Origin of the sequence: Pseudomonas sp. FP1762 (assembly GCF_030687105.1) — a bacterium.
Lineage (GTDB): Bacteria > Pseudomonadota > Gammaproteobacteria > Pseudomonadales > Pseudomonadaceae > Aquipseudomonas > Aquipseudomonas siliginis.
Genome location: NZ_CP117458.1, coordinates 1034656 through 1149998, shown reverse-complemented (window position 1 = coordinate 1149998; position 115343 = coordinate 1034656). Strand labels below are relative to the sequence as shown.

Genomic DNA, 115343 nt, shown 5'->3' with positions numbered 1-115343 from the left:
GCTGGCGCAGTTCGCGCCGACCGGCACAGTGCAGATCATCGACGAAGAGCCGGGCATTCTCGCGCACATTCTATTGTCGATCCTCGCCTACGGCATGTTCACCATCGCCGTGTTCCAGGCGTTGCTGCTGCTGGTTCAGGACCATCAGCTCAAGCACAAGCACCCGTCCGGGCTGATCAAGAACTTCCCGCCCCTGCAAACCATGGAAAGCCTGCTGTTCGGCTTTCTCTGGGCCGGCTGGACGCTGCTGTCGCTGTCGCTGATTTCCGGTTGGCTGTTCGTTGAGAATCTGTTCGCCCAGCATCTGGTGCACAAGACCCTGCTGGCCTGTCTGGCATGGATCGTCTTCAGCGTGCTGCTGTGGGGTCGCAACCGACTGGGCTGGCGCGGCCACAAGGCGATTCGCTGGACCCTCGCCGGTTTCTGCCTGCTGATGCTGGCGTACTTCGGCAGCAAACTGGTTCGTGAATACATACTGCACATCTGACGGGCGGCATAAATGGACGGTTTGCCCATAGGGCCGATGCTCGCGGTATTTGTCCTGCTGATCTTATGGTCAGGGCTGTTTACCGCCGTCGAAATCGCGCAGCAGCACTTGCTCGCGCAACGGATCGCCTCGCGCGCCAGCGACAAGCCGCTGGCGAAGCTGAGCTTCCCGCTCGACAGCCTGATCCTCTGCAACACCCTGTGCCGCGCCCTCGCGGTGATCCTCGCGACGCTGCTGGCGATTTTTCTCTGCGAAGAAAATGGCCCGTGGGCGGCCTGCCTGGGCGCCGGTGCCATCCTGCTGGTGTTCGCCGATTATTTCCCACGCACCGTGGCCCGGCGCTATCCCGACGCCGTGCTGGCGTTCGGCAATGCCCTGCTGGCCGTACCGATGAAAATCGTCTACCCGTTCGCGTGGCTGTTCAGCCGGGTCAGCGCTTTGCTGCTGAGCCCGTTCACGCGCAAGGCTCAGGTGGTGCAACAGAGCGAGGACGAGTTGCCGGCCGATCACGATGATGATCCCGAACATCCGGTCCGCGCCCACCCGGTGTCGGGCATTCATGCGCTGGACAACATCACGGTCAACGACATTCTGGTGCCGCGCAGTGACGTCGACGGCATCAACCTCGACGATCCGATCGAAGAGATCATCGAGCAACTGCGCGAGAACAAGCGCACGCGTCTGCCGGTGTTTCACAGTGACATCAATCAGGTCGAAGCGGTGCTCAACACTCGCCAGATCGGCCATTTGCTGAGCAACGGCGGATTGACCCGCGAGGCGCTGCTGGCCGCCAGCTACGAGCCCTACTTCGTCCCGGAAAGCACGCCGCTGCAATTGCAATTGCTGAACTTCCACAAACAGCAACGCCGCCTCGGCATGGTCGTGGACGAGTACGGTGAAGTGCTGGGTATCGTCACCCTTGAAGACATTCTCGAAGAAATCGTCGGCGAATTCGAAAGCGAGCACAGCCTCGACAATCCGCACATTCATCCCCAGGCCGACGGTCGCATGGTGATCGATGGCGCCGCGTCAATCCGCGACCTGAACAAGTGCCTGGGCTGGCACCTGCCGAGCGACGGGCCGAAGACCCTGAACGGCCTGGTCACCGAAGCGCTGGAAACCATTCCGGAAAGCGCGGTGTGCCTGAAGATCGGGCGTTATCGACTGGAAATCCTCGAGACCGAGGAGAACCGGGTGAGCAAGGTGTTGATCTGGCTGACCTCATCGGTGCCTGCTCGATAGAAGATCAAAAGATCGCAGCCTTCGGCAGCTCCTACCCTGCGATCTTTTGCGCTTGTTTGATCGTTAGCCCCCTTCCTATAATCGAGGCGCTTACCCAAGCGCCGTCGATCCCTGTGCCTACCCGGCACTGCCCGGATCCTGACTGTTTCCGCTGCAAACCGACGACTGTTCCTACTCGAAACAGCGCTCGCGCCCTACCCCACATCCCTGGGTGTTCCACCATAATAATTCGCTCCACTGGAGCTCATGAATGTCAGGGATCACCGCATGACGACCCATACCGCTTACAGCGAAACCGCGCCTGCCCAGCCGACCAATTCCGCCACCCGCGTGGCCACGGCAAGCTTCATCGGCACCGCCATCGAGTTCTACGACTTCTACGTTTATGCCACTGCTGCGGCGCTGGTGATCGGGCCGGTGTTCTTTCCGCAGACCTCCGGCACGGCGCAGATGCTTTCGGCGTTTCTCACTTTCGGCATTGCCTTCCTCGCCCGACCACTGGGTTCGGCACTGTTTGGCCACTTCGGCGACCGCATCGGGCGCAAGTCGACACTGGTCGCCTCGCTGCTGTTGATGGGCGTGTGCACCACCTTGATTGGCGTGTTGCCGGGCTACGACAGCATTGGTGCCTGGGCGCCGATTCTGCTGTGCGTGCTGCGTTTCGGTCAGGGCCTGGGCCTTGGCGGCGAATGGGGCGGCGCGGCGCTGCTGGCCACGGAAAACGCGCCGAAGGGCAAACGCGCCTGGTTCGGCATGTTCCCGCAGCTCGGCCCATCGATTGGTTTTCTTGCGGCCAACGGCCTGTTCCTGACCCTGGCGATGACGCTGGATGATGAACAGTTCCGCAGCTGGGGCTGGCGCATTCCGTTTCTGCTCAGCGCGGCGCTGGTGATGGTCGGCCTGTATGTGCGCCTCAAATTGCATGAAACGCCAGTGTTCGCCAATGCGATCGCCCGTCAGGAGCGAGTGAAAGTGCCGCTGGTCGAGTTGTTCAGCCAATACTGGGCGCCGACCCTGCTCGGTGCGGCGGCGATGGTGGTGTGCTATGCGCTGTTCTATATCTCGACGGTGTTTTCCCTGAGCTACGGCGTGGCCACGCTGGGTTATAGCCGCGAAACGTTCCTCGGCCTGCTGTGCTTTGCCGTGTTGTTCATGGCTGCAGCGACACCATTATCCGCTTGGGCCAGCGACCGTTACGGGCGCAAACCGGTGCTGATTATCGGTGGCGTGCTGGCGATTCTGTCCGGGTTCCTGATGGAGCCATTGCTGACGCAGGGCTCGACCTGGGGCGTGGCGCTGTTTCTGTGCATCGAGTTGTTTTTGATGGGCGTGACATTCGCACCGATGGGCGCGCTGTTGCCTGAGCTGTTTCCGACCCACGTGCGTTATACCGGCGCTTCAGCGGCGTACAACCTGGGCGGCATCGTCGGGGCCTCGGCGGCGCCGTTCTTTGCGCAGAAACTGGTGGCGATGGGCGGGTTGAGCTATGTCGGCGGGTATGTGTCGGCGGCGGCGGTGTTGAGCCTGATTGCGGTGTTGTGTTTGAAGGAGACGCGCAATAACGATCTGAATCAGGTTGCCTGACAGAAGATCAAGAGCTTCGCGAGCAGGCTCGCTCCCACAGGGTTTTGGGATTGGTCACAGATTCTCTGTTCACCCAATCCCATGTGGGAGCGAGCCTGCTCGCGAATGGATGCCGCGACCCGGTTTACAGCTCGACAACAACCGCCTGCGACGCACGGGTCGCCTTGGCGCGAGCAGCCTCGATCGACTCATCCCGCGCCAGCGCCACGCCCATGCGGCGCTGACCGTTCACTTCCGGCTTGCCGAACAGACGCAGCGCGGTATCCGGCTCGCTCAACGCAGCGCCCAGATTGGCGAATGCGGTCTGGGTCGACTGGCCTTCCACCAGAATCACTGCCGACGCCGACGGGCCAAACTGACGGATCAGCGGTACCGGCAGGCCGAGAATGGCGCGGGCATGCAGGGCAAACTGCGACAGGTCCTGAGAGATCAGCGTCACCAGCCCGGTGTCATGCGGACGTGGCGAAACTTCGCTGAACCACACCTGATCACCTTTGATGAACAGCTCGACACCGAACAGACCACGGCCACCCAGCGCTTCCGTCACAGCTTTGGCAACGCGCTCGGATTCAGCCAGAGCAATCGGGCTCATGGCCTGCGGCTGCCAGGATTCCTGATAGTCGCCCTTCTCCTGACGGTGACCGACCGGTGCACAGAACGTGGTGCCGCCAATGTGGCGCACGGTCAGCAGGGTGATTTCGTAATCGAAATCGATGAAGCCTTCGATGATCACCCGACCTTTGCCGGCGCGACCGCCCTCTTGCGCGTAATCCCAGGCTTTTTGCACATCATCGGCGCTGCGCAGCAGGCTCTGACCCTTGCCCGAGGAACTCATTACCGGCTTGACCACGCAGGGGAAACCCAGGTCCTGAACGGCTTTGCTGTAGTCCTCGAAGGTGTCGGCAAAGTGGTACGGCGAGGTCGGCAGGTCCAGCTCTTCGGCAGCCAGACGACGAATACCTTCGCGGTTCATGGTCAGTTGCGCCGCACGCGCGGTCGGAATCACGGTGAAGCCTTCGGCTTCCAGCTCGACCAGCGTGGCGGTGGCGATGGCTTCGATTTCCGGCACGATGAAGTGCGGCTTCTCGGCTTCGATGACTGCACGCAGGGCGGCGCCGTCGAGCATGTTGATCACGTGGCTGCGATGGGCGACTTGCATGGCCGGCGCGTTGGCGTAGCGGTCGACGGCAATCACTTCAACGCCCAGGCGCTGCAGTTCGATTACCACTTCCTTGCCCAACTCACCACAGCCACACAGCAATACGCGGGTCGCGGTTGGCGACAATGGAGTTCCGATACGGGTCATCTCAGGTCCTCAAAGGAAGCGGATCATCGAGGAAAGCCACGCAGGTGTGCTTTCCATGGGGAGAAAGCGCGGCATTTTACATGAACCCGAGGGTTTGGCTTCAGCTGGCGACAGCCTGTTTGCGATCACGCCAGGCCATGATCAGCCAGACGGCGGTGACGCCGGCGAACTTCGAGGCCAGCGCGGTGATGATCACCGGCGGCGTCAAGGCGTCGATCATGCCGAAGAAGATGAAGGTATCCAGTGGAATACTCAGCGCCGAACTGATCCACAGACGATCACGCAACGGCCGCTTGGTGACGCTGAACACCAGCCAGTCGATGCACTCGGAGACCGCAAACGCCGTGGCGCTGGCCAGCGCGATGGAAGGGTCGGACGTGATGTAGGAAAGCACCAGCGCCGCCAGCATCGCCACGATCGCGCCGTGACCGAAGCGCGTTTGCACCATGTCGCGCAGCACGAACACCAGCCCGCCCCAGGCCGACCAGATGATGTCCAGGTGCGGAGCGGTGGAAAAGGCGAAGTTGATCAGCACGACGCTGCTGATGTAGGCGATGAGAAAGATCATGGGGGTGGCCTGTAAATGTGGCGCACAGGTTACTTGAGCGCTGGTATTGCGCCAATAGGTGCGGTGACAGGACCGACGTCTTCGCGAGCAGGCTCGCTCCCACAGTGGAATGCATTTTCAAGGTGGGAGCGAGCCTGCTCGCGAAAGCGCTGGCTCAGACGCCTGACTTCGCGGGAATCATCCAGACCAATCCACTCGCCTTCGCCCGTTCATGACACAACCCCAGCACCACCCGGCGCTCGTCATTGCTCATGCGGCCCCAGCAGGTGATCTCTGCGACTGTGCGCTGGCACCCGGTACAAACGTCATCTTCGTCCAGCGCGCAGATATTCACACACGGCGAGGCAACGGGTCGTTCAACAGTCGTCATTGTTCCTGCTCGACCAGATCGCGGGCGTAACGCTGCGAGTTATGCACATAGTGCGCGGCGCTGGCTTCGAGCATCTTCTTTTGCGCCTCGGTCAGTTCCCGCACGACCTTGCCCGGCGAGCCCATCACCAGCGAGCCGTCGGGAATTTCCTTGCCTTCGCCGATCAGCGAATTGGCGCCGATGATGCAGTTCTTGCCGATCTTCGCGCCGTTGAGAATCACCGCGTTGATACCGATCAGGCTGTAATCGCCGACCGTGCAGCCGTGGAGCATCGCGTTGTGGCCGATGGTCACGCCGGTACCGATGGTCAGTGGATAGCCCATGTCGGTGTGCATCACCGTGCCATCCTGCACGTTGCTGTTCTTGCCGATGAGGATCAGTTCGTTGTCGCCGCGCAATACGGCGTTGAACCAGACGTTGGCGCCCTCTTCCAGGCGAACCTTGCCCACCAGTACGGCATTGGGCGCGACCCAGCTCTGCGGATGGGTTTCGACACGGGCGTCGCCCAGGCGGTATTTCATTTTGTTTTCCTCGGGCTCACGGCCGTTCGAACGACGGCTCAGGTATCGATAAAACTTTTCGGCGGTCGGTGCAGGCTGATTTTGGCGTCATAGAGCAGGTTGATCAACTCGACGATCATGATCGCCGTCAGGCCCCAGATCTTGTACTCGCCGTAGCGATAGCTCGGCACGTACCAGCTGCGGCCCTGATAGTCGATGCGATGGGTATGCTCGCGCGGGTCCTTGCGGAAGAATTCCAGCGGTACGCTGAAGACGGCGGCGATCTCGGCATCGTTGGGCTGGTATTCGACAAAGTCGGGAATCACCCCGACATACGGCGTTACCTTGATGCCGTGCAGGGAAATCAGCGGACTCAGCGGGCCGATGACTTCCACCAGACCCGGCGGCAGGCCGATTTCTTCTTCGGCTTCGCGCAGCGCGGTGAAGATCAGGTCCGGGTCTTCCGGGTCGCGGCGCCCTCCGGGGAAGGCGACCTCGCCGCCGTGGGTCGAAAGCCCGCTGGCGCGCAGGGTCAGGACCAGTTCCGGTTCGTCACTGCGGGTGATCGGCACCAGCACGGCGGCTTCGGGGAAACGTGCGTCGGTCTCCAGCGTGCGCGGTGTGTGGTTGCTTACCCTATGCAGTAGCTCGTCCAGCATGAGTGTTCTCGATCGGTGCCTTGCTCCGCATCATGCACCAATCAAAGCGAGCGCCCAAGCCCCCGAAACCCGTCGTGTCGCGAAACGACAACTTGCCGACCGGCCCCGCTGCACGCCAAGATAGGCGCAGCATTCAGGAACCCGAGCATGAAATTTTGCAGCCACTGCGGTAACCCGGTCACCCAGCGCATTCCCGAAGGCGACTCGCGGCTGCGATTTGTCTGCGACAGCTGTCAGACCATTCACTACCAGAATCCCAATATCGTCGCCGGGTGCGTACCGACCTGGGGGACGAAAGTGCTGCTCTGCCGCCGCGCCATCGAGCCGCGTCTCGGTTACTGGACGCTGCCCGCCGGTTTCATGGAAAACGGCGAGACCATCGAGCAGGCCGCCATCCGCGAAACCGCCGAGGAAGCCTGCGCCCGGGTACGCAACCTGAGCATCTACACGCTGATCGACGTGCCGCACATCAGCCAGGTGCATGTGTTCTTTCGCGCCGAACTGGCTGATCTGCAGTATGCGGCCGGGCCGGAAAGCCTTGAAGTGCAGCTGTTCGAAGAAGCCGACATTCCCTGGGACGAGCTGGCTTTCCGCACGGTCGGGCGTACCTTAGAATGCTTCTTCGCTGATCGGCGCGTCGAGAAGTATCCGGTTCGTTCGGAATCGATTCCGCCATTGGTTCAGCCGGTGATTGTTGGCTAGAAGATCAAAAGATCGCAGCCTTCGGCAACTCCTACCTAAAACCTGATTGCGTCACTCCCTGGGGAATCGTTTCAATGCGCTGGTTGCTTGCCCTGCTGTGCCTGTCGTTCGTCAGCGTTTCACAAGCGTCATTCGTGACCACCGTGACGCCCTCGAACACTCCACTGATCGAAAAAGTCCTGGTACTCAAATCAGCCCATCAACTGCAGCTGATTGCCGACGGCAAGCCGCTGAAGACCTATCGCATTTCCTTGGGCAAGGGCGCGAAGAAAGGGCCGAAACTGATCGAGGGCGACAAACGCACTCCCGAAGGTTTCTATTGGATCGACTGGCGCAAGACCAGCGAGAAATTCAACCTGTCGATGCACATTTCCTACCCGAACATCAGCGATGCCGCCCGCGCACGTCGTGAAGGCGTTGAGCCTGGCGGCATGATCATGATCCACGGCACCCCGGACTCGGCAGACAATCCGGAACAGCTGTTCCATACCCTCGACTGGACCGACGGCTGTATCGCCATGCGCAACGTCGACATGCGTGAAGTGTGGAATCTGGTACCGGACGGCACGATGATCGAGATTCGTCCGTAACCTCGACCGCTGGTCACCGCAAAAAAAATAAATCAAAAGATCGCAGCCTGCGACGGCGACTACAGGGGTGATACCACTCTCAACTGTAGAAGCTGTCGCAGGCTGCGATCTTTTGCTTTTTATAGGCCATCACTAATACCACTTTAAACATTGCCCCCTGAAAACCGCCAATCCATTGGGTTAGATGCCATTTCATCGCGTTGACATGGTATTCAAGTGGTATTAGCTTCCGTCGCACAAGCGAGCCACAACAATCCTATACTCGCGACGGAAACGACCTAAATGAACGACCTCCAGCCCCTACGTCCCGACGATTCCCAGCCGACGCCGCTGTACTTGCAACTGGCGCGCAATCTGGAAGCGGCGATTCATGCCGGGCAGTGGAAGGCCGAACAGGCGATGCCGTCCGAGCGCAATCTCAGCGACCAGCTCGGCATCTCCCGGGTCACCGCACGCAAGGCGCTGGAAGTCTTGCTCGAGCAAGGCCTGATCCGCCGCCTGCAAGGCTCGGGCACGTTCATCACCCCACGCCTGGAACAACCACTGTCGCGTCTTTCCGGCTTCAGCGAGATGCTGCGCCTGAAAGGTTTCGTGCCGAGTTCGAAATGGCTGGAGCGGGAGATCACCCTCCCAACCCACGAAGAACTGATCCGCCTCAGCCTGTCGCCGAATGACAAGGTGGCGCGCATGAAGCGCCTGCGCAAAGCCGATGACACGGTCATGGCGATCGAGATGAGCACCCTGCCCGCGTCGATCATGCCCAGGCCGCAAGCGGTGGGCGATTCGCTGTACGAATACCTCGACGGCATCGGCAAACCGATCGTCCGCGCCCTTCAGCACATCCAGGCAATCAACGCCTCGGACGAATTCGCCGCACTGGTCGGCATCGCCCCCGGCACCGCCATGCTGCTGATGACCCGGGTCGGCTATCTGGAAGACAACACACCGATCGAAGTCACCGACACCTATTGCCGCAATGACTACTACGACTTTGTTGCAGAGCTTCGTAGATAAAGAGCTTCGTAGATAAAGAGCCGCGTCGCTGAGCGCGGCCCCAAGCGAGAACGAAAATGTCCGAAGACAACATCCTCACCGCCAGCGGCTGGGTTCGCGGCCGGCTGATTCACGAACACGGCAAGATCGTGTCGATCGAAGGCGTGCCCTGCGATCCGGCCGCTAACGATCTGCCCTATCTGCTGCCGGGCTTCATCGACCTGCATGTGCATGGCGGCGGCGGCAAAGACATCATGGAAGGTGCCGACGCCTTCGAAACCATCAGCAAAACCCACGTGCGCTTTGGCACCACCTCGCTGTTGGCCACGACCATGACTGCGCCGAGCGCGGAGATCTCCAGCGTCCTCAAAGAGGTAGGAGAATTCTGTGAACAGCGTCCGAAAGGCGCCGCGCGAGTCCTCGGCGTACACCTTGAAGGCCCTTACATCAACCCGGGAAAACTCGGCGCTCAACCGAACTTCGCCCACACCGCGTTGATGGCCGAAGTCGAAGAGTATCTGGCGCTGGCGCCGATCCGCGTCATCACCATCGCCCCGGAAATCGCTGGCCACGATGCGTTGATCCGTGAGCTGAGCAGCCGTGGCATCCGCATGCAGATCGGCCACACCCTCGGCAGCTACGAGGAAGGCGTCGCCGCGCTGGCTGCCGGTGCCAGCAGTTTCACCCACCTCTACAACGCCATGAGCCCGCTGCATCACCGCGAGCCGGGCATCGTCGGCGCAGCACTGGCGCACGCCAAATACGCCGAGCTGATTCCCGATCTGCTGCACGTGCACCCCGGCGCCATCCGCGTGGCCCTGCGTTCGATCCCGTGCCTGTATTGCGTCACCGATTCGACCGCCGCCGCCGGCATGCCCGACGGTGAATACAAGCTCGGCAGCCACACCGTGACCAAATGCCTGGGCGGCGTGCGTCTGCCCGACGGCACGCTGGCCGGCAGCACCCTGACCATGGATCAGGCCCTGCGCAATCTGGTGAAGATCGGTTTGCCGATCGCCGAAGCCTCGCAGCGTCTGTCGCAATTTCCCGCCGACTACCTCGGCATCACCGAACGCGGGCGCCTTGCCCCCGGCGCCTGGGCCGACTGCGTGCGGCTTGATCGTTCACTCACACTGACCGCCGTCATGGTCGAAGGAGAAGACATTGACTTCAAAAATGCTTGAAGAGGCGCTGTCCTCGTTCGAGGCCGTGCAAGCCCAACTGCAACAGCTCGACGCGCCGATGATCGAGATCGCCGGGCGCCTGCGCCGGCAGCCGCCGCAAGTGGCGATGACCGTCGCCCGTGGCAGCTCCGACCACGCAGCGAGCTACTTCGCCTACCTGACCATGCAGCAACTGGGCGTGCCGGTGGCCTCGTTGCCGATGTCGGTGGTGACCATGCAGCAGGCGCCGCTGAAAGTCAGCGGTCAGGTCGCCTTTGCGTTTTCGCAGTCGGGGCAGAGCCCGGATCTGGTCAACAGCCTGCGTCTGTTGCGCAAGCGTGGCGCGCTAAGTGTGTCGATGGTCAATGCCGCCGATTCGCCCCTGGAGGCAGCTTGTGAATTCAGCCTGCCGCTGCTTGCCGGGACTGAAAGCAGCGTCGCCGCGACCAAGAGTTTTATCGCCACCCTCAGCGCCAGCGCGCGTTTGATCGCGCACTGGAAAGAGGACAGCGAATTACTGCAAGCCCACGATGCGCTGCCAGAAGGCCTGCGCGAAGCGGCGAAACAGGACTGGAGCGTGGCCATCGAAGCCCTGCGCGATTGCGAGCGCCTGATGGTGATCGGCCGTGGCGCCGGTTTCGCGATTGCTCAGGAAGCGGCGCTGAAATTCAAGGAAACCTCGGCGATTCAGGCCGAAGCGTTCAGCAGCGCCGAAGTCCGTCATGGGCCGATGGCACTGATCGACGAACACTATCCGCTGCTGGTGTTCGCCCCACGCGGCGCCGAGCAGGCCGGCCTGCTGAGCCTCGCGGCAGAGATGCGTCAACGCGGCGCCCGGGTCTTGCTCGCCGCGCCAGATGACGTGAACGAGCGCGACCTGACCTTGACACGCGCCGAACACCCGGCCCTCGACCCGATTCTGGCGATCCAGAGCTTTTACGTGATGGCCGCAGGCCTGGCCGTAGCGCGGGGCATGGACCCGGATCAGCCGCGCCATTTGAGCAAAGTGACCCGCACGCACTGATAGCCGTTGACGGATGTACTCCCTGTAGGAGCTGCCGAAGGCTGCGATCTTTTGTTTTTTTCACGTAGCGAAAAAACAAGATCAAAAGATCGCAGCCTTCGGCAGCTCCTACAGGGGACATCGAACCGAGATTCAACTGATGAGACCCAGCCATGCCCGACAACAATAAAGAGCTGACCCTCAGCGCCCCGCTCAGCGGCCCGGTGCTGACGCTCGCCAACGTCCCGGACGCGGTGTTCGCCAGTGGCGCGATGGGCGACGGCATCGCCATCGACCCGCTCAACGACACGCTGTATTCGCCCTGCGCCGGCGTGGTCATCCACGTCGCGCGCAGCAGCCATGCGGTGACCGTGCGCGCCGACAACGGCGCGGAAATCCTCCTGCATCTGGGCCTCGATACCGTTGAGCTGAACGGCGAAGGTTTCGCCATGCTGGTCAAGGAAAGCGATCGCGTCAGCCTCGGTCAGCCGCTGCTGCGCTATGACCTGGACAAGGTCGGCCAGCACTGCAAAAGCCTGGTCAGCCTGTTGATCCTGACCAACAGCGCGGATTTTCAGGTGCGGCCGATCACCCTCAAAGCGGTGAAAGTCGGCGAGCCGTTATTGCACATCATCGCGCGCAATGTTGTCGCGGCGAATACCGATATAAGCGGTGGGCCTGAGGTTCGTGGCCAGGCACGGGTCGCTCATCGCGGCGGCTTGCATGCGCGCCCGGCTGCGCTGATCCGCCAGACCGCCCAGGGTTTCAGCAGCCATTCACAGCTGCACTTCAACGGTAAATCGGCGCCGTGCAACAGCCTGATCGGTTTGATGGGGCTGGCGATTGGTGAGCACGATGAGGTGCAGGTCAGTTGTCAGGGGCCGGACGCCGATGCCGCATTGCAAGCTCTGCTCAGCGCATTGGCCACGGCGCTGCCGGACGATCATCACGCGCAAGCGCCGGTCAGCACTGCGGCGCCGAACCGCCCTGCCGAGGCAGGTGTGTTGCACGGTGTTAGCGCGGCGCCGGGGCTGGTCGCCGGGCCTTTGTTTCGCTTGAACGCGATCACCTTGCCGGCGGATGCGGGCAACCACGATCCGGTGCAACAGCAGCCGATTCTTGAAGCGGCATTGAACGCGGTGCGCAGCGAAATCGCTGCCACCCTCGCCCAGGCGAAAAAGCACAGGAACGCCGACGAAGAAGCGATCTTCGCCGCACACATGGCGCTGCTCGAAGATCCGGCCCTGCTCGACGCCGCGCAGCAATTCATTGAGCAGGGCACCGCAGCGACGCACGCCTGGAGTCAGTCGATCGACACGCAGTGCGGCATGCTCCAAGGCACCGGCAGTCCGCTGCTGGCCGAACGTGCCAACGATTTGCGCGACCTCAAGCAACGCGTCCTGCGCGCCCTGCTTGGCGAGGCCTGGCAATACCAGGTTCCGGCCGGCGCCATCATTGCCGCCCATGAACTGACGCCGTCGGATCTGCTGCAACTCAGCGCGCAAGGCGTCGCCGGGTTGTGCATGGCCGAGGGCGGCGCGACTTCCCACGTAGCGATTCTGGCGCGCGGCAAAGGTCTGCCGTGCCTCGTCGCTTTGGGCGCGCAATTGCTTGAGCAGCCGCAAGATCAGGCCGTGGTGCTCGACGCTGACGACGGGCGCCTCGAATTGACGCCCAACGCCGAGCGCCTGAGCGAAGTGCAACAGGCACAAATCCAGCGCCAGCAGCGCCGCGACAGCCAACAGGCCAAAGCCCATTTGCCCGCTGAAACGCGCAATGGCGTGCACATCGAAGTGGTCGCCAATGTCGCCTCAAGCAACGAAGCGGCAGACGCTTTTGCCAACGGTGCCGATGGCGTCGGCCTGTTGCGCACCGAGTTTCTCTTCGTCGATCGCCAGACGGCACCGGACGTCGAAGAACAGCGCAGCGCCTATCAAGCGGTGATTGATGCCATGGGCGACAAGTCGGTGATCATCCGCACCATCGACGTCGGTGGCGACAAGCAACTCGACTACCTGCCGCTGCCCGCCGAGGCCAACCCGGTGCTCGGTCTGCGCGGCATTCGTCTGGCGCAGGCGCGCCCGGAAATTCTCGATCAGCAACTGCGCGCGCTGTTGCAGGTCACGCCGTTGCCGCGTTGCCGGATTCTGTTGCCGATGGTCACCGAGGTCGACGAGCTGCTGCACATCCGCCAGCGCGTCGATGCCTTGTGTCTGGAGCTGGGGATTACCGAGCGCCCGGAAATCGGCGTGATGATCGAAGTCCCCGCCGCCGCGCTGCAAGCCGAGCAACTGGCCGAACACGCCGACTTCCTCTCGATCGGCACCAACGATCTGTCGCAATACACCCTGGCCATGGACCGCGATCACGCCGGGCTGGCGGCGCGGGTCGATGCCCTGCACCCGGCGTTGCTGCGCCTGATCGCCATGACCTGCGAGGGTGCGGCGGTACACAAGCGCTGGGTTGGTGTCTGCGGCGCCCTCGCCTCCGACCCGTTGGCCACGCCGGTGCTGATCGGCCTGGGCGTCACTGAACTGTCGGTGAGCCCGGTGCAGATCGGTGAAATCAAGGACCGCGTGCGCCAGCTGCACGAAGCCGAATGTCAGCGCCTGAGCCGCGACTTGCTCAAGCTGTCCAGCGCCGCCGCCGTTCGCCACGCCTGTCATCAACATTGGCCTCTGCGCTAACAAAAACAAAAAGGACAAACGCCATGTACCAACTCTTCATCGAAGGCCTGCAACGCCTGGGCCGCGCGCTGATGCTGCCGATCGCGATCCTGCCGATTGCCGGCCTGCTGCTGCGCCTGGGCGATACGGACCTGTTGAACATCGCGATCATTCACGATGCCGGGCAAGTGATCTTCGCCAACCTGGCGATGATCTTTGCCATCGGCATCGCCGTCGGTTTCGCCAAAGACAACAACGGCACCGCCGGTCTGGCCGGGGTGATCGGTTATCTGGTGATGATCTCCACGCTCAAGGTGCTCGATTCGACCATCAACATGGGCATGCTCGCCGGGATCGTCAGCGGCCTGATGGCCGGTGCGCTGTACAACCGCTTCAAGGACATCAAGCTGCCGGAGTACCTGGCGTTCTTCGGTGGCCGCCGTTTTGTGCCGATCGTCACCGGTTTTGCAGCGGTGGGGCTGGGCGTGCTGTTCGGCTATATCTGGCCGCCGATCCAGCAGGGCATCAACGCGTTCGGCGCGCTGATGATGGAAAGCGGCAGCATCGGCGCCTTCGTCTTCGGCGTGTTCAACCGCCTGCTGATCGTCACTGGCCTGCACCACATCCTTAACAACATGGCGTGGTTCGTCTTCGGCAACTTCACCGACCCGACCACTGGGGCATTGGTGACCGGCGATCTGTCGCGTTATTTCGCCGGCGATCCGAAGGGTGGGCAGTTCATGACCGGCATGTTCCCGATGATGATCTTCGGCCTGCCCGCCGCGTGCCTGGCGATGTATCGCAACGCGTTGCCGGAGCGGCGCAAGGTGATGGGCGGGATCTTCCTGTCGATGGCGCTGACCTCGTTTCTCACCGGCGTGACCGAGCCGATCGAATTCGCCTTCATGTTTCTCGCGCCGTTGCTGTTCCTCCTGCATGCGCTGCTGACCGGGCTGTCGATGGCGATCACCAACGCCCTGAACATTCATCTGGGCTTCACCTTTTCCGGTGGTTTCATCGACATGATTCTCGGCTGGGGCAAGTCGACCAATGGCTGGCTGGTGGTGCCGGTCGGGCTGGCTTATGCGGTCATCTATTACCTGGTTTTCGACTTCTGTATTCGCCGCTTCAACCTGAAGACGCCGGGGCGCGAAGACGTCGCCAGCGCCGAAAAAGCCGTGCTCTCGGAAACCGAACGCGCCAGTGCGTATATCAAAGCCTTGGGCGGCGCCGAGAATCTGCTCACCGTCGGCGCCTGCACGACCCGACTGCGCCTTGAGATGGTCGATCGCAACAAGGCCTCGGATGCCGAGCTGAAAGCGCTGGGCGCGATGGCGGTGGTGCGCCCGGGCAAGGGCGGCAGTTTGCAGGTCGTGGTCGGGCCGTTGGCTGACAGCATTGCCGATGAGATTCGCTTGGCCATGCCTGCCCTGGGCCGTACAACTTTGGCAGAAACCGTAGTAGTTGCCGATGAGCCGACGACTGTCGCGCTTACCCGCAACGAGGCGCAGCAATGGCTGAATGCGCTGGGCGGTCGCGACAATGTGCTGCAACTCGATTGCATCGCCATGACCCGTATTCGCCTGCAACTGGCCGATGCCAAGGCGCCGTCCGAGGCGCAGCTCAAAGCGCTCGGCTGCCTGGGTGTCAGCCGGTTGGACGGTGGCGTCTGGCATTTGCTGGTGGGGGACAAGGCCGCGAGTTTGAGTGGCGCGATCGAGGCGTTGCTGAGTCGCGGGGAGATCCGCGCGCAGGTTTGATCTGCGCGGGTGGCGGGAGGGCTGGAGCGGGCGCCGAAAATACGGCACGCGCACGATACATGAATACCACCCTCCTCCACGCCCTGCTCGCCATGCTGGCCCTTCATCCCCAGCATGGAAATCGTGCCCATGAGCACCCCCAACGCACCCACACCCGATGAGCTCAAAAACGATCTCAACCAGATCGGTCGTCTTCTCTTCAACACCGAAACCCCGCTGTTGCCCGAGCACAAACCGAGCACCGAGCAGGCTCATCTCAAACGCCTCGAAGAGCAGCTGAAAACCTATCGCGACGGCTACCTGCAACGCAGCCGCGCGCTCTATCAGGCGCTGGCAACCACCGACCTGCAGAGCGAGGCAGGCAAGCAACTGATCGCCACGCTGAAGGTGCGCCTCAACACGCAACTGATCAACATGGATCTGCGTGACGAGATCAACGGCAAAGCGGCAAAAACCTTCCTCAAATACGACGCCGGCTTCACTGCGCTTGAGTACGAAGCGCAACAGGCCGTCACCGATCGCCTGCTGCACCCACAGGCCGGCGAGCTGATACAGAAACTGGCACTCGGCCCGCTGTTGCGTCCGGCCATGTATGCGTTGCAGTTCACTTATCAGCAAACCACTGTCGAGCTGGCCGGGGCTTTTGTTGTGACGCAAAAAGACACCCCGAAAGTCAGCGATCTGTTGACCGACCAGAGCGCGGGCTTCGTCGTGTTGTTCACACCGGCCAGGGGCCTGGAGCTGTTCAGTTCCCTGGCTGATCTCGATGCCCATCTGCTCAAGACCATGCAGCACAGCATTAGCCGTGGCGAATTGATGCAGCTGCTGCCCAGCCGCTACCACGATGTCGGTACAGCGGGAATCTGGCCATTGCAGCTGGCGCCCATCGACAGCAAACCGCTGTTCGAACACATCTACGATGCCTTGATCGAAAAGCGCACTCAGGATATCGAACATGCATTGAGTTTCGCCGCCAATCCGCAGCAGGATGCCGCTGTACTGATCGCCGAGCTGGAGCGCGCCATCGGCGCTGCGCTGCCGGAACTCACCCCGCGCCTGGCACTTCAGGCACAAACCCTGTTCGAGCGGCTTTTGCGCAACAGCGCCCCGGACTGGTACCGCAGCGCCGACGCCGCCAAGCGGGCCGAGCTGGCGTTGCACCTGGGCAACTACAATCAGGCCCGGCAAAACCTGCTTGACCTGATGGGTCCGGCGGTCAGCCTGATGGCCGTGGCCCGCCACCAATGGCTGGAACGGCTGAGTGATGATCTGCAAATCGACGACCTGGAACCGGACAAGCTGCAGATCATTACGGATCGGCAGGTCCCCGGATTCGGCGCTTATGTGCACAAGAGCAATTTGCTCGAGCTGACCTTGCGCGGCCCGCACACCGGCGATGAGTTACCAGGCTCGGCGTTTCTCAGCCACACCCGGCTGACTTACAACGACCTGCCGTTATCCGACGAGTACGCGGACGTAACGCCCGCCTGGGTGATCAAGCAGGCACTGGAGCTGGAACCGCGCGTCGACTTCGCACGCTTGCAAACGCAGATGCAGGCGAGATCCGCGATCAAACCTGCGATCGAGCAGATGCTCGATCAGCGCATCGTCGCGCTCGCCCATGCCGCAGCGCTGCAAGGGCATCTGCTCGACAGCGATCTGCAAATGCTCCAGCGCCTGCGTAACGGCAGCGATCCACAGCTGCGCGCCGCCACCCTGTCTTTGCACGGTGCCCAGCTGCAGGATCTTTGGGTGCTGCGTCAGACCGACGAATCCGGCGCGGTCCGCCGCCTGCTGCTCTGCACACCGCAGGCGCCCCGTGAACGCCAGTTCGAGGCGTTCGACAGCGAGCGCCAATTGCAGACCCATCTCTTGGGTTGGGCCAAGCAGAATGACGCCGCCGAAAGCATGGCCGGCTATCTGATCAGCCGCGCGCCGATGCGCTTTCGTTCGACCCTGCGCAAGGTGTTGTCGGGGCTGAGCCTCAAGCCGGAAGCAGCAGAGCACCAGAAAGTCACGTTCGACCACCTGGGCAACCATCTCGATTGCCTCAAAGCGATGGCTGAACACATGCTCGCCACACGCATCGACGACTACGATTTCAGCACCCCGGTGTGGTATCGCTCGACCACTGCGGCCAATCGCCGAACACTCTCGACCCTGAGCGACGACGCCGAGGGGGCTTTGCGCGCGTTCAATCAGCATCCGCTGTCGGGCGGACGTTTTCAGGCGTTTGACGATTACGTGCATGCGCAAGCGAAGATCAGCCTGAACCGCTTGCTCAGGCGCCCAGCCAATGACGTCGATCCCGACACCGTGTGGGCCTATTCGCCAAAGTCGATCGTGCCCTCATGGACGCCGAAACCGCTGACCTATACCCGGCTGTATCGCGACGGCTATGCCGACGGCGTCGGTTTTCTCGACCAGAAATTCTCACGCTCGGCGCGCTTCAAAGGTCCGCCAGGCGTCGATATCAGTAGCCTGACCGCGCAGAATGTAGCCCGCTCGGTCACGGGTGTCTGGATCGGCAAACGCTATACCGACAAAGTCAAAAACGAGCTGCAGGACTCTAAAAGCGAAGGCTACGCGTTCCGACGCAACGCGACGCTGGCCATCACTCAGCGCCAAATGCAAAGCGCCGCGCTGGAATGCCAGCTGCAAGGACATATCGCCAGCAGCGACCTGCAATGGCTGCAGCAAAGCATCAGCAGCATGGATCAAACGTCGGGGCAGACCCGGACGAAATACCCGATCCACCGGTTGATGATCGACGGCGAATGGGTGATCGATGCCTGGTTGTTCAGCCATGGCGGCGATCCGGTCCTGCTGTATACGCCGGACGCACCGGACGGCGTGCGTTTTCGCGAAGCACGCCTGTTCAATTACCTGCTGCTGCAGTCCGGCATGATCGAGTACCTGACCCAGCGGGTGGGAGTCAGTGCCCAGACCCGGGTGCGTACGTACCTGGAAAACATCCGCAATAAACTGCCCAAAGACCTCAACAGAACCAGCCCCAGCCCCGCCCGTTATGACTCGATGCGCCCGGCCGACGCCGTCAGCGACCTGCGTACCGCGCTCTACGACATGAAGTTGCAACGGCGGATCGACAACGTCCATGCCACGACCACCAGTCGCGCCGAAATGATCGCCGGCCTGATCTGGACGAGCGTCGAATGGGTCGCTGCCATCGCCACCGCGCCGTTCCCGCTGTTGAGCCTGAGCACCGGCCTGTTGCTGGCCTTCAAGGACGCGATGCTCGCCCTGCATGCCTATCGTCAGGGAAATAACAACGAAGCGTTCCGGCACTTGCTCGGTTATCTGTTCAACAGTGCTGGCGCGGTGCTGACGGATCTGCGTCCGGCGCTGCGTTCACTCAAGCCCGTCCGGCGCCCGTTGCGTCGGGCTGTCACCACCGTTGGCGACGAGCAAGAGGATCTTCTGCCATTGATCGATCAAATGGCGACCGAACCGGTCCGGGACGATATGCATGCCGTCGTTTTCAGAGGGCAGTCGTATTACGCCAGCACTACCCCGGACGCACTCGGCCGTTATTTGCTCTACCGCCCGGATCCGAATGGCTCCGGACTGCTTTCGACCGGCATTCTGACCGTGCGCAACTCCGACGGAGTGATGGTGCGCAGCGGCCTGTCCGGCGGTGCACCAAAATACGAAGCCGTGCCCGATACACCCGGCCCGCATAAGGACTATGGAGTCGCGATCAAGTACCGGGATCTCGTTGAAGAGTTGCTGGACCCGCAATCGCGACGACGAATGCTCCAGGAGGGCGAGCATTACATGGGCTTCTCACCCCAGGTCATCCTGGTCAACGTGGTCGACAAAATGGCCAGCATGCGCCAAGCCTATCTGCAACAGGTGGAAAAACTCACCACGGACGCCACGCGCCATTTTGCCCAACTCGCACCGCTGCCCGCTCGCGCCGAAGTGCCGGCGGTTGCCGCCAACACCTCATTCGCACAGTTGATCGCCAGCGATGCATTCGCCGCAAAGAATCTGGTCATCGGTGCACAGCCGGGCTCTATCGCCAGCAAACAGGCACTGATCGAAAATCTCGACGTGCTTTTGGAGAACGGCTACAAGCACCTCTTCCTCGAATACCTGCCGGGAGACGTATTTCATCTCAAACTGGAAAAATTCAACAAGGGAGAATCCTGGCGCCATATCAAGAAACATCTGAAAGCGCTCGATAAAGCCATGGGCCATGAGCCTGACGCGCCTTTCTCTTACCTGGCGCTGGTGCGCAAGGCACGGGAAAAAGGCATGAGCATTCATGCGCTGGACGGCTCGACCAGTTATCAACTCGAAGGGATCATGGTGATGTCCAGGCTCTCGCCTTTGACCCCGCGAAACAACCGCATCAGAAACTTTTATTCGCACAAGGCGCTTGCCACCGATATGGCCGAGATCGGCGAAGAGCGCTGGATTGCCCTGACCGAGCAGTCGCGCATGACCACGTTCGACAACACCCCGGGCCTGGCCGACCTCCACGAGGCCGTTGCCGTGCGTATTGAAGACATCGACTTGTACCAACCCGCACGCACAAGCAGGGACGCGCCCGGTGCCATCGCGGGAGACGCGACAGCGCAGGGTGATTACCTCGTACAGATGCCGAGTGCCTACAAGGCACCTCTACCTGTCTCCAAGCCGCCCGCCGCAGCTAGCGCCGTTGAACATTTCAGCGAGTTCGATATTGCTTCGCCACTGCGCGACGATATTGCTGAAATGTTGCATAAGCCCTACTCCATGGACTCCCATTACACCCCGACAGTAGCCAGTGAAAGAACGGCCTACGAGGCTTTCCTTGCCCAACGCAAACGTCTGGAAAAAACCGCCAGGGACGCTTTTACCGACTACGTCCCACCCGATGCGCCGATCCTGCCGGTGCTCACCGCCGACTGCACATTCGAAGCTTTTTTACGGCAATTGACCGACGGACGTCTGAATCTGCTGATCGGCGAAGCCCACGTCGATGTAGCGAGCAAAGCGCTGCTGAAAAAGCACATGAAAGCCCTTAAGCAAGCCGGTTATGACACGTTGTACGTCGAGCACCTGCTCACCGACCTGCACCAGGCCGATCTCGACACTTTTCTGCGTACCCAGCGCATGCCCGACAGGCTCAAGGCTTATCTGCATCGTCAGGATCAAGGGCAGATGCCGAATTACACAGGGAACGATACGTACACGGCGGTCTGTCAGGCGGCGGCCAAATACAACATTCGCATCAGAGCCCTAGATTGCACGGCGTCCTATCACCTCAAGGGCGTGTATGACGAACACGTCTCGCGAAACGAGATGTTCAGCTATTTTGCAACCCAAGTGATCGAGGCTGATCAATTGGCCAACGGGCCGCATAAATGGGTGGCCTTCATCGGCAGTGCGCATACCAATTACAACCTCGGTGTGCCAGGTCTGGCCGATACACTGTCCGCCGTCAGCCTGCACGTGCGCGACACAGCCCCTGAACTGGCCCGGGATATTCACCGTGGGTCGTGGGAATTTGTCAGCGGCAAGCACGAGGCCAACGTCAGGGCTTTGAGCAGCGATTTTGTGATGGAGGTGGCCGTCCCCGGAACGAAAAAGCCTGCTGCGACGCCTTCTGTCAGTCGCAGCAAACTGACCGAACCCGGAAACTTCCTTATAGAAAATGCAGACACCCGCAACGCCAGCGTGGTGCATAAATCCAGGTCCGGCGAGATCGTTGAGACGCCGATTCAGATCAATGACAAGGGTCTGTTCTTCGTTGATCGCTGGGAGAAAAAAGATCAGACCTTCACCTACCTGCGCACGTTGATCGACATGCTCGTCACAGACGTGAAGCTGACACAGGTGACGTGACGCCCGGGCAATTGCACGTTGTGGAAAACCACTGGGCTTGAAGGCCCAGTGGTTTTTTCATGCCTGAGGATCCACCCGATCCAGCGCGCGGTTCACCGCCAGCTCAGCGAGCATGATGATCTGCTGAATCGCCAGCGCCGTATTGCGCTGCGGTCGCCCCAACTGATCAGCGAAATCACTGGCCAGGGTGTTGGCTGAAGCGAGGGATTCACAGGCATGGGCGAGCAGGGTTTCGGTATCGATTTCCGGCTGGATGAGGAACATGGTGCTGGGCGGGTGCGCCTTGCCAGGCTGCGGGCACAGGTAAAAATCCAGAGCCCGCTTGATCGCTTCGCGGTTTTTCGCGAGGTCGTCGGCGCGGATGGTTTGTTCGAGGGGGGTGGGTTCGTATGGTGGATCGGGAACGATTTTATCCACAATGCTTCTCCTGCTGATGCTGATGGACAGCCATCGATCGCCGGATCTCACGCGGCGGATAGGTGGCAGCTATGTGCGAGGTGAGATCCACCGGAGCAGGCAACCGGCCAGACCGAAGTCTGCCCGCACACAGCCGCCATAAAGCAGGCAGCAGATTGAGCTGGCGCCAATTATCGTGGTGCTGGCGCCAGTTGCAAGCTATCCGGGGATCTCACTCCCGATCGCTGATTCGCAGCGACGGGAAAAGACTAGAGATCGCACGTCCGACGGACAACCTGAAAACCTTGTGGGAAGGTTCTGCGAACTCAGACACTGCTTTAAACACACTCCAGATCGCCACCCTCACCCTAGCCCTCTCCCAGAGGGAGAGGGGACTGACCGAGTTGTTCAGGCGAGGTACGCCGACGTGAAAGTCCGAGTTGAACTCAGGATTTGCAAACCACACAAAATCGGCCCCCTCTCCCTCGGGAGAGGGCTGGGGTGAGGGGCAGCAACAACACAAATCAAAAGCCGGACACACACGCTTTTCACCACTCAATAGGCCGAGTGTCAGCTCGAGTGCTCTTGATCTTGATCCACCGGCGACGTCGGAAGGCTGAGTGGAGGGATTGATCCGGGCGTGGGAGCGCAGCGACCGTCTGGCGCAGCCAGACACAGCGGAAGGAGGTGCAGCGAAGCAAACCGGAGCCGCTGCGCCCGGATCAGTCCCGGAGCGAAGGAACCCGAGCCTGCGAGGGCCGAACGCAGGAGCAAGCCTTTTGGGTTACCTTTTTGGCGTTTGAAAAAGGTGACTCGCCGTAAGGGCGAAACCGCCAGCCGCCACACCCGAAGCAACGGATATTCACCCAATCAGCCAGCATGCTCGCCTGTAAGGGCGCCTTCGCGAGCAGGCTCGCTCCCACAGTGAAAATGCGCCCGCACAAAAATCAGCGGCAACAAAAAACCCGCAGACAATCCCTCATCTGCGGGTTTCCCGTTCCAGCAGCAAAGAAGATCAGAAATCCTCCAGCCGCCACACCTCATAAGCCGGCGTCTCATACGGATGACTGAGCTTCAACGCCGCCACAACAGCCACAACCAAATCATCCGCAACGACAAGCTCAACCTTCCATTCCTCAACCCGCTCAACCTGCCCCGCCTGACCGACAAACGGCTGACTGCCGTCCAACGGTCGAAACTGACCAGAGCCAAGCACCTGCCACGCACAGTGGTCATAGTCACCGATCCGCCCACCACCGGCAGCGAACACAGCCCCTTTGACCACCTCGACATGACTGTCAGGAACAAAAAACGCCAGCTTGTACACAGGCCTTAGTTCACCCAGACGCGCGCATTACGGAACATGCGCATCCAAGGAGCATCCTCGGTCCAGTCTTCCGAACGCCACGAGTTCTGCACCGCGCGGAACACACGCTCCGGGTGCGGCATCATGATCGTCACGCGACCGTCACGGCTGGTCAGACCGGTAATCCCGCGCGGCGAGCCGTTCGGGTTGGCCGGGTAGGCTTCGGTGACCTTGCCGTGGTTGTCGACAAAACGCATCGCCACGCAACCGGACAGATCGGCTTCCAGCAGTGCTTCTTCGCTGGCGAACTCGGCATGCCCTTCACCGTGGGCGATGGCGATCGGCATGCGCGAACCGGCCATGCCCTGCAGGAAGATCGAGTTCGATTCCTGGATCTGCACCATCGCCACCCGCGCTTCGAACTGCTCGGAGCGGTTGCGCACGAAGTGCGGCCAGAACTCGCTGCCCGGGATCAGCTCGTGCAGGTTGGACATCATCTGGCAACCGTTGCACACGCCCAGCGTGAAGCTGTCGTTACGCTCGAAGAAGCCCTGGAACGCATCGCGGGCGCGGCTGTTGAACAGCGCCGACTTGGCCCAGCCTTCACCGGCGCCGAGCACGTCGCCGTAGGAGAAACCGCCGCAGGCCACCAGGCCTTTGAACTCGTTGAGGTCGACACGACCGGCGAGGATATCGCTCATGTGCACGTCGATCGCGCTGAAACCGGCGCGGTCGAACGCGGCGGCCATTTCCACCTGACCGTTGACGCCCTGCTCACGCAGTACGGCAACCTGTGGGCGGATGCCTTTCTTGATGTAAGGCGCGGCGATGTCCTGATTGACGTCGTAGCTGAGCTTGACGCTCAGGCCCGGATTGTCTTCTTCCAGAAGCGCGTCGAATTCCTGCTCGGCGCAGTCGGCGTTGTCGCGCAGACGCTGGATCTGGTAGCTGGTTTCGGCCCACTGACGCTGCAGCAGACGACGCTGGCCTTCAAACACGGTGTCACCGTTGAAGGTGATGTTGATCTGGCCATTGTTGATCGGCTGACCGATCACCGACACGCAGTCGCCCAGACCGGCGGCGCTGAACTGCGCGAGGATGTCCGGGGTGGCGTCCTGGCGAACCTGGATCACTGCGCCGAGTTCTTCGTTGAACAGGATCGCGGCGATTTCCGAAGCGGATTCGGCAACGCTGTCCAGGTTCAGGCTCAGACCGCAGTGGCCGGCGAAGGCCATTTCCACCACGGAGGTCAGCAGACCACCGTCGGAACGGTCGTGGTAGGCCAGCAGGTGACCGTCGGCATTGAGGCCCTGGATCACTGCGAAGAAGGCTTTCAGGTCTTCAGCGTCATCGACGTCCGGCGCATGCTTGCCGAGTTTGCCGTGGACCTGCGCGAGGATCGATGCACCCATGCGGTTCTGGCCGCGACCGAGGTCGATCAGGATCAGGTCGGTGGTGCCCTTGTCCATGCGCAGTTCCGGGGTCAGGGTCTGACGAATGTCAGCCACTGGCGCGAAACCGGTCACGATCAGCGACATCGGCGAAGTGACGGTCTTGTCTTCGCCGTTGTCATTCCAGCGCGTGGCCATGGACATCGAGTCCTTGCCCACCGGAATGGTGATGCCCAGCTCAGGGCACAGCTCCATGCCGACCGCTTTCACGGTGTCATACAAACGCGCGTCTTCGCCCGGGTGACCGGCCGCCGACATCCAGTTCGCCGACAGTTTGATGTCGGAGAGCTTGTTGATCCGCGAGGCAGCAATGTTGGTGATGGTTTCGCCGATGGCCATGCGGCCCGATGCCGGCGCGTCCAGCAGAGCCAGCGGAGTACGCTCGCCCATCGCCATGGCTTCACCGGTGTAGACGTCGAAACTGGTGGCGGTGACGGCAACGTCGGCCACCGGCACTTGCCATGGGCCGACCATCTGGTCACGGGCGACGAGGCCAGTGATGGTGCGGTCGCCGATGGTGATCAGGAAGCTTTTGCTGGCCACGGCCGGATGATGCAGAACGCGTTCGATGGACTCGCTGATGTCGAGGTTCGACGGATCGAAGTCATCGCCCAGCTCGGCTTCGCGAACCACCGAACGGTGCATGCGCGGCGCCTTGCCCAGCAACACTTCCAGCGGCATGTCCACCGGGTTGTTGCCGAAGTGGCTATCCGTGACAGTAAGCTGCGGTTCGGCAGTGGCTTCCCCGACCACGGCAAACGGGCAACGCTCGCGTTCGCAGATCGCCTGGAAGCGCTCGAAGTCTTCCGGGCCGACTGCCAGCACGTAACGTTCCTGGGATTCGTTGGACCAGATTTCGTGCGGGGCCATACCCGGCTCGTCGTTTGGAATGTTGCGCAGTTCGAAACGGCCACCGCGATCGCCGTCGTTGACCAGTTCCGGGAAGGCGTTGGACAGACCGCCCGCGCCAACGTCATGGATGAAGCTGATCGGGTTCTTGTCGCCGAGCTGCCAGCAACGGTCGATGACTTCCTGGCAGCGACGCTCCATTTCAGGGTTTTCACGCTGCACGGAAGCAAAATCCAGATCCGCCGAGCTGGTGCCGGTGGCCATCGACGAAGCCGCGCCGCCACCGAGACCGATCAACATCGCCGGGCCGCCGAGCACGATCAGCTTGGAGCCGACCACGATCTCGCCTTTCTTGACGTGTTCTTCACGGATGTTGCCCATGCCGCCAGCGAGCATGATCGGCTTGTGGTAACCACGCACTTCGTCACCGTGTGGAGTGGTGATCGACTGTTCGAAGGTACGGAAGTAGCCGGTCAGCGCCGGACGGCCGAATTCGTTGTTGAACGCAGCGCCGCCGAGCGGGCCTTCGATCATGATGTCCAGCGCGGTGACGATGCGCTCAGGCTTGCCGTACGGCACTTCCCACGGCTGTTCGAAGCCCGGGATCTGCAGGTTCGATACGGTGAAACCGGTGAGGCCGGCCTTGGGCTTGGCGCCGCGACCGGTTGCACCTTCGTCACGGATCTCGCCACCGGAACCGGTGGATGCGCCCGGGAACGGGGCAATCGCGGTCGGGTGGTTATGGGTTTCAACCTTCATCAGGATGTGCACCGGCTCCTGCACCGCGCCGTACTGGCGGGTTTCAGGGTTCGGGAAGAAGCGGCCGGCAACGTTGCCGACAATCACCGAAGCGTTGTCCTTGTAAGCGGACAGCACGCCTTCGCTGTGCATCTGATAGGTGTTCTTGATCATGCCGAACAGGCTTTTTTCCTGGCTCTGGCCGTCAATGTCCCAACTGGCGTTGAAGATCTTGTGGCGGCAGTGCTCGGAGTTGGCCTGGGCGAACATCATCAGTTCGATGTCGTGCGGGTTGCGCTTCAGACCGTTGAAGGCGTTGACCAGATAGTCGATCTCGTCTTCGGCCAGGGCCAGGCCCAGCTCGGTGTTGGCCTTTTCCAGCGCGGCGCGGCCGCCACCGAGGATGTCGATGGCGGTCAGCGGCTTCGGCTCGGCGTGGCTGAACAGTCCGGCGGCCTGCTCGAGGTTGGCCAGCACGATCTGGGTCATGCGGTCATGCAGTGCGTCCGAAATCAGCTGGGCTTCGGCTTCGCTGAACTGCCCTGCAACATAGAAAGCGATACCGCGTTCCAGGCGCTGGATCTTGCTCAGGCCGCAGTTGCGGGCGATGTCGCTGGCCTTGCTCGACCACGGCGAGATGGTGCCGAAACGCGGCAACACCAGAAACAGACGACCGGTCGGCTCTTGAACCGGAACACTTGGGCCGTACTTCAGAAGGCGCGCTAGCACCTGCTGTTCGTCGCCGGTCAGGACGCCGGTGACTTCGGCGAAGTGAGCGAATTCAGCATACAGGCCACTGACAGCTGGAACCTTCTGGCTCAGTTGCTCAAGGAGTTTGCTGTGGCGAAAGGCAGAAAGGGCAGGAGCGCCGCGCAGGATCAACATCTTCGGGACAGCCTCGGGAAGGGGTGTGCTTTGAGGCCGTGCATTCTAGCCTAAACCGACCTCAACATCACCCGAAACGCTACGCACGGTTGCACTCGGGTAGCAATCTGTGTTTCTGCCTTCGGGGTCAGGTAAATCGAGCGTTTCAGCATGGCTTATTTTTACTGTAACAAAATGCCCTGAAGGCCCGTATTCAAGGGATTTCGTTCGATTTTGTGATCGCTAGCAGACTAGTCCTACGCTGTCGAGATATGGCGCCCGTGGCCGTTTGCGTATACTGCGCAGATGTTTTTCCCAACGGCTTTGCGTCCGCGATACGCCAAATGGCTGATCGCAACCGGACTCTTCCTGATGCTCGGTGGCTGTGTTGATAAACCCAACACACTCGAGCGCGTAAAGGAGGATGGTGTGCTGCGCGTGGTTACCCGCAACAGCCCCGCCACCTACTTTCAGGATCGCAGCGGTGAAACCGGCTTCGAATACGAGCTGGTGAAGCGCTTCGCCGACGATTTGGGCGTCGAGCTGAAGATCGAGACGGCCGACAATCTCGATGACCTGTTCAACCAGGTCGGCAAGCCGAACGGCCCGGTACTCGCGGCCGCCGGTCTGGTCAGCAGCGATGAACGCAAGAAGCAGGTGCGGTTCTCCCACTCCTACCTCGAAGTCACCCCGCAGATCATCTACCGCAACGGCCAGTCGCGCCCTACAGATCCGGCGGATCTGGTCGGCAAGAAGATCACCGTGCTCAAGGGCAGCACCCACGCCGAACAACTGGCCGCGCTGAAACAGAAATATCCCGGCATCGAATACGAAGAATCCGACGCCGTTGAAGTGGTCGATCTGCTGCGCATGGTCGATGAAGGCCAGATTGACCTGACCCTGGTCGACTCCAACGAAGTGGCGATGAATCAGGTGTACTTCACCAACATCCGCGTGGCCTTCGACCTCGGCGACGCGCGCAGCCAGAGCTGGGCGGTGGGCCCGGGCGAAGACAACAGCCTGCTCAATGAAATCAACGCCTATCTGGACAAGGTGCAGAAAAACGGCACCCTGCAACGCCTGAAGGACCGCTACTACGGCCACGTTGATGTGCTTGGCTACATGGGCGCCACCACCTTCGCCCAGCACTTGCAGCAGCGCCTGCCGAAATACGAACAGCACTTCAAGAACTACGCGAAGAAAGAGAAAGTCGACTGGCGCCTGCTGGCCGCCATCGGTTATCAGGAATCCCTGTGGCAGCCGACGGTGACCTCGAAAACCGGCGTGCGCGGTCTGATGATGCTGACCCAGAACACCGCGCAGGCGATGGGCGTGTCGAACCGCCTCGATCCCAAGCAGAGCATTATGGGCGGTGCCAAGTACCTGGCTTATATGAAAGATCAGCTCGACGATTCGATCCAGGAACCGGATCGCACCTGGTTCGCCCTGGCGGCGTACAACGTCGGCAGCGGCCACCTGGATGACGCGCGCAAACTGGCGGCGAAGGAAGGCTTGAATCCGGACAAGTGGCTGGACGTGAAAAAGATCCTGCCGCGCCTCTCGCAGAAGCAGTGGTACAGCAAGACCCGCTACGGTTACGCCCGGGGTGGCGAACCGGTGCACTTCGTGGCGAACATCCGTCGCTACTACGACATCCTGACTTGGGTGACCCAGCCGCAGCTTGAGGGCGATCAGGTGGCCGAGGGCAACCTGCATGTGCCGGCGATCGACAAGTCGAAACCGGCGCAAGAGCCCGCCCCTCTTTAAAGCAAAAGATCGCAGCCTTCGGCAGCTCCTACAGGGTTATGTGTACACCTGTAGGAGCTGCCGAAGGCTGCGATCTTTTGATCTTAACCCTTTAGAGCAGCAGCCAGGATCAGCGCTTTCATTTCCGACACAGCAGATTTGAAGCCCACGAACAACGCATGCGCCACCAGCGCGTGGCCGATGTTCAGTTCGTTGATGCCTTTGATCGCCGCCACGGCCTCGACGTTGTGGTAATGCAGGCCGTGCCCGGCATTGACGATCAGGCCCTGCGCCAGTCCAAACGCCACGCCATCAGCGACGCGTTTGAGCTCTTCAGCCACTTCGGTGGGAGTTTCGGCATCGGCGTAGCGCCCGGTGTGCAGCTCGATGGCCGGTGCACCGATGCGCTTGGAGGCGGCGATCTGGCGCTCGTCGGCGTCGATGAACAGCGACACTTCGCTGCCGATCTTCGACAAACGCTCGACCGCAGCCCTGATGCGCTCCTCCTGCCCCGCTACATCCAGACCACCTTCGGTAGTCAGTTCCTGACGGGTTTCCGGGACCAGGCAGATATGCGCCGGGCGAATGCGCTCGGCGAACGCCATCATTTCTTCGGTGACGCCCATTTCGAAGTTCATGCGGGTTTGCAGCACATCCTTGAGCAGCAACACGTCGCGCTCCTGGATGTGACGGCGATCTTCGCGCAGGTGCACGGTGATGCCATCGGCGCCCGCCTCTTCTGCATCCAGCGCCGCCTTGACCGGATCCGGGTAGCGCGTGCCACGGGCCTGACGCAAGGTGGCGACGTGGTCGATGTTCACGCCGAGAAGAATGCGATTGCTGCTGGTCACGGATGCGCTCCTGAATTGAAAGGTTCGGCGCACAGCATATCAGGGCTTGCGAAACAGCTCGCGACTGACAAGCGGACGCCCGCCCAAATGCACCGCCAGCGCCTGGCGCATCAGACGCTTGGCCGCCGACAGCGCACCGGGCGCCGACCAGTCGGCTTCGGCCATGGCCAGCAGCTCGGTACCGTTGAACAGGCCGGGTTGCAGCAGATACACCCTTTCGAGACCGGCATCGACTTGCAGGCGATAGAGACCGTCAGGCGCGACAGGCTCGCCGTGCATATCGGTGTTCATGGAGAAGCCGTAGCCGAGATCATCCAGCAGACGCCATTCAAAGGAGCGCAACAATGGCTCCAGCGGTCGACCTTCGGCCAGCGCCAGCAAGGTCGCGGCGTAATGATCAAATACTGCAGGATGCGGATCTTCGGCAGGCAACAGCCGAATCAACAGCTCGTTGAGATAGAGGCCGCTGAACAGCGCCTCGCCATTGAGCCACGCCGAGGTGCCGGAGCTCTCCATGCGCCCGACATTCTTCAGCTCGCCCTTGCCACGGAACTCGACCTCCAGCGCCACGAACGGCCGCGCCAGCGTCCCGGCCTTGCCCCGCGCACTGCGCAACACCGCCCGCAGCCGACCTTGCGGCGTGAGGAAATCGACCAATGCGCTGGTTTCGCGATAGGCGCGCGAATGCAGGACATAGGCGGGTTGGGCGGGAGGCGGGTTTTGCGACATTGAGTTCTCGATGAAGAAACGCGGTTTTACATACAACCCAAAACCACTGTGGGAGCGAGCCTGCTCGCGAAAGCGGAGTGACAGTCAACATCAATGCTGAGTGTTACATCCTCTTCGCGAGCAGGCTCGCTCCCACAGTGAGTAGCGGTGTTTTCGAGATCGCTACTTACAGATCGCCATAACCCAGCGAACGCAGCGCGCGCTCGTCATCGGACCAGCCGCCCTTAACCTTGACCCACAGGTTGAGCATGATCTTGGAGTCGAACAGCAGCTCCATGTCCTTGCGCGCTTCGGTGCCAATGCGCTTGATGCGCTCGCCCTTGTCGCCAATGATGATTTTCTTCTGGCCGTCACGCTCGACGAGAATCAGCGCGTGGATGTGCAGGGTCTTGCCCTGCTGCTTGAATTCTTCGATTTCGACGGTGATCTGGTACGGCAGCTCGGCACCCATCTGGCGCATGATTTTCTCGCGCACCAGTTCGGCGGCAAGGAAACGGCTGCTGCGGTCGGTGATCTGGTCTTCCGGGAAGAAGTGATCATTCTCCGGCAAGTGATCGGCGATGACCTTTTCCAGCGCTTCGAGATTGTGCCCGTGCTGCGCGGAAATCGGGATGATCTGGGCGTTTGGCAGCTGTTCCTGCAACCAGCTCAGGTGCGGCATCAGCTCGGCTTTGTCTTCGATGCGATCGGTCTTGTTCAGCGCGACGATCAGCGGGCCGGTCACGTATTGCACACGCTCGAGCACCATCTGGTCTTCGTCGGTCCACTTGGTGCGGTCGACGACGAAGATCACCACGTCGACGTCTTTCAACGCCGCCGAAGCGGTTTTGTTCATGTAACGGTTCAGGGCCTTTTCGCCACCCTTGTGCATGCCCGGGGTGTCGACGTAGATCGCCTGGACGTCGCCCTCGGTCTTGATGCCGAGCATGTTGTGGCGAGTGGTCTGCGGCTTGCGCGAAGTGATCGCAAGCTTCTGCCCGAGGATGTGGTTGAGCAGCGTCGACTTGCCGACGTTGGGACGGCCGACGATGGCAACGTAGCCACAGCGAGTTGCGTTTGTATCAGTCATTGCCATTCTCCACGCCCAGGGCAATCAGTGCTGCGGCGGCCGCTACCTGTTCGGCAATACGACGGCTCACACCCTGACCTCGGCTTTTTTCATTCAGTAAGACCACTTCGCATTCGACGAAGAAGGTACGGCAGTGCGGTTCGCCCTGAATATCCACCACTTCGTAGCGTGGCAGTTCGCAACCGCGCGATTGCAAGTGTTCCTGCAAGCGGGTTTTCGGATCCTTGTTGGTGTCGACCAGCGTCAGGCCTTCGAATTCGCCGGCCAGCCACGCCAGTACGCGCTCGCGGGCGACGTCCATGCCGGCATCGAGGTAGATCGCACCGATCAGAGCTTCGAGGGCATCGGCGAGAATCGATTCACGGCGGAAACCACCGCTCTTCAGTTCCCCCGAACCCAGGCGCAGATAATCGCCGAGGTCGAAACCGCGAGCCAGTACGGCCAGCGTCTCACCTTTTACCAGCCGCGCGCGCAAACGCGACAACTGGCCTTCGCGGGCCAGCGGGAAGCGATCGAACAGCGCCTCGCCAGCGACGAAGTTGAGGATGGCATCACCGAGGAATTCCAGACGCTCGTTGTTGCGCCCGGCAAAACTGCGGTGCGTGAGGGCCAGCAGCATCAGCTCCTGGTCCTTGAAGGTGTAGCCGAGCTGGCGCTCGAGACGGCTTAGAGAAACGCTCACGGTTTACCCACGCTGAGTTCGTGGCTGGTTTCCACTGCCATCGCCGGGGTACGGCGCAGGCCTGGGACAATTAACGCTGTGTTCAAAAAATAGATCCTGGCGATTGCGAAGCCGATTGTGCCGGCTCCAGAAATGCATTCGGCGCTGTGGTCAACAGCGCCGTGTTTGATTACTTGATCAGGCCGACCCGCGAGAAATTCGGCAGGTGGCTGAGTTTCGGCTCTGGCCAGCTCATCCAGACCGCGAAGGCCTTGCCGACAATATTCTTGTCGGGAACCATGCCCAGCAGATCCTTGGGAATGTTCGGATCATCCCAGTAGCGGCTGTCGTTCGAATTGTCGCGGTTGTCGCCCATCATGAAGTAGTGCCCGGCAGGCACCGTCCACGAACGATCCGGAGTGGCGCGGTAACGGCTCATTTCCTTGCGGATCAGGTGCTCGGCTGCGCCGAGTTTTTCCTGATAGAGCTCCGCACTGCCCAGCGAACCTGCTTCGGCGCCGGCCATCTTCTCGGCGATCGACTCACCGTTGACGAACAGACGCTTGTCGGCGGTGTAACGCACAGTGTCACCCGGCAGGCCGACCACACGCTTGATGTAGTTGACGTTCGGGTCGCTCGGGTAGCGGAACACCATCACATCGCCGCGCTGCGGGTCACCGACTTCGATGATCTTCTTGTCGATCACCGGCAGACGGATGCCGTAGGAAAACTTGTTCACCAGAATGAAGTCGCCGACATCCAGGGTCGGTTTCATCGAGCCGGACGGAATCTGGAACGGCTCCACCAGGAACGAACGCAGCACCAGCACGATGAACAGCACCGGAAAGAACGACTTGCCGTATTCAACCAGCAGCGGCTCTTTGTTCAGCTTCTCGACCACCACAGGCTCGGGTTGGCTGACACTGCCTTGATAAGAGGCAATGGCAGCCCGCCGACGCGGTGCCAGGAACAGCAGATCAATCAACGCCAACAGGCCGCAGACGAACACGGCGATGACCAGCAACAGCGGGAAATTTAGCGACATAGGACCTGATTATTCCAACCTGAGCACGGCGAGGAAGGCTTCCTGTGGAATTTCCACGTTGCCGACCTGTTTCATGCGTTTCTTACCGGCCTTCTGCTTCTCGAGCAGCTTCTTCTTACGACTGACGTCACCGCCGTAGCATTTGGCCAATACGTTCTTTCTGAGCGCCTTGACGGTTGTCCGGGCCACGATCTGACCACCGATGGCGGCCTGGATCGCCACGTCGAACATCTGACGAGGAATCAGTTCTTTCATCTTCTCGGTCAACTGGCGACCTTTGAAGTGCGAATTGTCACGGTGCACGATCAATGCCAGGGCATCGACCTTGTCGCCGTTGATCAGCACGTCCAGTTTCACCAGATTAGCCGATTGGTAACGATCGAAATGGTAGTCCAGCGAAGCATAGCCGCGGCTGGTGGATTTGAGACGGTCGAAGAAGTCCAGGACCACTTCGTTCATTGGCAGGTCGTAGGTGACTTGCACCTGATTGCCGAGGAACAGCATGTCGACCTGAACGCCGCGTTTCTCGATGCACAGGGTGATGACGTTGCCCAAATGTTCCTGCGGCACGAGGATATTGGCGCGCACGATTGGCTCGCGCATGTCCTCGATCGCCGACACGTCCGGAAGCTTCGACGGGTTGTCGACGTAAATCGTTTCACCGGTTTTCAGCACCAGCTCGAAAATTACGGTCGGCGCGGTGGTGATCAGGTCCAGGTCGTATTCGCGCTCGAGGCGCTCCTGGATGATTTCCATGTGCAGCATGCCGAGGAAGCCGCAACGGAAGCCAAAGCCCAGGGCGTCGGAGCTTTCCGGGGTGTACTGCAGCGACGAGTCGTTCAGGGTCAGCTTCTGCAGCGCTTCGCGGAAATCCTCGAAGTCGTCGGAACTGACCGGGAACAGACCGGCGTAAACCTGTGGCTGAATGCGTTTGAAGCCCGGCAGCACCGGAACGTCCGGCGTGGAGCTCAGGGTCAGGGTGTCACCGACCGGCGCACCGTGAATGTCCTTGATGCTGGCGATGATGAAGCCCACTTCCCCGGCCTTCAGATCAACGGTGGCGGTGTGTTTCGGGTTGAACACGCCGACGCTGTCGACCAGGTGCACCTTGCCGGTGGACTTGACCAGAATCTTGTCGCCCTTCTTCACACGGCCGTGGCGCACACGTACCAGGGAAACAACGCCCAGGTAGTTGTCGAACCAGGAGTCGATGATCAACGCTTGCAGCGGATCTTCGATGTTGCCGGTCGGCGCAGGAATGGTGTGCACCAGACGCTCGAGCACTTCGTCGACACCCAGGCCGGTCTTGGCGCTGCAGGTGACGGCGTCGGTGGCGTCGATGCCGATGATCTTCTCGATCTCGTCCTTGACGCGATCCGGCTCGGCCTGTGGCAGGTCGATCTTGTTCAGGACCGGCATGACCTCCAGGCCCTGCTCGATGGCGGTGTAGCAGTTGGCCACGGACTGGGCTTCTACGCCCTGCCCCGCATCGACCACCAGCAAGGCGCCTTCGCACGCCGCCAGGGAACGGCTGACTTCGTAGGTGAAGTCGACGTGGCCCGGGGTGTCAATGAAGTTCAGCTGGTAGGTGATGCCGTCTTTGGCTTTGTAATAGAGGGTAACGCTGTGGGCCTTGATGGTGATCCCGCGCTCACGCTCAAGATCCATGGAATCCAGTACCTGGGCTTCCATTTCACGCTCGGCCAGGCCGCCGCACATCTGGATGAAACGGTCAGCCAGCGTCGACTTGCCATGGTCAATGTGGGCGATGATGGAGAAATTGCGGATATGACTCAAATCACTCACGGATCAACACTCAAAAAGGCTGCAGGCTTGGCCCGCCGAAAAATAGCCGGGAATTGTACCTGATACACGGCGCAAGCGTCACGTTCGCCTGTCACCCGGATCGCATGCAAAAACGCCCCGGTCTGGCGACCGAGGCGTTTTCAGGGCTCAAGCGCTGAATGAAAGCTTGTTCATCAGCCCGCTCGCCTGAGCAGCCAGACACCCGCCAGCGCACACACGCCGGCCGGCACCAGCACCGCAAACAGCGGCGAGAAACCGAACACCAGACTCGATGGCCCCAGCAGATCCTGGACGATGCGGAAGGTGAAGCCCACCAGCACGCCAGTGAAGACCCGCTGACCAAGGGTCACCGAGCGCAGTGGGCCGAAGATGAACGAGATCGCCATCAGCACCAGCGCGGCGGTCACCAGCGGCTGCAACACCTTGACCCAAAATGCCAGCCAGTAGCGACCATTGCTCAGGCCCTGCTCCGCCAGATAGTGGATGTAGCCCCACAGACCGCTGATCGACAGCGATTCCGGCGCCATCACCACGGTGCTGAGCAGCTGCGGGCTCAACGCCACGTCCCACTCCTCGCTCGGACTGTTGACCACTTCAGTACTGCGCTCATGGAACAGCGTGGTGGCAACGTCGGTGAGCTGCCACTTGGTGCCGTCGAACTCGGCCTTCTTGGCGAAGCTGGAGCTGAGCAGATGGCGCTCCTTGTCGAAGTGATAGCGCGTCACGCCGTACAACAGACCGTTCGGCTGAACCGCGTTGATGTGGATGAATTCTTCACCCTGACGGTGCCACATACCGTGCTTGGCGCTTTGCGCATCGCCGCTGCCCTGGGCCAGCGAGCGATTGGCCTGGGCCATGCTTTCGGTGGCCGGGGCGACGTATTCGCCAATCAGCACGCCGGCGAGCATCAGCACCAGCATCGGCTTCATCACAGCCCAGACGATACGGCCGATCGACACGCCAGCAGCGCGCATGACCGTCAGCTCACTGCTGCTGGCCAGACTGCCGAGACCGATGAGGCAGCCGATCAATGCGGCCATCGGCAACATTTCATACAGCCGGCGCGGTGCGGTCAGCAATACAAAACCGAGCACGTCGACCAGGGTGTAGGTGTCGCTGACGTCGCCCATTTCATCGATGAAGGCAAACAGCGTCGCCAGGCCGAGGATGATCGCCAGCACGGCGATGATCGCCATGAACACGCTGCTGCCGATGTAGCGGTCGAGTTTAACCACGGGCCACCTCCAGCGCAGCGCTGCGACGGCTGGCCAGCTTCAGACGCAGCGGCTCCCAGTAAAGCAGGCCGAGGCCGATCACCAAAAAGATCGCGTGTACCCACCACAGACCGAGGGCCGGCGGGATCTTGCCTTTTTCAAGGGCGCCGCGAGCGGCAATCAGGATGGTCAGGTAAGCCATATAAAGAAGAATCGCCGGCAGCAGCTTGAGGAAACGCCCCTGACGCGGATTCACCCGCGACAGCGGCACCGCCATCAGGGTCACGATGAACACCAGCAACGGCAGCGACATGCGCCATTGCAGCTCGGTTTTCGAACGAATGTCGTCGCTGCCCCACAGGGACGACGTCGGCATCGCATCGCGATCGGTGACTTCTTCGCTGACGTCCGGCTTGGGCAGCAGCACGCCGTAGGTTTCGTAATGGATGGCGCGGTAATCGGCCTGCCCGGGGCTGCCGTCATAACGATAGCCGTTGTCGAGAATCAGGTAGCGATTGCCATCGGGGCGGATTTCCTGACGGCCCGACTCGGCCACCAGTACGGAAATCCCGCGGTCCTTCTTATCGGCACCGAGGTTCTTCTGCGAGATGAACACGCTGCCGAGATTGACGCGATCGTCGCTCAGGGTTTCGGTGTAGGTCACCCGAGTGCCATCACGCAGGGCCTGGAAGCGGCCCGGCTCGAGGGTATCGAACTCGGTCAGCGCGTCCTGCTTGTTCAGCAGCAGCTGAAACTGGTTGGCGCCCTGCGGAGCCAGGCCGAGGCTCAGCCACGCGACCACCAGTGCCACCAGCGTCGCCGGAAACAGGGTCATGCGAAACAGCTTCTGCTGGCTCATGCCGGTGGCCGAAAGCACGGTCATTTCGCTTTCAAGGTACAGGCGACCGTAGGCCAGCAGGATCCCGAGGAACAGGCCCAGCGGCAGAATCAGTTGCAGGAAACCCGGCAGACGAAAGCCCATGATCAGGAACAGCGAGCCCGGATCGAGCTGACCGGCTGCAGCCTGCGCCAGGTATTTGATGAAGCGACCGCTCATGATGATGACCAGCAGCACGGCACTTACGGCGCTGAGGGTCAACAGGACTTCGCGGGACAGATAACGGAAGACGATCAAACCAGACACTCCAGGGTTGTCAGGCTAAGGCGGCCAAACAAGCAAACACATCGACCGGCCCGCCATGCAGAGCGGTCGAAAAAAGATGCGGCATTATCCTGTGATTGGGTGCGCCTGTCACTGCGCACACTCATCCATCTCTGTAATCCTTTGCTGAGGGTTGTCAGGCGCGGGGAGCGAGGTTCAAACTGCGGCCCTTGTCGCAGGCTTTGGCCTGCGCCTCTTCTATCTATAAGCAGGCGACTGCGAACAGCGTCGAACGCCTGCGTGTTGACTATTCATTCAGGGATCCGGACATGGAACTGGTTGTAAAAAGCGTTAGCCCAGAAACGTTGAAAACCGCCACCCTGGTGGTTGCCGTCGGCGAAGGCCGCAAACTCGGTGTCGCCGCCAGACTGGTCGACGAGTCGAGCGGTGGTGCCATCAGCGCCGTGCTCAAGCGTGGCGACCTGGCCGGCAAGGTCGGTCAAAGCCTGCTGCTGCACAGCCTGCCGAACCTGAAAGCCGAGCGCGTGTTGCTGGTCGGCGTGGGCAAGGACGAGGAACTGGGCGACCGTCCGTTCCGCAAAATCGTTGCCGGCATCCTCAACACCCTCAAAGGCCTGGGCGGCGGCGATGCCGTACTGGCGCTGGATGAAGTCATCGTCAAAGGTCGCGACAGCTACGGCAAGACCCGCCTGCTGGCGGAAACCCTGGTCGACGGCGGCTACACCTTCGACCAGTTCAAGAGCCAGAAAGCCGAACCGCGCGCTCTGAAGAAAATCACCCTGCTGACCATCAAGGCTGCGCAGGCCGAAGTGCAGCGCGCCGTGAACCACGCCACCGCCATCGCCAACGGCATGGCGTTCACCCGCGATCTGGGCAACCTGCCACCGAACATCTGCCACCCGACGTTCATGGGCGAACAGGCCAAGAACCTGGGCAAAGAGTTCAAGGATCTGAAAGTCGAAGTGCTCGACGAGAAGAAGATCAAGTCTCTGGGAATGGGTTCGTTCTACGCTGTGGGCCAGGGCAGCGCCCAGCCGCCGCGCCTGATCGTCATGCAATACAACGGTGGCAAGAAATCCGAGAAGCCATACGCGCTGGTCGGCAAGGGCATCACCTTCGACACCGGCGGCATCAGCCTGAAGCCGGGCGCCGGCATGGACGAGATGAAGTACGACATGGGCGGCGCTGCCTCCGTGTTCGGCACATTGCGCGCCGTGCTTGAGCTGAAACTGCCGATCAATCTGGTGTGCATCCTCGCCTGCGCCGAAAACATGCCGAGCGGCAATGCGACCCGTCCGGGCGACATCGTCACCACCATGAGCGGCCAGACCGTGGAAATCCTCAACACCGACGCCGAAGGCCGTCTGGTGCTGTGCGATGCGCTGACCTACGCCGAGCGCTTCAAGCCACAAGCGGTGATCGACATCGCCACCCTGACCGGTGCTTGCGTGGTGGCCCTGGGCGCACACACGTCCGGCCTGCTGGGCAACAACGACGAACTGATCGACCAACTGCTCAGCGCCGGCAAGGCTGCCGACGACCGCGCCTGGCAACTGCCGCTGTTCGACGAGTATCAAGAGCAGCTGGACAGCCCGTTCGCCGACATCGCCAACATTGGCGGGCCGAAGGCCGGCACCATCACTGCCGCCTGCTTCCTGTCGCGCTTCACCAAGAACCTCAACTGGGCGCACCTGGACATCGCCGGCACGGCATGGACCAGCGGCGGCAAGGACAAGGGCGCCACTGGCCGTCCGGTTCCGCTGCTGACCCAGTACCTGCTCGATCGCGCCAAAGCCTGACACCGCTGATGGGCGGCGGCGCCACTTTCGGGTGACGCCGCTTGCCGCTCTGGAACCGCAATGACCAAAGTCGACTTCTATATCCTGCCCAGCGCCGATCCTTCAGCGCGTCTGGATTTCGCCTGCAAGCTCACCGAGAAAGCCTGGCGCATGGGCCATCGCATCTACCTGCATTGCAGCGATGCGGCCCAACGTGACGATCTCGATGCGCGTCTGTGGGCATTCAAGGGCGAAAGTTTCGTGCCTCACGGCCCTGCCGACAGTGAGCCCGACGGTTTGATCGTGCTGGGACTGGGCGAAGACTGCGGGGAACATCAGGATCTGCTGGTCAATCTCGACCTGAAAGTCCCGGCCTTCGCCAGCAAATTTGCCCGCGTGGCGGAAGTGGTGGTGGAAGATCCGACCATCCGAGCGGCGGCGCGGGAGAGTTTCCGTTTCTACCGCGAACAGGGCTATTCTCTGCAAGACCACCGTTTACAGCGACTCTGAGCATTCCAATGGACACTCCGAAACCGCAACAGAAGTCCGCACATCTGCTGGACGATCTTGAATCGATCCGCCAGTTGCTCGGCGATGACAACCTGCAACCGCCGCTCTTGACCGATACGGTCGATGACGGCGAACAGGAACAGATTCCGATGCTGTTCGATTCCGTCGGCAATCAGCCGGCGGCCGTCGAGCCGCCACCAGCGCCGCCGGCTGCCCCGGCTGCCGCACCGGTCGATAAAGGCCCGGATGCCTTGCTGCACCTGGACAGCGAACTGCGCGCCGCCGCGCAATTGATCATGCAAGACGTGATCGACGACTTCGCCCCGCACATCGAAACCGAAATCAAACGTCGCCTGGATGCGCGGATGGAGCGGCTGCTCAGCCAGTACGAATAAGCCGCTGGTGTAGGAGCTGCCGAAGGCTGCGATCTTTTGACTTTGCTTTCACAAAAAACAAGATCAAAAGATCGCAGCCTTCGGCAGCTCCTACATTTAGATCTCCGCCCGACCTCCCCCGCTCGCCCTCGGCACCACGCCCCGCTATACTTCCCGGCTTTTCCTGAATAAATGCCAATAGGGTCCCGCCGCGCATGGATAAGACCTACCAGCCGCACGCCATTGAAACTTCCTGGTACAAGACCTGGGAGTCCGAGAACTACTTCGCCCCGCAAGGCGCGGGCGAGTCCTACACGATCATGATCCCGCCGCCGAACGTCACCGGCAGCCTGCACATGGGTCACGGTTTCAACAACGCGATCATGGACGCGTTGATCCGTTTCCGCCGCATGCAGGGTCGCGACACCCTGTGGCAGCCGGGCACCGACCACGCCGGTATCGCCACGCAGATGCTGGTGGAGCGCCAACTCGAAGCCCAGGGCCAGAATCGTCACGATCTGGGCCGGGAAAAATTCCTCGAGAAAGTCTGGGAATGGAAAGATCAGTCCGGCGGCAACATCAGCCGGCAGATCCGCCGCCTCGGCTCGTCCGTCGACTGGAGCCGCGAGCGCTTTACCATGGACGACGGCCTCTCGGAAGCGGTCAAGGAAGCTTTCGTGCGCCTGCATGAAGACGGCCTGATCTACCGCGGCAAGCGTCTGGTCAACTGGGACACCAAACTGCACACGGCGATTTCCGACCTCGAAGTGGAAAACCACGAAGAGAAAGGCTTCCTGTGGAACCTGAAATACCCATTGGCCGATGGTGTAAAAACCGCCGAGGGCGATGACTTCCTGATCGTCGCCACCACCCGTCCGGAAACCATGCTCGGTGACTCCGCCGTCGCGGTTAACCCGAACGACGAACGCTACAAAGCGCTGATCGGCAAATTCGTCGAGCTGCCACTGGTTGGCCGCCGCATCCCGATCATCGCCGACGATTATTGCGACCCTGAATTCGGCACCGGCTGCGTGAAAATCACCCCGGCCCACGATTTCAACGACTACGAAGTCGGCAAGCGCCACAACCTGCCGCTGCTGAACATCTTCGACAAGAACGCCAACGTGCTGCCTGCCGCTCAGGTGTTCAACCTCGACGGCACGCTGAACGAGAGCATCGACGGCAAGATTCCGGCCGAGTTCGCTGGCCTGGAACGTTTCGAAGCGCGCAAGCAGATCGTTGCCGCGTTCGACGCCGCCGGCCTGCTGGTGAGTGTCAACGATCACAATCTGAAAACGCCGAAAGGCGATCGCTCCGGCACGGTCATCGAGCCGTGGCTGACCGACCAATGGTACGTATCGACCAAGCCGCTGGCCGAGCCGGCGATTGCTGCCGTTGAAGACGGTCGCATCCAGTTCGTGCCCAAGCAGTACGAAAACATGTACTTCTCGTGGATGCGCGACATCCAGGACTGGTGCATCAGCCGTCAGCTGTGGTGGGGCCACCGGATTCCGGCCTGGTACGACGAGTCGGGCAAGGTCTACGTCGGTCGCGACGAAGCCGAAGTCCGTGCCAAGCACAACCTCGGCCCGGACGTTGCGCTGCAACAGGACAACGACGTACTCGACACCTGGTTCAGTTCCGGCCTGTGGACCTTCTCGACCCTGGGCTGGCCTGAGCAGACCGAGTTCCTGAAGAAATTCCACTCCACCGACGTGCTGGTCACCGGTTTCGACATCATCTTCTTCTGGGTTGCCCGGATGATCATGATGACCATGCACCTGATGAAGAACGAAGACGGCACGCCGCAGGTTCCGTTCAAGACCGTTTACGTACACGGTCTGGTGCGCGACGGCCAAGGCCAGAAAATGTCCAAATCCAAGGGCAACGTCCTTGACCCGCTAGACATCATCGACGGCATCGATCTGGAAACCCTGGTGCAGAAGCGCACCTCGGGCCTGATGCAACCGAAACTGGCGAAGAAGATCGAGAAAGCCACCCGCGAAGAGTTCGCCAACGGCATCGAAAGCTACGGCACCGACGCCCTGCGCTTCACGTTCTGCTCGCTGGCCTCGACCGGTCGCGACATCAAGTTCGACATGGGTCGCGTCGAAGGCTATCGCAACTTCTGCAACAAGATCTGGAACGCCGCGCGTTACGTTCTGGACAAGGGCGAAGACTGCGGCCAGAACGGCGAAGCCTACGAGCTGTCGCTGGCTGATCGCTGGATCATCTCGCAGCTGCAACGCACCGAAGCCGAAGTGACCCGCCAACTGGATCAGTTCCGTTTCGACCTCGCCGCGCAAGCGCTGTACGAGTTCATCTGGAACCAGTACTGCGACTGGTATCTGGAACTGTCCAAGCCTGTGCTGTGGGACGAGAACGCACCGGTCGAACGTCAGCGCGGCACTCGCCGGACGCTGGTACGCGTGCTGGAAGTGGCGCTGCGTCTGGCGCATCCGTTCATGCCGTTCATCACTGAAGAAATCTGGCAGCGCATCGCGCCGCTGGCCGGCATCCAGGGCAAGACGATCATGCTGCAGCCTTGGCCGGTGGCCAACGAAGAGCGCATCGATCCGGCGGCGGAAAACGACATCGAATGGCTCAAGGAACTGATGCTCGGCACGCGCAACATTCGTGGCGAGATGAACATCGGCCCGGGCAAGCCACTGCCGATCTTCCTGAAGAACGTCAGCGCTGACGACCAGCGCCGCCTGACCGAGAACGAAGCGCTGCTGAAGAAGCTGGCGCGCCTGGAATCGATCACCGTACTCGCCGCTGGCGAAGAAGCACCGCTGTCCGCCACCGCACTGGTGGGCGAGATGGAAGTGCTGGTGCCGATGGCCGGTCTGATCGACAAGGGCGCCGAACTGGCGCGTCTGGACAAGGAAATCCTGCGTCTGCAGGGCGAAGTCCAGCGGGTTGGCGGCAAGCTTTCCAACGCAGGATTCGTCGACAAGGCCCCGGCCGAAGTCATCGAGAAGGAACGCGCCAAACTGGCCGAGGCCGAACAGGCCTTGGGCAAACTGGCCGAGCAGCATGCGCGGATTGCCAGCCTGTAACGGCAAATCGCACTGAAAAAGGGAGGCCCAGGTGGCCTCCCTTTTTTATTCCTGAAAAACCTTGAGTCCCCTGTGGGAGCGAGCCTGCTCGCGAAAGCGCTGTGTCAGCCGACAAATCTGCCGGATGTGCAACCGCCTTCGCGAGCGGGCTCGCTCCCACAGTTTGAACGGTGTTGCCTTCAGATGTGGGACAATGCCCGCCACTTTCAGCCATACCCGAATCGACCACGCTCATGACCGCCCCCCGCACACCCAAACCTGCGCGCAAGAAGCCTGACGCCGCGTCCCCTAGCAAAGCCGTCGAGCCGCGCGAGAAGGCCAGCCTGCATCCGCGCAATCGCCATCAGGGTCGTTACGACTTTCCGGCGCTGATCAAGACCACGCCGGAACTGGCCAAGTACGTGATCACCAACCCGTACGGCAAGGAAAGCATTGACTTCGCCAGCCCCGACGCGGTGCGTGTGTTCAATCGGGCGCTGCTCAAGGCGTTCTACGGCATCCAGCATTGGGACATCCCGGCGGACTACCTCTGCCCTCCGGTTCCGGGGCGTGCCGACTATGTGCACTTTCTCGCCGACCTGCTGGCGAGCATGAACGACGGCAAGGTCCCGCGCGGCGCGATCGTCAATGTGCTGGATATCGGCATGGGCGCCAACTGCGTTTATCCGTTGATCGGCAACAGCGAATACCGTTGGCACTTCCTCGGCTCGGAGATCGACCCGACAGCCGTGGCGGCGGCGCGAGCCATCGTGCAGTCCAACGATCTGAGCAAGGTGATCCAGCTGCGCCAGCAGGAAAACCGCAAACACATCCTCATCGGCTTGCTGGAGCCGGGCGAGCGCTTCGACCTGACCATGTGCAACCCGCCGTTCCACGCTTCGATGGAAGAAGCGACCAAGGGCAGCGAGCGCAAATGGCGCGCCTTGGGCAAGGCCGACCCGAAACGCAAGCTGCCGGTGCTGAACTTCGGTGGGCAATCGGCGGAGCTGTGGTGTGAAGGCGGTGAAGCGCGCTTTGTGACGCAGTTGATTGCCGAAAGTGCGAACTTCCAGCACAAAGTGTTGTGGTTCAGCACCCTGGTGTCGAAGGCCTCGAACCTGCCGGCCATCGAGACGGCACTGAAGAAGGCTGGCGTGCTGGAGAGCCAGGTCGTGGAGATGTCGCAGGGGCAGAAGCAGAGCCGCTTTGTCGCCTGGACCTTCCAGACCAAGTCCGAGCAGCAGATCTGGCGACGCGAGCGCTGGGTTCGCTAACACACAGCAGATCCCCTGTGGGAGCGAGCCTGCTCGCGAAGGCGGCGTGTCAGTCAGCTTCAATATCGACTGACCTACCGCTTTCGCGAGCAGGCTCGCTCCCACATTGGCCCTGCGATTCAGTCGCTAAATCACAGACACAAAAAAACCGTGCCCCGGATCACTCCGAAGCACGGTTTTTTTATCGCTGCGTCTTACTTGTTCACAGCGTCGGTCAGGCCTTTGGCCACAACCAGCTTGATCACTTTCTTTGCAGGGATTTCGATGGCAGCGCCAGTCGAAGGGTTACGGCCGGTGCGGGCAGGACGCTCGGTCACTTTCAGCTTGCCGATACCTGGCAAGGTGATTTCGCCGCCGTTTTCCAGCTGATCGGCAACGATTTGGCCCAGTTGGTCCAGAGCGTTACGCGCGGTGGTTTTCGGCGCGTCGATAGCTTCAGCGATGTCGGCGATCAGTTGGTCTTTAGTAAGAGCCATGTAGTGTTCCTTCCCTATCAAATTCATATGGATTGCAGAGTGCAGTGTCAGCCATCGAGCCCGATCTTCTGGATCTGGCACCCTCGGCGATAACCACGACGAGTCGGGTTATAGATGCCGAAATCAGGGTTTGGTTCGACCTGACAAATGCTGAATGCACGCTTAACGCAGTGACTTCGCGTAAGACCGGGCAAAACTAGCACAGCGACAAGGAAATATCCGCCTCTAGCTACCCATTTGGTCAGCTTTATTGCGCTAAATCGGTAAAAAACCGCTTAAGGCCGGGCGCGCGCCCCGGTTTTGCCCTGCAACCCGCGCCAAAACCAGTGGTTGCGGTACACTGAGCGCTTTTTCGGGGGAGCCTGCCCTCCTCCCTTCCAACAGCCGAGAAGCCCATGCCGATCCGTCATTGCATCGTCCACCTGATCGACAAAAAACCCGACGGCACGCCCGCAGTTCTGCACGCCCGTGACTCTGAACTGGCCGAGTCCGCAGCCATCGAAAACATGCTCGCCGACCTCAACGAAAGCTACAACGCCAAACAGGGCAAAGCCTGGGGCCTGTTCCATCCGGAATCCGGCGCATTCCCCTTCAGCGGTTGGCTGAAGGAGTATATGGAAGGCGGCAGTGACTTCACCGCGTTCAGTAAAGTGGCGGTCGAGCATCTGCAGAAACTGATGGAAGAATCCAACCTGTCGGTGGGTGGCCACGTGCTGTTCGCCCACTATCAGCAAGGCATGACTGACTACCTGGCGATCGCCCTGCTGCACCACAGCGAAGGCGTTGCGGTGACCGACGAGCTCGACGTGACGCCCTCGCGCCATCTCGACCTTGGCCAGTTGCATCTGGCCGCGCGGATCAACGTTTCCGAGTGGCAGAACAACAAGCAGTCCAAGCAGTACATCTCGTTCATCAAGGGCAAGAATGGCAAGAAGGTCTCGGAGTATTTCCGCGACTTCATCGGTTGCCAGGAAGGCGTCGACGGCCCCGGCGAGACGCGCACGCTGCTCAAGGCCTTCAGTGACTTTGTCGAGAGCGAAGACCTGCCGGAAGACTCGGCCCGCGAGAAAACCAAGACCCTGGTTGACTATGCCAGCAGCCAGGCCAAGCTCGGCGAACCGATGGGTCTTGAGGAGCTGTCGGAGCTGATCGACGAAGAACGCCCGAAAGCCTTCTACGATCACATCCGCAACAAGGACTATGGCCTGTCGCCAGAGATTCCGGCAGACAAGCGCACCCTCAATCAATTCCGTCGTTTCACCGGCCGCGCCGAAGGTTTGTCGATCAGCTTCGAAGCGCACCTGCTGGGCTCGAAGATCGAGTACGACGAAGAGAACGGCACCCTGATCATCAAAGGCCTGCCGACTTCGCTGACCGATCAGTTGAAGCGGCGTAACTGATGCTCGGCAATGTGCTGAAAAAGGTCGCCCTGGTATTGCTGGTGGTCGTGGTCTATCAGAACTGGGGCAAGATCGAGCGGGTATTCAATCCCGCGCAAATGGTCTCGCCGCAGACCCGGGCGCAAGCCAATGTCGTGCTCTATGCCACCGACTGGTGCGGCTACTGCAAACAGACCAAACGCTTTCTCGACAGCAAGGGCATACCGTTCAAGGAGTTCGACATCGAGAAGGATGCCGATGCGCGCAAGGCGTATGAGGCACTGGGTGGACGCGGGATTCCGCTGATCGATGTGAACGGCACGTTGATTCGCGGGTTCGATCCGGACGAAATCCTCGCAGCCCTGAAATAACCAATGTGGGAGCGAGCCTGCTCGCGAAAGCGCTGCATCAGCCAACAACCATGTTGAATGATCCATCGTCTTCGCGAGCAGGCTCGCTCCCACAGGTTTTGCAGCTGCTTGATAAATCAGCGCGCTTCGATACGGAAACCAAAACGCGGAAAGTGCACATGCACCACGCCGCCACGTTCGTCTTCACGGCGAATGATCAGCTCTTCACTGCCAGCAAACAACAACTCGCCTGCCACCGGATCAACGCCGTAATCGACAGCGGCAATTGCCACTTGCTGTCCCGTCTTGAAGCCGTTCGGATCAACGAACCGCTCATCCGGCAATGCCGCTGGCGTCGCGTTACGCGCGACCTCCAATGCCTCGGCAGAGGACATCTCGCTCGCTGCGCCATGGCCGAACCCGAGCACCCGACCCAGCCACGCCGCCACCGCCGGATATTCATCCACCAGCGGCGCCGTGACGTGGGTCGCCTTGAGGAACCACAGCGGATGCGCCAGGGCGAAGTCGGCAATCGATGGCTCGCCGAAGAGGAAGTCGCCCTGCTCGCGCTGCAACTGCTGCTCCAGCCGCGCCATGATCGTCGGCCACTGATGCTTGGCCTGCTCGGCGGACAGACGCGTGGCGCTGCCACCGCTGAACAACCCGGCGCGGTCGGCCAGGAAGGCCTTGATCGCTTCCGGCGGCAATTTGCCGAAACGCACGGCTACCGATTCTGGCTGGAACACCAGGCTCACCGCGTGCTGAAACACCACCGAGTCGGCCCACGCCGCAAAACTGGCGCTGGTCATTTCCTGGCCTTCGGGAAAGAACGCCGGCAGGGCTTTTTCCTGCTCCAGGCGTCGAGCGATCAGTGCGGTGTCGCAATAGATGTCGGCACCGATCTGCAACACTGGGGTCTTGCGGTAGCCACCGGTCAATGCCGTCAGATCAGGCTTGGGCATCACCGGGGAAATATGCACCGAACGCCAGGACAGGCCTTTGAAGCCCAGCAGCAGGCGCGCCTTCTCGGCAAATGGAGAGGTCGGGTAATGGTGCAGAATCAACTCGGACATGCTCGGCTCCGCCGCAGGAAAAGTGAATCCGCAGCTTAGCGCGCATTGCCTGACAGGCCTACCAATCTGCCTGATGGGAACCAATCAGTCAGATTGATAAGACGCGACCAGGCATTCCTTGGCGCTCTTCTTGAGCTTTTTGATCAGCCGTTCCTGGCGCAAAGCATCGCTTTTGTCGCGGCACAGTTCCGTGTAGACCAGGGCCATCGCGGGGCTGGAAAGAAAGAACCGCGCTCCCTTGCCGCTCTGGTGCTTGGCGAAACGGCGTACGGGGTCGTCGCTGATTCCGCAATACAACGAGCCATTGGCGGCACGCACGAGGTAGACGAACCAGGATTTACTCACTGGTTCGGCAGCATCGACGGATTTTTCGCTAAGGCTGGTCACTTCGGGATCTGAACGTATAGGAAAACAGGCGGCGATCTTATCAGCGCCCGGCCTGAAATGCCTTCAGTCCCTTGCGCGCCTGGGCACGTACGGCGTTGCGCACCAGCGGCGTCCAGCCCAGCAGCAGGCCTTTGAAACCCAACGCCTGCCGCGACCAGCGCCACAGATCGAAGTGGTCGTGGTGCTCACAGATCTTGCCGTCCCGGAAGACGAAGCGCGCCTGGATGTCGTTGACCACGACGTTGCCGGTCTGACTGAACAGGTAAGTCGCCACCCAATGCGCGCCGCCGGTGCGCTCGTCGGCGCGGACATTGTCAAAAGTCAGGGAAAAATCCCTGGCGCGGGTAGTCAGCATGCGCCACATGTCGCCGGCATCGCGCCCGCGCAACTCGCCGAAGGCCGGATCGCTGAAGACCACATCATCGGTGTAGCAGGCGGCCATGGCTTCTGCGTCAAGGCGCTGAAAGGCTTGGTAGAAGCGGGTGATCAGGGCGCTATGGGCTTCGCTCAAGGCAGTCTCCAAAGAAATAGGTACAGATTGCCAGCACCATAATCTGCCGCGCGCAGAAACACTATCGGCAATACGCAAAACCCTTGTGGGAGCGAGCCTGCTCGCGAAGGCAATTCAACATTCAACATCCATGTTGACCGAAACACCGCTTTCGCGAGCAGGCTCGCTCCCACATTTGCACCCAGTGCATTCAGATCTTTTCGCTTTGCACCTGCACATACAGCGCCCGCCCGGCACCCAGCCCGGCGAGGATTGCACCGGCGCCGATAATGCCGAAAATCCAGCCCAGAGCATTCCAGCCGCCGGTCCAGTCATGCACCACGCCCACGGCAAACGGCCCCATGGACGCCAGCGTGTAGCCAAAACCCTGGGACATGCTAGACAGGTTCGCCGCGACATGGGAATCGCGCGAGCGCAGCACGATCAGGGTCAGGGCGAGACTGAACGTGCCGCCCTGCCCCAGTCCGAGCAGAATCGCCCAGCCCCACAGACCTTCGATCGGTGCGTACAGGCAGCCGAACAGGCCGGCCAGGGTCAGCGCCATGACCACGACGATCGCCAGGCGCTGATCCTTGCCCCGGGTCGCCAGCCACGGCGCGGCCAGCGAACTGGCCAGCTGAATGATCACCGAACCGGACAGCACCAATCCGGCCTGAGTCGGTGTCAGCCCGCGCCCGATGAGGATCGACGGCAACCATCCAAACACGATGTAGGCCAGCGACGATTGCAGGCCCATATACAAGGTCACCTGCCAGGCCAGCGGATCACGCAGCAACCCGCGCACGCGATAGGCGACGTTGTGTGCGCCATGTTTGGAGCCGACTTGTGGCAGCCAGAACACTGCGGCTACCAATGCCGGAATCACCCAGAAGCCCAGGCCCATCGCCCAGCTGTTGCCGAAGTGTTCACTCAGCGGCACGGTCGAACCCGCCGCCATCGCTGCGCCCAGGCACAGCGCCATGGTGTAGACGCCGGTCATGGTCCCGGCATGTTTGGCGAAATCGCGTTTGACAATGCCCGGTAACAGCACGCCGACAATGCCGATGCTGGCGCCCCCAAGCACGCTGCCGGCGAACAGGCCGATCTCGCCGAAATTACTGCGCAGGATAATCCCGCCGGCCAGCGTCAGCAGAATTCCCAGCACCACGCGCTCGGCACCGAAACGCCGCGCCAGAATCGGCGCCAGCGGCGCAAACAGGCCCAGGCACAGCACCGGCAACGTGGTCAGCAATCCCGCCTGCGCCGCAGACAGTCCGAGACTGCTGGAGACCTCGCTGAGCAACGGCGCCATGCTCGACAACGCCGGGCGCAGGTTCAGCGCCACCAGAATCAAGCCGAGCAGCAACAGCCACGGGCGTTTTACCAATGGGTGGCTTTGCTGGACCTGCTCGTCATCAGCCTCGGCATCGATCAGCAGCTCTTCAAGTTCGGGGGTGCGTTTCGACGCTGTGGATAACTCACTGCGGGGCATGGATTTCTCGGTTTCAAGGTTCATTGATCAACTGCCTCGACAAGGCTTTGGCCCGTTCCGGGTCGCGTTGCTCGACCGCATCGAGCAAGTCGATGTGCAGATCGAACACTTCCTGACGGCGCGGGGAGATATTCAAGGTCTGGCGCAATTGCGCGCCGACGATGCTGGAGAAATATCGATACAGCTCGCTGAGGGTCGGGTTGTGCGCGGCGTCGACCAGTCGGCGATGGAACACCAGATCGCAGGCGATGTAAGTGTCGAGATCACCATGGTAGTGGCTGCCGCTGGTGCCGAGCGCTTCGCGCAGGGCCGCCAGATCGTCATCGGTACGACGCAACGCCGCCAGGCCGATGGCCTCGACTTCAAGGATGTGTCGGGTCTCCCGAGCCTGCTCCAGGGAACAGCGGGACAACGCCTTCAGCGTATCCAGCGGATCGACCACGGCGCGCAAATAACTGCCGTCGCCTTGGCGAATTTCGATCAGACCGGAAAATGCCAGAACACGCATGGCTTCGCGCACGGTGTTGCGGCTGATGCCCAGCTCGGCGCACAGCTCAGGCTCGGTCGGCAGACGCTCGCCGACCTGCCACGCACCGCTGTTGATGCGCTGCCGCAGTTGATCCAAAGCCTGATCGACCAGAGATCGCTTGATCAAAGGGGAAATGTCGGACATGAGCCTCACCTTTTCATCCAATCATAGGATGAATTTTCCGACATGTTAGTCAGACCCATGTAGGACGGCAACCACCTAGGGTCAATCGGAGACACATGGAGCGGCATTTTCGATTGGTCAAAATTACCCTTTAAGGGTAATTTCAGGGACAGGGTTTTGGCTTCTTATGGAAAAGAACACACCCCATTACGACTTGACAGTCGTGAAGGCCGAAGTAGTTAGACGAGGCAAAGAAGCCTTTACACGTTATGCACTTGAGACAGGCCGGGACATGGGCATGTCCTGGAAAGTGATGATGCAGGTTGTGGCAACGCTTGAGCGGCGGATGCTCTACAAATCCATGACCTCTTATTCCAACCATCGTAACTGGCACGACGTCTATCACGTATCGTTTCGAAATCGGGAGATCTACATCAAAGTGACCTACTGCACGAGCGGTGGTTCTCCGGTGATCTCCTTCAAGGAGAAAAACACATGAGCAAGAGGCAATGCCTGAGTTGCGGCACCGAACACGCAATGCACCACTTTCAAGATCGCAGTCTCGACGTCAATTACAAACAGTTTTCGCGGCCCGTACACCTTCTCGCCGGCTGGGAGTGCAGGATCTGTGGCGAAATCATTTTTGACAGTGGTACCGACAGTGCCGAGCGCTACGTAGATGCCGGCGATCAATTACTCGAAGACGTACTTCGGCTGATCGGTACCGAAATGAAGCGTATTCGCCGAAAGCTCCATCTCACTCAAAGAAGTGCGGTGAAGTGGCTGTCAGGAGGTGGGCATAATGCGTTTTCACGATATGAACGCGGCGAACTGGCTCCGCCGCAGCCGTTGTTCACACTGATGCGGCTTCTGGATCGTCATCCCGATCTGCTAGAGGAAATTCAGGCACTTCACGCAGACGACGGTCTCAAACAACTTCTGGAAACTCGTTACCCGGAGCGGGAACCTGTTCTGGCCAGATGAGCCCAGATAAAACAAACCCGGAACTGAGTCCGGGTTTGTTTCAGTGCCTGACGGGCATCAATGCAAAATCTGACTCAAGAACAACTTGGTCCGATCATTCTGCGGATTGTCGAAGAAGTCGTTCGGCGCGGCCTGCTCAACGATTTCGCCCTTGTCCATGAAGATCACGCGGTTGGCCACGGTGCGGGCGAAGCCCATTTCGTGGGTCACGCAGAGCATGGTCATGCCGTCTTCGGCCAGACCGATCATGGTGTCCAGAACCTCTTTCACCATCTCCGGGTCAAGCGCTGAAGTCGGCTCGTCGAACAGCATGATTTTCGGCTTCATGCACAAGGCGCGGGCGATCGCCACACGCTGTTGCTGACCGCCGGAAAGCTGCCCCGGATATTTGTGCGCCTGCTCCGGAATGCGTACGCGCTCCAGGTAATGCATGGCGATTTCTTCGGCCTTGCGCTTGGGCATCTTGCGCACCCACATCGGCGCCAGGGTGCAGTTCTGCAAAATGGTCAGGTGCGGGAACAGGTTGAAGTGCTGGAACACCATGCCGACTTCGCGGCGGATCGCTTCGATCTGCTTGAGGTCGTTGGTCAGTTCCACGCCGTCGACGACGATGCGACCCTGCTGGTGTTCTTCCAGGCGATTGAGGCAACGAATCGTCGTCGATTTGCCGGAACCCGACGGGCCGCACAGGACGATACGCTCGCCTTGTTTGACATTGAGGTTGATGTCTTTCAGCACGTGAAACTGGCCGTACCACTTGTTCACGCCCTGCATCTGGATGATGCCTTCCGGACCCAAAGGCTTTTTGATTGCTTCGCTCATTTACAGAGAACTCCTAACGCTTGTGGCCAGTGTCGAGCTTGCGTTCCAGATGCATGGAATAGCGCGACATACCAAAACAGAAAATCCAGAACACCAGGGCGGCGAACACGTAGCCTTCGGTGGCCATGCCCAGCCATTTCGGGTCGGCAGCGGCTTGCTTGACGCTGTTGAGCAGGTCAAAGAGACCGATGATGATCACCAGGCTGGTGTCCTTGAACAGCGCAATGAACGTGTTGACGATGCCCGGGATCACCAGCTTCAGGGCTTGCGGCAGGATCACCAGGCCCATCGAACGCCAGTAACCGAGGCCCATCGCCGCAGCCGCTTCGTACTGCCCTTTGGGAATCGCTTGCAGACCGCCACGCACCACCTCGGCGACGTACGCCGACTGGAACAGGATCACGCCGATCAGCGCCCGCAGCAGCTTGTCGAAGTTCATGCCTTCGGGCAGGAACAGCGGCAGCATTACCGAGGACATGAACAGCACCGTGATCAACGGCACGCCGCGCCAGAACTCGATGAAGGTCACGCAGACCACACGAATCGCCGGCATGTTCGAACGTCGTCCCAGCGCCAGCACGATACCCAGCGGCAACGCCCCGGCGATGCCGACGGTGGCGATCACCAGGGTCAGCATCAGGCCGCCCCACTGGCTGGTCGGCACGGTGGTCATTCCGAAACCGCCATGCAGCAAAGTGAAGGCAATGATCGGGTACAGCACCAGGAAGCTCAGGCCGTACACCGCTTTACGCGGCACGCGCGAGATGAACAGGGGTGCTGCGCCGATGACCGCCAGCCACACGGTCAGGTCGACGCGCCAGCGCAGTTCGGTCGGGTAGTAGCCGTACATGAACTGGCCGAACCGCTGCTGAATGAACACCCAGCAGGCGCCTTCCTTGGTGCAGTCGGCGCGGGTGGTGCCGACCCAGTTGGCGTCGACGATTGCCCAGCTGAGGATCGGTGGCACAACCAGGTAGATCAGGTAGAACGCAAACAGCGTCAGCAGGGTGTTGAGCCAGCTGGAGAACATGTTCGCGCGCATCCACGCCACCACGCCGATACTGCTGTTCGGTGGAGGCATGTCGGGTTTGAAAGTATGAGTACTCATGCGCTTTTCCTTACCGCTCGATCAGCGCAATGCGCTTGTTGTACCAGTTCATCAGCAGGGAAATGCTGATACTGATCGCCAGGTACACGCTCATGGTGATGGCAATCACTTCGATGGCCTGCCCGGTCTGGTTGAGCACCGTGCCCGCGAACAGCGAAACCATTTCCGGGTAACCGATACCGGCTGCCAGCGAGGAGTTTTTCGCCAGGTTCAGGTATTGGCTGGTCAGCGGCGGAATGATCACGCGCAGGGCTTGCGGGATGATCACCTTGCGCAGGGTCGGGCCGTTGCGCAGGCCAAGCGAACGCGCCGCTTCGGTCTGACCGTGGCTGACCGACTTGATCCCGGAACGCACGATCTCGGCGATGAACGCTGCGGTGTACACAGTGAGCGCGAGGGTCAACGCCAGCAGTTCCGGGATCAGCACCCAGCCACCGACAAAGTTGAAGCCCTTGAGCTCGGGCATTTCCCAGTGCAACGGAGCGCCGAAGATCAGCGCGCACAGGGTCGGGATCACCAGCGCAATTGCCAGGCCGGTCCAGAACTTGTGGAACGGTACGCCGGTTTCTTCGAAACGCTTGTTGGCCCAGCGGCACATCAGCACGATGCCGACGATGGCCAGCACGATGCTGATCACGAACGCCCAGAAGCCGTCAGCGGCGAGTGCGGCCGGCATGTTCAGGCCACGGCTGCTGACGAAGAAGGTGTCGCCGAAGTTGTGGCTGTTGCGCGGCCCCGGCATGGTCAGGAACACCGCGAAGTACCAGAACAGGATCTGCAGCAGTGGCGGAATGTTGCGGAACACTTCCACATACACCGTCGCCAGTTTGGCAATGATCCAGTTCTGCGACAGCCGCGCTACACCGACGATGAAACCGAGGATCGTCGCCAGGATCACGCCGATAAAGGTCACCAACAGAGTGTTGAGCAGGCCGATGACAAACACCCGCGCGTAACTGTCCGCTTCGGTGTAGTCGATCAGGGTTTGAGCGATGCCGAACCCGGCACTGCGCTCCAGAAAGCTGAAACCGGAAGTGATACCCCGGTGCTGAAGGTTGGTTTGCGTGTTGTCGAACAGGTACCAGCCAAGCGAGATCACCGCCACAACGGTGATGATCTGGAATAGCCACGCACGCACTCGTGGATCGCTGAGGCTGAGCCTCTGCTTTGGTGCGCCGATAGAATTTTGCATGAAGTGCCCCGGAAGAAATGGAACAAGAACATCACCCGGCGGTTGGCCCGCCGGGCGATAGAACCATTAGCGCACTGGTGGTGCGTACTGAATGCCGCCGTTGTTCCACAGGGCGTTCAGGCCACGGTCGATTTCCAGCGGAGTGCTCTTGCCGAGGTTTTTCTCGAAGATTTCGCCGTAGTTGCCGACCTGCTTGACGATCTGCACAACCCAGTCTTTGGGCAGCTTCAGGTCTTTGCCGTATTCGCCGTCAGCACCGAGCATACGGGCCACGTCCGGGTTCTTGGTGGACTTGGCTTCAGCTTCGACGTTCTTCGAAGTGATGCCGGCTTCTTCGGCATTGAGCAGCGCGTAGCCGACCCAACGCACGATGGCCAGCCACTCGTCGTCGCCGTTACGTACGACCGGGCCCAATGGTTCTTTGGAAATGGTTTCCGGCAGAACCACGTAGTCCTTCGGCGAGGCCAGCTTGCTGCGCTGGGCGAACAGCTGGGACTTGTCGGAGGTCAGCACGTCGCAACGACCGGATTCCAGCGACTTGGCGCTTTCATCGGAGGTGTCGAAGGTGATCGGGGTGTATTTCAGACCGTTGCCACGGAAGTAGTCGGAAACGTTCAGTTCGGTGGTGGTACCGGCCTGGATGCAGATGGTCGCGCCGTCGAGCTCTTTGGCACTTTTCACGCCCAGCTTGTTGTTTACCAGGAAGCCGATGCCGTCGTAGTAGGTGATGAAGCCCGGGAATTTCAGGCCCATGCCCGCGTCACGGGAGCTGGTCATGGTGGTGTTGCGCGACAGGATGTCGATCTCGCCGGACTGCAGCGCGGTGAAGCGCTCCTTGGCGTTCAACTGGCTGAACTTGACCTTGTTGGCGTCGCCGAAAACGGCTGCGGCCACAGCGCGGCAGACGTCGGCGTCGATGCCGAGAATCTTGCCGGTCGCATCCGGTACCGAGAAGCCCGGCAGACCGTCGCTCACGCCACACTGCACGAAACCTTTTTTCTGTACCGCATCCAGGGTTGCACCCGCCTGAGCGAACCCGCTGACGCCGAGTACTGCTGCAGCAGTCACGACCGCCAGAGTGGATTTCAACATCTTCATTCAAACCTCCAGTTTTGCTCTTGTTGTGTCGGAGCTTGAGTCCAGTCGCACCCTTTTGAGGCGTTGTTGACCCGTGTTGGCTTTTTTTGGGGTCAACCGACGTAAGACCTTCGCTATGAGTCTAGTAGGAGAAAATCCACATCATGGATCACTCACTTCTCACCAATCGGCCGAACGGGCTGTAGCCCTTTCACGTTCGCTAAGCCCGTAGCGGCCATTGGCGAACATCCATCACCGGATTCGTTGCTATCCCATCACGCGACTGACACTGATAGTGTTACCGCCACGCGTAGGACGCTTCGTACGCAAACCTCCATAGCAAACGCCGTACCACACCGCTTGCGAAAGTGATTGCGCGACACGTCAATAGCTAAACTTGTAACCTTGCGACATCTTGTTAACGGATCAACCGGGCGCGCACTTCAATCACGCACTCAATGAGAGCGCCCGCACATTTTTGGAGCAGACATGACCGAGCCCTTGATTCTTCAGCCTGTTAAGCCCGCAGACGCCTGCGTGATCTGGCTGCACGGCCTCGGCGCCGACCGTTACGACTTCCTGCCGGTGGCCGAGGCGTTGCAGGAAATCCTGCTGAGCACGCGTTTTGTGCTGCCGCAGGCGCCGACGCGTCCAGTGACGATAAATGGCGGATATGCCATGCCCAGCTGGTACGACATCAAGGCCATGAGCCCGGCCCGGGCGATCGACCGTGACCAGTTGGAAGCTTCGGCAGAGCGCATCATCGAACTGATCGAAGCCGAGCGCGCCAGCGGAATAGACGCCTCGCGGATTTTTCTCGCCGGGTTTTCCCAGGGCGGCGCGGTGGTATTGCACACCGCATTTCTGAAGTGGCAGGGGCCGTTGGGTGGCGTGCTGGCGTTGTCGACTTACGCACCGACATTCAGCGACGAACTGGAGTTATCCGCCAGCCAGCAGCGCATTCCGGTGCTCTCGCTGCACGGCCAGTTCGATAACGTGGTGCAGAACTCGATGGGCCGCAGTGCTTACGAGCATTTGAAGAAGCATGGTGTCACCGTGACATGGCAGGAATACCCAATGGAGCACGAAGTGTTACCTGAAGAGATTCGCGACATCGGTGCCTGGTTGAGCGAACGACTGCGCTGATTGTCGACCAATCCCAGCCCATTGATCCCTCCTACTACGCCGCGCCCGATTCTTGCATTACACTGGCCGGCGTACATTCCTTAACCAATTGATGAGATGACCGTGCTCAAAGCACTCAAGAAAATGTTCGGTAAAAGCGAGGCTGAGCAGCTCGCGCCAGTTCCCAGTGCGCCGTCGCACGCCCCCGGTCATCGCGCCGATGCCCCGCAGGCCGACCGCCCCGCTCCCGCAGCCGCACCGAAGCCCGAAGAAAAACCCGCTGCGGCCGCGCCAATGGCCGTAGAGCCTGCACCCGGCGAAGCGCCGAAACCGGCCAGACCGCGTCGCGAACCGAAGCCCAAGGCACCGGTCATTCCATGGAAACTCGAAGACTTCGTCGTCGAACCCCAGGAAGGCAAAACCCGCTTTCACGATTTCAAGCTTGCTCCGGAACTGATGCACGCCATTCAGGACCTGGGCTTTCCTTACTGCACGCCGATCCAGGCGCAGGTGCTGGGCTTCACCCTCGCCGGCAAAGACGCCATTGGCCGCGCGCAGACCGGCACCGGCAAGACCGCCGCGTTCCTGATCTCGATCATCACCCAGTTGCTGCAGACGCCGCCGCCGAAAGAGCGCTACATGGGCGAGCCGCGCGCGCTGATCATCGCGCCGACCCGCGAACTGGTGGTGCAGATCGCCAAGGACGCCGCTGACCTGACCAAATACACCGGCCTCAATGTCATGACGTTCGTCGGCGGCATGGACTTCGACAAACAGCTCAAGCACCTCGAAGCGCGGCATTGCGACATCCTCGTCGCCACGCCGGGCCGCTTGCTCGACTTCAACCAGCGCGGCGACGTGCACCTGGACATGGTCGAAGTGATGGTCCTGGACGAAGCCGACCGCATGCTCGACATGGGTTTCATCCCGCAGGTACGGCAGATCATTCGCCAGACCCCGCCGAAGTCCGAGCGCCAGACCCTGCTGTTCTCCGCGACCTTCACCGAAGACGTGATGAATCTGGCCAAGCAATGGACCACCGACCCGGCGATTGTCGAAATCGAAATCACCAACGTCGCCAACGAGAACGTCGAGCAGCACATCTACGCCGTGGCCGCTGCCGACAAATACAAGCTGCTCTACAACCTGGTCAACGATAACGGTTGGGAGCGAGTCATCGTGTTTGCCAACCGCAAGGACGAAGTACGCCGCATCGAAGAGCGTCTGGTGCGTGACGGCATCAACGCCGCGCAACTCTCCGGTGATGTGCCGCAGCACAAGCGCATCAAGACTCTGGAAGGTTTTCGCGAAGGCAAGATCCGCGTGCTGGTGGCCACCGATGTCGCCGGTCGCGGCATCCACATCGACGGCATCAGCCACGTGATCAACTTCACGCTGCCGGAAGTCCCGGACGACTACGTGCACCGCATTGGCCGTACCGGTCGTGCCGGCGCCGATGGCGTGTCGATCAGCTTTGCCGGCGAGGACGACTCCTACCAGTTGCCGTCGATCGAAGAAAAGCTTGGTCGCAAGATCAGCTGTGAAACCCCGCCGACGCATCTACTGCGTGCGGTTGAGCGCAAGCGTCCACAGTAAGCCCCGCCATATGAAAAAGCGCAGCCAGAAACGGACTGCGCTTTTTTTATGCCCGATGGTTGCTCGCCAGAACTAAAAGTCCATAATGGAAAAATAAGTTTAGTTTCGGAGCGCGAAATGTCCAGTACGCCCTATGTGATCGATCAAGCCCAGGCCCATGAGCTATTGGCGCGTATCGATGTTCCGCAAATCCTGCGCAAGCTGTTCCGCGATCTGGCGGCCGGGAACGCCGTGCAGCCGGCGCAGCAATGGGTCGAGTTTCCGCAGGGTGCCGGCGACTTCATCAACTACTTGGGTGTACTGGCCGAGGACGGCGTGTACGGAGTGAAGACTTCGCCGTACATCGTCCGTGAGCAGGGTGCGCTGGTGACGGCGTGGACCCTGCTGATGTCGACGAAAACCGGCCAGCCGCTGCTGCTCTGTGATGCCGGCGAACTGACCACCGCGCGCACCGCCGCGACCACGGCCGTGGCGGTCGACGCCCTCGCCCCGTTGAATGCCCAGCGACTGGCGATCATCGGCAGCGGCAAGGTCGCTCAAGCGCATCTGTACTACGCCAAAGCGCTGCGCGACTGGCAGAGCATCAGCCTGTATTCGCCATCGCTGCTGGAAGATGCGCAAACACAGGCTGTGTTGAAGTCCATCGCGCCGTCACTGAAGATTGCCGACAGCCGCGAGACCGCCGTTACCGATGCGGATGTGATCATGCTCTGCACCTCGTCGGCCGGGCCGGTGATTGATCCTGCAACGTTAAGCAAACCGGCGCTGATCACCTCGATCAGCACCAACGCCCCCCGCGCCCATGAGGTACCGCCGCAAAGTCTCAACGACATGCAGGTGTTCTGCGACTATCGTCAGACCACGCCGGGTTCGGCAGGTGAGATGCTGATTGCCGCCGAACAGCATGGCTGGAGCAAGGATTCGATTGTTGGCGACCTCGCCGACTTGCTCAGCGAAAAAGTGCAGCGCCCGGGTTACGACCGTCACGTGTTTTTCCGTTCAATCGGCTTGGGCCTGGAAGACATTGCCCTCGCCAATGCGGTTTATCACTTAACCCACTAACGCCAAAAATCCCCTGCGGGAGCGAGCCTGCTCGCGAATGCGGTCTGACATTCAGCGAAGATGTCGACTGATACACCGCTTTCGCGAGCAGGCTCGCTCCCACGATGGACTAGCGAACGCCTTGATATTGCGTACCCACTGGAGACCTACATGAGCCACGCAGATTTCATCATCATCGGCGGCGGGATTGCCGGCGCTTCCACCGGGTTCTGGCTGGCGCCGCACGGCAAAGTGATCGTGCTCGAGCGTGAAACCCATCCCGGCTATCACTCCACCGGTCGCTCCGCCGCGCTGTACACCGCCGCCTACGGCACCGCACAGGTCCGCGCACTGACTCAGGCGAGCCGCGCGTTTTTCGACAGTCCTCCGAGCGGCTTTTGCGAGCATCCGCTGCTGACCCCACGCGGCGAAATGACCGTCGACTTCATCGGTGATCCCGCCGAACTGAACAACCAATACCTCAGCGCCAAAGCCACCGTGCCGCAGATGCAACTGCTCAGCGCCGACGAAGCCTGCGCGCGTCTGCCGATCCTGCGCCGGGAAAAAGTCCACGGCGCGATCTACGATCCATCGGCCTGCGACATCGACACCGACGCGCTGCATCAAGGCTACCTGCGCGGCATCCGGCGCAACCACGGCGAAGTGCGCACCGATTGCGAAGTGCTCGGCTTGAGCCGCGATGCCGATGGCCTGTGGATCGTGCAGACCAATGGCGAGACGTTCAGCGCACCGGTGATCATCAACGCCGCCGGTGCGTGGGCCGACAAGATCGCTGCCCTGGCCGGTGCGCAGCCGCTGGGTCTGCAAGCGAAACGCCGCGCTGCGTTTATCTTTGCCGGGCCGGAAGGCGTGGACACTCATCATTGGCCAATGCTGGTCAGCCTCGACGAATCCTTCTACATGAAGCCCGACGCCGGCATGTTCCTCGGCTCGCCGGCCAATGCCGATCCGGTCGAACCGCACGACGTGCAGCCGGAAGAACTCGACATCGCCATGGGCATTTATCAGATCGAAGAGGCCACCACGCTGACCATTCGCCGTCCGACCCGCACCTGGGCCGGTCTGCGCAGTTTCGTTGCCGACGGTGATTTGCTCAGCGGCTTTGATCCGCAGGTGCCAGGGCTGTTCTGGGTCGCCGCGCAGGGCGGCTACGGCATTCAGACGTCGCCGGCGATGGGCCAGGCCAGTGCGGCGCTGGTGCGCGGCGAGCCATTCCCCGAGCACCTGCATCAATTCGGTCTGGACAGCGCCATGCTCTCCCCGGCCCGACTGGTTTGATCGCATCGACTCGTCGAAAAGATTGCGGCACACTCGCAGCGCCCCGGCACAAGGGGCGCTGACGCTGCCTGGAGCTCCACTGTCATGACTGCCCCCGAATTCGACCCGGCGCTGGATAACTTCCGCGCCATCGCCGACGCCATTGCCACGCTGTTCTTCCCCCACGCCGAGGTGGTGCTGCACGACCTGCGCACGCAGAAGGTCGACTACATCGCCAACAACCTGTCCAAGCGCGAGATCGGCGACGACTCGTCACTGGAAGACATGCTCAGCGAGGATGTCAGCGACAGGAACATCGGCCCGTACGAAAAGCTCAACTGGGACGGTCAGAAAATTCGCAGCCTGAGCACCGTGCTGCGTGACAGCGAAAGTCGGCCGCTGGCGGTGCTGTGCATCAATCTGAACATTTCCCTGTTCGAGAACGCCAAAGCGGCGCTGGACCTGTTTCTCTCGCCGAGCAAGCTGATTCCGCAGCCGGACTCGCTGTTCCGTGATGACTGGCAGGAACGCATCAACACCTTCCTCCACGCCTGGTTGCGCGAGCGGCAGTTGAGCCTGAACCTGCTGACCCGCGATCACAAACGCGAACTGGTGCTGGCGCTGCACGCCGAGGGCGCGTTCAAGGGCAAGAGCGCCTCGAACTACGTGGCCAATGTGCTGAGCATGGGCCGGGCGACGGTGTACAAGCATTTGAAGGAATTGAAGGGCTGAAGATTTGCATCGCTAGCGCTGGCCTCTTCGCGAGCAGGCTCGCTCCCACATTTGGAATGCGTTACCCCTGTGGGAGCGAGCCTGCTCGCGAAAGCGCTTGATCAATCGCCGTAGATATCGGTCTTGAAATACTTCTCGGAAATCTTCTGATACTCGCCATTCGCGCGAATTCCGTCGATGGCGCGGTTCAACTGGCTGACCAGTTCACCGTTGCCCTTGCGCACGGCAATCCCCGCACCCTCGCCGACATACTTCGGATCCTTCAACTCTGGCCCGACAAACGCGTAACCCTTGCCGCGCGGCATCGACAGAAAGTCATTGAGCGGGATGGTGTCGGCGAAAATCGCATCGAGGCGCCCCGCCGCCAGGTCCATGTAGATTTCTTCGTTGTTGCTGTAGCGCTTGACGTTGATGCCCTTGGGTTCGAACACCTCGGTGGCGTAACGATCAGTGGTGGTCGCGCGCTGCACGCCGACGTTCTTGCCTTTGAGGCTGGCGTACTGATCATCGACCGTAGCGCCTTCCTTCATGACCAGACGCGAAGAAGTGAAATAGTACTTGTGGCTGAAATCCACCGACTTCTTGCGATCTTCGTTGATGGTCATCGACGACAGCGCCATGTCGATCTTCTTCACTTTCAGCGAAGGAATCAGCCCGTCGAACTCACCTTCGACCCACACGCACTTGACCTTCATCTGCGCACAAAGGGCATTGCCGATGTCGTAGTCGAAGCCGACGATTTCACCTTTGTCGGTTTTCGACGCGAATGGCGGATAGGCCGCTTCGATGCCGATGCGCAAGGTTTTCTCGGCGGCAAAGGTGCTGGTAAAAGCCAGCAAGCTGAAGGCAAGGCCGGTGATGAGGGGGAGTTTCTTCATGTTCGTTCTCTCGCGGGTTGTTGTTGGTTTGGCGAAGAAGAGCAGCTACAAGCGGCAAACTGATAGCTGCAAGACAGAAGCTTTTGTGTACTTGGAAATCCATACTGGACTCACAGGTACAAATCGTCAACCGGGTCGAGAGGGGAGGATTTTCGGTGTCGCTGATGACGCCTTCGCGAGCAGGCTCGCTCCCACAGGGAAACGCATTCCAATTGTGGGAGCGAGCCTGCTCGCGAAGACTGACCGGAGGGCGCTACAGGAATTACTTTTTCCAGCGATCAGCGGCGGCATGATCACTGTCGCGCCCTTCGACCCAACGCGGGCCGTCACTGGTGTTTTCTTTTTTCCAGAACGGCGCGCGGGTTTTCAGGTAGTCCATGACGAAGGCGCAGGCATCGAACGCGGCCTGGCGGTGGGCGCTGGCGGCGCCGACGAAGACGATCGGTTCGCCCGGCTCCAGCGCGCCGATGCGGTGCAGCACTTCCAGTTTCAACAGCGGCCAGCGCTGCTCGGCTTCGACAGTGATCTTGCCCAGAGCCTTTTCGGTCATGCCCGGATAGTGTTCGAGGAACATCCCGGCCACGTCGAGCCCGTCGTTGAAGTCGCGCACATAACCGACAAAACTCACCACTGCGCCAACGCCGACATTGGCCGCGTGCATCGCATTGACTTCAGCGCCCGGATCAAACGGCTTGGCCTGCACGCGAATCGTCATGTTCAGCCTCCGGTGACGGTGGGAAAAAACGCCACTTCGTCGCCATCAACTACTGGCTCGTCGAGCTGGCAGAGGTCTTCGTTGCGTGCGCACATCAGGTTCTGCTCGCTCAGCACTTCGGCGCCATCACGTTGCGCCAACAGTGCGCGAACGTCATCGACGGTGGCGAAATCGCCTTCAACCGCAACCGAATCCACGCCCAGCGCTTCACGGTAGCGGGCAAAAAATTTCACGGTCAGTTTCATGGCTGCTCCGCCTGGAAGTGGCCGCTCTTGCCGCCGACTTTCTCCAGCAGACGCACGCTTTCGATGGTCATGCCCCGGTCGACGGCTTTGCACATGTCGTAAATGGTCAGGGCGGCGACGCTGGCGGCGGTCAGCGCTTCCATTTCGACGCCGGTCTGCCCGGACAACTTGCAGCGAGCGACGATGCGCACGCTGTCATCGCCTTCGGCGCTGAGTTCGACTTTGACGCCGGTGAGCATCAGCGGGTGGCACAGGGGAATCAGATCGCTGGTCTTCTTCGCCGCCTGAATTCCGGCAATGCGCGCCACGGCGAACACATCACCCTTGGGATGGCCGCCGCTGACGATCATCTGCAGGGTTTCAGGGAGCATGCGCACCAGCGCTTGAGCGGTCGCTTCACGGAACGTCACGGCTTTTTCAGTGACGTCGACCATGTTGGCGCGACCTTGGGAATCGAGATGAGTCAGCACGGGATTACTCCTGATCAGGAGCGTGGATTGTAAACCTGTGGGTCAGATATCCGCATCACTGATTATGAAATCACCGTTGCCCCCTGTGGGAGCGAGCCTGCTCGCGAAAGCGGATTCAGATTCACTATAGATGTCGACTGATACACCGCATTCGCGAGCAGGCTCGCTCCCACAGGAGATATGCATTTATCCATAAAAAAACCGGGCGGCTTTAAGGGCCACCCGGTTCTGGGTGAAAGGTTACAAATGCGATTCGGCGTATTCGGCCAGGATCGAGCGAGGCACCCCTTGCAGGGTGATGTGCACACCGTTGGGGAAATCCTTGAAGCGTTCGGTCAGGTAGGTCAGCCCGGAGCTGGTCGCGGACAGGTATGGGGTGTCGATCTGCGCCAGGTTGCCCAGGCACACCACTTTGGAACCGGCGCCGGCACGGGTGATGATGGTTTTCATCTGATGCGGCGTGAGGTTCTGGCATTCGTCGATCAGGATCAGGCTCTGCTGGAAGCTGCGACCACGAATATAGTTGAGCGATTTGAACTGCAACGGCACTTTGCTGAGGATGTAGTCGACGCTGCCATGGGTGTTTTCGTCATCCATGTGCAAGGCTTCGAGGTTGTCGGTGATGGCGCCCAGCCAAGGCTCCATTTTTTCCGCTTCGGTGCCGGGCAGGAAGCCGATTTCCTGGTCCAGACCCTGCACGCTGCGGGTGGCGATGATGCGGCGATAACGTTTGCTGACCATGGTCTGCTCGATCGCAGCGGCCAGCGCCAGAATGGTTTTACCGGAACCGGCGGCGCCAGACAGGTTGACCAGATGAATGTCCGGATCCAGCAACGCATACAGCGCCAGACTCTGATAGATGTCGCGCGGTTTCAGGCCCCACGCCTCCTGATGCAACAGCGGTTCCTGGTGCAGGTCGAGGATCAGCAGGCGGTCTTCCTGGATTTCCTTGATCCAGCCGACAAAGCCCTGTTCGTCGATGATGAACTCGTTGATGTGCACGGCCGGCAGGTTGTCGATCAGTTGTACCTGATGCCAGGTGCGGCCGTGGTCCTGACGGGTTTCGACCTTGCTCACGCGGTCCCAGAAGGAGCCGGTCATGTTGTGGTAGCCGTTGGGCAGCAGGGACACGTCATCGACCAATTGGTCGGTGCTGTAGTCCTCGGCGTCGATCCCACAGGCGCGCGCCTTGAGGCGCATGTTGATGTCTTTGGTGACCAGCACCACCGGTTTTTGCGGATCGCGGGTATGCAGATCAATCAGTTGGTTGATGATTTTGTTGTCGTTCAGATGCTCGGGCAGAATCAGGTTTGACTCGGCCTGCTTGCTCATCAGAATTGACAACAAGCCCTTCGGCCCGCCCTTGCCACGCTGGATCGGCACGCCCAGCTCAACGTCTTCAGGGGACGCATCGCCCAGGGTCTTGTCGATCAGGCGGATCGCCTGGCGGCATTCGGCGGCCACGCTGTGATGGCCGCTCTTGAGCTTGTCCAGCTCTTCCAGCACGGTCATCGGGATGGCGACGTGGTGTTCTTCGAAATTCAGCAGGGCATTTGGATCGTGAATCAATACGTTGGTATCGAGTACATACAGGATTGGCTGGTTGGAGGAAGGGCTGCGTCCGTGATCATCCATACTCGGTCACCTTTGTGGGAGCCATTCGACGCAATACCGTGACAGTGCTGCGCCTCGAGGTGACTGCCGAATTCATCCACGAAGGCCTGGATGAACTGCACACAATAGGAGTCTGGGAAGACGCCACCTGTGTTGCAGGTTTCGGCGGTCTGTCTTCGTAATACTCCAAAACCGATGAAATAAAAAAGCTCTTTGACGGTTTTTTTAAGTTTATTTTGCAGAGTGACGAAAAGCCCTTGGCGGACTCCCCGTACCCCGCTAAAGTCGGAAGTCCGCCTGCATCGAATTCCTCCTGAAAATCACCCCAAGTCCAATGTTTACGGGCTTTTTCTCATTTCTCAACGAAACGCGTCCTGACAGTCTTCCCAGCCGATGCCGCTCTGCGCAGTCTGGGTGATCAGCCACGGCAGGGACGTCTTCACCGCATCCTGTTTCATGTTGAAATTGATCACCCCGTGACGCCACAGCAGCATCAGGGTCAGCACCCGCTGCGCGCTCGCCGGGCCCTTGAGCTTGCCCGCGCCGTCCTGAGCATCGATGTCCCACAGCGCCACTTGCAGGCCCTGGCTATTGAAAAAACCTTGTGCGTCACTGCGGCGCTGGCCATCCGGCGGACGGAACAGCGGCACGTAGTTTTCCGGCAGTTTGTTCTTCACCAGATCGGCGCTGCGCCGCACCGAATCCTGCCAGTCCTGCCAATGGCTGTGAGAGCGGAACTCCCAGCCCTGCACGCCAACGCACTGCCGGGAGAAACTCGCCTGCAGGCTGCTGACCGAACGGCCAGCGAGTCGCGCCTGAATATCCTTGCCCAGTACAAAGAATGTCCCGCTCAGATTAGATTTTCGCAGGTATTCGGTCAGCCAGTCGGTGTTGTCCGGTTGCACGTTGGCGGCGCTGTCGAAGGTCAGCAGAAACAGCCGGTCGTGCATGTCGTCGCCGTTGCGCTCGTAGTCGCCGAAACGATCGAATTCGTTACTGGTTTGCGGTGACAGCGCGGCCTTGCGCATCAGCTCGTCGAGGTACTGCAAATGGAAGATCCGGCTCGGCTCGGCCCATTTGGTGTAATAGCTGTCGTCGCTGACGACGAACTTGGCCGCCTGCTCGCGCAGGGTCGGCAGGTCTTCGACGAGGAAGCAGAACGAGGCGTCCTGATCGCAGCTTTGCTGGGCGTGGTTGTAGTTGGCGAGCAAGCGCTGCCAGAGGCGCTGGCGCAGCTGATTGACCGCATCGATATTGACCGTGCGCAGGCCCAGGCGCTGGGCCAGTGCCGCCTCGTCGATGGACTCGGTGCCGAGCAGGCCGCGAGCGAACATGAGGATTTCCGCCCGCGACGCGACGTCGAACAGGGTCGGGTTGCTGAGCTGCTCCGGCCAGGTCGTGCGATCCAGCGTTGCCGCATCGCCGGGCGCCGCCATGGCGCCGAAGCTCAGCAGCCACGTGGTGAATAAAAGAACAATGCGCAAAGGGATGTCTCCATAACAAAACCCGCGCGGCACTATAGCTGATCCTGTCCTATTCCCCTCAGCCATGGATGATCGTTCCCACGCTCTGCGTGGTAACGCCTCCCCGGACGCTCCGCGTCCGACGACTGTGACGCAGAGCGTCACGGGCTGCATTCCCACGCGGAGCGTGGGAACGATCATGTGAATCCGCTTTCGCGAGCAGGCTCGCTCCCACAAGGGGTTTGAGTTAAGCCGTCGATCACCTATGGGCTTGATAGCTGGAGTCAACAAGGACAACCCCCTAGAATCGCCCCCACGATTAAAGGAGACGACTTCATGCTGATGGTGATTTCCCCCGCCAAGACCCTCGACTACGAAACACCGCCGGCGACCCAGCGCTTTACCCAGCCGCAGTACCTCGACCATTCCCAGGAATTGATCCAGCAGTTGCGCGAGCTGAGTCCGGCGCAGATCAGCGAGTTGATGCACGTGTCCGACAAGATCGGTGGCCTCAACGCCGCGCGTTTCGGCAGCTGGACACCCGCCTTCACCCCGGAAAACGCCAAGCAGGCCCTGCTCGCCTTCAAGGGTGACGTGTATACCGGCCTCGACGCTCAGTCCTTCAGCGAGGCGCAATTCGATTACGCGCAAAAGCATTTGCGCATGCTCTCCGGCCTTTATGGCCTGCTGCGGCCGCTGGACCTGATGCAACCCTATCGCCTGGAAATGGGCACCAAACTGGCCAACGGCCGTGGCAAGGATCTGTATGCGTTCTGGGGTACGCGCATCAGCGAGTGGCTGAATGAAGCGCTGGCCGATCAGGGCGATGACGTACTGCTCAACCTTGCATCCAACGAATACTTTTCTGCGGTCAAGCGCAGCGCGTTGAAGGCGCGGATCATCAATACCGAGTTCAAGGATCAGAAGAACGGCCAGTACAAGATCATCAGTTTCTACGCGAAGAAAGCGCGCGGCCTGATGAGCCGTTTTGTGATCCAGGAACGCATCAACGACCCGGCTCAGCTCAAGCAATTCGATGTACAGGGTTATCGCTACAGCGCCGAACAATCGAAACCTGACAATCTGGTGTTTTTGCGCGACCACGCCCCGGAATAAAGCATGCCCTTTGCACGACTCTTTTTCTCCAGAGTCGTGCAGTCCGCCCGAAGTCAAAATTCCCCCGCTGCATATCGCCAAATTCATGACGCCAATAAAACCACGCACTCTTTTCTAATTTTAGTTTCACTCGACACTGAAGTTTTTTTTCAGTAGTGGCACTTAAATTTTTTACCCGTAGTGGCACAAAACTATCGACCCCGGTTTCGCCCCGATAACTAAAGGGCGAAATCGTTAGTGCTATCAGTTTGCACCCAGTGCCATCTTCATCAATATTTCAAAAAATTTCGGCTGGCACGATGAGCGGGCTGGAACTATGTCCAAATGCGTTGCTCATACCACCGGTAACGATTCTCGCCGAGTTTGTACGAGATAACTTACGCAGAGCTGATAGCCATGTAACCAAGTTGTCACAGCAACTTGCCTGAGTGACTAACTAGTCTCAAAACAATCGAAGGACAGGAGATAAGCACCATTAATATCCCCTACAAAGGCCAAGGCCGCGCCCCTATAAACGTGCTCGCCTGAGCACCTAACTGCTTGATTTACCGGCCCCCTACCGGACGTCGAGCAGGCTACACGACTGCACTAGAGTCTTCCCGCACGGAAGATCGGCTGCATAACAGGGCAAGTCATAACAACAAGGCCTAGTTGCGCACATCTTGAGTGCACTTATTAGACACTCGGAACTTTGTATGCCTGCACACGGCATTGTGGCGCCTGTAAGCCGCACTTCCGAGTGCACTAGTGACCGCTGAACACCATTAACTCCGGCCTTCTAAGGCCTGATATATACAGAGGTAATTGCGATGCGCATCAGCATATTTGGTTTGGGTTACGTTGGCGCAGTATGTGCCGGTTGCCTGTCTGCACGGGGCCATGACGTAGTTGGCGTCGATGTTGCCAAAGACAAGATCGACATGATTAACGCCGGCAAATCGCCGATTGTAGAACCAGGCCTGGGCGAACTGCTGCAGCAGGGTATCCAGACCGGCCGTCTGCGCGGCACGACCAACTTCGCCGAGGCGATTCGTGATACCGACCTGTCGATGATCTGCGTCGGCACGCCAAGCAAAAAGAACGGCGACCTGGAACTGAACTACATCGAGGCCGTGTGCCGCGAGATCGGTTTTGTCCTGCGTGAAAAAACCACCCGCCACACCATCGTCGTGCGCAGCACCGTGTTGCCAGGCACCGTGGCCAACGTGGTCATCCCGATTCTGGAAGACTGCTCGGGCAAGAAAGCCGGCGTCGATTTCGGCGTTGCGGTCAACCCGGAATTCCTCCGCGAATCCACCGCCATCGCTGACTACGATCAGCCACCGATGACCGTTATCGGCGAGTTCGATACCGCCTCGGGCGACGTTCTGCAATCGCTGTACGAAGAACTCGACGCCCCGATCATCCGCAAGGACATCGCCGTTGCCGAGATGATCAAGTACACCTGCAACGTCTGGCACGCGACCAAAGTGACCTTCGCCAACGAGATCGGCAACATCGCCAAAGCCGTCGGCGTCGATGGTCGTGAAGTGATGGAAGTGGTCTGCCAGGACAAGACCCTGAACCTGTCCCAGTACTACATGCGTCCGGGCTTCGCCTTCGGCGGCTCGTGCTTGCCGAAAGACGTACGTGCACTGACCTACCGCGCCGGTTCCCTGGACGTCGAAGCACCGCTGCTCAACTCGCTGATGCGCAGTAACGAATCGCAAGTGCAGAACGCTTTCGACATCGTTGAAAGCCATGAAAAACGCAAAGTCGCCCTGCTCGGTCTGAGCTTCAAGGCCGGCACCGACGACCTGCGCGAAAGCCCTCTGGTCGAACTGGCGGAAATGCTGATCGGCAAGGGTTACGACCTGAGCATCTACGACAGCAACGTCGAATACGCCCGTGTCCACGGTGCGAACAAGGACTACATCGAATCGAAGATTCCGCACGTATCGTCCCTGCTCAACTCCGACTTCGACTCGGTGATCGATAACTCCGACGTGATCATCCTCGGCAACCGCGACGAGAAATTCCGTTCGCTGGCCCAGGAAGCGCCGCAGGGCAAGCAAGTCATCGACCTGGTGGGCTTCATGTCCAAGGCCACCAGCGCCGGTAGCCGCACCGAAGGCATTTGCTGGTAAGGCAAGCCTCAAGCTTCAAGCCGCAAGCAAAAGCAACACGCTTGCGGCTTGAAGCCTCCATCACCTTCGGATGACGGTTATGACCAAGCTCAAACATTTTTTTCTGCAATCAGCCGGCTGGCTTTTTTATCTCAGTCTGCTGATGGGCCTGGCCTTGATGCTGCCCACGTCCACATTCGACTCCGAGTCGAAGGACTTCATTTTCCTGATTGGCGCCGTGGGTATCTGGCGCTACTCGATGGGTGCAACGCACTTTGTGCGCGGCATGATTTTTCTCTACATCGTTTACCCGCACCTGCGTCGCAAAGTACGCAAGCTGGGTAAAGCGGCCGATCCGTCGCATGTGTTTCTGATGGTCACCAGCTTTCGTATTGACGCGCTGACAACCGCGCAGGTCTACAGCTCGGTGATCCGCGAAGCCATCGACTGCGAACTGCCGACCACCATTGTCTGCTCGATCGTGGAAATGTCCGACGAGCTGCTGGTCAAGGCACTGTGGGCACGGATGAATCCGCCGGAGCGGGTCAAGCTCGACTTCGTGCGCATTCCCGGCACCGGCAAGCGCGATGGTCTGGCCTTCGGTTTCCGTGCGATCTCCCGTCACCTGCCGGACGACCGTGCCGTGGTGGCCGTGATCGACGGCGACACCGTGCTCGGCGAAGGCGTCGTGCGCAAGACCGTGCCGTGGTTCCAGCTGTTCGGCAATGTCGGCGGCCTGACCACCAACGAGTTCTGCGAAGTGCGCGGCGGTTACATCATGAGCGAATGGCACAAGCTGCGTTTCGCCCAGCGCCACATCAACATGTGCTCGATGGCCCTGTCCAAGCGCGTACTGACCATGACCGGTCGGATGTCGGTGTTCAAAGCCTCCGTGGTGACCAATCCGGAATTCATCGCCGACGTTGAAAGCGACTCGCTGCAACACTGGCGTCTGGGCCGTTTCAAGTTCCTGACCGGTGACGACAAGTCGAGCTGGTTCAGCCTGATGCGCCTGGGTTACGACACCTTCTACGTGCCGGATGCCGCGATCAACACCGTTGAACATCCGCCGGAAAAGAGCTTCATCAAGGCCAGCCGCAAGCTGATGTTCCGCTGGTACGGCAACAACCTGCGCCAGAACTCGCGTGCACTGGGTCTGGGTATCCGCCGCCTCGGCGCGTTCACCTCGGTGGTGCTGTTCGACCAGCGCGTGTCGATGTGGACTTCGCTGCTCGGCCTGACCGTCGCACTGATCGCCAGCTTCAAGTACGGCACCGCGTTCATCCTCGTGTACCTGCTGTGGATCGGTATCACCCGCCTGATCCTGACGCTGTTGCTGTCGTGTTCCGGTCACCGCATCGGCCCTGCTTACCCGGCGATTCTGTATTACAACCAGATCGTTGGCGCCCTGGTGAAGATCTACGTGTTCTTCCGCCTCGACCAACAATCCTGGACTCGCCAGCCCACATCCCTGACCCGTGATCTCGCCAGCTTTCAACGTTGGTTCAACACCTGGTCGTCTCGGACCATGACCTTCTCCGCCGGCAGCATTTTTGTCGCCGTGCTGCTGATGATGGTCTGACCCGCTCCTATTGAATTAACAAGGAAATCGCCCCTATGAATACCGCCGTCAACGTCAACGTAGTGCATGAATCCGAAGCCCAGCGCCAGCACGCTCGCGTGAAAATCCCGGCCAAACTGCGTTTCTTCGGCCCTGACCGGACTCCGCTCGAAGCGCGGGTCCTCGATCTGTCGGCTGGCGGTCTGGCGTTCAACGCCGGGCAGATGCCGCTGACCATCGGCGAGGTGTACAAGGCGCGTCTGCAATTTGTCATCGACAACCTCGGCCTGGCCATGGACGTTGAACTGCAGGTGCGTTCCTTTGACCGCGCCACCGGCCGCGCCGGCTGCCAGTTCCAGAACCTCGAGCCGCAGGACATTTCCACCCTGCGCCACCTGATCACTTCGCACCTGGCCGGCGACATCGTCAGCATCGGCGAAGTGCTGGCGACCCTGCAGCGCGACAACTTCACCAAGGCGCGCAAGAACAAGACCAACGACACCGGCATGACCCCGTTCGGCCGCCTGAAAGCCGTGACCTTCAGCGCCGGTATTTTCGCTGTTGGTCTGGTCGCTGCCGGTTTCATCTTCAAGTCGGTGTACGGCATGTACTTCGTCAGCCACGCGCAGGCCGGTCTGGTCAGCGTGCCGGGGATGAACATCACCATGCCGCGTGACGGCACCGTACAGAGCCTGGTCAAGTCCGACGGCGTTGCCGCCAAAGGCGCACCGCTGGCGACCTTCAGCACCAGCATGCTCGACGTGCTCAAGGGCCATCTGGCCGAAGACCAACTGGCCCCGGCCAAGGTTGAAGAACTGTTCGGCAAGCAAATGACCGGCACCCTGACTTCGCCGTGCGACTGCACCGTGGCCCAGCAACTGGTGGCTGACGGGCAGTACGCGAGCAAGGGCGACGTGATCTTCCAGTTGGTGCCGCGCAACACCCAGGCCAATGTTGAAGCACGCTTCTCCTATCGCCAGTTCGGCGACGTGCGCCCGGGCACCCCGGTGAGCTTCCAGATCGCCGGCGAAGACAAGACCCGCACCGGCAAGATCGTCAGCAGCACGAGCCTGAAGAGCGCCGACCTGTCCTCCGACATCCGCGTGCAGATCCAGCCAGACGAGCCGCTCGACAGCAGCCTCGCCGGCCGCCCGGTTGAAGTGAACAGCGACCGTGGCCCGAACCTGAACTGGCTGATCGACAAAGCCATGGCTGCCGGTCTTTAAGTCGAGGACATGCCTGTGACTACGCATAACTTGAACACACCGCCGACCCTGTGGGAGCGAGCCTGCTCGCGAAAGGGCCAGCGCGGTTTGTCTGAAGTACCGAGTCGACTGCTTCGCGAGCAGGCTCGCTCCCACATGGGATTGATGGTGTGCTCGCTGGCACTGGCAGTTTCTCTGGCCGGTTGCGCCGGGCTGCCCGATCAGCGTCTGGCCAACGAAGCGCTCAAGCGTGGCGACACCGCCACCGCTGCGCAGAATTACCAGCAACTGGCCGATCTGGGTTACAGCGAGGCGCAAGTCGGCCTGGCCGATATCCAGGTCGACAGCCGTGACCCGGCGCAGATGAAACAGGCCGAGGCGACTTACCGCGCAGCGGCCAGCGTGTCGCCGCGTGCCCAGGCACGTCTCGGTCGTTTGCTGGTGGCCAAGCCGGGCTCCACCGAAGCCGAGCACCACGAAGCCGAAACCCTGCTGAAAAAAGCCGCCGCCAATGGCGAAGGCAACACGTTGATCCCGCTGGCGATGCTGTATCTGCAATACCCGCACAGCTTCCCCAACATCAACGCGCAGCAGCAGATCGATCAGTGGCGCAAGTCGGGCTACCCGGAAGCGGGCCTGGCGCAGGTGCTGCTGTATCGCACCCAGGGCACTTACGACCAGCATCTGGATGACGTGGAAAAGATCTGCAAGGCCGCGCTCAATACCACCGACATTTGCTACGTGGAACTGGCTACCGTTTACCAGAAACGCGGCCAGCCGGAACAACAAGCCGAGCTGATCAAGCAGATGCAGGCCGGTTACAGCCGTGGCACCGTCACCGCGCAGCGTGTCGACTCCGTAGCCCGCGTGCTGGCCGATTCGACCCTGGGCAAGACTGACGAAAAAACCGCGCAGGCGCTGCTCGAGCCGATCGCTCCGGGCTACCCGGCATCGTGGGTCACCCTCGCCCAACTGCTTTACGACTTCCCCGAACTGGGCGACGTCGACCAGATGATGAAGTACCTGGACAACGGTCGCGCTGCCGACCAGCCGCGCGCCGAACTGCTGCTGGGCAAGGTCTACTACGAAGGCAAAATGGTCCCGGCCGACGCGAAAGTCGCCGAGGAACACTTCCAGAAAGCCGTTGGCCGCGAAGTGGCCGCCGACTACTACCTCGGCCAGATCTACCGTCGTGGCTACCTGGGCAAGGTCTATCCGCAGAAGGCTCTCGACCACCTGCTGACCGCTGCGCGCAACGGCCAGAACAGTGCCGACTTCGCCATCGCCCAGCTGTTCTCCCAAGGCAAGGGCACCAAGCCCGACCCGCTGAACGCTTACGTGTTCAGCCAACTGGCCAAGGCCCAGAACACCCCGCAAGCCGATGAACTGGCAGCGACCCTCGAGGCGCAATTGCCGCCCGAGCGCCTGCCCGAAGCCCGCCGCCTGTTGCAACAGGAACAGGTCAGCCGTGGCGCCCTGAACTCGAACACGCTGCAACTGCACGCCCTGCAAGAAGAAGACGGCGAGGAAAAACTATGAAGCTGAACCCATTCGTGAAGGCCGGTATTGGCCTCACCTTCGCGCTGATCTGGTCTTGCCCGACACTGGCTGCGATGACTGAAACCAAGAACTTCGGTCTGGAAGTGAAACTCACCGGCCAGTCCGAAGACGACCGTGACCTCGGCACTGCCGGCGGCGGTGACGTCAATGGCGTGGGCCTCGACCTGCGTCCGTGGATCTACGGCGAAAGCGGCGCGTGGAGCGCCTACGCGATGGGTCAGGCGGTGACCTCGACCGACATCATCGAGACCGACACCCTGCAACAATCCGACGGTGAACAAGCCACCGACAACAGTGATCGCAAAACCAAGAAGAACTACCTGGCAATGCGCGAGTTCTGGGTCGGCTACAGCGGCCTCACCCCGTACCCGGGCGAGATGCTCAAGTTCGGTCGCCAGCGTCTGCGCAATGACGACGGCCAATGGCGTGACACCAACATCGAAGCGCTGAACTGGACCTTCGACACCACCCTGCTGCGGGCCAATGCCGGTGTTGCCGAGCGTTTCAGCGAATACCGCACCGACTTGAAAGAGCTGGCGCCGAAAGACAAGGATCGCCTGCACGCCTACGCTGACGCTGTTTACCAGTGGACACCGGGCCAGTGGGTCGGCATTCGCGGCCACCACACTCACGATGACGGCAAACTCGATTACGCCGAGCCGGGCGTCCCGCGCGACTCGCTGGACAAGACCGAGAACGGCGACATCAGCTGGATCGGCCTGACCGCTGACAGCGACGCCTACAACTGGCGCAACACCAACACCGTCAACTACTGGGGCAGCATCACCGGCATGAGCGGCGACCGCGACACGGTCAATGCGCTGAACGCCGACGGCACGCGCCCGACACAAGCCAAGCGCAGCGATGACATCAGCGGCTGGGCAGCCGATGTCGGCGTGCGTCTGCGCCTCGATCCGCAGTGGCAAGTCGGCGGTGCATACGCCCGCGCCAGTGCCGATTACGAACAGAACGGTCTGGAGAGCAACCGCTCCAACTACACCGGTACCCGCTCGCGGGTGCACCGTTTCGGCGAAGCGTTCCGTGGCGAAATGAACAACATGCAGACCGCCACCCTGTTCGGTTCGTGGATGGTCAACGACGAGTACGACGCCAGCCTGATCTACCACAAGTTCTGGCGTGTCGACGGCAACAAGCCGGTCGGCAGCAACGGCATCAATGCGGTGGAAAACAACACCGACGACGTCACCGGCGCGATCCTCTCCAGCACATCCTTGCCGCTTGAAGATGGCAACAAGGACCTCGGTCAGGAAATGGACCTGGTCGTCACCAAGTACTTCAAGCAAGGCCTGTTGCCGGCGGCGTTGAGCCAGTCGATCGACGAGCCTTCGGCACTGGTGCGTTTCCGTGGCGGTGTGTTCAAACCGGGCGACGCCTATGGCAGCCAGGTTGATTCCTACATGCACCGCGCATTCATTGACGTGATCTGGCGCTTCTGATGCAAACCGCCAAGGGAGTGCCCGACATGATCAGCACCAGAACAGGCTCACTCAGCCTGCTGGCCGGCGCGATGCTGCTGGCCAGCGCCGGCGCCTTCGCCAATGTTGAACCGGCGAAACCTGCGACCGTGGCCAAGGAACTGCAACAGGCCAAGACCTACACCGTCAGCAGCGCGCCGACCGACGCACTGAAACTGGCCAAGCCGACACTGCCCGACCTGTCCGGCTTCACCGCCGAAGCCGCTGCCGCGAAGATCGTGCGCAGCAAACCGGGCAAGATCAGTGTGCGCCGGATGATGCAGGAAAACGCCCTGAAGGACTTCATCGGCGGCGATAACAAGATGGCCGAATGGGTCGTGCGTCAGCACGGCATTCCGCAGGCGATCTTCATCGACGACGGCTACATGAACCTCAAGGATCTGGCGAAAAAACTGCCCAAGCAGTATTTCAGCGAGACGTCCCCGGGCGTGTACCTGGCCAAATTGCCGATCGTGGTCGGCGAGAAAGGCATCCTCGAAATCGATGGTCAGACCCAGGAACTGCGCCTGTCCCAAGAGGCCGGTTCGTTCCTGGTCAATGACGGCAAACTGTTCGTGCGTGACACCAAAGTCACCGGCTGGCGCGAGAAGGACAACGGCCCGGCAACCTTCCGTTCGCCGAAGGAATTCCGTCCGTTCCTGCTCGCCTGGGGCGGCACCGAGACCTACATCGTCAACAGCAAGATGGCCAGTTTCGGTTACGCCAACAGTAAGTCGTACGGGGTGAGTATTTCCCAGTACACGCCGAACATGGCCAAGGTCCTCAAGCGCCCGGAACCGACCGGCTGGATCGTCGGCTCCGAGTTCTCGGACATGTGGTACGGCTTCTACTGCTACGAAACCAGCGACTTTGTGGTCAAGGGCAACACCTACAAAGACAACATCGTCTACGGCATCGACCCGCATGACCGCTCGCACCGTCTGATCATTGCCGAGAACACCGTTCACGGCACGAAGAAGAAGCACGGGATCATCATTTCCCGTGAGGTCAACGACAGCTTCATCTTCAACAACAAGAGTTTCGACAACAAATTGTCGGGCCTGGTGATCGACCGTAACAGCGTCAACAACATCATTGCCTACAACGAGATCTACAAGAACCACACCGACGGCATCACGCTCTACGAGTCCGCCGACAACCTGCTGTGGGGCAACAAGGTCATCAGCAATACCCGTCACGGCATTCGTATTCGTAACAGCGTGAACATCCGCCTCTACGAAAACGTCGCCATGACCAACGGCCTGACCGGTATCTACGGCCACATCAAGGACCTGACCGACACCGACCGTGACATCAAGCTCGACCCGTTCGACGCGCAGGTCTCGCTGATCGTCGTCGGCGGCGAGCTGGCGGCCAATGGCAGCGGCCCGCTGTCGATCGACTCGCCGCTGAGTGTCGAGCTGTATCGCGTGTCGATGCTGGCGCCGACCAAGTCCAGCGGGATCAGCTTCAACGGCATTCTCGGCGAGCGCCAGGATGAAATTCTCGATCTGTTGGTGCGCCAGCAGAAAGCCGTGCTGATCGACCCTGTCGAACGCCAGACCGAATTGCAGGACTGAGGATAATTTTTATGCACCCACACATGATCAAACTGCTCAGCCTCTCGGCCCTGACTCTCGGCATTCTCGCTGCCGGCAACGCCCGCGCCGACGCTGACGGCGCAAGCGTCACGCCACCGAAGTTCACCGCCGAGCCGTGCTGCAACCTGTGCCCGGCTGCCCATGACGCGAAGAACTACACCACGCGTTATCAGCAGAACTTCACCACGCTGGTACAGGCTCAGGGCGACTGGCTGTTCCGTACCCAGGAAGACCTGCGTACCGAGTTCAACACCACGCCGGCCGGCTACAAGCGCCTGCAACAGTTGCACGATGCGTTCAAGAGCAAAGGCGTGGAGCTGGTGATCGTTTACCAGCCGACCCGTGGCCTGGTGAACCGCAACAAGCTCAACCCGCAGGAAAAAGCCGCGTTCGATTACGAGAAAGCACTGGGCAACTACAAGACCATGCTCGGCCGTTTCGCCAAGATGGGCTACGTGGTGCCTGACCTGTCGCCACTGACCAACGAATCGCTGCCGGACACCCTGCCCGCCCACGATTTCTACTTCCGTGGCGACCAGCACTGGACACCTTACGGTGCCCAGCGCACGGCAAAAATCGTCGCCGAAAAGGTCAAGCAGATCCCGGCCTTCGCCGACATTCCCAAGCGTGAATTCGAGACCAAGCGCTCCGGGCGCATGGGCAAGACCGGCACTCTGCACAACATGGCCGGGCAACTGTGCGGCACCAGCTATGCGATCCAGTACATGGACCAGTTCACCACCGAGCCGAAAGGCGAGGCAGGCGACGGCGATCTGTTCGGCGATTCCGGCAATCCGCAGATCACCCTGGTCGGTACGTCGCACAGCGGCAAGAACTACAACTTCGCCGGTTTCCTCGAAGAAGCCATCGGCGCCGACATCCTCAACGTGGCCTTCCCCGGCGGCGGTTTCGAAGGTTCGATGCTGCAGTACCTGGGCAGCGAAGAATTCCAGAAGACCCCGCCGAAGATTCTCATCTGGGAATTCTCGCCTCTGTATCGCCTCGACCAGGAAACCATCTATCGCCAGATGATGGCGCTGCTCGACAACGGTTGCGAAGGCAAGGACGCGCAGATGTCCGCCAGCGCCACGCTGAAACCGGGCAGCAAGCAAGAACTGCTGGTCAACAGCAAGAACCTGAACCTGCAGAACGCCAACCATCAGGTCGATATCCGCTTCGCCGACACCTCGGTGAAAACCCTGCAAGCCACCCTCTGGTACATGAACGGTCGCCACGAGGACATCAAGATCGAGAAACCGGAAACCTCCGACACCGACGGTCGTTTCGCCTTTGAGCTGCGCACGGACGAAGACTGGGCCTCGCAAAACCTGCTGGCAGTCGAAGTCCAGGGTCCTGAAGCCGGACCTGGCGCCGCGCCACAAAAAGTCGAAGCGAAAATCTGCAAACGCAACGTATTCCCGGGCGTCGGTCAACAGACCGCGCAGCTCGGGCAATGAGGTCTGCTATGCGAAATCCGAAACTGAAAAATCTGTTGGCACCGACACTCCTGAGCCTGGCGATGTTCGCCGGGGCAACTCAGGCCGCCGCGCCATTGCGTCCACCGCAGGGCTACTTCGCCCCGGTGGATAAATTCAAGACCGGCGACAAGAGCGACGGCTGCGACGCGATGCCGGCGCCATACACCGGTCCGCTGCAATTTCGCAGCAAATACGAAGGTTCGGACAAGGCCCGCGCGACGCTGAATGTGCAGTCGGAAAAAGCCTTTCGCGACACAACCAAAGACATCACCACGCTGGAGCGCGGCACCGCCAAGCGCGTCATGCAGTTCATGCGCGACGGTCGCCCGGAGCAGCTCGAATGCACGCTCAACTGGCTGACCGCATGGGCCAAGGCTGACGCGTTGATGTCCAAAGACTTCAACCACACCGGCAAGTCGATGCGCAAATGGGCACTGGGCAGCATGGCCTCGTCGTACATTCGCCTGAAGTTTTCCGACTCGCATCCGCTGGCCCAGCATCAGCAGGAAGCGCAGCTGATCGAAGCCTGGTTCAGCAAAATGGCCGATCAGGTGGTCAGCGACTGGGACAACCTGCCGCTGGAAAAAACCAACAACCACTCGTACTGGGCCGCCTGGTCGGTGATGGCCACCGCCGTCGCCACCAACCGCCGCGACCTGTTCGACTGGGCGGTGAAGGAATACAAGGTTGGCGTCAACCAGGTCGACGCCGACGGCTTCCTGCCCAACGAACTCAAGCGCCAGCAACGCGCCCTCGCCTATCACAATTACGCCCTGCCGCCGCTGGCAATGATCGCCAGTTTCGCCCAGGTCAATGGTGTGGATCTGCGTCAGGAAAACAATGGCGCACTGAAGCGTCTCGGTGACCGTGTGTTGGCCGGCGTGAAGGACCCTGACGAGTTCGAAGAAAAGAACGGCAAAAAGCAGGACATGACCGACCTGAAAGAGGACATGAAATTCGCCTGGCTCGAACCGTTCTGCACGCTCTACACCTGTGCGCCGGATGTGATCGAGAAGAAGCGCGACATGCAACCGTTCAAGACCTTCCGCCTTGGCGGCGACCTGACCAAGGTCTACGACCCGTCGCATGAAAAGGGCTAAAAGCCCCTCACCCTAACCCTCTCCCGGAGGGAGAGGGGACTGACCGAGGTGGCTGTGCGAGTTACGCCGAAATGAAATACCGAGTCGATCTCCATTTTTGAAAACCATGGAGATCAGGCTCCCTCTCCCTCGGGGAGAGGGCGGGGGGTGAGGGGCGCGGTCTGACGGCCAGCTCCGCCCTCAAGCGAACACTGTGTCACCCCTCCACTATCACGGGGGGTTTGGGGGGGCTTTGGCCCTTGACTGTTGGTTCAAACATGGAGAGATCGGGATGGTATTTTCATCCAACGTGTTCCTGTTTCTGTTCTTGCCGATCTTTCTCGGCTTGTACTACCTGAGCGGGCAACGCTATCGCAACCTGCTGCTGCTGATCGCCAGCTACGTGTTCTACGCCTGGTGGCGGGTGGACTTCCTCGCGCTGTTCGCAGCGGTCACGCTGTGGAACTACTGGATCGGCCTGAAAGTCGGTGCCGCTGGCGTCAGAACCAAACCGGCGCAGCGCTGGCTGCTGCTCGGCGTGGCCGTCGACCTGTGCATCCTCGGCTACTTCAAGTACGCCAACTTCGGTGTCGACAGCATCAACGAAATCATGACTTCGTTCGGTCTCGAGCCGTTCATCCTGACCCACGTGCTGCTGCCGATCGGTATTTCGTTCTACATCTTCGAATCGATCAGCTACATCATCGACGTGTACCGTGGCGACACTCCGGCGACGCGCAACCTGATCGACTTCGCAGCATTCGTGGCGATCTTCCCGCACTTGATTGCCGGCCCGGTTCTGCGTTTCCGCGACCTCGCCGATCAGTTCAACAACCGCACGCATACCCTCGACAAGTTTTCCGAAGGCTGCACGCGGTTCATGCAGGGTTTCATCAAGAAAGTCTTTATTGCCGACACCCTCGCCGTGGTCGCCGACCATTGCTTCGCCTTGCAAAATCCGACCACGGGTGATGCTTGGCTCGGTGCGCTGGCGTACACCGCGCAGCTGTATTTCGATTTCTCCGGTTACAGCGACATGGCCATCGGTCTGGGCTTGATGATGGGTTTCCGCTTCATGGAAAACTTCAAGCAGCCGTATATCAGCCAGTCGATCACCGAGTTCTGGCGCCGCTGGCACATCAGCCTCTCCACCTGGCTGCGTGACTATCTGTACATCACCCTCGGCGGTAACCGTAAAGGCACGCTGATGACCTATCGCAACCTGTTCCTGACCATGCTTCTGGGTGGTCTGTGGCACGGCGCGAATATCACTTACATCATCTGGGGCGCCTGGCACGGCATGTGGCTGGCGATCGAAAAAATGCTCGGCCTGAACACTTCGCCGCGCAGCCTCAACCCGATCCGCTGGGCACTGACCTTCCTGCTGGTGGTGATGGGCTGGGTGATCTTCCGTGCCGAGAATCTGCACGTTGCCGGTCGCATGTACGGTGCAATGTTCAGCTTCGGCGACTGGTCGCTGTCGGAACTCAATCAGGCCAGCCTCACCGGTCTGCAAGTAGCGACTCTGGTGGTGGCTTACGTAACCCTGGCGTTCTTCGGCCTGCGTGATCTGTACACCAATCAGCCGCCAGCCAAGACCAAACCGGAAGTCAACGTCGAGGCCAATGGCCCTGCCACGGCGACGCCGGGAATGATCAAGGCAGCGCCTGGGGAAAATCCGGCGAGCATCCACGAACCTGGCTACACCGTCGGCGTCGAAGCCCAGGTGCAACCGGCTTACTGGACCGCTGACTGGTCGCGCTATGTGATGCGCGGGCTGATCCTGCTGCTGTTCATCGCCTCGATTCTCAAACTCTCGGCGCAAAGCTTCTCGCCGTTCCTTTACTTCCAGTTCTGAGGGATCTGACATGACCCGCTCATTACGCATCTTCTACATCGCCCTGTTCCTGGTGACGCTGTTGGTCCTCGGTCTGTGGTCGGTTCGCAGCTTCTTCGGCTTCAGCACCAACGCCGATGCGACGGTGCTCAACGGCCGCTGGACGAAGGCGGTGGAAACCCACTACGACGATGAATTCCCGATCAAGCGCCTGGGCACCAACCTCTGGGCCGCGCTGGATTTCAAACTGTTCAACGAAGGTCGTCCGGGCGTCGTGCTCGGCCGCGACCAGTGGTTGTACAGCGATGAGGAATTCAACCCGATCGTCAACGAACAGCAGAACCTGCAAGGCAACTACGCGCTGGTCGAAGGCGTGCGCCAGACCCTGAAAGAGAAAGGCGTGAAACTGGTGATGGCGATCGTGCCGGCCAAGGTGCGTCTGTACCCGGAGCATCTGGGTGAAGTGAAGCCTTCGAGCATTCACCAGAATCTGTACCAGGATTTCCACGCCCGTGTCGCGGCCGACAAGATCCTCGCCCCTGACCTGCTCGGCCCGCTGCAACAGGCCAAGCAGAACGGTGAGCAAGTGTTCCTGCGCACCGACACCCACTGGACGCCGGAAGGCGCCGAGATCGCAGCCAATACGCTGGCGAAAACCATTGCCGAGAAATTCCCGCTGAGCGGCGAGCCACAGCGCTTCGTCACCACGCCAGCGGAGAAGGTCACGCACAAGGGCGATCTGCGTCTGTTCCTGCCACTCGATCCGCTGTTCGAAAACATGATGCCGGCGCCTGAGCCACTGCTCAAACGCAACACCGTTGCCGCCGAACAGCCTGCCGGTGACGACGCCCTGTTCGCCAACAGCGAAGTACCGGTCGCGCTGATCGGCACCAGCTACAGCGCCAACCCCAACTGGAACTTCGTCGGTGCGCTCAAACAAGCGCTGCACAGCGACGTCGTCAACTACGCCGAAGACGGCCATGGCCCGATTCTGCCGATGCTCAGCTACCTGAAAAGCGATGACTTCAAGAACAGCCCGCCACAAGTGCTGATCTGGGAGTTTCCTGAACGATATCTGCCTGTGAACAACGAAATCGGCGACGCCGACCCGCAGTGGGTCGCAGAGCTCAAACAAGCCGGCGCCCGCCAACAAAACGTAGCCATCAACACTAAATCCGAGACGCCCGATCGGGCGCAAAACTGAAAGAGAGGTACACCATGACTTTCACTACTACTCCTCGTCGTCTCGCTAAAAGCTTCGCACTGGTTGCTGGCCTCAGCGTACTTTCCGTCCCAGCCTTCGCCGGCGGCGACGCCGCGCTGTACGGCCCGACCGCACCGAAAGGCTCGACCTTCGTGCGTGTCTACAACGCCAGCAACGCTGAAGTCAGCGCGACTGTCGGCAGCACCAACCTGAGCGATATCGCGCCACTGGCCAGCAGCGACTTCAGCTTCATGCCGGGCGGCGATTACAGCGCCAAGGTCGGTAGCCAGACCCTGCCGGTCAAACTCGCCGGTGACCACTACTACACCCTGGTCAACAACGCTTCCGGCGCGCCACAACTGATCGAAGAGCCGCCATTCAAGAACAAGCAGAAATCCCTGGTGCGTGTACAGAACCTCAGCGACAAATCGCTGACCCTGAAAACCGCCGACGGCAAGACCGAAGTGGTGCCGAACGTGGCAGCCAAGGGCCGTGGCGAACGTGAAATCAACCCGGTGAAAGTCAGCCTGGCGCTGTACGAAGGCGACAAGAAAGTCGGCGACGTGAAACCGGTCGCCCTGGAGCGTGGTGAGGCAGCCGTGCTGTACGTCACCGGCAACGGCAGCAACCTGTCGCCAGTCTGGGTGAAACGCCCGGTGTCGACTCGCTAACCAATTTCCCGCAGAGACGCTGATCCCTGTAGGAGCTGTCGAGTGAAACGAGGCTGCGATCTTTTGATTTTGAAGATCAAGATCAACAGATCGCAGCCTTCGGCAGCTCCTACAAGGGATGCGGCGTCTTCGGACACGAGACAAAAACAAGAGTGAAACGACACAACGTTCGTTGCTCTAACCAAATTGATTTTATGGAGTAAACACTATGATTCCGGTGATCTTGTCAGGTGGTAGCGGTTCGCGTCTGTGGCCTCTTTCGCGCAAGCAATTCCCCAAGCAATTCCTCGCCCTGACCGGCGAACACACACTGTTCCAGCAAACCCTCGAGCGTCTGGTGTTCGAAGGCATGGACACGCCAATCGTGGTCTGCAACAAAGAGCACCGTTTCATCGTCAACGAGCAACTGGCCGCGCGCAATCTGGAATGCCAGCGCATCCTGATGGAACCGTTCGGCCGCAACACGTCGCCGGCCGTAGCATTGACCGCGATGATGCTGGTCAATGAAGGTCGTGACGAACTGATGCTGGTGCTGCCGGCCGACCACGTGCTGGAAGACCAGAAAGCGCTGCAACGTGCGCTGGCCCTTGCGACTGTCGCAGCCGAGAACGGCGAGATGGTGCTGTTCGGCGTACCGGCAACCAAACCGGAAACCGGCTACGGCTACATCAAATCCACTGCTGATTCGCTGCTGCCCGAAGGCGTCAGCCGCGTCTCGCACTTCGTCGAAAAACCGGATGTGAAGCGCGCCACCGAGTACGTCGAATCCGGCGGTTACTACTGGAACAGCGGCATGTTCCTGTTCCGCGCCAGCCGCTTCCTCGAAGAACTGAAAAAGCACGATCCGGACATCTACGACACCTGCCTGCTGACCCTTGAGCGCAGCCAGCAGGACGCCGACACCATCACTTTCGACGAAGCCACCTTCGCCTGCTGCCCGGACAACTCCATCGACTATTCGGTGATGGAAAAAACCCAGCGCGCCTGCGTGGTGCCGCTGACCGCTGGCTGGAGCGATGTCGGCTGCTGGTCGTCGCTGTGGGAAGTCAACGAGAAAGACGCCAACGGCAACGTCAGCAAAGGCGACGTGGTCATCCAGGACAGCAAGAACTGCATGATCCACGGCAACGGCAAACTGGTCTCGGTGATCGGTCTGGAAAACATCGTCGTGGTCGAAACCAAGGACGCGATGATGATTGCCCACAAGGACAAGGTCCAGGGCGTCAAGCAGATGGTCAACACCCTCAATGCCCAGGGCCGCAGCGAAACCCAGAACCACTGCGAAGTCTATCGTCCGTGGGGCTCGTACGACTCGGTGGACATGGGCGGGCGTTTCCAGGTCAAGCACATCTCGGTCAAGCCGGGCGCGTGCCTGTCGCTGCAGATGCACCACCACCGCGCCGAACACTGGATCGTGGTCAGCGGCACCGCCGAAGTGACCTGCGACGAGAACGTGTTCCTGCTCACCGAAAACCAGTCGACCTACATCCCGATCGCCTCGGTGCACCGCCTGCGCAACCCGGGCAAGATCCCGCTGGAAATCATCGAAGTGCAGTCGGGTTCGTACCTGGGTGAAGACGATATCGAGCGTTTCGAAGATATCTACGGCCGCTCCACCCCGATCGAACGCGGCGTGTCGGTGAAAACCATCGCGCAGTAATCGCCAGCTGAAACAAGAAGCCCTCGTCCAGCCCGTTGCGTTCCCTATCCGCAGCGGGCTGGGCGGGGGCTTTTTTTGTCTAGCCGAAGACTGAATTGCGGCGTCTCGCCAGTGGTGAATCTTCATCGACCGACTCGCCTTCCGTCGCCTGCGCCAGCCCCGCTGGACCTTGTGTAAACGCGGCTGCAAACAGTTGCTGCGCCAACGGTGTGGGCGTTGATTCCGGTTCTGCGAACAACGGCTGCCGCCGGGTCGATCGATTGAAGGACTGCAAGTCGACCGCCGGACTGTTCGAGGAGATGGCAAGAGGCACGGCAACGGGTGTGCTGAGCAGTTTGTACTGAATCCGCGTCTGAGCCTCGGAAACCTGCATGGCATTGCCCATTGCCACACTCAGTGAGCCCACCAACTGAGCTGCGGGGTTAGCGGCGTGCATCAGCAGATTTCCGCCGATCTGGAAGCCTTTGGCCACGGCACCGCGCCTGGCTGCAAGCACTTGCGGTTCTTCGACAGGGCTGTTGAACGCAACGGACATGGGTCCCATGATCCGGCTGGTGGTCTCCTCCCCCAACACCCGATTCATTGTCGAAGAAACGAATTCACCGGAGTGGTACAGCACGGCCCCCGAAGGTGGCGCGGTGTGCGTCCGGACGGCGGCAATGACATGTGCCTGATGTGTGTTGAGCACGGAGTTGTCCCGGGCTCCCAGCTCTGCCAGCGCTACCGGTATTTCGCGGCGGTAGGCCTGGACGTCGGGATTTGGGTCATTCTCGAAGTAACGGCGCACGGGCTGCATGCCGGCGGCTTGCGTGGGATTGACCAGTTTCTTGTCGGCAAGATCGTGATACACCCGGTCGCCAGCACGCTTGTCGGGCTTGTCGGGCTTGCGCCCGTCGCTGTCCCTGTAAGTCATTGGGTTGTTGCGCAGCGCGCGATAGCGATTATGGCCGTCGATCGCTCCACCAGGATCGCTGTTCAGCCAGCGTTGCAGCCACGGGACGTAATAGCGAAACCCGTAATAGTAAAGTCCCGTGGCGTCACGTTCCTTTGCCGAATACCGCGCGGTCTTGTAGCTGACGTCGGGTTCTTCGGCCCACGCCGTTGCACCGAATGGATAAAAATGCTCGCGGCTGATCAGTTGCGCATCCGCGTCCAGCTCAAGACTGATTGAGCCCAGATGATCATTGAAACTGTATCGGTAGAGATAATTGACGCCGGTCGGCGATGGGCTCTGCCAATGCAGGACGCGTACGATATTGAGTCCGGTCCGCACGATGATCACCTGCAGGCTCTCACCGGTGCCGGTATCGGTGCGTAATTCCAGCGCTGGCAGATAACGCACCTGTGCAAGAAGACTGCGTGCAGAGGCCCGTGACGAACGCGTCTTGCATACCCGCTGACCGGCGCCGTCATAGAGATAGCTTTCACGATCATCGGCATCTGATCGGCGTGAGACGACCACGACCGAGTCCAGCTGGCAACGCAGATTCCACTGCAACCGGCGTCCCTGATCCAGCAACAGCAAATTACCCCGCGAATCGAAAGCTTCCGCGATCTCTGCTTCAGAGGGCGGCTTACCGTCGTGCCACGGCAAACACCGATTGCTAAAGCGTGCGGCCTGCAGTTGATGACCTGGACTCTGTTGGCCGACGTGAGTCAGCCCGCGCAAATTGCCGCCGGCGTCGTAATGATAACGCTGGCTGTAGTTGGCGACAGCGGTCGGCCCGCCACCGGCAACGCCGGCCTCCCAGCCAGTGGCATGGGACAACTGATAGAGACTGTCATAGCGGTAGCGACTGACCGGCTCGATGCGCTGGTTGGCGAACCAGCGCACGGGCAATGCCTGGTCTTCGATACTCGTTACATTGCCCATCGGGTCGTAGGCGTAGATCAGATGCTGCAGCACATTGCCTAGATTGTCCTGAGCATGGCGCGTGAGCAGGCGGCCGTCTTCGGGACGGTAGCTCAGCGTAGTCAGCACGCCGTTGCCTGCCAGTTCATGAGTGACTTGTCCGTAAGCGTCGTAGCGAATATCACTGACGACCGAATGGTTCTGAGTCTGAAGTTTGAGCCGTATTTCAACTGCGCGTAACTGGCCGTGGAGAGTCAGTGCGAAGGCCTGCCGATTGCCACCGGCATCGATCTGTTCGAGCACAGGCCCCAGCGGGGCGTAGCGCCACTGTGTGGTTGCCCCTTGGGGTTCGAGCAACTTCTGTCGATCGGCGAGAGCCTCTGGCCAATCCGCGGCAACCGGCTCAAGCGTGAAATGACGGATGTTTTCACTGCACTGCCCGGTGATCGCAAACTGCGAGAACAGAACACTGCCGCCGGGATCGTCATGACGAATCACTTGACCGAGCTGATTGCGCAGCGGATCGCCCGCGCCGGGGCGGCCATAGGCAAGGCGCTCGGAACAACGGCGAGGTACGCCGGTGCCTTCCTCGAACACCGCGACAGGTCGCAACAAGTCATCGTATGCAATTTCGCGGCATGTGCCACGGCTGTCCCAGTTGCACAGCGTCTGGCCGGCCAAACCCGGCAACTGGACCTGGACTCCCGCATCGGTACTGTCCGAGCGCAGCGCGATATCGTTCAAGGCATGGACAGTGGTGAGGCTGGCGGGCGCTTGTGGATCAATCGCCTGCAACGCCCACAATCGCGCATCCCATTGTTTGACTGCACGGCCGGCGTTGTCGCGCAACGTCCGCTCGATCCGGGGCTCGCTTGTCAGCGCCGCATCGGCGCGCCAGTAGTTGACGTTGAGGATGGCCAAACCGCGCGGATCGTTCACGGCAAGCGTTGGCGTATTGCTGTGGATGCCCATAGTGCGTCAACGTCCCAGTGTGCCCTTGGCTCATGAGAGCAAGCGCGAAACCGCATTCCTACTGTCAGAAATTACAGTCCCGACCAACGGTGCGCACAAACTCGTCCCGAATACCCATTGCGCCAAGCCTTCGGTAGGATGGGGCTCACTCACCCACGGAGCGCTCACGCATGTTCATCGGCATCCTGCTGGTCATTACCTGGTTGATCCTGCTGCTGCGCTACCCGGCCAAGGCCTTGCCGGTTTCGGTAGCCGCTGCGATTGGCCTGGGTTTCGTGGCCATGTGGGTGGTGTGGCTGGACAACCGCGAGATCAAGCAACTGGCGCGCCTGGAACTGCGCATTGCCTACGCTCCCGAGCAATGCCCGGCCGACCGTCCGCTGCAATTGAAAATGAACAATGGCAACAATGTGCCGCTGACCGAGCTGCGCTGGCGCATCGCCGCTTATGCGCCGGGCGATACGGTCAACCTGGCCGACAATCAATACACTGCCCCACGCTATCGCGGCCCCGGCGAATTGCAGGCCGGCGCGACCTGGGAAGACTGCTTGCCACTGCCGCCGCTGCGCCCCGGCTATCGCCCGCAAACCCTGGAGTTTCGCGCCGAGCATTTGCAAGGTAGTTTCTCCGACTAATCCCCTCCCCCGACTGTTTGCACAAGGAATGCGCCATGCCCGTTGCGTTGATTACCGGTTGTTCCAGCGGCATCGGCCGCGCCCTTGCCGACGCGTTCAAAGCCGCCGGCTACGAAGTCTGGGCCAGTGCGCGCAAGGCTGAAGATGTCAGCGCGCTCAGCGCTGCCGGTTTCACCGCTGTCGAGCTGGACGTCAACGATGGCGCCGCGCTGGAACACCTCGCCGAGCGTCTGAGCCAGCAACATGGCGGCCTTGATGTACTGATCAACAACGCCGGTTACGGCGCGATGGGGCCGCTGCTCGACGGCGGCGTGCAGGCGATGCAGCGCCAGTTCGAGACCAACGTGTTTTCGATTGTTGGCGTCACCCGCGCGTTGTTTCCGCTGCTGCGTCCGGCCAAGGGGTTGGTGGTGAATATCGGCAGTGTGTCGGGTGTGCTGGTCACACCGTTTGCCGGCGCCTACTGCGCGTCGAAAGCGGCGGTGCATGCGCTTAGCGACGCGTTGCGCATGGAGCTGGCACCGTTTGGCATCCGTGTGATGGAAGTCCAGCCCGGTGCGATCGAATCGAGTTTTGCGAAGAATGCCGGACATGAAGCCGAGCAGTTGATCAACGAGCAATCGCCGTGGTTTCCCCTGCGTGAAGGCATTCGCGCACGGGCCAAGGCATCGCAGGACAAGCCAACACCGGCCAGTGAGTTTGCGGCTGAGCTGTTGAAAGCGGTGCGGCAGAGCAAGCCGCCACGGCTGGTTCGCATCGGCAACGGCAGCCGGGCGTTGCCGTTGTTGGCGGTGTTGTTGCCGAAGGGTTTGCTGGAATCGACGTTGATGAAGCGGTTCGGGTTGCGCGCCAAGCTCTGATCCCCAGTCGTTGCGACCAGCGGTAGCCAGACCTGTCAGAGTTGACAGTAGGCGCCCTCTAAGCGAAGGCCTATCGTGAGTTCAAGCCAGGTGAATAGTGTTAAGACAGCGTTAGCGCCCGGCGAGTAAACCGACCTCCCGACAACCGCGCAGGGACGTATATGGCAATCGCAGAGAAGGCCGCGAACATCAGGGCGACAATCGACGCTACATGGGGAAGCGGCCAAGGCAAACTTCAACTTGACGATATATTCCAGGACGACCCGACGAAGTCCCGGCCCCTCACGGGGTCAACGCTGCTGCGCGATAAATCGTTGCTGGTCACCAGTACCTTCGACAAAGGCGTCTTCTTCATTTCCAAGCTGAACCACTTGGGTGCCGTAGACCTGGCGTTTGGGGTCGCAGGGCGTGTCACGGGTTCGTTCCTGGCCAATGAGCAGGCCTCTGGCGGGCCGATTGCAGAAGGTGCCGACGGGCGGCTGTTCATGGCAGGCAGCACAGCCAATGAGCAATCGAACGAGGTTAGCGCTGCGATTCTCTGCCTTGACAGCAAAGGCAATCGAGTGAGCAGCTTTGGCGAGAATGGCCAAGTCATCATCGATCCCCCAAACACACAACGGCTTACGAAAAAAGGCCCGGCATTCGTCTTCGCGCTACCCGATGGCAGCGTTATTGTCGGCGTTGATTACCACACGCCTGACGTGCTCAGGGCGCACCTTTACAAATTCGATGCGCAAGGCGCACCCGTGAAGGCATTCGGCACAGATGGCCGAGTTGAAATTAATCACGGGATGCCGCATGCATCGACTTCACTCAGCGACGGTTGCGTGCTCGACAATGGACTCTTGTTATTTGCAGGCTACGAAAAATACGAGCCCGACGTGAACACGGACGGTCTCCTCGTGATGTTGAATTCAGACAGTGGCGCGCTCCATGAGAGTTTCGGCCTCTCGGAAAGACCCGGGGTTGTGGTAGTCCGGTACAACTTCATGGGTGCCGAACTCAATACTGTGAGACAGCGAGCCCCTGATAGATTTACGGCATCTGGCTACACCAACATGGGCAGCGGTGTCAGTGAGCGATACGGCATGTTGTTCGCCTTCGATGAAAAAGGTAAGCCCGATTTTGACGTTTTCGGCAGTCCGAATGCCATGCCACTCCCACCAGCTCTCGGCAGCGACAGGCGAGTCAACTGGGCGGACCATGTTCCTTTCGCTGATAACATCGTAGTTTCTGGTGGAGACGAGAAGGGCAATTATATTGCCTGTGTGAAAACCCGGAGCGGTGGCTACAACTCCGATTTTTCAGACGCGGGTGGCGTCATCCATCGCGAGGAGACCACCGACTCGCTCTCCAGGCTTCATTATCAGCAGGCCCCAGGCAAATTGATTGTTGCCCTCAACATCAATCCAGAAAACCCTCTGGGTTGTCTGTATCGCTACAACATTTCCCAGTAGCTGGAAGCATCACCGCGTCGCCCTGGTCAGGGGCGACGCGGTCGATCAATTGCCTGCCAGGTCCTGCTTCACCACTACCGTGCAAGTAATCCCCGCCGCCAGCAACACGCCCTCTGGCACCTCATCAATATGAATCCGCACCGGCACGCGCTGCGCCAGCCGCACCCAGTTGAACGTCGGGTTCACGTCGGCAATCAGTTCGCGGCTTTCCGGGTTGTCGCGGTCGTAGATCCCGCGCGAAATGCTTTCGACATGACCCTTGAGCACTTCGCCGCTCATCAATTGCATGTCGGCTTGGTCACCGACTTTGACGTGCGGCAACTTGGTTTCTTCGAAAAAGCCGTAAACCCAAAATGAATTCATGTCGACCACGGCCATCTTCGCCTCGCCGATACGTGCGTAATCGCCGCGATGCACATTGAGGTTGGTCACGTAACCGTCCACCGCCGCACGCACTTCGGTGCGTTTGAGGTTGAGTTCGGCGGCTTCCAGTTGCGCCTGGGCGTGTTGGTAATCGGCCAGCGCGGCGTCGGCGATGTTGCTGGCGTCGTCGCGGTTTTCCTTGGAGATCACCAGATTGTCGAGGTCGGCGCGGCGGTGGGCGTTGACCTTGCGCATTTCCCAGGTCGACTTGCGCGAAGCCACCAGTGACTGCGCCTGCTTGACCGCGATGCGGTAGTGCTCGGGGTCGATGCGCATCAGCAGATCGCCCTTCTTCACCAGCTGGTTGTCACGCACCGGCACTTCAACCACTTCGCCGGTGACGTCGGCGGCGACGTTGATGATGTCGGCGCGCACGCGGCCATCGCGGGTCCACGGCGTGTTCATGTAGTGCTCCCACAGCGTACGGCCGATCCACAGCGCCAGGGCCAGCACCAGCAGGGTCGCGAGCAGGCTGAAAAACTTTTTCATCAAGATGTTCTCAACGGTAGACAGTCAGCGCCATGGCGCCGAACAGACAGGTAAACAGGCTCAGACGCAGCAGCGCCGGGTGCCAGAAAAAACGGTACAGGTCGAACCCCGAAAGGAAGCGGTCCAGCGCCCAGGCCAGTCCCGCAGCGACAAAAAACATCAGGGTCATGGTCGGCATGTACACGCCGTGGAAGGCAATTTCACGAGGCATGGGTGAGTCCTTCGGGCCGGGCGGGAGCGAATTCGGCCAGGGGTGATTGCGGGTCGAGCAGCGAGGTGCGGATAAAGTGCAGATAGCTCTTCACCCGGCGCAACGCCGAGGTATCAAAGTGCGGCGCGAACGGCTCATCGGTGGCGGCAACGCGGCTGATCGCGTGGTCGACCGCCACCAGTGCGCGCTCAAGATTGCTAGCGTTCGGCTGCAGAAACAGACGCACCAGCGCACGCCCCATCACGCGGATTGCCTGGCGCCAAGGCTGCGATTCGGCATACGCCGGGTGCACCGGCAGGATCGCCTGCTCCTTGCGCAACTCGATGATCGCGTGGCCGACTTCAAGCACCACGAACATCCAGCGCAGCAGACTCTTTTGTACCTTCGGCTGCCCTGCCGCGAGGCCATAGGCCTGATGCAGCAGATCGCGGGTGCGGCTCTCGAAACGCGAGGCCAGGCCCTTGAGTTTGCCGCTGATCGCGTAGACCACTTGCCCACGCAAGTCCTGCTCCAGGCGCTGCCACAGCCAGCGACTGTTCGGCGGCAGAATGATCGCCCCCGCCGCCGCACACACGAGCATGCCCATGACCATGGCGATGTAGTCGTTGATGAAGGTGTAGGGGTTGTAGATCGTCAGGTTGTCCGGCACTGAACCGGTGCTGAAAAAAATCAGCAGGCCCAATCCGACACCGGCGTATTGCGGTCGTGAAGCGAGAAACGAACCGAGCACGATGACCGGTGCGAGCATTACGCACAGCAAAGGAAAACCATCGATCCTGGGGAAGATGAAAAACATCTCCACGAAGCCGATCAGCGCACCGAGAAAAGTCCCGCAGGCCATTTGAAAGGCCATGCGCTTGGGGTTCGGTGTGGCAGCGGACAGGCCGACGGTGGCGGCGGCGATCAGGGTCATGGTCGCCCCGCTCGGCCACGCCGTGGCCACCCAGTAACTGCCCAGCACAATCAGGATGAACGAGGCACGAATTCCCGACGCGGCTGCCGCCCACCAGTTGGTTTGCGGAGTGAAAGGCTCGTCCCAGCGCTCACGTTCGTGGCGATGATCAGCGAGTGAAGCGTGGGTCTGTGCATAACTGTGCAGGTCATCGACGAAGCGATAGAGCAATTCGTAGGCGGTGTGAAAATCCAGTTGTTCGGCTTCGCTTGGCCCCGTGTCCTGAAAGATCCCGCGCAAGGTGCGTACCCGCGCGGGCAAGCCTTCCTTGTAGCTCGCAAGCGCGGTGGCCAAACGTGCCGCATCGGGGCTGGTCAGGGCGCGACCGCTGAAGCCGTCGAGCACTTCGGCGAGATCCTGCAGACCCGGTTTGATCGCCGCAACAACATGTTCTTCGCTATTGCCGCGCAGGCGTTCAAGCAATTGATGCAAGGCGTTGAAGCGCGTGGTGATGCCCATGAACTCGCTGTTCAAACGACTCAGCCGACCGTTGCGCCGGCGCATGTGTGGGTCTTCGAACACGGTCACGCTGCGCAGTCCTTCCAGGCCCACGGCTTCGGCAATGAAACGCACGTTGCTGGCCTCGAACGCCTCGGCTTTGCTGCGCCCGCGCAAGCCGTCGGTGACGAACAAGGCGAACACGCCGAAGCGCTGATACAAGGCGTTGCGCATCGCCGCGCTGGCGGTTTGCGGCAGAATCGCCGCGCTGATCAGCGTCGAACAGAGAATCCCCAGCGAAATCTCCAGCACTCGCCAGACTGCCGCCATAAAGGCGCCGTCCGGGTGCGCCAGCGCCGGCAGACCGACCATCGCTGCGGTGTAACCGGCGAGAACAAAACCATACGCGCGAAAGTTGCGGCAACGCGCGGCACCGGCCGAGCAGATGCCGACCCAGATCGCCAGCGAGCCGAGAAACAGCTCGGTGTTCTGCGCGAACAAAGCGATCAGCGTGACCATCATCGCCGACCCCGCCAGCGTGCCGAGCAAGCGATAAAAACTCTTGGCGAACACCTGACCGCTCTGCGGCTGCATGACGATGAACACGGTGATCATTGCCGTACGCGGTTGCGGCAGTTCCAGGCGCATGGCCAGCCACAGGGTGAGAAACGCGGCGAGCAACACCTTGAAGATATACACCCAGGTCACGCCATCGCTGCGTGCCCAATCGAAAAAACCGCGACGCCATTCCAGGGAGTGGAGCCAGCGTAGAGGGGCGGGCAAGGAGGTCATTGAAAATACTCAGGCATGCAATCCGGACTCGAAACCTGTGGGAGCAAGCCTGCTCGCGAAAGCGCAGTCTCGGGCAACATGTTCATTGACTGATACGCCCTCTTCGCGAGCAGGCTCGCTCCCACACTGGATGCTGTGTTCAACGCAGGAGCGCCGGGGTTTTCGGGGCCTGGGTCTGCTCGGCTGTCGGCACGTCATCACCCGCTCCGAGGCCGCCGCCGAGCGCCGTCACCAATTCGGCATGCGCACTCAACCGCGCCGCCTGCACTTGCTGCTGCACTTGCTGCTGTTTGAACAGCAACGTCTGCGCATTGAGTACGTTGAGGTAATCAGTGAGGCCGCGTTGATAGGCGATCATCGCGATGTCGTAGGTCTTCTGCGCTGCGGCCACGGATTCGGCGGCGAAGTCCTGCTGCTTGTCCATCGACTCGCGGCGGATCAACTGATCGGAAATGTTCTTCAGTGCGTTGATCAGCGTCTGGTTGTAGTGCGCCACGGCGATGTCATAACCGGCCGCCGCTTCGCCCAATTCGCCACGCAGGCGGCCGCCGTCGAAGACCGGCAACGAGATCGCCGGGCCAACGTTGTAGTTGAGTTTCTTGCCGGTCAGAAACTCCAGCGCCCCGCCGCCGGTAGCCATGTAGCCGAGGCTGCCGACCAGGTCGACATTGGGGTAGAAACCACCGTGGGCGACATCGATGCCGCGCGCCTGCGCCGCCACTTGCCAGCGACTGGCGACCACGTCGGGACGCTGGCCGAGCAGTTCGGCGGGCAATGCCGAGGGCAGTTTCAATGGCGTCGCGAGGGACAGCGTCGGCCGTTGCAGCTGTGCAGCAGCGCCCGGGCCTTTGCCAGCGAGTGCAGCAATCTGGTTGCGGCTCAGGGCGATTTCCTCGTCCAGCGCATCGAGCTGGCGATGAGTCTCCGGCAGCGGTGTTTCGGCCTGGCTGACTTCGAAGTGCGTGCCGATCCCGCCGCTCAGGCGTTTCTGTGCCAGATCGAGAATCTGCTGTTGCTGCTGAAGCGTCGCCGCGACGATGTCGCGCTGGGCGTAATGCAGCGACAACTCGATGTAGGCGCGGACCAGATTGCTCTGCAGTTCCAGCTGCGCCAGTCGCGCCTCGGCCACGCTCACATGGGCCAGATCCACCGCGCGTTCACTGGCATTGCGCTCGCGGCCCCAGAGGTCGAAGGCGTAGCTGAAGCCGAGCGCGGCGTTGTTGTCCCACGTGGTGGTGTTGGCCAGATCGCCGGGGCCGTAAAATTGATCGGTCGGCCAGTTGTGGCGCTTGAGGGTCGACTCGCCATTGATCTGCAACGCCTCGGCCGCTTCGGCAACACCGGCCATGGCCTTGGCCTGACGCACCCGCGCAGCAGCCATGGCCATGCTCGGGCTGCCTTGCACGGCGAGGTCGCTCCAGTGATCGAGTTGCGCATCGCCAAATGCTCGCCACCATTGTGCGCTGGGCCAGTGGGCGTCCTTGGCAGCCTCGGCAATGGCCGCGTCGGTGGCCAGTGAATCAGCCGCAAGCGTCTCGCCGTGAGGGGCAATGCCTTGGGTAGAGATGCAGCCGCCGAGAGCCAGGGTTAAAGCCAGAACACTGAGCGGCAAAAGCGCTCTGTTGATGCGACGCGGCACAGCTGCGAATTCCTGAGAGAGGGATAGATCGAGGGACTTGTGTAGGAGCTGCCGAAGGCTGCGATCTTTTGATCTTTTTAAAGACAAAGATCGCAGCCTTCGGCAGCTCCTACAGGGATCGGCGCAATTCTATGGAGGTGCCTCTGCGGCGATAAGCTGGGATTTCTGTGAATCTTTGTTACGGTTAACGAGATAATCCCTTGGTCGGGGGTCTCAGCCCCTGAAACTTCGTGTCACAATTTGCCATCTCCCTTGAGAGCACCCCATGGACACTTTGCAAAACATGCGCGCCTTCAGTTGTGTTGCCGAAGCGGGCAGCTTCACCGCCGCCGCCGTGCAACTCGACACCACCACCGCCAACGTCTCGCGCGCGGTCTCCAACCTAGAAGCCCATCTGCAAACCCGTCTGCTCAATCGCACAACCCGGCGCATCGCCCTGACCGAGGCCGGCAAACGCTACCTGCTGCGCTGCGAACAAATTCTCGCCTACGTCGAAGAAGCCGAGGCGGAAGCCAGCGACGCCCACGCGCGCCCGGCGGGGCAGTTGAAAGTACACACCATGACCGGCATCGGTCAGCACTTCGTCATCGACGCCATCGCCCGCTACCGCAAGACCCACCCCGACGTGACCTTCGACCTGACCCTGGCCAACCGCGTGCCGGACCTGCTCGACGAGGGCTACGACGTGTCCATCGTGCTGGCCAGCGAACTGCCCGATTCCGGCTTCGTCTCGCAACGCCTGGGCATCACCTACAGCATCGTCTGCGCCTCGCCGGCCTACGTAAAAGCCAACGGCGCCGCACAGAAACCCAGCGACCTGCTCAACCACGCCTGCCTGCGCCTGGTCAGCCCGGTGATCCCGCTGGAGAAATGGGCCTTCGACGGCCCGGACGGCCAGGAAACGGTCACCATCAACAGCTCACCATTCCTGGTGAACTCCGCCGACGCCATGAAAACCGCCATCACCAGCGGCATGGGCGTCGGCGTGCTGCCGGTCTACGCCGCCATCGAAGGCCTGCGCAACGGCACCCTGGTGCGCGTGATGCCGAACTACCGCTCGCAGGAACTCAACCTCTACGCGATCTACCCGTCGCGGCAGTACCTGGATGCCAAGATCAAAACCTGGGTGGAGTACTTGCGTGGGTCGTTGCCGGAGATATTGGCGGCGCATCAGGCGGAATTGGTCGCGTATGAGTTGAGCGGGAGTCTGGCTGGCGCGCGCGTCGCCACCTGACTTTAAACACCGCTGACTTCGTGTAGGAGCTGACGAGTGCAACGAGGCTACGATCTTTGGATCTTGCTGTTTAAAAATCAAAAAATCGCAGCCTACGACAGCTCCTACATCGCGGTGTTTTCAAGGAAGTTTCCGACAGGTTTTGCAGGTTGTCCGTCGGAAGTGCGCTGGCTAGGATTTGGCGGTTGCTGACGAATCAGCGACCGGACTTGGTCGTCCGGGTTTAGAATGGCGCACATTTTCAAGCATGCTTAATGGCGAGCTGTGCGTGGGAGGGCCTCGTCCCTGCCGGGTTTCCATTCCCTGGTCGACCAACCCGCGTACGGTTCGCCACCCGATTGCTTGGTCGCAGTCAGTGGCGAACTCCACTTCCAGAATGGAGTTTCACCATGTTCAAACCCACACCCAATCCCCCCGAATCCGCAAGCACCTCCCCCTACCAATCCCCCGACTCAACGAAACTCCACGACGCCGCCGAGCGTGCGCTGGATCACTACCTCAAACCGTCCGCCAGCGCGCAGCAAAACCACAAACCCAGCACCATGTTCCAGGTCGCCCCGGACCAGGACAACGAAAGCCTGCTGGCCCACGCCTGCGAATCCCTCGCCTCGGCCAGCATCATGAGCAGCGACATCGCCGCCCACGTCGACAGCCCACAACGGCACACGATATTGGCCATCCAGCAGGTGATCATGCTGGCGGAACTGGCGGTGAACCGCGTGCTGGATAACTACGAAATCCATCAGCTCCCGTCACGCAGCTGACCTCCCGGGAGCGAGCCCGACCGCGAGGGCTTCGGCACATTCAACATTCGAGGTGTCAGATAAACCGCTTTCGCGAGCAGGCTCGCTCCCACAGTTTGAATCGAGTACATCAGCGAGAAACAGGTCGGCTGTCAGGCCGCCTTCGCTGGCAAGCCAGCTCCCACAGGGACGGGGTGAACCTGGCAGAGATGGGTTGGCAGTGGAGACGCTTTCGCGAGCAGGCTCGCTCCCACAATTCTGGATCGTGTACATCAGCGAGATATGAGTCGGCTGTCAGGCCGCCTTCGCTGGCAAGCCAGCTCCCACAGGGACGGGGTGAATCTGGCAGAGATGGGTTGGCAGTGGAGACGCCTTCGCGAGCAGGCTCGCTCCCACAATTCTGGATCGTATACATCAGCAAGATATGAGTCGGCTGTCAGGCCGCCTTCGCTGGCAAGCCAGCTCCCACAGGGACAGGGTGAATCTGGCAGAGAGAGGTTGGCTGTGGAGACGCTTTCGCGAGCAGGCTCGCTCCCACAGTTTGAATCGAGTACATCAGCGAGAAACAGGTCGGCTGTCAGGCCGCCTTCGCTGGCAAGCCAGCTCCCACAGGGACGGGGTGAATCTGGCAGAGATGGGTTGGCAGTGGAGACGCTTTCGCGAGCAGGCTCGCTCCCACAGTTTGAATCGAGTACATCAGCGAGAAACAGGTCGGCTGTCAGGCCGCCTTCGCTGGCAAGCCAGCTCCCACAGTTTGAATCGAGTACATCAGCGAGAAACAGGTCGACTGTCAGGCCGCCATCGCGAGCAGGCTCACTCCCACAAAAGCAAAGGCAAAGCAGCGCAGCTGCCCGCGGCGCAGCCGCCCCACTCAACAATGAGCGCAAGCTCGAGTGCTTTTGATCTTGATCCACCGGCGACGTCGGAAGGCTGAGCGGAGGGATTGATCCGGGCGTGGGAGCGCAGCGACCGTACGACGCAGTCGTACACAGCGAGTGTAGGTGCAGCGAAGCAAACCGGAGCCGCTGCGCCCGGATCGATCCCGCAGCGAAGGAACCCGAGCCTGCGAGGGCCGAACGCAGGAGCTAGCGTTTTTTGCTTACTTTTTTAGGCGCTTGTAAAAAAGTAAGTCGCCGTCAGGCGAAACCGCCAGCCGCCGCCCCGAAACCTTCGGATATTCACACCAGACAAACCCAAGGCATGGCCGGCCCAGAGGCCGCCAAGACAACCCGAGCGAGAAAATGTTAGCGTGCTTGCAATCAAGCCCCGACGAGCCCAAGCCCAATGAAAAAAACAGTCCTGGCCTTCAGCCGCATCACCCCGCCCATGATCGAACGCCTGCAAGAAGAATTCGACGTCATCGTCCCCAACCCCAAGACCGGTGACATCAACGCCCAGTTCAACGAAGCCCTGCCCCACGCCCACGGCCTCATCGGCGTCGGCCGCAAACTCGGCCGCGCACAACTGCAAAGCGCAACAAAACTCGAAGTGGTCTCGAGCGTCTCGGTCGGCTACGACAACTACGACCTCGACTACTTCAACGAACGCGGGATCATGCTCACCAACACCCCCGACGTGCTCACCGAAAGCACCGCCGACCTCGCCTTCGCCCTGATCATGAGCAGCGCCCGCCGCGTCGCCGAACTCGACGCCTGGACCAAGGCCGGGCAATGGCAGGCCAGCGTCGGCGCCCCGCTGTTTGGTAGTGATGTGCACGGCAAGACCCTCGGCATCGTCGGCATGGGCAACATCGGCGCCGCTGTCGCCCGGCGCGGGCGCTTCGGCTTCAACATGCCGATCATCTACAGCGGCAACAGCCGCAAGACCGAACTGGAACAGGAGCTCGGCGCGCAGTTCCGCAGCCTCGATGAACTGCTGGCCGAAGCCGATTTTGTCTGCCTGGTAGTGCCGTTGAGCGACAAGACCCGCCACCTGATCAGCCATCGCGAACTGGCGCTGATGAAGCCGAGCGCTATCCTGGTCAACATCTCGCGCGGCCCGGTCGTCGACGAACCGGCACTGATCGAAGCCCTGCAAAACAACCGCATCCGTGGCGCCGGCCTGGACGTCTACGAAAAAGAACCGCTGGCCGAATCGCCGCTGTTCCAGTTGAAAAACGCCGTGACCCTGCCGCACATCGGCTCGGCCACCACCGAGACCCGCGAAGCCATGGCCAACCGCGCCCTGGCCAACCTGCGCAGCGCCCTGCTCGGCGAACGGCCGCAGGATCTGGTCAACCCGCAAGTCTGGCGCGGCTGAAAAAAGGGCCGGCGCAACATTATGCCGGCCTTCACCTTACATAACTTGCAACCGAACAAAAACGCCAGACCAAGTAACAGCAATATAAGCTCTCGCAACTTATCAACTTATTGATTAATTGCCATGGAGAGCCAACCTCGTGAACACCCTGACCACCGACAAACTCATTCGTTACAGCAAAGTCATCTTGATGGCTTATATAAGTTTCTTTGGCCTGCTGGTGATGATCCATAACTTCACTGACTATGAGTCCAACTACACTTACGTTGCACATATCCTGAGCATGGACACCACCAACGCCAGCGAAAACATCATGTATCGGGCCATTGATTCGCCGATGATCCATCACCGGATCTACTGGTTCATCATCACCATGGAAGTCACCTATACCGTGCTTTGCCTGATCGGTACTTACCAGTTGTATCGCTACATCGATGCCTCGCCAGCCGCATTCCATGAAGCCAAGAAGTTTTCAATCATGGGCATATTGGTCGCCATCTTCATTTATTACGTGTGCCTGCAAACTGTAGGTGTCGAGTGGTTCGACATGGACACTTCGCAATCATGGAATGCCAAGGACTGGGCAAGGCATATTGTCGACTTCATCTTCCCGGTGATGATCTACATCACTTTGAAAGTTGAGCGCTGAGTATCAGCGCTCGTTTTATCAAGCCAACTTCCCTTGAGCCGCAGACAACAGCACTTTCGGTTTACGAAACACCAGCACGTTGCCCAACATCACCAACACCAGCCCGACCAGCGCTGGCGCGGTCCATTGATAACCTTCGGCAAACGCCGACACGTTCAGGGCCACCACCGGGAACAGCACCGTGCAGTAAGCCGCCCGCTCCGGGCCCATGCGCCCGACCAGCGTCAGGTACGCGGTGAAGCCGATCACCGAGCCGGGGATCACCAGGTACAACAGTGCACCGACATATCGCGGCGACCAGTCCATGGTGAAGGGTATGCCCTTGATCAGACACCACACCGTCAGCATCGCCGCGCCGTAGGCCATGCCCCAGGCGTTGGTGGTCAGCGGTCTGAGGCCGGCCTTCTGTTGCAGGCTCGAAAGCATATTCCCCGCTGAAAAACACAAGGTGCCACACAACGCCAGACCCAGCCCCAGCAGGGTTCGCGGACTGGCCTGATGCCCGGCCAGTTCCGGCCAGAACAACAGCCCCAGACCGAACAGCCCCAGCGCACCGCCCATCAGCACATTGCGGGCAATGCGCTGGCCGAAAAACACCCGCGCATTCAGCGCGTTCCACAACGTTGCCGTAGAAAACACCACCGCCACCAGACCGCTGGGAATCCACTGACTGGCGGTCAGAAAACACATGAAGTTCACGCAGAACAGACATAACCCTTGAGCCACACAAATCAAATGCCCACGGCGGTTCATCGGTTGCAGACGCCGGCTGAGCAGCAAGAGGGCAAACAACACCAGCGCAGCCAGGCCGAAGCGATAGACAATCGACACCGGAATTTCGACCACGCCCAATTGCCATTTCAAGGCAATCCAGGTGGTGCCCCAGATCAGCACGGTCAGCAGGTACAACGACAGGTTCATGGCCAACACTCCTTAAACAGGCCTTGAGTGTCTGCCTCGGGCAGCCTTCGACGCTTGCACAATCTTGCGCTTTTGTCTGGCGGCAGGCTGGCAGGGCGGCGTCTACGGAGTAGGATGCAAAGCGTTGGAGAGAACCGAACATGGCCGCAATCGACACCCTGCAAGTCTTTCAAGCCCTCAACCGCTCGCCGAATGCACGCCTTGTGCACAGCGCCGAGCTCGGTGACGGCATGTCTGCGGCTTTGTGGACCAACCACCACGATGCCCAGGAATACGAAGCGCCAAGTCATCACACACTTTCGTGCTACGTCGCCGGCGGCACCGGCACATTCCGTCGTGGCCAGCCGGGCCGCAAGGGCGGGCCGGACAAGCTGTGCATCCTGCCGGCCGAGCATGAATCGGGCTGGGTGATCAATGGCGACATCCGCTTGGCGCACCTGTATTTCAGCGCCGAACAATTCGCCCTCGGTTGCGTCACGTTGCTCGATCGCGAACCGCGCGAGATGCAATTACGCGAACAGACTTTTCTTGAAGATCCGCAGCAGGCGCAGCGCTTTCGGCAGTTGCTGAACCTGAACTGGCAAGAGCCGGCCGAGCGCTTGCTGACCAGCAGCCTCGCCCACGAATTGATCAGCCACACCTTGCTCAGCCAGGTGGGTGGGCGACAGGGCTTGCGCTTGAAGGGCGGACTGGCGCCACATCAGCGCCGACAACTGGTGGAGTTCATCGACAACCAGTTGAGTGAAGCCATCAGCCTCGGGCAACTGGCCGGGTTTTGTGCGCTATCGGAATATCACTTCGCGCGGATGTTTCGCCTGAGCTTCGGCCTGCCGCCGCATCAATATGTGCTGGCGCGGCGCTTGAGCCGGGCGCGGGAATTGTTGCGCGGCACGGCGCTGCCCTTGGGCGAGATTGCACTGGCGTGCGGGTTTGCCAGTGCGAGCCATTTTACCAATCGGTTCAGGCAGGTTTTGGGTGGGACGCCGGGCGAGTATCGGCAGGCGTTTTTGCGTTGAGCCCTTTTCCCCTCACCCCAGCCCTCTCCCAGAGGGAGAGGGGGCCGACCGAGTTGTCTTGCACTGTACGTCGACCTGAAACACCGAATCGATTATGGATTCAAAGCAACACATTCAAGTCGGTGTACCTCTGGAATATCCCACGGTCAGCCCCCTCTCCCAGAGGGAGAGGGGGCCTACCGAGTTGTCTTGCACTGTACGTCGACCTGAAACACCGAATCGATTATGGATTCAAAGCAACACATTCAAGTCGGTGTACCTCTGGAATATCCCACGGTCAGCCCCCCTCTCCCAGAGGGAGAGGGGGCTGACCGAGTTGTCTTGCACTGTACGTCGACCTGAAACACCGAATCGATTATGGATTCAAAGCAACACGTTCAAGTCGGTGTACCTCTGGAATATCCCACGGTCAGTCCCCTCTCCCTCCGGGAGAGGGCTAGGGTGAGGGGCTTTTGATCTTGCCTCAAAACTCCAGCGTGCTGGAAAGCGAAACCTGCCGCGAATCCCCCATCGACACAAAGAAGCGGCTCGCCGACGAGGTGTAATAAGTGCGGTCGAACAGGTTCTTCACGTTCAACTGAAACTTGACCTTCTGCCCCTCAACCGTGGTGTCGTAAGTGGCAAACGCATCCGCCACGGTATAGCTCGGCAGGTCAAAATCATTCACCGCGTTGCCGGCACGCTCGCCGACATAGCGCGCGCCCGCCCCGACACGCAACTGATCGCCGCCAAACACATTGCCGAAGTCATACACCGCCGACAGCGAGCCGGAATTCTTCGCTACGTTTTGCAGGCGCTTGCCTTTGTATTCCGGGTCTTCGGTGACTTCGGCATCGGTGTAGGCATAGCTGCCGATGAGGTTCCAGTGCTCGCTGAGTTGCCCGCTCAGGTCGACTTCCAACCCGCGTGAACGCACCTCGCCCGCGGCGCTGTAGATCGTCGTCGGACCTTCGGAGTTGGCCACCAGCACGTTGCGTTTCTTGATGTCGAACAGCGCGATATTGCCGGTGATGCTGCCCGGCATATCCAGCCGCGCACCCAGCTCCCACGACTTGGCTTCTTCCGGCGCGATGCTGCCGTCGAGCACGGTGCTGCTGCCGCTCAGCGGGGCGATGGTCGAGTTGGGTTTGAACGATTCAGTGTAACTGCCGTAGAACGATAAGGCGTCGGTGTAGCGATACACAAGACCGGCGCGCGGTACCCACTTCTGGCCATTGCTGTCGGTATTGGCCTTGAACGGCACGCCTTTGCCGGCGTACTGGTCGTACTCCTGAAAACGTCCGCCGGCGACCAGAATCCACTGCTCGTTGAGGTGAATCGAATCCTGCAGGAACAGCGAATCGCTGCGCAGCTTATCGGTCTGCGCACTGTCGGGCGCACTCACCGTAGTGCCCATCACTTCGCGACCATACACCGGGTTGAGATAGCTGAAGGTGGTCAGGCTTTTCTGCCGGATCAGATCTTCGCGGTAGATCTTGCGGTACTCGTCATCGACGCCGAACACCAGATCATGCTGCATGCCCAGCACATTCACTTTGCCTTCGAGGCTGGCGGTGGTGAAACGATCGGTGCTGATCGCGTTTTGCGTGCCGTCCATGCTCCGCGTCAGTGTGCCTTTGTTGGTGTCGATCGCCGTCACGCGCACTTGGCTGGCGTCGTAGGTTTCGCGGTTCCAGCTGTAGCCGAAGTGGGCTTTCCAGTCGTCGTTGAGTTCGTGGTCGGCTTCGAAATGGTAGAGGTCCGAGCGCCCTTCCATGTCGTTGAACGGCTCGTCGAGACGCTGCTTGCGCGAGATATCCAGCGGATGGTTGGTGCGCGGATCGATCAGCGTGCCACGGTCGAAGGGGGTGAGAAACTCGCGGTGCTCGTAGGCGAACAACAGCTTGGTGCGCTCGCCGTACCAGGCCAGCGACGGTGCGATCAGCGTCTCGCGGTGGGTGCCGAAGTTGCGCCAGTAATCTTCGTCTTCGTGATCGACGACCATGCGATAGGCGAAGCCGGAATCGCCCAGCGCACCGGTGCTGTCGAAGGCGCCACCGCTACCGTTCTTGCCGTCACCGTAGGTCGAACCGCGCACGGTCACGGCATTGTACTGGGTCAGTTCCGGCTTCTTGCTGACCAGGTTGACCACGCCACCCGGATCCTGAATCCCGTAGAGCAACGAGGCCGGGCCTTTGAGCACTTCGACGCGATCCACGGTCGCGTTCATGCCACGGCCCTGCACCAGCGGCATGCCGTCGCGCATGATCGAGCCGTTGCGGTTGTCGCCGAAGCCGCGAGTCATCACCGAGTCCTGCGTACTGCCCAAAGTGTTGCCCTGGGTGATGCCGCTGACATTGGCCAGCGCGTCATCGAGATTGCGCGGCGCCTGATCGCGAATGACCTGCGCCGGGATGACATTGACCGTCTGTGGAATTTCTTGCAGCGACGCCGATGAGCGCATCACCGAACTGGTTTCCGGCGGCTGATAGCTCATCGATTCGTCGCGCGTGGACGTGATGGTGGTGGCGCCGAGATTGAGCGCCCCTTCGGTCGGCAACGGCTCCAGCGCCAGGGTATGACTGTCGGTGCGGCGAAAGCTCAGGCCGGAATTGCCGAGCAGGCGTTGCAGAGCCTGTTCGGCGCTCATCTGGCCGTTGACTGCCGGAGCATTGAGGCCGTACGGCGCTTCATCGGTGTAGACCACGCTTTGCCCGGTCACGCGGCTGAAGTCGCTCAGGGCTTGCGGCAACGGTTTCGCGGCGAGGGCAAAATTGAATTGCTGTTGCGCCTGATTGCTCACAGCTTCTGCCGCCAGCGCGATACTCATCGGCAGCAATGCCAACGCGGAAAAACTCAACGCCGACATGCCCAACCACTGTTTGACCGAACCGGATTTTGCCCTGGACTTCATTGCTCAATGACCTGTGTAGAACCGCAACGGATGCGAATGGCTCGCAGTTTCAGTCACTACACGGATGGGGCTCGGGGTTACCTCACCTTTAATTTGAAAATATTTTGCGGGGGATTTGTTGCCTGGGCTGACGCCTTCGCGAGCAGGCTCGCTCCCACCTTTGAAATGCCTACCCTGTGGGAGCGAGCCTGCTCGCGAAGAGGCCGGCTGCCTCAGCGCAAAATAATCAGTTGCCCCAACACCCGATGCTGCTCAAATCCCAGTACCCCTTGCAGCGAATTGAGCACCGCTTGCGGATCCTTGCTCGGAAAGCTGCCGCTGACCTTGCGCGCCGCCAGCTCATCGTTGAGCAGCACAATCCGCCCCGGGTAATAGCGGCGCAGATCCTCGACGACATCGGCCAGCGTGGTCTTGTAGTAAGTCAGCCAACCCTGACGCCAGGCCAGTTGCGCTTCACTGTCCACGCCATGCAGTTTTTCCGCTGAGCCGTCGGCGTAGGCAACTTGCTGGCCGGCCGTGAGAATCTGCTGTTGGGCATGCTCGTCTGCCGTCACCGCGACACGCCCGGACAATACCGTCACTTGTGCGCCGTGAGGTTGCCGACGTACTTCGAACTGGGTGCCGAGCACCCGCGCCTCGCCCTGCTCCGCCGCCACCACAAAAGGGTCGCCGGTGTGGGTGACGCTGAAGAAAGCAGCACCTCTGATCAATTTCACGCGGCGCTGGCCATGACTGAAATCCACAGCAATCGCACTGTCGGCATCCAGTGTCACTTGCGACTGATCGGCCAGAGTCACCGTGCGGATTTCCCCAGGTGCCGAGACATGATCGGCGCGCAGATCGTCGAGCCAGCGCTGCGCCTGCCACCCGGTGCCGAGGCTGACCATCAGCAGCAGACACGCGGCCAGCGCCAGCGCTCCAGACCAACGCAACATCGGCGAACGACGCGGGGCGTCCATCGCCTGCAGATAACCTTGCAGCGCAAGCGTATCTTCCTCGGCCAGCGTGCGCGCGGGGCTTTCGCTGAGTTCCCAGATCACCTGCGCCTGCGCGTACGCTTCGGCATGGGCCGGGTCGGCGCGCAGCCATTGGCTGAAGGTGAGTTGATCGCCAGTGCTCGGGCGGTCGTGCAACAGGCTCAGCCAGGCCAGCGCGGCCTGCTCCTGGGCCGGCGTCGGTGTGATCGGATCGGATGGCTTCACGGTGCTTTCCCTGGCAGGCGTGGCGCGGGGTCGCGCAGGCTGGCCTTGCAGGCCTCGAGGGCGCGCATCATATGTTTTTCCACGGCACTTTGGGACAGGCCCATGGCCTTGGCGATCTCGGCGTACTTGCGCCCGTGAATGCGATTGAGCAGAAAGATCTGCCGGGTACGCTCGGGCAAGGCGCGCAACGCGGCTTCGACATGGCGCAGATCGTTGCCCGCTTCCAGCGCGGCCTGAGGCTCACTGCCGTGGCTGTCGGGTTCGTCCGGCTGCCAGCCTTCGTTGACCCGCGTGCGCGTGCCTTCACTGCGAAGATGATCGATGGCGATGTTGCCGGCGCAGCGCAGCAGATAGGTGCTGAGTTCTTCGACCTGCACCAGCGGCCGCCGCCAGAAGCGCAAAAACAGATCCTGGACCAGATCCGCCGCCGTCGCCCGACAACCGACGCGGCGGTTCACCAGTGCTTCCATTTGCGCACGCTGGGACAGAAACACCTGAAGAAAATGCGCACGCGCGCCACGCGCTTCATCGTCACGCGATTCCGGCGGCAGACCGATCAGCACTTCAGCACTGCGCCCATGCGGCGACCGGGCTCGCCAGCAGGCTCAACCCGGCCAGTGCCATGGCCAGACGCGGGCGATACGGCAGCAACAGCACCAATGCCAAAGCGCTGAGCATCAGCACTGCGAACCAGTCGACCAGACCGAAACTCCAACCACTGGCCGCGACCGCCGCCCACAGCGAAAGCGCCAGCAACAGCCATCCCGCCACCGCCAGACCCTGACGGCGGCGCGTCGACGGTTTGGCGCCGAGCAACTCGGCATGATGGCGTGGCATCGACAGGCACAACGCGGTGAAGCCGGCATAGGTGAGCAACAGGGCCAGCAGCATCAGTTGGCCCCCTGTTCAACTGTGATCGAGCGAGGCGAAGGACTTGCTTTGCGAACGCTGACGCGGTCCCCCGGACGCTGCATCTTGCGCGCAGCCCAGCCGAGGAAAAGCCCCGTCGCCAGACAAGTCAGATCAAATCCGGCCAGTGCCCAGTCGCGCTGCATCAGGGTCGCGCCAAGATTCCACGGTGTGGTCAGCGCATTGATCAGCGGCACCGCGATAAACAGCGCGGCGCCGAGCGTCAGCTGTTCGATCCACGCCTTGCGTCCCGGACGCAATACCGCGTGCAACAGGCTAAGCCCCCAGGCTATGAAGTACGCATTCACTTCCCAATCGGCCCGCCCCGCCAGACTCACCGGCAACAGTCGATTGGCCAGAAAGAACACCGCCACCGCCGATACCAGGCCGGCCATGCTGGCGATATTCAGCACCTCGACCAAACGCAATTCGAAGGGCATCGCCGCGCTTTTTAGGTGCTTGAGCTGCCGCTTGCCGAGCCAGATCACCAGCCCGGTGCCGATCATTGCCGTACCGGCCAGTCCGCAAAGGAAATACAGCCAGCGCAACAGCGGCCCGGCGAAATGGCCCATGTGCAAACCGTAGAACGCGCCACCCACCACCATCGCCATGGGTTGATCAGGGGTGCTGTTCAGAAGCTGCCCGGTGACGCCATTGAAGGTCACCGCCCGGCCGAAATCATGCACCACCCGATCGCCCGCGCGGGACAGCACCACCGTGGCGCTGGCATCGCCCGGGTTGCTCACCGACAGGCGCGCGGTATGGCCGCCCGACCACTGCTCGCTGGCCTTGGCCAGTAGCGGCGCCATGGCGGTCAGCGGCGCGGAGATATCGGCACGCTCGGGCGTCTTCGAGGCGGGAAAGACTTCGTCGTAGAACTTGCGCACGTCGCTGCCGTAAGAGGCGACGATGCTGGCGGGCATCACCATCGACATGAAAATCACCAGGCTGCTGTAAGTGATCATCAAATGAAACGGCAGCACCAGCACACCCACGGCGTTATGCCCGTCGAGCCAGGAACGCTGGCCCTTGCGCGGGCGGAAGGTGAAGAAGTCCTTGAAGATTTTCTTGTGGGTGATGATGCCGCTGATCAACGCGACGAACATCACCATCGCAGCGAGAGTCGCCAGCCAGCGCCCCCACGGATAAGGCATCTGCAACTGGAAGTGGAAACGGTAAAAGAACTCGCCGCCCATGCTTTCGCGGCCCTGTACCTCGGCCCCGGTTTGAGCATCGAGGGTTCGGGATTCGAAGCGGCCGCGCTCGCCGGGTTTGCCCGGCGCCTGCTGCCAGCGCACGGTCAGACCGGGGTCGCGGGCATCGGGCAGATCGATCAGCCAGCGCGAGGCACCGGCGGCGTGTTGTTGTAGATAATCTTGCGCCAGCGCCAGGCTCGCTTCGCTATCAAGCGAATGCGCAGCAATTTCCGGCTGCATCCAGTGGCTGATTTCGTCTTTGAAGTAAGCAAGCGTGCCGGTGAGAAAAATCGCGAACAGCAGCCAGCCGAACACCAGCCCGGCCCAGGTGTGCAGCCAGGCCATCGACTGACGCAAACCCTCTTTCATGCCAGCCCCAGTCCGCGCGCGGCACCGGAAACGGTGGCAAGAATCACGCTCGGCACCAGCAGGCCGACCCACGCCGACCACGCGCTGCGGCAGGCAAAGCACCAGAGCACCGCGACCAGATAGACCAGAAAGGACACGGTCATGCCGGTGACCACGGCTTCGGCGCGGTTCAGCGGCAGCCACAACGTCAGGGTGACGCTGGCCAGCGCCGCGACCAGATAGCCGCCGAAAATCGCCGCCAATACCCGCGAAGTGACGGCCAGACGATAGGACATGGGAAGGGTGGCGAGTTTGCCTTTCATGTTTCGACCCTGAAACGAAAAACGTTCGGCCGACAAGCCGAATCTACAGGCGAGCAATATTAATGATAAATATTCTCATACGCAAAAGCATCTGATTGCCGGACACTGTCGCCAGCCTCTACAATGCGAACCGTTCTTGTTCTCTAATGCACGTTCTCTACGCAAGTTTTGCGTCCGGAGTCATTTCGTTGCCGCCCGCCCATCCCGTCGAATCGCTCTACAACGCCCACCACAGTTGGCTCACCGGCTGGCTGCGGCGCAAGCTCGGCTGCCCGGACAGTGCGGCGGATCTGGCCCAGGACACGTTCATCAAAGTGCTGACCGCCCGCGAACCACCGGTGATCATCGAACCGCGCGCCTTTCTCACTACGCTGGCCAAGCGCGTACTGTTCAACCATTACCGGCGCCAGGATGTGGAACGCGCCTACATCGAGACACTGGCGCAGATGCCTGAAATGGTCGCGCCTTCGGAAGAGCACAAAGCGATCATCCTGCAGACGTTGATCGAACTCGATGAGTTGCTCGACGGTTTGCCGCGCCAGGTCAAACGCGCCTTTCTGCTCGCGCAGGTCGATGGTCTGACTTATCCACAGATCGCCGCAGAACTGGGCATCTCGGTGGCCACGGTCAAACGCCATTTGAACAAAGCGGCCATGCGCTGCTATTTCGCCCTGTGAATCGCACGCCGGATTTCTCCGCGCAAGTCGCCGAACAGGCGGTGCACTGGTTGCTGGAAATGCAGCAGGGCACGCTGACCCCGCGCCAGCAGCAGGCCTGGCAACAATGGCTGGATGCACACAGCGAACACCGCCGAGCGTGGGAACACATGCAACGGGTCAACCAGCGCTTGCGCGGCGTGTCGTCGCCATTGGCCCACGCCGCGTTGAACGGACCGAAGTCTGGCAGCCGTCGTCAGGCGCTGAAAATGCTGCTGATTCTCGGTGCAGGCTCAGCGGCGACCTGGGGCATGCGCGAGCACACTCCGTTGCCGTCGCTGCTCGCCGATTACCGCACACCGGTCGGCCAGCGACGCAAGATTGCCTTGGGCGGTGCCGATTCGTTGCAGCTCAATACCGCCAGCTCGGTTGATGTTGATGGTGCGCAGCGGTTGATTCGTCTGCTCGAGGGCGAAATGCTGTTGAGCGCTGCGAATCCGTTCGAGATACGTACGGCACACGGCGTGCTGAAAAGCCAACGTGCGCGCCTCAATGTGCGGCAGTTTGTTGATCGCACGCATATCGCGCTGTTTGAAGGACGAGTCGAACTCATCGCCAGCCAGCGCGCGCCCCTGCTGCTGCCGATCGCGCGGCAGTTGAGTTTTACTGCCAGCTCGGTCAGCGAGGCTAAACCGCTGGACGCCAACAGCGGTGCCTGGACCGACGGCATGCTGGTCGCCGCCCATATGCGCCTCGGCGATTTCCTCGAAGAGCTTGGCCGCTACCGGCGCGGGCAGCTGCGGTGCGACAGTCAGGTTGCCGATCTGCTGATTTCCGGGACGTATCCACTGGATGACAGCGAGCAGATTCTCGACCTGCTGCAGATCAGTCTACCGGTCAGAGTGAAGCGCTTTACCCGTTATTGGGTGAGCGTCGAAGCGCGGGTTTAGAAAGCAAGATCAAAAGATCGCAGCCTTCGGCGGCTCCTACATTTGGAATGCATTTTTTCTGTAGGAGCTGCCGAAGGCTGCGATCTTTTGATTATGAAAAAATAAATGAGCCGTTTTTCAGATCTGGCGTGACAGAGAAGGAAAGCCCCCTTGATTCCACCTTCTCAGGATCATCCACATGCAGCCCACCCGCCTTACGCCACTGGCCCGCAGCCTGCGCAATCTTCTGCTCGGCGCCAGCCTGAGTTTCACCGCCCTGCCCGCCGCGATGGGTGCCGAAGCCAAGGTTTATCACATCGCCCCGGCATCGCTGGAAACCGCGCTCAACCAGTTTGGCCGTGAAGCAGGCGTACTGATTTCCTTCGGTTCGCAAGTCACCAGCGGCGTGCAAAGCCGTGGTCTGGAAGGCAATTACACCGCGCAACAAGGCCTCGATGCCTTGCTCGAAGGCACCGGCCTGCAAGCCCGCGCCGAGGGTGACAACGCCTTCAGCCTGCAACCGCTGGCTGACGCGGCGCTGGAGCTGGGCACCTCGACCGTAGTCGGCGACTGGCTCGGCGATGCGGCGCAGATCAACGTCTTCGAACACCCCGGCGCGCGCGATGTGATCCGCCGCGAAGAATTCGAACGCCAGGGCGCGACCCAGGCCCGCGACGTGCTCAACCGCATCCCCGGTGTGAACGCGCCGGAGAACAACGGCACGGGCAGCCATGACATGGCGCTGAATTTCGGCATTCGCGGTTTGAATCCACGCCTGGCCGCACGCTCGACAGTATTGATGGATGGCATCCCGGTGCCGTTCGCGCCGTATGGTCAGCCGCAGCTTTCGTTCGCGCCGATCAGCATGGGCAACATGGATGCCGTGGACGTGGTGCGTGGCGGCGGCGCGGTGCGTTACGGCCCGCAGAACGTCGGCGGCGTGGTCAACTTCGTGACCCGGGCGATTCCCGACGAGCCAACGGTCAAGGGAGGTTTGCAGACTGAAACCAGCCCATCGTCGAGCCACGACGGTTTCAAGACCAGCGCCAATCTGCTGGCCGGCGGCACCAACGCCAACGGCCTCGGTGGCGCCTTGCTGTACTCCGGCACCCGTGGTGGTGACTGGCGTGAACACAGCGATACCGAGATCGACGACCTGATCCTCAAGGGCAAGTACCAGCTCGACGACGCCAACAGCTTCAACGCCATGGCCCAGTATTACGAGGGCAAGGCCGACATGCCCGGCGGTCTCAATGTCGCCGATTACGATGCCGATCCGTATCAGTCGACGCGACCGAAAGATCAGTTCTGGGGGCGCCGGACGATGTTCAACTTCGGCTATCGCTATCAGCAAGATCGCCGCGAGTTCACCGCCAACACCTTCTTCACCAAAACCCTGCGCAGCGGTTATCTGGATCAGGGCACGTTTCTTTCGCTGTCGCCTCGCGAGTATTGGGTGCGTGGTCTGGAAACCCGTTTCGCCCAAGGCTTCGACTTGGGTCCGAGCAGCCACGAAGTCGGAGTCGGCTACCGCTACATCAATGAGGCCGGCCACGAACTGCGTTATCGCACGCCGATCAGCGCCAACGAATACCCGACCACCAGCAGCCGCAACGACCGTGACACTCGCGGTGGTACCGAGGCCAACGCATTCTTCGTCGATGACCGCATCGACATCGGCAAATGGACCATCACCCCGGGCGTGCGCTACGAGATGATCGAGTCGCAGCAGACCAACAACCTGACCAACGTCAAATACAAGGGCGACTACAACACCGCGCTGCCGGCGCTGAACGTGCTCTATCACCTCACCGACAGCTGGAATCTGTACGCCAACACCGAAGGCTCATTCGGCAGCGTGCAGTACAGCCAGATGCCCAACCGGGTCAGCAGCGGCGAAGTGAAGCCGGAAAAGGCCCGCACCTGGGAACTCGGCACGCGCTATGACAACGGTGCCCTGCGCGCTGAAATCGGTGCGTTCCTGATCAACTTCGACAACCAGTACGAGAGCAACCAGACCAACGACTCGGTGATCGCTCGCGGCGAAACCCGCCATCAGGGCATCGAGACCAGCGTCAATTACGCGCTTGATGATCTGAGTCCGGCGCTGGCCGGTTTCGATGTCTACGCCACGTATGCGTATGTCGATGCGACCATTCGCGAAGACGGGCCGAACAAAGGCAACCGCGTGCCGTTTTCCTCCAAGCACAAAGGCACGATTGGCGTCGGTTATACCGAAGGGCCATGGAAGCTGAATCTGGACAGCAGCTTCCAGAGCGACCAGTTCGCCGACAACGCCAACACCTCGAAGGAAAGTGCCGATGGCAGCACTGGCAAGATCCCCGGTTACATGCTGTTCAGCAGCCGCGCCGGGTATGACTTCGGACCGCAACTGTCGGATTTGAATGTGGCGGTGGGCGTGAAGAACATCTTCAACACGCAGTACTTCACACGCTCGTTCGATGACAACAACAAGGGCAAGTACGTAGGTGAGCCGCGGACGGTTTATGTACAGACGTCGGTGGCGTTCTGACCCCACCCCATCGAAGATCAAAAGCCCCTCACCCTAACCCTCTCCCAAAGGGAGAGGGAACTGACCGAGGTGTATTTACGATTTACGCTCGCCTGCAATATCGAGCTGAACGCTGGACTTGAAAACAACCGGGATCGGCCCCCTCTCCCAGAGGGTGAGGGACTGACCGAGGTGTATTTACGATTTACGCTCGCCTGCAATATCGAGCCGAACGCTGGACTTGAAAACAACCGGGATCGGCCCCCTCTCCCAGAGGGTGAGGGACTGACCGAGGTGTATTTACGCTTACGCTCGCCTGCAATATCGAGCCGAACGCTGGACTTGAAAACAACCGGAATCGGCCCCTTCTCCCAGAGGGTGATGGACTGACCGAGGTGTATTTACGATTTACGCTCGCCTGCAATATCGAGCCGAACGCTGGACTTGAAAACAACCGGGATCGGCCCCCTCTCCCAGAGGGTGAGGGACTGACCGAGGTGTATTTACGATTTACGCTCGCCTGCAATATCGAGCCGAACGCTGGACTTGAAAACAACCGGAATCGGCCCCCTCTCCCAGAGGGTGAGGGACTGACCGAGGTGTATTTACGCTTTACGCTCGCCTGCAATATCGAGCCGAACGCTGGACTTGAAAACAACCGGGATCGGCCCCCTCTCCCTCGGGAGAGGGCTGGGGTGAGGGGCTACGGTCTTAAACCCTGCGAGCAATCACCAACACCACAAACAAAAAACGGGCCTGCATCAGCAGGCCCGTTCTCCTTTGGTTACTTGTGAAATCAGCGCATCAACTGTTGATCGCTGCCTGTTCGTTCTCGTCAAATTCTTCCGCCAACAGCTTGTCGTTGGCTTTGCCGGTAAATGGCACTACAGCGGCGCGTGGTTTACCTCGCAGTTTGCCGAACAGATGATCCAGTTTGTGCTCGAGTTTCTCGGCAGCACCGTCGATCGCCTGTTCCAGCGAATCGGCTTTATGGGTCACGGAAATCGGTTGGTGGCCTTTTGGCCGCGCTTCCAGTTGGCAGCGCAAGTCATGGGGACCTGGTTTTTCGCCGTTCTCGTCGCTCAGATGGACTTCGACACGGGTCAGGTCTTCTTCATAACGGTCGAGCGTGCTCTCAATAGTTGTACGTACCCACTCCTCCAGTCGCTTACTGCTTTGAATATGGTTATCACTGTTGACTTGGATTTGCATAGTTCATCCCTTATTTCAGCTAGCTCGCTGGAGGCCTTGAAGTGAATTTCCTGACCTCCTGGTTACAACAATCGGCCCGAGCGACGAACATTTCAACCCCTGAAAAAAGAAAAATATTCATTCGCAAAAAAAGCCGGACAACCGAGCGAGGCGCTGTTA

At 60.5% G+C, this 115343-nt stretch carries 96 protein-coding genes (1 of these 96 running past the window's edge); 51 read left to right on the top strand and 45 right to left on the bottom strand.

The features are described 5' to 3' along the window. The 3 genes from PSH90_RS04900 to PSH90_RS04890 form a co-directional block, all read left to right on the top strand. On the top strand, positions 1 to 487 hold the 3' portion of the coding sequence (locus PSH90_RS04900; protein WP_016771539.1) for an inner membrane protein YpjD. It extends 326 nt beyond the left edge of the window; 487 of the gene's 813 nt are visible here — the last part of the coding sequence; the start codon falls outside the window, past its left edge; the stop codon is at positions 485 to 487. A gap of 12 nt (positions 488 to 499) precedes the next feature. Continuing rightward, positions 500 to 1729: a transporter associated domain-containing protein gene (locus PSH90_RS04895; protein ID WP_305382274.1), complete on the top strand. Its 1230-nt coding sequence runs from the start codon at positions 500 to 502 to the stop codon at positions 1727 to 1729. A 267-nt stretch (positions 1730 to 1996) separates the two neighbouring features. After that, entirely contained in the window at positions 1997 to 3313 is a 1317-nt protein-coding gene (locus PSH90_RS04890; RefSeq protein WP_041478199.1) for an MFS transporter, read from the top strand. Between the two features lie 124 nt (positions 3314 to 3437). On the opposite strand, the gene purT is transcribed toward PSH90_RS04890, so the two are convergent. The 5 genes from purT to PSH90_RS04865 form a co-directional block, all read right to left on the bottom strand. Further along, positions 3438 to 4619 (bottom strand): formate-dependent phosphoribosylglycinamide formyltransferase, encoded by a 1182-nt coding sequence (gene purT / locus PSH90_RS04885; protein WP_024011715.1) that lies wholly within the window; start codon positions 4617 to 4619, stop codon positions 3438 to 3440. 100 nt (positions 4620 to 4719) lie between these two features. Next, positions 4720 to 5187 carry a VUT family protein gene (locus tag PSH90_RS04880; RefSeq protein ID WP_056783120.1) on the bottom strand — a complete coding sequence of 156 codons (468 nt, stop codon included), beginning with the start codon at positions 5185 to 5187 and terminating at the stop codon, positions 4720 to 4722. Between the two features lie 154 nt (positions 5188 to 5341). Next, a complete protein-coding gene (locus tag PSH90_RS04875) occupies positions 5342 to 5557 on the bottom strand; it encodes a DUF1289 domain-containing protein (protein WP_252879500.1) in 216 nt (71 codons plus the stop codon). Then, positions 5554 to 6078 carry a gamma carbonic anhydrase family protein gene (locus PSH90_RS04870; protein WP_016771546.1) on the bottom strand — a complete coding sequence of 175 codons (525 nt, stop codon included), beginning with the start codon at positions 6076 to 6078 and terminating at the stop codon, positions 5554 to 5556. The genes PSH90_RS04875 and PSH90_RS04870 overlap by 4 nt, the downstream gene beginning before the upstream one ends. Before the next feature lie 38 nt (positions 6079 to 6116). Beyond that, on the bottom strand, positions 6117 to 6716 hold the full coding sequence (locus PSH90_RS04865) for a CoA pyrophosphatase (protein WP_122610740.1): 600 nt from the start codon (positions 6714 to 6716) through the stop codon (positions 6117 to 6119). Positions 6717 to 6863: 147 nt separating this feature from the next. On the opposite strand from PSH90_RS04865, the gene PSH90_RS04860 reads away from it, so the two are divergent. The 8 genes from PSH90_RS04860 (at position 6864) to PSH90_RS04825 (ending at position 21446) form a co-directional block, all read left to right on the top strand. Further along, a complete protein-coding gene (locus tag PSH90_RS04860; protein ID WP_056783116.1) occupies positions 6864 to 7418 on the top strand; it encodes an NUDIX hydrolase in 555 nt (184 codons plus the stop codon). Between the two features lie 74 nt (positions 7419 to 7492). After that, positions 7493 to 8008, top strand: a complete 516-nt coding sequence (locus PSH90_RS04855; protein WP_016771549.1) for a murein L,D-transpeptidase family protein — start codon at positions 7493 to 7495, stop codon at positions 8006 to 8008. A 282-nt stretch (positions 8009 to 8290) separates the two neighbouring features. Further along, positions 8291 to 9022 carry a GntR family transcriptional regulator gene (locus tag PSH90_RS04850; RefSeq protein WP_056783114.1) on the top strand — a complete coding sequence of 244 codons (732 nt, stop codon included), beginning with the start codon at positions 8291 to 8293 and terminating at the stop codon, positions 9020 to 9022. A 56-nt stretch (positions 9023 to 9078) separates the two neighbouring features. Further along, positions 9079 to 10185 (top strand): N-acetylglucosamine-6-phosphate deacetylase, encoded by a 1107-nt coding sequence (gene nagA / locus PSH90_RS04845; protein ID WP_258707641.1) that lies wholly within the window; start codon positions 9079 to 9081, stop codon positions 10183 to 10185. After that, on the top strand, positions 10166 to 11188 hold the full coding sequence (locus PSH90_RS04840; RefSeq protein ID WP_095180442.1) for an SIS domain-containing protein: 1023 nt from the start codon (positions 10166 to 10168) through the stop codon (positions 11186 to 11188). Before nagA ends, PSH90_RS04840 begins: the two co-directional genes overlap by 20 nt. A gap of 152 nt (positions 11189 to 11340) precedes the next feature. Then, positions 11341 to 13854 (top strand): phosphoenolpyruvate--protein phosphotransferase, encoded by a 2514-nt coding sequence (gene ptsP / locus PSH90_RS04835; RefSeq protein WP_305382271.1) that lies wholly within the window; start codon positions 11341 to 11343, stop codon positions 13852 to 13854. 23 nt (positions 13855 to 13877) lie between these two features. Further along, entirely contained in the window at positions 13878 to 15593 is a 1716-nt protein-coding gene (gene nagE, locus PSH90_RS04830; RefSeq protein ID WP_252868842.1) for an N-acetylglucosamine-specific PTS transporter subunit IIBC, read from the top strand. A 129-nt stretch (positions 15594 to 15722) separates the two neighbouring features. Next, positions 15723 to 21446, top strand: coding sequence for a membrane-targeted effector domain-containing toxin (locus PSH90_RS04825; protein ID WP_252868841.1), 5724 nt, complete (start codon positions 15723 to 15725; stop codon positions 21444 to 21446). Positions 21447 to 21503: 57 nt separating this feature from the next. On the opposite strand, the gene PSH90_RS04820 is transcribed toward PSH90_RS04825, so the two are convergent. From PSH90_RS04820 to purL, 3 genes are all read right to left on the bottom strand, one after another. Beyond that, positions 21504 to 21863, bottom strand: coding sequence for a DUF6124 family protein (locus tag PSH90_RS04820; protein ID WP_150636222.1), 360 nt, complete (start codon positions 21861 to 21863; stop codon positions 21504 to 21506). A gap of 994 nt (positions 21864 to 22857) precedes the next feature. Further along, on the bottom strand, positions 22858 to 23169 hold the full coding sequence (locus tag PSH90_RS04815) for an NGG1p interacting factor NIF3 (RefSeq protein WP_252868840.1): 312 nt from the start codon (positions 23167 to 23169) through the stop codon (positions 22858 to 22860). 5 nt (positions 23170 to 23174) lie between these two features. Next, entirely contained in the window at positions 23175 to 27071 is a 3897-nt protein-coding gene (gene purL / locus PSH90_RS04810) for a phosphoribosylformylglycinamidine synthase (protein WP_095180438.1), read from the bottom strand. Between the two features lie 285 nt (positions 27072 to 27356). Here purL and mltF point away from each other — a divergent pair, with 285 nt between their 5' ends. Next, a complete protein-coding gene (mltF, locus tag PSH90_RS04805; RefSeq protein WP_081932530.1) occupies positions 27357 to 28817 on the top strand; it encodes a membrane-bound lytic murein transglycosylase MltF in 1461 nt (486 codons plus the stop codon). 83 nt (positions 28818 to 28900) lie between these two features. Here mltF and pdxJ read toward each other — a convergent pair whose 3' ends face one another. The 8 genes from pdxJ to lptF form a co-directional block, all read right to left on the bottom strand. Beyond that, positions 28901 to 29647, bottom strand: coding sequence for a pyridoxine 5'-phosphate synthase (gene pdxJ / locus PSH90_RS04800; RefSeq protein WP_095180437.1), 747 nt, complete (start codon positions 29645 to 29647; stop codon positions 28901 to 28903). 39 nt (positions 29648 to 29686) lie between these two features. Then, on the bottom strand, positions 29687 to 30376 hold the full coding sequence (recO, locus tag PSH90_RS04795) for a DNA repair protein RecO (RefSeq protein ID WP_016771561.1): 690 nt from the start codon (positions 30374 to 30376) through the stop codon (positions 29687 to 29689). 166 nt (positions 30377 to 30542) lie between these two features. Next, positions 30543 to 31445: a GTPase Era gene (era, locus tag PSH90_RS04790; RefSeq protein WP_016771562.1), complete on the bottom strand. Its 903-nt coding sequence runs from the start codon at positions 31443 to 31445 to the stop codon at positions 30543 to 30545. Next, positions 31438 to 32127: a ribonuclease III gene (rnc, locus tag PSH90_RS04785; protein WP_024011703.1), complete on the bottom strand. Its 690-nt coding sequence runs from the start codon at positions 32125 to 32127 to the stop codon at positions 31438 to 31440. Before rnc ends, era begins: the two co-directional genes overlap by 8 nt. Before the next feature lie 169 nt (positions 32128 to 32296). Further along, complete coding sequence (gene lepB / locus PSH90_RS04780) at positions 32297 to 33151, bottom strand: signal peptidase I (protein WP_056783094.1); 855 nt, start codon at positions 33149 to 33151, stop codon at positions 32297 to 32299. Positions 33152 to 33160: 9 nt separating this feature from the next. Beyond that, the gene (lepA, locus tag PSH90_RS04775; protein ID WP_016771564.1) at positions 33161 to 34957 is read right to left on the bottom strand and encodes a translation elongation factor 4; all 1797 of its coding nucleotides are present in this window, start codon (positions 34955 to 34957) and stop codon (positions 33161 to 33163) included. 173 nt (positions 34958 to 35130) lie between these two features. Beyond that, on the bottom strand, positions 35131 to 36192 hold the full coding sequence (lptG, locus tag PSH90_RS04770) for an LPS export ABC transporter permease LptG (protein ID WP_056783092.1): 1062 nt from the start codon (positions 36190 to 36192) through the stop codon (positions 35131 to 35133). Next, positions 36185 to 37306: an LPS export ABC transporter permease LptF gene (lptF, locus tag PSH90_RS04765; protein ID WP_016771566.1), complete on the bottom strand. Its 1122-nt coding sequence runs from the start codon at positions 37304 to 37306 to the stop codon at positions 36185 to 36187. The genes lptG and lptF overlap by 8 nt, the downstream gene beginning before the upstream one ends. A 296-nt stretch (positions 37307 to 37602) precedes the next feature. Between lptF and PSH90_RS04760 the strand changes: the two genes are divergently transcribed. The 5 genes from PSH90_RS04760 to rlmF all read left to right on the top strand — a co-directional run bounded on the left by PSH90_RS04760 (position 37603) and on the right by rlmF (position 44271). Continuing rightward, positions 37603 to 39093 carry a leucyl aminopeptidase gene (locus PSH90_RS04760; protein ID WP_150636214.1) on the top strand — a complete coding sequence of 497 codons (1491 nt, stop codon included), beginning with the start codon at positions 37603 to 37605 and terminating at the stop codon, positions 39091 to 39093. 60 nt (positions 39094 to 39153) lie between these two features. Then, positions 39154 to 39582 carry a DNA polymerase III subunit chi gene (locus PSH90_RS04755; RefSeq protein WP_125918303.1) on the top strand — a complete coding sequence of 143 codons (429 nt, stop codon included), beginning with the start codon at positions 39154 to 39156 and terminating at the stop codon, positions 39580 to 39582. A gap of 8 nt (positions 39583 to 39590) precedes the next feature. After that, positions 39591 to 39977: a hypothetical protein gene (locus PSH90_RS04750; RefSeq protein WP_056783087.1), complete on the top strand. Its 387-nt coding sequence runs from the start codon at positions 39591 to 39593 to the stop codon at positions 39975 to 39977. 194 nt (positions 39978 to 40171) lie between these two features. Next, the gene (locus tag PSH90_RS04745) at positions 40172 to 43018 is read left to right on the top strand and encodes a valine--tRNA ligase (RefSeq protein WP_041479508.1); all 2847 of its coding nucleotides are present in this window, start codon (positions 40172 to 40174) and stop codon (positions 43016 to 43018) included. Between the two features lie 233 nt (positions 43019 to 43251). Next, positions 43252 to 44271, top strand: a complete 1020-nt coding sequence (gene rlmF / locus PSH90_RS04740; protein ID WP_016771571.1) for a 23S rRNA (adenine(1618)-N(6))-methyltransferase RlmF — start codon at positions 43252 to 43254, stop codon at positions 44269 to 44271. A gap of 194 nt (positions 44272 to 44465) precedes the next feature. On the opposite strand, the gene PSH90_RS04735 is transcribed toward rlmF, so the two are convergent. Next, positions 44466 to 44747 carry an HU family DNA-binding protein gene (locus PSH90_RS04735; RefSeq protein ID WP_003221909.1) on the bottom strand — a complete coding sequence of 94 codons (282 nt, stop codon included), beginning with the start codon at positions 44745 to 44747 and terminating at the stop codon, positions 44466 to 44468. 395 nt (positions 44748 to 45142) lie between these two features. Here PSH90_RS04735 and yejK point away from each other — a divergent pair, with 395 nt between their 5' ends. Together yejK and PSH90_RS04725 are read left to right on the top strand one after the other, a co-directional pair. Beyond that, entirely contained in the window at positions 45143 to 46147 is a 1005-nt protein-coding gene (yejK, locus tag PSH90_RS04730; RefSeq protein WP_305382269.1) for a nucleoid-associated protein YejK, read from the top strand. Then, positions 46147 to 46497: a glutaredoxin family protein gene (locus PSH90_RS04725; protein WP_056783081.1), complete on the top strand. Its 351-nt coding sequence runs from the start codon at positions 46147 to 46149 to the stop codon at positions 46495 to 46497. Before yejK ends, PSH90_RS04725 begins: the two co-directional genes overlap by 1 nt. A gap of 116 nt (positions 46498 to 46613) precedes the next feature. Here PSH90_RS04725 and PSH90_RS04720 read toward each other — a convergent pair whose 3' ends face one another. The 5 genes from PSH90_RS04720 to PSH90_RS04700 form a co-directional block, all read right to left on the bottom strand. Beyond that, positions 46614 to 47549 carry a glutathione S-transferase family protein gene (locus PSH90_RS04720; protein ID WP_305382267.1) on the bottom strand — a complete coding sequence of 312 codons (936 nt, stop codon included), beginning with the start codon at positions 47547 to 47549 and terminating at the stop codon, positions 46614 to 46616. An 84-nt stretch (positions 47550 to 47633) separates the two neighbouring features. Further along, a complete protein-coding gene (locus tag PSH90_RS04715; protein ID WP_095180433.1) occupies positions 47634 to 47936 on the bottom strand; it encodes a GIY-YIG nuclease family protein in 303 nt (100 codons plus the stop codon). Between the two features lie 40 nt (positions 47937 to 47976). Beyond that, on the bottom strand, positions 47977 to 48447 hold the full coding sequence (locus PSH90_RS04710) for a nuclear transport factor 2 family protein (RefSeq protein ID WP_095180432.1): 471 nt from the start codon (positions 48445 to 48447) through the stop codon (positions 47977 to 47979). A 190-nt stretch (positions 48448 to 48637) separates the two neighbouring features. Continuing rightward, a complete protein-coding gene (locus PSH90_RS04705; RefSeq protein WP_305382265.1) occupies positions 48638 to 49942 on the bottom strand; it encodes a CynX/NimT family MFS transporter in 1305 nt (434 codons plus the stop codon). Continuing rightward, on the bottom strand, positions 49932 to 50591 hold the full coding sequence (locus tag PSH90_RS04700; protein ID WP_095180430.1) for a FadR/GntR family transcriptional regulator: 660 nt from the start codon (positions 50589 to 50591) through the stop codon (positions 49932 to 49934). The genes PSH90_RS04705 and PSH90_RS04700 overlap by 11 nt, the downstream gene beginning before the upstream one ends. Positions 50592 to 50757: 166 nt before the next feature. Here PSH90_RS04700 and PSH90_RS04695 point away from each other — a divergent pair, with 166 nt between their 5' ends. Both PSH90_RS04695 and PSH90_RS04690 read left to right on the top strand, forming a co-directional pair. Next, positions 50758 to 51069: a type II toxin-antitoxin system MqsR family toxin gene (locus PSH90_RS04695; RefSeq protein WP_056783074.1), complete on the top strand. Its 312-nt coding sequence runs from the start codon at positions 50758 to 50760 to the stop codon at positions 51067 to 51069. Then, positions 51066 to 51554, top strand: a complete 489-nt coding sequence (locus tag PSH90_RS04690) for a type II toxin-antitoxin system MqsA family antitoxin (RefSeq protein WP_056783073.1) — start codon at positions 51066 to 51068, stop codon at positions 51552 to 51554. The genes PSH90_RS04695 and PSH90_RS04690 overlap by 4 nt, the downstream gene beginning before the upstream one ends. 57 nt (positions 51555 to 51611) lie before the next feature. Here the strand turns inward: PSH90_RS04690 and PSH90_RS04685 are convergent, their stop codons facing one another. From PSH90_RS04685 to PSH90_RS04670, 4 genes are all read right to left on the bottom strand, one after another. Further along, the gene (locus tag PSH90_RS04685; protein WP_305382264.1) at positions 51612 to 52376 is read right to left on the bottom strand and encodes an amino acid ABC transporter ATP-binding protein; all 765 of its coding nucleotides are present in this window, start codon (positions 52374 to 52376) and stop codon (positions 51612 to 51614) included. Between the two features lie 13 nt (positions 52377 to 52389). Beyond that, positions 52390 to 53484: an amino acid ABC transporter permease gene (locus tag PSH90_RS04680; protein ID WP_016771582.1), complete on the bottom strand. Its 1095-nt coding sequence runs from the start codon at positions 53482 to 53484 to the stop codon at positions 52390 to 52392. A gap of 10 nt (positions 53485 to 53494) precedes the next feature. Further along, positions 53495 to 54676 (bottom strand): amino acid ABC transporter permease, encoded by a 1182-nt coding sequence (locus PSH90_RS04675; RefSeq protein WP_041479500.1) that lies wholly within the window; start codon positions 54674 to 54676, stop codon positions 53495 to 53497. Positions 54677 to 54742: 66 nt separating this feature from the next. Beyond that, positions 54743 to 55774: an amino acid ABC transporter substrate-binding protein gene (locus tag PSH90_RS04670; RefSeq protein ID WP_016771583.1), complete on the bottom strand. Its 1032-nt coding sequence runs from the start codon at positions 55772 to 55774 to the stop codon at positions 54743 to 54745. 468 nt (positions 55775 to 56242) lie between these two features. On the opposite strand from PSH90_RS04670, the gene PSH90_RS04665 reads away from it, so the two are divergent. The 5 genes from PSH90_RS04665 (at position 56243) to PSH90_RS04645 (ending at position 61525) form a co-directional block, all read left to right on the top strand. After that, on the top strand, positions 56243 to 56899 hold the full coding sequence (locus PSH90_RS04665; protein ID WP_236168106.1) for an alpha/beta hydrolase: 657 nt from the start codon (positions 56243 to 56245) through the stop codon (positions 56897 to 56899). 96 nt (positions 56900 to 56995) lie between these two features. Beyond that, positions 56996 to 58474, top strand: coding sequence for an ATP-dependent RNA helicase RhlB (gene rhlB / locus PSH90_RS04660; RefSeq protein ID WP_056783067.1), 1479 nt, complete (start codon positions 56996 to 56998; stop codon positions 58472 to 58474). A 117-nt stretch (positions 58475 to 58591) separates the two neighbouring features. Further along, positions 58592 to 59536, top strand: coding sequence for an ornithine cyclodeaminase family protein (locus tag PSH90_RS04655; RefSeq protein WP_305382263.1), 945 nt, complete (start codon positions 58592 to 58594; stop codon positions 59534 to 59536). 150 nt (positions 59537 to 59686) lie between these two features. Beyond that, positions 59687 to 60814, top strand: coding sequence for an FAD-binding oxidoreductase (locus PSH90_RS04650; protein ID WP_252868834.1), 1128 nt, complete (start codon positions 59687 to 59689; stop codon positions 60812 to 60814). A gap of 84 nt (positions 60815 to 60898) precedes the next feature. Next, on the top strand, positions 60899 to 61525 hold the full coding sequence (locus PSH90_RS04645; protein WP_186569404.1) for a transcriptional regulator: 627 nt from the start codon (positions 60899 to 60901) through the stop codon (positions 61523 to 61525). A 101-nt stretch (positions 61526 to 61626) separates the two neighbouring features. On the opposite strand, the gene PSH90_RS04640 is transcribed toward PSH90_RS04645, so the two are convergent. The 5 genes from PSH90_RS04640 to PSH90_RS04620 form a co-directional block, all read right to left on the bottom strand. Further along, on the bottom strand, positions 61627 to 62403 hold the full coding sequence (locus tag PSH90_RS04640) for an ABC transporter substrate-binding protein (RefSeq protein ID WP_305382262.1): 777 nt from the start codon (positions 62401 to 62403) through the stop codon (positions 61627 to 61629). A 262-nt stretch (positions 62404 to 62665) separates the two neighbouring features. Then, positions 62666 to 63118, bottom strand: a complete 453-nt coding sequence (moaE, locus tag PSH90_RS04635) for a molybdopterin synthase catalytic subunit MoaE (RefSeq protein ID WP_095180425.1) — start codon at positions 63116 to 63118, stop codon at positions 62666 to 62668. A 2-nt stretch (positions 63119 to 63120) separates the two neighbouring features. Then, positions 63121 to 63363 (bottom strand): MoaD/ThiS family protein, encoded by a 243-nt coding sequence (locus PSH90_RS04630; protein ID WP_016771591.1) that lies wholly within the window; start codon positions 63361 to 63363, stop codon positions 63121 to 63123. After that, on the bottom strand, positions 63360 to 63833 hold the full coding sequence (gene moaC / locus PSH90_RS04625; protein WP_007972660.1) for a cyclic pyranopterin monophosphate synthase MoaC: 474 nt from the start codon (positions 63831 to 63833) through the stop codon (positions 63360 to 63362). Before moaC ends, PSH90_RS04630 begins: the two co-directional genes overlap by 4 nt. Before the next feature lie 240 nt (positions 63834 to 64073). Beyond that, the gene (locus PSH90_RS04620; RefSeq protein ID WP_024011685.1) at positions 64074 to 65468 is read right to left on the bottom strand and encodes a PhoH family protein; all 1395 of its coding nucleotides are present in this window, start codon (positions 65466 to 65468) and stop codon (positions 64074 to 64076) included. Positions 65469 to 65482: 14 nt separating this feature from the next. Here PSH90_RS04620 and PSH90_RS04615 point away from each other — a divergent pair, with 14 nt between their 5' ends. Then, positions 65483 to 65629, top strand: coding sequence for a hypothetical protein (locus PSH90_RS04615; protein WP_167351297.1), 147 nt, complete (start codon positions 65483 to 65485; stop codon positions 65627 to 65629). A gap of 177 nt (positions 65630 to 65806) precedes the next feature. On the opposite strand, the gene PSH90_RS04610 is transcribed toward PSH90_RS04615, so the two are convergent. After that, positions 65807 to 66883, bottom strand: coding sequence for a polysaccharide deacetylase family protein (locus PSH90_RS04610; RefSeq protein WP_370695134.1), 1077 nt, complete (start codon positions 66881 to 66883; stop codon positions 65807 to 65809). 363 nt (positions 66884 to 67246) lie between these two features. Here PSH90_RS04610 and yaaA point away from each other — a divergent pair, with 363 nt between their 5' ends. The 13 genes from yaaA (at position 67247) to PSH90_RS04545 (ending at position 85462) form a co-directional block, all read left to right on the top strand. Next, complete coding sequence (yaaA, locus tag PSH90_RS04605) at positions 67247 to 68026, top strand: peroxide stress protein YaaA (protein ID WP_150636190.1); 780 nt, start codon at positions 67247 to 67249, stop codon at positions 68024 to 68026. Positions 68027 to 68835: 809 nt separating this feature from the next. Further along, a complete protein-coding gene (locus PSH90_RS04600) occupies positions 68836 to 70152 on the top strand; it encodes a nucleotide sugar dehydrogenase (RefSeq protein ID WP_016771595.1) in 1317 nt (438 codons plus the stop codon). A 79-nt stretch (positions 70153 to 70231) separates the two neighbouring features. After that, positions 70232 to 71713: a mannuronan synthase gene (alg8, locus tag PSH90_RS04595; RefSeq protein WP_162098720.1), complete on the top strand. Its 1482-nt coding sequence runs from the start codon at positions 70232 to 70234 to the stop codon at positions 71711 to 71713. Between the two features lie 35 nt (positions 71714 to 71748). Further along, positions 71749 to 72918 (top strand): alginate biosynthesis protein Alg44, encoded by a 1170-nt coding sequence (locus PSH90_RS04590; protein WP_024011680.1) that lies wholly within the window; start codon positions 71749 to 71751, stop codon positions 72916 to 72918. Positions 72919 to 72927: 9 nt separating this feature from the next. Then, the gene (gene algK / locus PSH90_RS04585; RefSeq protein ID WP_305382261.1) at positions 72928 to 74436 is read left to right on the top strand and encodes an alginate biosynthesis TPR repeat lipoprotein AlgK; all 1509 of its coding nucleotides are present in this window, start codon (positions 72928 to 72930) and stop codon (positions 74434 to 74436) included. Then, positions 74433 to 75914, top strand: a complete 1482-nt coding sequence (locus PSH90_RS04580; RefSeq protein ID WP_305382260.1) for an alginate export family protein — start codon at positions 74433 to 74435, stop codon at positions 75912 to 75914. Before algK ends, PSH90_RS04580 begins: the two co-directional genes overlap by 4 nt. A 26-nt stretch (positions 75915 to 75940) precedes the next feature. Further along, positions 75941 to 77512, top strand: a complete 1572-nt coding sequence (gene algG / locus PSH90_RS04575; protein WP_051600606.1) for a mannuronan 5-epimerase AlgG — start codon at positions 75941 to 75943, stop codon at positions 77510 to 77512. Between the two features lie 11 nt (positions 77513 to 77523). Then, on the top strand, positions 77524 to 78990 hold the full coding sequence (locus tag PSH90_RS04570) for an alginate O-acetyltransferase (protein ID WP_056783047.1): 1467 nt from the start codon (positions 77524 to 77526) through the stop codon (positions 78988 to 78990). 8 nt (positions 78991 to 78998) lie between these two features. After that, positions 78999 to 80111 (top strand): mannuronate-specific alginate lyase, encoded by a 1113-nt coding sequence (locus PSH90_RS04565; RefSeq protein ID WP_056783046.1) that lies wholly within the window; start codon positions 78999 to 79001, stop codon positions 80109 to 80111. Positions 80112 to 80382: 271 nt separating this feature from the next. Next, entirely contained in the window at positions 80383 to 81948 is a 1566-nt protein-coding gene (locus tag PSH90_RS04560; protein WP_041479485.1) for an MBOAT family protein, read from the top strand. Positions 81949 to 81958: 10 nt separating this feature from the next. Beyond that, complete coding sequence (locus PSH90_RS04555; RefSeq protein WP_041479484.1) at positions 81959 to 83131, top strand: alginate O-acetyltransferase; 1173 nt, start codon at positions 81959 to 81961, stop codon at positions 83129 to 83131. 14 nt (positions 83132 to 83145) lie between these two features. Continuing rightward, positions 83146 to 83802 (top strand): alginate O-acetyltransferase AlgF, encoded by a 657-nt coding sequence (locus tag PSH90_RS04550; protein WP_095180418.1) that lies wholly within the window; start codon positions 83146 to 83148, stop codon positions 83800 to 83802. Between the two features lie 208 nt (positions 83803 to 84010). Then, positions 84011 to 85462: a mannose-1-phosphate guanylyltransferase/mannose-6-phosphate isomerase gene (locus PSH90_RS04545; protein ID WP_024011673.1), complete on the top strand. Its 1452-nt coding sequence runs from the start codon at positions 84011 to 84013 to the stop codon at positions 85460 to 85462. A gap of 79 nt (positions 85463 to 85541) precedes the next feature. Here the strand turns inward: PSH90_RS04545 and PSH90_RS04540 are convergent, their stop codons facing one another. Then, positions 85542 to 88286, bottom strand: a complete 2745-nt coding sequence (locus tag PSH90_RS04540; RefSeq protein WP_305382259.1) for an RHS repeat domain-containing protein — start codon at positions 88284 to 88286, stop codon at positions 85542 to 85544. Positions 88287 to 88456: 170 nt separating this feature from the next. On the opposite strand from PSH90_RS04540, the gene PSH90_RS04535 reads away from it, so the two are divergent. The 3 genes from PSH90_RS04535 to PSH90_RS04525 all read left to right on the top strand — a co-directional run bounded on the left by PSH90_RS04535 (position 88457) and on the right by PSH90_RS04525 (position 91238). Beyond that, positions 88457 to 88921, top strand: a complete 465-nt coding sequence (locus PSH90_RS04535; RefSeq protein ID WP_056783040.1) for a hypothetical protein — start codon at positions 88457 to 88459, stop codon at positions 88919 to 88921. Positions 88922 to 88956: 35 nt separating this feature from the next. Next, on the top strand, positions 88957 to 89781 hold the full coding sequence (locus tag PSH90_RS04530) for an SDR family oxidoreductase (RefSeq protein WP_305382258.1): 825 nt from the start codon (positions 88957 to 88959) through the stop codon (positions 89779 to 89781). 161 nt (positions 89782 to 89942) lie between these two features. Continuing rightward, positions 89943 to 91238, top strand: coding sequence for a hypothetical protein (locus tag PSH90_RS04525; RefSeq protein WP_305382256.1), 1296 nt, complete (start codon positions 89943 to 89945; stop codon positions 91236 to 91238). Positions 91239 to 91283: 45 nt separating this feature from the next. Here the strand turns inward: PSH90_RS04525 and PSH90_RS04520 are convergent, their stop codons facing one another. From PSH90_RS04520 to PSH90_RS04505, 4 genes are all read right to left on the bottom strand, one after another. Next, entirely contained in the window at positions 91284 to 92150 is an 867-nt protein-coding gene (locus PSH90_RS04520) for an HlyD family secretion protein (RefSeq protein WP_150636181.1), read from the bottom strand. Positions 92151 to 92160: 10 nt separating this feature from the next. After that, complete coding sequence (locus tag PSH90_RS04515; RefSeq protein ID WP_041479478.1) at positions 92161 to 92361, bottom strand: DUF1656 domain-containing protein; 201 nt, start codon at positions 92359 to 92361, stop codon at positions 92161 to 92163. Further along, on the bottom strand, positions 92351 to 94543 hold the full coding sequence (locus tag PSH90_RS04510) for an FUSC family protein (protein ID WP_305382255.1): 2193 nt from the start codon (positions 94541 to 94543) through the stop codon (positions 92351 to 92353). The genes PSH90_RS04515 and PSH90_RS04510 overlap by 11 nt, the downstream gene beginning before the upstream one ends. 139 nt (positions 94544 to 94682) lie before the next feature. Further along, positions 94683 to 96182, bottom strand: a complete 1500-nt coding sequence (locus PSH90_RS04505; RefSeq protein WP_305382254.1) for an efflux transporter outer membrane subunit — start codon at positions 96180 to 96182, stop codon at positions 94683 to 94685. A 265-nt stretch (positions 96183 to 96447) separates the two neighbouring features. Between PSH90_RS04505 and PSH90_RS04500 the strand changes: the two genes are divergently transcribed. The 4 genes from PSH90_RS04500 to PSH90_RS04485 all read left to right on the top strand — a co-directional run bounded on the left by PSH90_RS04500 (position 96448) and on the right by PSH90_RS04485 (position 101067). Next, a complete protein-coding gene (locus tag PSH90_RS04500) occupies positions 96448 to 97416 on the top strand; it encodes a LysR family transcriptional regulator (RefSeq protein WP_024011667.1) in 969 nt (322 codons plus the stop codon). Positions 97417 to 97805: 389 nt separating this feature from the next. After that, on the top strand, positions 97806 to 98180 hold the full coding sequence (locus tag PSH90_RS04495) for a DUF6124 family protein (RefSeq protein WP_150742824.1): 375 nt from the start codon (positions 97806 to 97808) through the stop codon (positions 98178 to 98180). A gap of 1263 nt (positions 98181 to 99443) precedes the next feature. Beyond that, on the top strand, positions 99444 to 100418 hold the full coding sequence (locus PSH90_RS04490; protein ID WP_095180411.1) for a D-glycerate dehydrogenase: 975 nt from the start codon (positions 99444 to 99446) through the stop codon (positions 100416 to 100418). 139 nt (positions 100419 to 100557) lie between these two features. Next, positions 100558 to 101067, top strand: a complete 510-nt coding sequence (locus tag PSH90_RS04485) for a DUF2165 domain-containing protein (RefSeq protein ID WP_073473697.1) — start codon at positions 100558 to 100560, stop codon at positions 101065 to 101067. 18 nt (positions 101068 to 101085) lie between these two features. Here the strand turns inward: PSH90_RS04485 and PSH90_RS04480 are convergent, their stop codons facing one another. Continuing rightward, positions 101086 to 101988, bottom strand: a complete 903-nt coding sequence (locus tag PSH90_RS04480; protein WP_305382252.1) for a DMT family transporter — start codon at positions 101986 to 101988, stop codon at positions 101086 to 101088. A 140-nt stretch (positions 101989 to 102128) separates the two neighbouring features. On the opposite strand from PSH90_RS04480, the gene PSH90_RS04475 reads away from it, so the two are divergent. Next, positions 102129 to 103004 (top strand): helix-turn-helix domain-containing protein, encoded by an 876-nt coding sequence (locus tag PSH90_RS04475; RefSeq protein WP_305382250.1) that lies wholly within the window; start codon positions 102129 to 102131, stop codon positions 103002 to 103004. Between the two features lie 463 nt (positions 103005 to 103467). Here the strand turns inward: PSH90_RS04475 and PSH90_RS04470 are convergent, their stop codons facing one another. From PSH90_RS04470 to PSH90_RS04445, 6 genes are all read right to left on the bottom strand, one after another. Then, entirely contained in the window at positions 103468 to 105897 is a 2430-nt protein-coding gene (locus PSH90_RS04470; protein ID WP_305382249.1) for a TonB-dependent receptor, read from the bottom strand. 212 nt (positions 105898 to 106109) lie between these two features. Further along, positions 106110 to 107099 carry a FecR family protein gene (locus tag PSH90_RS04465; protein ID WP_305382247.1) on the bottom strand — a complete coding sequence of 330 codons (990 nt, stop codon included), beginning with the start codon at positions 107097 to 107099 and terminating at the stop codon, positions 106110 to 106112. Continuing rightward, positions 107096 to 107662, bottom strand: coding sequence for an RNA polymerase sigma factor (locus tag PSH90_RS04460; RefSeq protein WP_016771621.1), 567 nt, complete (start codon positions 107660 to 107662; stop codon positions 107096 to 107098). The genes PSH90_RS04465 and PSH90_RS04460 overlap by 4 nt, the downstream gene beginning before the upstream one ends. A 1-nt stretch (position 107663) precedes the next feature. Beyond that, positions 107664 to 107990: a DUF3325 domain-containing protein gene (locus PSH90_RS04455; protein WP_252877472.1), complete on the bottom strand. Its 327-nt coding sequence runs from the start codon at positions 107988 to 107990 to the stop codon at positions 107664 to 107666. Further along, positions 107990 to 109573, bottom strand: coding sequence for a PepSY domain-containing protein (locus tag PSH90_RS04450; RefSeq protein ID WP_305382245.1), 1584 nt, complete (start codon positions 109571 to 109573; stop codon positions 107990 to 107992). Before PSH90_RS04450 ends, PSH90_RS04455 begins: the two co-directional genes overlap by 1 nt. Next, positions 109570 to 109875 (bottom strand): DUF3649 domain-containing protein, encoded by a 306-nt coding sequence (locus PSH90_RS04445; RefSeq protein ID WP_041479671.1) that lies wholly within the window; start codon positions 109873 to 109875, stop codon positions 109570 to 109572. Before PSH90_RS04445 ends, PSH90_RS04450 begins: the two co-directional genes overlap by 4 nt. A 146-nt stretch (positions 109876 to 110021) precedes the next feature. Between PSH90_RS04445 and PSH90_RS04440 the strand changes: the two genes are divergently transcribed. The 3 genes from PSH90_RS04440 to fecA all read left to right on the top strand — a co-directional run bounded on the left by PSH90_RS04440 (position 110022) and on the right by fecA (position 113993). Further along, positions 110022 to 110552 carry a sigma-70 family RNA polymerase sigma factor gene (locus PSH90_RS04440; protein ID WP_305382244.1) on the top strand — a complete coding sequence of 177 codons (531 nt, stop codon included), beginning with the start codon at positions 110022 to 110024 and terminating at the stop codon, positions 110550 to 110552. Beyond that, positions 110549 to 111481 (top strand): DUF4880 domain-containing protein, encoded by a 933-nt coding sequence (locus PSH90_RS04435; RefSeq protein WP_305382243.1) that lies wholly within the window; start codon positions 110549 to 110551, stop codon positions 111479 to 111481. Before PSH90_RS04440 ends, PSH90_RS04435 begins: the two co-directional genes overlap by 4 nt. Before the next feature lie 178 nt (positions 111482 to 111659). Continuing rightward, a complete protein-coding gene (gene fecA / locus PSH90_RS04430; protein ID WP_305382242.1) occupies positions 111660 to 113993 on the top strand; it encodes a TonB-dependent Fe(3+) dicitrate receptor FecA in 2334 nt (777 codons plus the stop codon). 783 nt (positions 113994 to 114776) lie between these two features. Here the strand turns inward: fecA and PSH90_RS04425 are convergent. Next, positions 114777 to 115184, bottom strand: a complete 408-nt coding sequence (locus PSH90_RS04425; RefSeq protein WP_016771629.1) for an HPF/RaiA family ribosome-associated protein — start codon at positions 115182 to 115184, stop codon at positions 114777 to 114779. Between the last annotated feature and the right edge of the window lie 159 nt (positions 115185 to 115343).

What these genes read in the sequence shown, in the direction of transcription:
- PSH90_RS04895 (WP_305382274.1), top strand. Translation starts at nt 500, where the DNA reads ATGGACGGTTTGCCCATAGGGCCGATGCTCGCGGTATTTGTCCTGCTG.
- PSH90_RS04890 (WP_041478199.1), top strand. Translation starts at nt 1,997, where the DNA reads ATGACGACCCATACCGCTTACAGCGAAACCGCGCCTGCCCAGCCGACC.
- purT (WP_024011715.1), bottom strand. Translation starts at nt 4,619, where the DNA reads ATGACCCGTATCGGAACTCCATTGTCGCCAACCGCGACCCGCGTATTG.
- PSH90_RS04880 (WP_056783120.1), bottom strand. Translation starts at nt 5,187, where the DNA reads ATGATCTTTCTCATCGCCTACATCAGCAGCGTCGTGCTGATCAACTTC.
- PSH90_RS04875 (WP_252879500.1), bottom strand. Translation starts at nt 5,557, where the DNA reads ATGACGACTGTTGAACGACCCGTTGCCTCGCCGTGTGTGAATATCTGC.
- PSH90_RS04870 (WP_016771546.1), bottom strand. Translation starts at nt 6,078, where the DNA reads ATGAAATACCGCCTGGGCGACGCCCGTGTCGAAACCCATCCGCAGAGC.
- PSH90_RS04865 (WP_122610740.1), bottom strand. Translation starts at nt 6,716, where the DNA reads ATGCTGGACGAGCTACTGCATAGGGTAAGCAACCACACACCGCGCACG.
- PSH90_RS04860 (WP_056783116.1), top strand. Translation starts at nt 6,864, where the DNA reads ATGAAATTTTGCAGCCACTGCGGTAACCCGGTCACCCAGCGCATTCCC.
- PSH90_RS04855 (WP_016771549.1), top strand. Translation starts at nt 7,493, where the DNA reads ATGCGCTGGTTGCTTGCCCTGCTGTGCCTGTCGTTCGTCAGCGTTTCA.
- PSH90_RS04850 (WP_056783114.1), top strand. Translation starts at nt 8,291, where the DNA reads ATGAACGACCTCCAGCCCCTACGTCCCGACGATTCCCAGCCGACGCCG.
- nagA (WP_258707641.1), top strand. Translation starts at nt 9,079, where the DNA reads ATGTCCGAAGACAACATCCTCACCGCCAGCGGCTGGGTTCGCGGCCGG.
- ptsP (WP_305382271.1), top strand. Translation starts at nt 11,341, where the DNA reads ATGCCCGACAACAATAAAGAGCTGACCCTCAGCGCCCCGCTCAGCGGC.
- nagE (WP_252868842.1), top strand. Translation starts at nt 13,878, where the DNA reads ATGTACCAACTCTTCATCGAAGGCCTGCAACGCCTGGGCCGCGCGCTG.
- PSH90_RS04825 (WP_252868841.1), top strand. Translation starts at nt 15,723, where the DNA reads ATGAGCACCCCCAACGCACCCACACCCGATGAGCTCAAAAACGATCTC.
- purL (WP_095180438.1), bottom strand. Translation starts at nt 27,071, where the DNA reads ATGTTGATCCTGCGCGGCGCTCCTGCCCTTTCTGCCTTTCGCCACAGC.
- mltF (WP_081932530.1), top strand. Translation starts at nt 27,357, where the DNA reads ATGTTTTTCCCAACGGCTTTGCGTCCGCGATACGCCAAATGGCTGATC.
- recO (WP_016771561.1), bottom strand. Translation starts at nt 30,376, where the DNA reads ATGTCGCAAAACCCGCCTCCCGCCCAACCCGCCTATGTCCTGCATTCG.
- era (WP_016771562.1), bottom strand. Translation starts at nt 31,445, where the DNA reads ATGACTGATACAAACGCAACTCGCTGTGGCTACGTTGCCATCGTCGGC.
- lepB (WP_056783094.1), bottom strand. Translation starts at nt 33,151, where the DNA reads ATGTCGCTAAATTTCCCGCTGTTGCTGGTCATCGCCGTGTTCGTCTGC.
- PSH90_RS04760 (WP_150636214.1), top strand. Translation starts at nt 37,603, where the DNA reads ATGGAACTGGTTGTAAAAAGCGTTAGCCCAGAAACGTTGAAAACCGCC.
- PSH90_RS04755 (WP_125918303.1), top strand. Translation starts at nt 39,154, where the DNA reads ATGACCAAAGTCGACTTCTATATCCTGCCCAGCGCCGATCCTTCAGCG.
- PSH90_RS04750 (WP_056783087.1), top strand. Translation starts at nt 39,591, where the DNA reads ATGGACACTCCGAAACCGCAACAGAAGTCCGCACATCTGCTGGACGAT.
- PSH90_RS04745 (WP_041479508.1), top strand. Translation starts at nt 40,172, where the DNA reads ATGGATAAGACCTACCAGCCGCACGCCATTGAAACTTCCTGGTACAAG.
- rlmF (WP_016771571.1), top strand. Translation starts at nt 43,252, where the DNA reads ATGACCGCCCCCCGCACACCCAAACCTGCGCGCAAGAAGCCTGACGCC.
- PSH90_RS04735 (WP_003221909.1), bottom strand. Translation starts at nt 44,747, where the DNA reads ATGGCTCTTACTAAAGACCAACTGATCGCCGACATCGCTGAAGCTATC.
- yejK (WP_305382269.1), top strand. Translation starts at nt 45,143, where the DNA reads ATGCCGATCCGTCATTGCATCGTCCACCTGATCGACAAAAAACCCGAC.
- PSH90_RS04725 (WP_056783081.1), top strand. Translation starts at nt 46,147, where the DNA reads ATGCTCGGCAATGTGCTGAAAAAGGTCGCCCTGGTATTGCTGGTGGTC.
- PSH90_RS04720 (WP_305382267.1), bottom strand. Translation starts at nt 47,549, where the DNA reads ATGTCCGAGTTGATTCTGCACCATTACCCGACCTCTCCATTTGCCGAG.
- PSH90_RS04705 (WP_305382265.1), bottom strand. Translation starts at nt 49,942, where the DNA reads ATGAACCTTGAAACCGAGAAATCCATGCCCCGCAGTGAGTTATCCACA.
- PSH90_RS04700 (WP_095180430.1), bottom strand. Translation starts at nt 50,591, where the DNA reads ATGTCCGACATTTCCCCTTTGATCAAGCGATCTCTGGTCGATCAGGCT.
- PSH90_RS04695 (WP_056783074.1), top strand. Translation starts at nt 50,758, where the DNA reads ATGGAAAAGAACACACCCCATTACGACTTGACAGTCGTGAAGGCCGAA.
- PSH90_RS04690 (WP_056783073.1), top strand. Translation starts at nt 51,066, where the DNA reads ATGAGCAAGAGGCAATGCCTGAGTTGCGGCACCGAACACGCAATGCAC.
- PSH90_RS04685 (WP_305382264.1), bottom strand. Translation starts at nt 52,376, where the DNA reads ATGAGCGAAGCAATCAAAAAGCCTTTGGGTCCGGAAGGCATCATCCAG.
- PSH90_RS04680 (WP_016771582.1), bottom strand. Translation starts at nt 53,484, where the DNA reads ATGAGTACTCATACTTTCAAACCCGACATGCCTCCACCGAACAGCAGT.
- PSH90_RS04675 (WP_041479500.1), bottom strand. Translation starts at nt 54,676, where the DNA reads ATGCAAAATTCTATCGGCGCACCAAAGCAGAGGCTCAGCCTCAGCGAT.
- PSH90_RS04670 (WP_016771583.1), bottom strand. Translation starts at nt 55,774, where the DNA reads ATGAAGATGTTGAAATCCACTCTGGCGGTCGTGACTGCTGCAGCAGTA.
- PSH90_RS04665 (WP_236168106.1), top strand. Translation starts at nt 56,243, where the DNA reads ATGACCGAGCCCTTGATTCTTCAGCCTGTTAAGCCCGCAGACGCCTGC.
- rhlB (WP_056783067.1), top strand. Translation starts at nt 56,996, where the DNA reads ATGACCGTGCTCAAAGCACTCAAGAAAATGTTCGGTAAAAGCGAGGCT.
- PSH90_RS04655 (WP_305382263.1), top strand. Translation starts at nt 58,592, where the DNA reads ATGTCCAGTACGCCCTATGTGATCGATCAAGCCCAGGCCCATGAGCTA.
- PSH90_RS04650 (WP_252868834.1), top strand. Translation starts at nt 59,687, where the DNA reads ATGAGCCACGCAGATTTCATCATCATCGGCGGCGGGATTGCCGGCGCT.
- PSH90_RS04645 (WP_186569404.1), top strand. Translation starts at nt 60,899, where the DNA reads ATGACTGCCCCCGAATTCGACCCGGCGCTGGATAACTTCCGCGCCATC.
- PSH90_RS04640 (WP_305382262.1), bottom strand. Translation starts at nt 62,403, where the DNA reads ATGAAGAAACTCCCCCTCATCACCGGCCTTGCCTTCAGCTTGCTGGCT.
- moaE (WP_095180425.1), bottom strand. Translation starts at nt 63,118, where the DNA reads ATGACGATTCGCGTGCAGGCCAAGCCGTTTGATCCGGGCGCTGAAGTC.
- PSH90_RS04630 (WP_016771591.1), bottom strand. Translation starts at nt 63,363, where the DNA reads ATGAAACTGACCGTGAAATTTTTTGCCCGCTACCGTGAAGCGCTGGGC.
- PSH90_RS04620 (WP_024011685.1), bottom strand. Translation starts at nt 65,468, where the DNA reads ATGGATGATCACGGACGCAGCCCTTCCTCCAACCAGCCAATCCTGTAT.
- PSH90_RS04610 (WP_370695134.1), bottom strand. Translation starts at nt 66,883, where the DNA reads ATGGCGGCGCCCGGCGATGCGGCAACGCTGGATCGCACGACCTGGCCG.
- yaaA (WP_150636190.1), top strand. Translation starts at nt 67,247, where the DNA reads ATGCTGATGGTGATTTCCCCCGCCAAGACCCTCGACTACGAAACACCG.
- PSH90_RS04600 (WP_016771595.1), top strand. Translation starts at nt 68,836, where the DNA reads ATGCGCATCAGCATATTTGGTTTGGGTTACGTTGGCGCAGTATGTGCC.
- alg8 (WP_162098720.1), top strand. Translation starts at nt 70,232, where the DNA reads ATGACCAAGCTCAAACATTTTTTTCTGCAATCAGCCGGCTGGCTTTTT.
- PSH90_RS04590 (WP_024011680.1), top strand. Translation starts at nt 71,749, where the DNA reads ATGAATACCGCCGTCAACGTCAACGTAGTGCATGAATCCGAAGCCCAG.
- algK (WP_305382261.1), top strand. Translation starts at nt 72,928, where the DNA reads ATGCCTGTGACTACGCATAACTTGAACACACCGCCGACCCTGTGGGAG.
- PSH90_RS04580 (WP_305382260.1), top strand. Translation starts at nt 74,433, where the DNA reads ATGAAGCTGAACCCATTCGTGAAGGCCGGTATTGGCCTCACCTTCGCG.
- algG (WP_051600606.1), top strand. Translation starts at nt 75,941, where the DNA reads ATGATCAGCACCAGAACAGGCTCACTCAGCCTGCTGGCCGGCGCGATG.
- PSH90_RS04570 (WP_056783047.1), top strand. Translation starts at nt 77,524, where the DNA reads ATGCACCCACACATGATCAAACTGCTCAGCCTCTCGGCCCTGACTCTC.
- PSH90_RS04565 (WP_056783046.1), top strand. Translation starts at nt 78,999, where the DNA reads ATGCGAAATCCGAAACTGAAAAATCTGTTGGCACCGACACTCCTGAGC.
- PSH90_RS04560 (WP_041479485.1), top strand. Translation starts at nt 80,383, where the DNA reads ATGGTATTTTCATCCAACGTGTTCCTGTTTCTGTTCTTGCCGATCTTT.
- PSH90_RS04555 (WP_041479484.1), top strand. Translation starts at nt 81,959, where the DNA reads ATGACCCGCTCATTACGCATCTTCTACATCGCCCTGTTCCTGGTGACG.
- PSH90_RS04550 (WP_095180418.1), top strand. Translation starts at nt 83,146, where the DNA reads ATGACTTTCACTACTACTCCTCGTCGTCTCGCTAAAAGCTTCGCACTG.
- PSH90_RS04545 (WP_024011673.1), top strand. Translation starts at nt 84,011, where the DNA reads ATGATTCCGGTGATCTTGTCAGGTGGTAGCGGTTCGCGTCTGTGGCCT.
- PSH90_RS04540 (WP_305382259.1), bottom strand. Translation starts at nt 88,286, where the DNA reads ATGGGCATCCACAGCAATACGCCAACGCTTGCCGTGAACGATCCGCGC.
- PSH90_RS04535 (WP_056783040.1), top strand. Translation starts at nt 88,457, where the DNA reads ATGTTCATCGGCATCCTGCTGGTCATTACCTGGTTGATCCTGCTGCTG.
- PSH90_RS04530 (WP_305382258.1), top strand. Translation starts at nt 88,957, where the DNA reads ATGCCCGTTGCGTTGATTACCGGTTGTTCCAGCGGCATCGGCCGCGCC.
- PSH90_RS04525 (WP_305382256.1), top strand. Translation starts at nt 89,943, where the DNA reads ATGGCAATCGCAGAGAAGGCCGCGAACATCAGGGCGACAATCGACGCT.
- PSH90_RS04520 (WP_150636181.1), bottom strand. Translation starts at nt 92,150, where the DNA reads ATGAAAAAGTTTTTCAGCCTGCTCGCGACCCTGCTGGTGCTGGCCCTG.
- PSH90_RS04515 (WP_041479478.1), bottom strand. Translation starts at nt 92,361, where the DNA reads ATGCCTCGTGAAATTGCCTTCCACGGCGTGTACATGCCGACCATGACC.
- PSH90_RS04510 (WP_305382255.1), bottom strand. Translation starts at nt 94,543, where the DNA reads ATGACCTCCTTGCCCGCCCCTCTACGCTGGCTCCACTCCCTGGAATGG.
- PSH90_RS04500 (WP_024011667.1), top strand. Translation starts at nt 96,448, where the DNA reads ATGGACACTTTGCAAAACATGCGCGCCTTCAGTTGTGTTGCCGAAGCG.
- PSH90_RS04495 (WP_150742824.1), top strand. Translation starts at nt 97,806, where the DNA reads ATGTTCAAACCCACACCCAATCCCCCCGAATCCGCAAGCACCTCCCCC.
- PSH90_RS04490 (WP_095180411.1), top strand. Translation starts at nt 99,444, where the DNA reads ATGAAAAAAACAGTCCTGGCCTTCAGCCGCATCACCCCGCCCATGATC.
- PSH90_RS04480 (WP_305382252.1), bottom strand. Translation starts at nt 101,988, where the DNA reads ATGAACCTGTCGTTGTACCTGCTGACCGTGCTGATCTGGGGCACCACC.
- PSH90_RS04475 (WP_305382250.1), top strand. Translation starts at nt 102,129, where the DNA reads ATGGCCGCAATCGACACCCTGCAAGTCTTTCAAGCCCTCAACCGCTCG.
- PSH90_RS04470 (WP_305382249.1), bottom strand. Translation starts at nt 105,897, where the DNA reads ATGAAGTCCAGGGCAAAATCCGGTTCGGTCAAACAGTGGTTGGGCATG.
- PSH90_RS04455 (WP_252877472.1), bottom strand. Translation starts at nt 107,990, where the DNA reads ATGCTGCTGGCCCTGTTGCTCACCTATGCCGGCTTCACCGCGTTGTGC.
- PSH90_RS04450 (WP_305382245.1), bottom strand. Translation starts at nt 109,573, where the DNA reads ATGAAAGAGGGTTTGCGTCAGTCGATGGCCTGGCTGCACACCTGGGCC.
- PSH90_RS04445 (WP_041479671.1), bottom strand. Translation starts at nt 109,875, where the DNA reads ATGAAAGGCAAACTCGCCACCCTTCCCATGTCCTATCGTCTGGCCGTC.
- PSH90_RS04440 (WP_305382244.1), top strand. Translation starts at nt 110,022, where the DNA reads ATGCACGTTCTCTACGCAAGTTTTGCGTCCGGAGTCATTTCGTTGCCG.
- fecA (WP_305382242.1), top strand. Translation starts at nt 111,660, where the DNA reads ATGCAGCCCACCCGCCTTACGCCACTGGCCCGCAGCCTGCGCAATCTT.
- PSH90_RS04425 (WP_016771629.1), bottom strand. Translation starts at nt 115,184, where the DNA reads ATGCAAATCCAAGTCAACAGTGATAACCATATTCAAAGCAGTAAGCGA.